Origin of the sequence: Plantactinospora sonchi (assembly GCF_036422035.1) — a bacterium.
Taxonomy (GTDB): domain Bacteria; phylum Actinomycetota; class Actinomycetes; order Mycobacteriales; family Micromonosporaceae; genus Plantactinospora; species Plantactinospora sonchi.
In genome coordinates this window covers 1-114287 of record NZ_JAZGQK010000015.1, presented here as the reverse complement: position 1 = coordinate 114287, position 114287 = coordinate 1, and the positions used below count along the sequence as shown (strand labels likewise).

111 protein-coding genes, 3 pseudogenes and 1 riboswitch (1 of these 115 running past the window's edge) are annotated in these 114287 nt (G+C 71.4%); of the genes and pseudogenes, 24 read left to right on the top strand and 90 right to left on the bottom strand.

Going from position 1 to position 114287, the window contains the following annotated elements:
- From V1633_RS18450 to V1633_RS18415, 7 genes and pseudogenes are all read right to left on the bottom strand, one after another.
- On the bottom strand, positions 1-427 hold the 5' portion of the coding sequence (locus V1633_RS18450) for a sensor histidine kinase (protein WP_331215579.1). 716 nt of this gene lie to the left of the window's left edge; 427 of the gene's 1143 nt are visible here — the first part of the coding sequence; its start codon is at positions 425-427; its stop codon lies off the left edge, out of view.
- Between the two features lie 177 nt (positions 428-604).
- The gene (locus V1633_RS18445; protein WP_331215578.1) at positions 605-2008 is read right to left on the bottom strand and encodes an MFS transporter; all 1404 of its coding nucleotides are present in this window, start codon (positions 2006-2008) and stop codon (positions 605-607) included.
- Positions 1998-2606, bottom strand: a complete 609-nt coding sequence (locus V1633_RS18440) for an ArsR/SmtB family transcription factor (RefSeq protein ID WP_331215577.1) — start codon at positions 2604-2606, stop codon at positions 1998-2000. Before V1633_RS18440 ends, V1633_RS18445 begins: the two co-directional genes overlap by 11 nt.
- 101 nt (positions 2607-2707) lie before the next feature.
- A pseudogene (locus tag V1633_RS37010) lies at positions 2708-4508 on the bottom strand (ABC transporter ATP-binding protein).
- Positions 4505-6214, bottom strand: a complete 1710-nt coding sequence (locus V1633_RS18425) for an ABC transporter ATP-binding protein (protein ID WP_331215574.1) — start codon at positions 6212-6214, stop codon at positions 4505-4507. Before V1633_RS18425 ends, V1633_RS37010 begins: the two are co-directional and overlap by 4 nt.
- Before the next feature lie 110 nt (positions 6215-6324).
- Positions 6325-6846, bottom strand: coding sequence for a hypothetical protein (locus V1633_RS18420; protein WP_331215573.1), 522 nt, complete (start codon positions 6844-6846; stop codon positions 6325-6327).
- 91 nt (positions 6847-6937) lie between these two features.
- The gene (locus V1633_RS18415; RefSeq protein WP_331215572.1) at positions 6938-8383 is read right to left on the bottom strand and encodes an alpha-amylase; all 1446 of its coding nucleotides are present in this window, start codon (positions 8381-8383) and stop codon (positions 6938-6940) included.
- A 302-nt stretch (positions 8384-8685) separates the two neighbouring features.
- On the opposite strand from V1633_RS18415, the gene V1633_RS18410 reads away from it, so the two are divergent.
- Positions 8686-9120, top strand: a complete 435-nt coding sequence (locus V1633_RS18410) for a VOC family protein (RefSeq protein ID WP_331215571.1) — start codon at positions 8686-8688, stop codon at positions 9118-9120.
- A 100-nt stretch (positions 9121-9220) separates the two neighbouring features.
- On the opposite strand, the gene V1633_RS18405 is transcribed toward V1633_RS18410, so the two are convergent.
- Together V1633_RS18405 and V1633_RS18400 are read right to left on the bottom strand one after the other, a co-directional pair.
- A complete protein-coding gene (locus V1633_RS18405; protein ID WP_331215570.1) occupies positions 9221-10144 on the bottom strand; it encodes a hypothetical protein in 924 nt (307 codons plus the stop codon).
- A 319-nt stretch (positions 10145-10463) separates the two neighbouring features.
- The gene (locus V1633_RS18400; RefSeq protein ID WP_331215569.1) at positions 10464-10925 is read right to left on the bottom strand and encodes a DUF6194 family protein; all 462 of its coding nucleotides are present in this window, start codon (positions 10923-10925) and stop codon (positions 10464-10466) included.
- On the opposite strand from V1633_RS18400, the gene V1633_RS18395 reads away from it, so the two are divergent.
- The gene (locus V1633_RS18395) at positions 10899-11252 is read left to right on the top strand and encodes a winged helix-turn-helix transcriptional regulator (protein WP_331215568.1); all 354 of its coding nucleotides are present in this window, start codon (positions 10899-10901) and stop codon (positions 11250-11252) included. The two genes, V1633_RS18400 and V1633_RS18395, sit on opposite strands and share 27 nt — an antisense overlap.
- Here the strand turns inward: V1633_RS18395 and V1633_RS18390 are convergent.
- A complete protein-coding gene (locus V1633_RS18390) occupies positions 11249-11599 on the bottom strand; it encodes a hypothetical protein (protein WP_331215567.1) in 351 nt (116 codons plus the stop codon). The genes V1633_RS18395 and V1633_RS18390 overlap by 4 nt on opposite strands.
- A gap of 580 nt (positions 11600-12179) precedes the next feature.
- Between V1633_RS18390 and V1633_RS18385 the strand changes: the two genes are divergently transcribed.
- The 3 genes from V1633_RS18385 (at position 12180) to V1633_RS18375 (ending at position 13752) form a co-directional block, all read left to right on the top strand.
- The gene (locus tag V1633_RS18385; RefSeq protein ID WP_331215566.1) at positions 12180-13049 is read left to right on the top strand and encodes a helix-turn-helix domain-containing protein; all 870 of its coding nucleotides are present in this window, start codon (positions 12180-12182) and stop codon (positions 13047-13049) included.
- Positions 13042-13227: a DUF397 domain-containing protein gene (locus V1633_RS18380; RefSeq protein ID WP_331215565.1), complete on the top strand. Its 186-nt coding sequence runs from the start codon at positions 13042-13044 to the stop codon at positions 13225-13227. Before V1633_RS18385 ends, V1633_RS18380 begins: the two co-directional genes overlap by 8 nt.
- A gap of 147 nt (positions 13228-13374) precedes the next feature.
- Positions 13375-13752, top strand: a complete 378-nt coding sequence (locus V1633_RS18375; protein ID WP_331215564.1) for a VOC family protein — start codon at positions 13375-13377, stop codon at positions 13750-13752.
- Positions 13753-13783: 31 nt separating this feature from the next.
- On the opposite strand, the gene V1633_RS18370 is transcribed toward V1633_RS18375, so the two are convergent.
- Together V1633_RS18370 and V1633_RS18365 are read right to left on the bottom strand one after the other, a co-directional pair.
- Entirely contained in the window at positions 13784-14314 is a 531-nt protein-coding gene (locus V1633_RS18370) for a GNAT family N-acetyltransferase (protein WP_331215563.1), read from the bottom strand.
- Positions 14315-14411: 97 nt separating this feature from the next.
- Positions 14412-15155, bottom strand: coding sequence for a TetR/AcrR family transcriptional regulator (locus V1633_RS18365; RefSeq protein ID WP_331215562.1), 744 nt, complete (start codon positions 15153-15155; stop codon positions 14412-14414).
- A 154-nt stretch (positions 15156-15309) separates the two neighbouring features.
- On the opposite strand from V1633_RS18365, the gene V1633_RS18360 reads away from it, so the two are divergent.
- Positions 15310-16506 (top strand): DUF418 domain-containing protein, encoded by a 1197-nt coding sequence (locus V1633_RS18360; RefSeq protein ID WP_331215561.1) that lies wholly within the window; start codon positions 15310-15312, stop codon positions 16504-16506.
- 60 nt (positions 16507-16566) lie between these two features.
- Here V1633_RS18360 and V1633_RS18355 read toward each other — a convergent pair whose 3' ends face one another.
- Positions 16567-16968, bottom strand: a complete 402-nt coding sequence (locus tag V1633_RS18355) for a RidA family protein (RefSeq protein WP_331215560.1) — start codon at positions 16966-16968, stop codon at positions 16567-16569.
- 113 nt (positions 16969-17081) lie between these two features.
- On the opposite strand from V1633_RS18355, the gene V1633_RS18350 reads away from it, so the two are divergent.
- The gene (locus V1633_RS18350) at positions 17082-18062 is read left to right on the top strand and encodes a helix-turn-helix transcriptional regulator (protein ID WP_331215559.1); all 981 of its coding nucleotides are present in this window, start codon (positions 17082-17084) and stop codon (positions 18060-18062) included.
- A 24-nt stretch (positions 18063-18086) separates the two neighbouring features.
- Here the strand turns inward: V1633_RS18350 and V1633_RS18345 are convergent, their stop codons facing one another.
- Positions 18087-19046, bottom strand: a complete 960-nt coding sequence (locus tag V1633_RS18345; protein ID WP_331215558.1) for an AraC family transcriptional regulator — start codon at positions 19044-19046, stop codon at positions 18087-18089.
- 134 nt (positions 19047-19180) lie between these two features.
- Here V1633_RS18345 and V1633_RS18340 point away from each other — a divergent pair, with 134 nt between their 5' ends.
- On the top strand, positions 19181-19681 hold the full coding sequence (locus V1633_RS18340; protein WP_331215557.1) for an anthrone oxygenase family protein: 501 nt from the start codon (positions 19181-19183) through the stop codon (positions 19679-19681).
- Positions 19682-19711: 30 nt separating this feature from the next.
- Here V1633_RS18340 and V1633_RS18335 read toward each other — a convergent pair whose 3' ends face one another.
- The 12 genes from V1633_RS18335 to glmS all read right to left on the bottom strand — a co-directional run bounded on the left by V1633_RS18335 (position 19712) and on the right by glmS (position 30880).
- Positions 19712-20338 (bottom strand): Dps family protein, encoded by a 627-nt coding sequence (locus V1633_RS18335; RefSeq protein ID WP_331215556.1) that lies wholly within the window; start codon positions 20336-20338, stop codon positions 19712-19714.
- A gap of 162 nt (positions 20339-20500) precedes the next feature.
- Positions 20501-20755, bottom strand: coding sequence for a hypothetical protein (locus V1633_RS18330; protein ID WP_331215593.1), 255 nt, complete (start codon positions 20753-20755; stop codon positions 20501-20503).
- A 43-nt stretch (positions 20756-20798) separates the two neighbouring features.
- Positions 20799-21845, bottom strand: coding sequence for a tRNA (adenosine(37)-N6)-threonylcarbamoyltransferase complex transferase subunit TsaD (tsaD, locus tag V1633_RS18325; RefSeq protein ID WP_331215555.1), 1047 nt, complete (start codon positions 21843-21845; stop codon positions 20799-20801).
- Positions 21838-22314, bottom strand: a complete 477-nt coding sequence (gene rimI, locus V1633_RS18320) for a ribosomal protein S18-alanine N-acetyltransferase (RefSeq protein WP_331215554.1) — start codon at positions 22312-22314, stop codon at positions 21838-21840. The genes tsaD and rimI overlap by 8 nt, the downstream gene beginning before the upstream one ends.
- A gap of 11 nt (positions 22315-22325) precedes the next feature.
- Positions 22326-23027, bottom strand: coding sequence for a tRNA (adenosine(37)-N6)-threonylcarbamoyltransferase complex dimerization subunit type 1 TsaB (tsaB, locus tag V1633_RS18315; protein ID WP_331215553.1), 702 nt, complete (start codon positions 23025-23027; stop codon positions 22326-22328).
- Positions 23028-23232: 205 nt separating this feature from the next.
- Positions 23233-23967: a uracil-DNA glycosylase gene (ung, locus tag V1633_RS18310; RefSeq protein ID WP_331215552.1), complete on the bottom strand. Its 735-nt coding sequence runs from the start codon at positions 23965-23967 to the stop codon at positions 23233-23235.
- 75 nt (positions 23968-24042) lie between these two features.
- A complete protein-coding gene (tsaE, locus tag V1633_RS18305) occupies positions 24043-24543 on the bottom strand; it encodes a tRNA (adenosine(37)-N6)-threonylcarbamoyltransferase complex ATPase subunit type 1 TsaE (protein ID WP_331215551.1) in 501 nt (166 codons plus the stop codon).
- A complete protein-coding gene (locus V1633_RS18300) occupies positions 24536-25621 on the bottom strand; it encodes an alpha/beta fold hydrolase (RefSeq protein WP_331215592.1) in 1086 nt (361 codons plus the stop codon). The genes tsaE and V1633_RS18300 overlap by 8 nt, the downstream gene beginning before the upstream one ends.
- 101 nt (positions 25622-25722) lie before the next feature.
- Entirely contained in the window at positions 25723-26841 is a 1119-nt protein-coding gene (gene alr / locus V1633_RS18295) for an alanine racemase (protein ID WP_331215550.1), read from the bottom strand.
- Positions 26842-26917: 76 nt separating this feature from the next.
- Positions 26918-28387, bottom strand: a complete 1470-nt coding sequence (locus tag V1633_RS18290; RefSeq protein ID WP_331215549.1) for an NAD(P)H-hydrate dehydratase — start codon at positions 28385-28387, stop codon at positions 26918-26920.
- A 166-nt stretch (positions 28388-28553) separates the two neighbouring features.
- A complete protein-coding gene (locus tag V1633_RS18285; RefSeq protein WP_331215548.1) occupies positions 28554-28922 on the bottom strand; it encodes a holo-ACP synthase in 369 nt (122 codons plus the stop codon).
- A gap of 41 nt (positions 28923-28963) precedes the next feature.
- Positions 28964-30880, bottom strand: coding sequence for a glutamine--fructose-6-phosphate transaminase (isomerizing) (gene glmS / locus V1633_RS18280; RefSeq protein WP_331215546.1), 1917 nt, complete (start codon positions 30878-30880; stop codon positions 28964-28966).
- Positions 30881-31125: 245 nt separating this feature from the next.
- Between glmS and V1633_RS18275 the strand changes: the two genes are divergently transcribed.
- Positions 31126-32088: a hypothetical protein gene (locus tag V1633_RS18275; protein WP_331215545.1), complete on the top strand. Its 963-nt coding sequence runs from the start codon at positions 31126-31128 to the stop codon at positions 32086-32088.
- 9 nt (positions 32089-32097) lie between these two features.
- Positions 32098-33279 (top strand): pyridoxal phosphate-dependent aminotransferase, encoded by a 1182-nt coding sequence (locus tag V1633_RS18270; RefSeq protein ID WP_331215544.1) that lies wholly within the window; start codon positions 32098-32100, stop codon positions 33277-33279.
- 41 nt (positions 33280-33320) lie between these two features.
- Here the strand turns inward: V1633_RS18270 and V1633_RS18265 are convergent, their stop codons facing one another.
- On the bottom strand, positions 33321-33926 hold the full coding sequence (locus V1633_RS18265) for a PadR family transcriptional regulator (protein WP_331215543.1): 606 nt from the start codon (positions 33924-33926) through the stop codon (positions 33321-33323).
- A 255-nt stretch (positions 33927-34181) separates the two neighbouring features.
- Between V1633_RS18265 and V1633_RS18260 the strand changes: the two genes are divergently transcribed.
- Positions 34182-34928 (top strand): ABC transporter ATP-binding protein, encoded by a 747-nt coding sequence (locus tag V1633_RS18260; protein ID WP_331215542.1) that lies wholly within the window; start codon positions 34182-34184, stop codon positions 34926-34928.
- Positions 34929-35094: 166 nt separating this feature from the next.
- Here the strand turns inward: V1633_RS18260 and glmM are convergent, their stop codons facing one another.
- The 5 genes from glmM to V1633_RS18235 form a co-directional block, all read right to left on the bottom strand.
- Positions 35095-36447 (bottom strand): phosphoglucosamine mutase, encoded by a 1353-nt coding sequence (glmM, locus tag V1633_RS18255; protein WP_331215541.1) that lies wholly within the window; start codon positions 36445-36447, stop codon positions 35095-35097.
- 127 nt (positions 36448-36574) lie between these two features.
- On the bottom strand, positions 36575-37027 hold the full coding sequence (gene rpsI / locus V1633_RS18250) for a 30S ribosomal protein S9 (protein WP_331215540.1): 453 nt from the start codon (positions 37025-37027) through the stop codon (positions 36575-36577).
- A gap of 20 nt (positions 37028-37047) precedes the next feature.
- On the bottom strand, positions 37048-37491 hold the full coding sequence (rplM, locus tag V1633_RS18245; protein ID WP_331215539.1) for a 50S ribosomal protein L13: 444 nt from the start codon (positions 37489-37491) through the stop codon (positions 37048-37050).
- A gap of 270 nt (positions 37492-37761) precedes the next feature.
- A complete protein-coding gene (locus tag V1633_RS18240; RefSeq protein WP_331215538.1) occupies positions 37762-39198 on the bottom strand; it encodes a nitrate/nitrite transporter in 1437 nt (478 codons plus the stop codon).
- Between the two features lie 150 nt (positions 39199-39348).
- A complete protein-coding gene (locus tag V1633_RS18235) occupies positions 39349-40050 on the bottom strand; it encodes a class I SAM-dependent methyltransferase (RefSeq protein WP_331215537.1) in 702 nt (233 codons plus the stop codon).
- Positions 40051-40255: 205 nt separating this feature from the next.
- Here V1633_RS18235 and V1633_RS18230 point away from each other — a divergent pair, with 205 nt between their 5' ends.
- The 7 genes and pseudogenes from V1633_RS18230 to V1633_RS18200 all read left to right on the top strand — a co-directional run bounded on the left by V1633_RS18230 (position 40256) and on the right by V1633_RS18200 (position 50355).
- Entirely contained in the window at positions 40256-42388 is a 2133-nt protein-coding gene (locus tag V1633_RS18230; RefSeq protein ID WP_331215536.1) for a molybdopterin oxidoreductase family protein, read from the top strand.
- A gap of 144 nt (positions 42389-42532) precedes the next feature.
- A complete protein-coding gene (locus V1633_RS18225; protein ID WP_331215535.1) occupies positions 42533-43999 on the top strand; it encodes an FAD-dependent oxidoreductase in 1467 nt (488 codons plus the stop codon).
- Positions 43999-46566: a nitrite reductase large subunit NirB gene (nirB, locus tag V1633_RS18220; RefSeq protein WP_331215534.1), complete on the top strand. Its 2568-nt coding sequence runs from the start codon at positions 43999-44001 to the stop codon at positions 46564-46566. Before V1633_RS18225 ends, nirB begins: the two co-directional genes overlap by 1 nt.
- Positions 46563-46913, top strand: a pseudogene (gene nirD, locus V1633_RS18215) (nitrite reductase small subunit NirD); the annotation flags it as partial. The gene nirB and the pseudogene nirD, both read left to right, overlap by 4 nt.
- A gap of 137 nt (positions 46914-47050) precedes the next feature.
- Positions 47051-48139, top strand: coding sequence for a uroporphyrinogen-III synthase (locus tag V1633_RS18210; RefSeq protein ID WP_331215533.1), 1089 nt, complete (start codon positions 47051-47053; stop codon positions 48137-48139).
- A 277-nt stretch (positions 48140-48416) separates the two neighbouring features.
- Positions 48417-49424: an ABC transporter substrate-binding protein gene (locus V1633_RS18205; protein WP_331215532.1), complete on the top strand. Its 1008-nt coding sequence runs from the start codon at positions 48417-48419 to the stop codon at positions 49422-49424.
- A 154-nt stretch (positions 49425-49578) separates the two neighbouring features.
- Entirely contained in the window at positions 49579-50355 is a 777-nt protein-coding gene (locus V1633_RS18200; RefSeq protein ID WP_331215531.1) for an ABC transporter permease, read from the top strand.
- 7 nt (positions 50356-50362) lie between these two features.
- On the opposite strand, the gene V1633_RS18195 is transcribed toward V1633_RS18200, so the two are convergent.
- The 5 genes from V1633_RS18195 to V1633_RS18175 form a co-directional block, all read right to left on the bottom strand.
- On the bottom strand, positions 50363-51082 hold the full coding sequence (locus tag V1633_RS18195) for an SDR family NAD(P)-dependent oxidoreductase (RefSeq protein WP_331215530.1): 720 nt from the start codon (positions 51080-51082) through the stop codon (positions 50363-50365).
- A 108-nt stretch (positions 51083-51190) separates the two neighbouring features.
- The gene (locus V1633_RS18190) at positions 51191-51829 is read right to left on the bottom strand and encodes a GTP-binding protein (protein ID WP_407952050.1); all 639 of its coding nucleotides are present in this window, start codon (positions 51827-51829) and stop codon (positions 51191-51193) included.
- On the bottom strand, positions 51810-52178 hold the full coding sequence (locus tag V1633_RS18185) for a DUF742 domain-containing protein (RefSeq protein ID WP_331215529.1): 369 nt from the start codon (positions 52176-52178) through the stop codon (positions 51810-51812). The genes V1633_RS18190 and V1633_RS18185 overlap by 20 nt, the downstream gene beginning before the upstream one ends.
- A 61-nt stretch (positions 52179-52239) precedes the next feature.
- Positions 52240-52650 carry a roadblock/LC7 domain-containing protein gene (locus V1633_RS18180; protein ID WP_331215528.1) on the bottom strand — a complete coding sequence of 137 codons (411 nt, stop codon included), beginning with the start codon at positions 52648-52650 and terminating at the stop codon, positions 52240-52242.
- Complete coding sequence (locus tag V1633_RS18175; protein WP_331215527.1) at positions 52647-55781, bottom strand: sensor histidine kinase; 3135 nt, start codon at positions 55779-55781, stop codon at positions 52647-52649. Before V1633_RS18175 ends, V1633_RS18180 begins: the two co-directional genes overlap by 4 nt.
- 459 nt (positions 55782-56240) lie before the next feature.
- Here V1633_RS18175 and V1633_RS18170 point away from each other — a divergent pair, with 459 nt between their 5' ends.
- Both V1633_RS18170 and V1633_RS18165 read left to right on the top strand, forming a co-directional pair.
- Positions 56241-57422, top strand: a complete 1182-nt coding sequence (locus V1633_RS18170) for an ABC transporter substrate-binding protein (RefSeq protein WP_331215526.1) — start codon at positions 56241-56243, stop codon at positions 57420-57422.
- Positions 57423-57520: 98 nt separating this feature from the next.
- Positions 57521-59530 (top strand): TDT family transporter, encoded by a 2010-nt coding sequence (locus V1633_RS18165; RefSeq protein ID WP_331215525.1) that lies wholly within the window; start codon positions 57521-57523, stop codon positions 59528-59530.
- 60 nt (positions 59531-59590) lie between these two features.
- Here V1633_RS18165 and thiC read toward each other — a convergent pair whose 3' ends face one another.
- From thiC to thiE, 7 genes and pseudogenes are all read right to left on the bottom strand, one after another.
- Positions 59591-61183 carry a phosphomethylpyrimidine synthase ThiC gene (gene thiC, locus V1633_RS18160; protein WP_331215524.1) on the bottom strand — a complete coding sequence of 531 codons (1593 nt, stop codon included), beginning with the start codon at positions 61181-61183 and terminating at the stop codon, positions 59591-59593.
- Complete coding sequence (gene thiD / locus V1633_RS18155; protein WP_331215523.1) at positions 61180-62037, bottom strand: bifunctional hydroxymethylpyrimidine kinase/phosphomethylpyrimidine kinase; 858 nt, start codon at positions 62035-62037, stop codon at positions 61180-61182. The genes thiC and thiD overlap by 4 nt, the downstream gene beginning before the upstream one ends.
- Positions 62034-62702, bottom strand: a complete 669-nt coding sequence (locus tag V1633_RS18150; protein WP_331215522.1) for a thiamine phosphate synthase — start codon at positions 62700-62702, stop codon at positions 62034-62036. The genes thiD and V1633_RS18150 overlap by 4 nt, the downstream gene beginning before the upstream one ends.
- A complete protein-coding gene (locus V1633_RS18145) occupies positions 62699-63505 on the bottom strand; it encodes a thiazole synthase (protein ID WP_331215521.1) in 807 nt (268 codons plus the stop codon). Before V1633_RS18145 ends, V1633_RS18150 begins: the two co-directional genes overlap by 4 nt.
- Before the next feature lie 5 nt (positions 63506-63510).
- On the bottom strand, positions 63511-63711 hold the full coding sequence (gene thiS, locus V1633_RS18140; RefSeq protein WP_331215520.1) for a sulfur carrier protein ThiS: 201 nt from the start codon (positions 63709-63711) through the stop codon (positions 63511-63513).
- 20 nt (positions 63712-63731) lie between these two features.
- Positions 63732-64910 carry a glycine oxidase ThiO gene (thiO, locus tag V1633_RS18135; protein WP_331215519.1) on the bottom strand — a complete coding sequence of 393 codons (1179 nt, stop codon included), beginning with the start codon at positions 64908-64910 and terminating at the stop codon, positions 63732-63734.
- Positions 64911-65020: 110 nt separating this feature from the next.
- Positions 65021-65638: pseudogene (thiE, locus tag V1633_RS18130) on the bottom strand (thiamine phosphate synthase); the annotation flags it as partial.
- Positions 65633-65741: riboswitch (TPP riboswitch) on the bottom strand. (Overlaps the previous pseudogene by 6 nt.)
- 529 nt (positions 65742-66270) lie before the next feature.
- On the opposite strand from thiE, the gene V1633_RS18125 reads away from it, so the two are divergent.
- The gene (locus V1633_RS18125; RefSeq protein WP_331215590.1) at positions 66271-72024 is read left to right on the top strand and encodes a ThuA domain-containing protein; all 5754 of its coding nucleotides are present in this window, start codon (positions 66271-66273) and stop codon (positions 72022-72024) included.
- Positions 72025-72090: 66 nt separating this feature from the next.
- Here V1633_RS18125 and V1633_RS18120 read toward each other — a convergent pair whose 3' ends face one another.
- Complete coding sequence (locus tag V1633_RS18120; RefSeq protein WP_331215589.1) at positions 72091-73038, bottom strand: aldo/keto reductase; 948 nt, start codon at positions 73036-73038, stop codon at positions 72091-72093.
- A gap of 280 nt (positions 73039-73318) precedes the next feature.
- On the opposite strand from V1633_RS18120, the gene V1633_RS18115 reads away from it, so the two are divergent.
- Positions 73319-74299: a glycosyltransferase family 2 protein gene (locus tag V1633_RS18115; protein WP_331215517.1), complete on the top strand. Its 981-nt coding sequence runs from the start codon at positions 73319-73321 to the stop codon at positions 74297-74299.
- Positions 74299-75870, top strand: coding sequence for a hypothetical protein (locus tag V1633_RS18110; RefSeq protein ID WP_331215516.1), 1572 nt, complete (start codon positions 74299-74301; stop codon positions 75868-75870). The genes V1633_RS18115 and V1633_RS18110 overlap by 1 nt, the downstream gene beginning before the upstream one ends.
- 26 nt (positions 75871-75896) lie before the next feature.
- On the opposite strand, the gene V1633_RS18105 is transcribed toward V1633_RS18110, so the two are convergent.
- The 5 genes from V1633_RS18105 to V1633_RS18085 form a co-directional block, all read right to left on the bottom strand.
- Entirely contained in the window at positions 75897-76646 is a 750-nt protein-coding gene (locus V1633_RS18105) for a class I SAM-dependent methyltransferase (protein WP_331215515.1), read from the bottom strand.
- On the bottom strand, positions 76639-77910 hold the full coding sequence (locus tag V1633_RS18100; protein WP_331215514.1) for a glycosyltransferase: 1272 nt from the start codon (positions 77908-77910) through the stop codon (positions 76639-76641). Before V1633_RS18100 ends, V1633_RS18105 begins: the two co-directional genes overlap by 8 nt.
- Before the next feature lie 45 nt (positions 77911-77955).
- Complete coding sequence (locus V1633_RS18095) at positions 77956-78939, bottom strand: lysylphosphatidylglycerol synthase domain-containing protein (protein ID WP_331215513.1); 984 nt, start codon at positions 78937-78939, stop codon at positions 77956-77958.
- Between the two features lie 65 nt (positions 78940-79004).
- Positions 79005-80684: an ABC-F family ATP-binding cassette domain-containing protein gene (locus V1633_RS18090; protein WP_331215512.1), complete on the bottom strand. Its 1680-nt coding sequence runs from the start codon at positions 80682-80684 to the stop codon at positions 79005-79007.
- Between the two features lie 80 nt (positions 80685-80764).
- Entirely contained in the window at positions 80765-81370 is a 606-nt protein-coding gene (locus V1633_RS18085; RefSeq protein ID WP_331215511.1) for a class I SAM-dependent methyltransferase, read from the bottom strand.
- A gap of 2435 nt (positions 81371-83805) precedes the next feature.
- Between V1633_RS18085 and V1633_RS18080 the strand changes: the two genes are divergently transcribed.
- Positions 83806-84495: a hypothetical protein gene (locus V1633_RS18080; RefSeq protein WP_331215510.1), complete on the top strand. Its 690-nt coding sequence runs from the start codon at positions 83806-83808 to the stop codon at positions 84493-84495.
- A gap of 32 nt (positions 84496-84527) precedes the next feature.
- Here V1633_RS18080 and truA read toward each other — a convergent pair whose 3' ends face one another.
- The 40 genes from truA to V1633_RS17880 form a co-directional block, all read right to left on the bottom strand.
- Positions 84528-85358, bottom strand: a complete 831-nt coding sequence (gene truA / locus V1633_RS18075) for a tRNA pseudouridine(38-40) synthase TruA (RefSeq protein WP_331215588.1) — start codon at positions 85356-85358, stop codon at positions 84528-84530.
- 132 nt (positions 85359-85490) lie between these two features.
- The gene (rplQ, locus tag V1633_RS18070) at positions 85491-86054 is read right to left on the bottom strand and encodes a 50S ribosomal protein L17 (protein WP_331215509.1); all 564 of its coding nucleotides are present in this window, start codon (positions 86052-86054) and stop codon (positions 85491-85493) included.
- Positions 86055-86122: 68 nt separating this feature from the next.
- The gene (locus V1633_RS18065; RefSeq protein WP_331215508.1) at positions 86123-87145 is read right to left on the bottom strand and encodes a DNA-directed RNA polymerase subunit alpha; all 1023 of its coding nucleotides are present in this window, start codon (positions 87143-87145) and stop codon (positions 86123-86125) included.
- Positions 87146-87242: 97 nt separating this feature from the next.
- Positions 87243-87869 carry a 30S ribosomal protein S4 gene (gene rpsD / locus V1633_RS18060; RefSeq protein ID WP_331215507.1) on the bottom strand — a complete coding sequence of 209 codons (627 nt, stop codon included), beginning with the start codon at positions 87867-87869 and terminating at the stop codon, positions 87243-87245.
- 16 nt (positions 87870-87885) lie between these two features.
- On the bottom strand, positions 87886-88293 hold the full coding sequence (rpsK, locus tag V1633_RS18055) for a 30S ribosomal protein S11 (protein WP_030329919.1): 408 nt from the start codon (positions 88291-88293) through the stop codon (positions 87886-87888).
- Between the two features lie 18 nt (positions 88294-88311).
- Positions 88312-88692, bottom strand: coding sequence for a 30S ribosomal protein S13 (rpsM, locus tag V1633_RS18050; RefSeq protein ID WP_331215506.1), 381 nt, complete (start codon positions 88690-88692; stop codon positions 88312-88314).
- Between the two features lie 223 nt (positions 88693-88915).
- Positions 88916-89029 (bottom strand): 50S ribosomal protein L36, encoded by a 114-nt coding sequence (gene rpmJ / locus V1633_RS18045; protein ID WP_012184307.1) that lies wholly within the window; start codon positions 89027-89029, stop codon positions 88916-88918.
- A 119-nt stretch (positions 89030-89148) separates the two neighbouring features.
- The gene (gene infA, locus V1633_RS18040; RefSeq protein WP_123554963.1) at positions 89149-89370 is read right to left on the bottom strand and encodes a translation initiation factor IF-1; all 222 of its coding nucleotides are present in this window, start codon (positions 89368-89370) and stop codon (positions 89149-89151) included.
- 214 nt (positions 89371-89584) lie between these two features.
- Positions 89585-90148, bottom strand: coding sequence for a DUF1707 SHOCT-like domain-containing protein (locus V1633_RS18035; protein WP_407952049.1), 564 nt, complete (start codon positions 90146-90148; stop codon positions 89585-89587).
- Positions 90149-90519: 371 nt separating this feature from the next.
- Complete coding sequence (gene map / locus V1633_RS18030) at positions 90520-91374, bottom strand: type I methionyl aminopeptidase (protein WP_331215505.1); 855 nt, start codon at positions 91372-91374, stop codon at positions 90520-90522.
- Positions 91375-91383: 9 nt separating this feature from the next.
- On the bottom strand, positions 91384-92037 hold the full coding sequence (locus V1633_RS18025) for an adenylate kinase (protein ID WP_331215504.1): 654 nt from the start codon (positions 92035-92037) through the stop codon (positions 91384-91386).
- Entirely contained in the window at positions 92038-93369 is a 1332-nt protein-coding gene (gene secY, locus V1633_RS18020) for a preprotein translocase subunit SecY (protein ID WP_331215586.1), read from the bottom strand.
- A 235-nt stretch (positions 93370-93604) separates the two neighbouring features.
- Entirely contained in the window at positions 93605-94048 is a 444-nt protein-coding gene (rplO, locus tag V1633_RS18015) for a 50S ribosomal protein L15 (RefSeq protein WP_331215503.1), read from the bottom strand.
- A complete protein-coding gene (rpmD, locus tag V1633_RS18010; protein WP_331215502.1) occupies positions 94048-94230 on the bottom strand; it encodes a 50S ribosomal protein L30 in 183 nt (60 codons plus the stop codon). Before rpmD ends, rplO begins: the two co-directional genes overlap by 1 nt.
- Positions 94230-94844: a 30S ribosomal protein S5 gene (gene rpsE / locus V1633_RS18005; protein WP_331215501.1), complete on the bottom strand. Its 615-nt coding sequence runs from the start codon at positions 94842-94844 to the stop codon at positions 94230-94232. Before rpsE ends, rpmD begins: the two co-directional genes overlap by 1 nt.
- A gap of 32 nt (positions 94845-94876) precedes the next feature.
- Positions 94877-95266, bottom strand: a complete 390-nt coding sequence (rplR, locus tag V1633_RS18000) for a 50S ribosomal protein L18 (RefSeq protein WP_407952048.1) — start codon at positions 95264-95266, stop codon at positions 94877-94879.
- On the bottom strand, positions 95263-95805 hold the full coding sequence (gene rplF / locus V1633_RS17995; RefSeq protein ID WP_331215500.1) for a 50S ribosomal protein L6: 543 nt from the start codon (positions 95803-95805) through the stop codon (positions 95263-95265). Before rplF ends, rplR begins: the two co-directional genes overlap by 4 nt.
- 16 nt (positions 95806-95821) lie before the next feature.
- Complete coding sequence (rpsH, locus tag V1633_RS17990; RefSeq protein WP_013288624.1) at positions 95822-96229, bottom strand: 30S ribosomal protein S8; 408 nt, start codon at positions 96227-96229, stop codon at positions 95822-95824.
- A 139-nt stretch (positions 96230-96368) separates the two neighbouring features.
- Positions 96369-96554: a type Z 30S ribosomal protein S14 gene (locus V1633_RS17985; protein WP_007073023.1), complete on the bottom strand. Its 186-nt coding sequence runs from the start codon at positions 96552-96554 to the stop codon at positions 96369-96371.
- A 4-nt stretch (positions 96555-96558) separates the two neighbouring features.
- On the bottom strand, positions 96559-97128 hold the full coding sequence (rplE, locus tag V1633_RS17980; protein ID WP_407952047.1) for a 50S ribosomal protein L5: 570 nt from the start codon (positions 97126-97128) through the stop codon (positions 96559-96561).
- Positions 97125-97439, bottom strand: coding sequence for a 50S ribosomal protein L24 (rplX, locus tag V1633_RS17975; RefSeq protein ID WP_331215498.1), 315 nt, complete (start codon positions 97437-97439; stop codon positions 97125-97127). The genes rplE and rplX overlap by 4 nt, the downstream gene beginning before the upstream one ends.
- A 2-nt stretch (positions 97440-97441) precedes the next feature.
- A complete protein-coding gene (gene rplN, locus V1633_RS17970) occupies positions 97442-97810 on the bottom strand; it encodes a 50S ribosomal protein L14 (protein ID WP_007073026.1) in 369 nt (122 codons plus the stop codon).
- Between the two features lie 114 nt (positions 97811-97924).
- Positions 97925-98203 (bottom strand): 30S ribosomal protein S17, encoded by a 279-nt coding sequence (rpsQ, locus tag V1633_RS17965; RefSeq protein WP_331215497.1) that lies wholly within the window; start codon positions 98201-98203, stop codon positions 97925-97927.
- Positions 98200-98436: a 50S ribosomal protein L29 gene (gene rpmC / locus V1633_RS17960; RefSeq protein ID WP_331215496.1), complete on the bottom strand. Its 237-nt coding sequence runs from the start codon at positions 98434-98436 to the stop codon at positions 98200-98202. Before rpmC ends, rpsQ begins: the two co-directional genes overlap by 4 nt.
- Entirely contained in the window at positions 98436-98861 is a 426-nt protein-coding gene (rplP, locus tag V1633_RS17955; RefSeq protein ID WP_331215495.1) for a 50S ribosomal protein L16, read from the bottom strand. Before rplP ends, rpmC begins: the two co-directional genes overlap by 1 nt.
- Before the next feature lie 3 nt (positions 98862-98864).
- A complete protein-coding gene (rpsC, locus tag V1633_RS17950) occupies positions 98865-99743 on the bottom strand; it encodes a 30S ribosomal protein S3 (RefSeq protein WP_331215494.1) in 879 nt (292 codons plus the stop codon).
- Positions 99743-100222 (bottom strand): 50S ribosomal protein L22, encoded by a 480-nt coding sequence (rplV, locus tag V1633_RS17945; protein ID WP_331215493.1) that lies wholly within the window; start codon positions 100220-100222, stop codon positions 99743-99745. Before rplV ends, rpsC begins: the two co-directional genes overlap by 1 nt.
- Before the next feature lie 37 nt (positions 100223-100259).
- A complete protein-coding gene (rpsS, locus tag V1633_RS17940; RefSeq protein WP_013735950.1) occupies positions 100260-100541 on the bottom strand; it encodes a 30S ribosomal protein S19 in 282 nt (93 codons plus the stop codon).
- A 15-nt stretch (positions 100542-100556) separates the two neighbouring features.
- Positions 100557-101396 (bottom strand): 50S ribosomal protein L2, encoded by an 840-nt coding sequence (rplB, locus tag V1633_RS17935; protein WP_331215492.1) that lies wholly within the window; start codon positions 101394-101396, stop codon positions 100557-100559.
- Between the two features lie 12 nt (positions 101397-101408).
- Positions 101409-101711, bottom strand: a complete 303-nt coding sequence (gene rplW / locus V1633_RS17930; protein ID WP_331215491.1) for a 50S ribosomal protein L23 — start codon at positions 101709-101711, stop codon at positions 101409-101411.
- A complete protein-coding gene (gene rplD, locus V1633_RS17925) occupies positions 101708-102361 on the bottom strand; it encodes a 50S ribosomal protein L4 (protein ID WP_331215490.1) in 654 nt (217 codons plus the stop codon). Before rplD ends, rplW begins: the two co-directional genes overlap by 4 nt.
- Positions 102358-103023, bottom strand: a complete 666-nt coding sequence (gene rplC, locus V1633_RS17920) for a 50S ribosomal protein L3 (protein ID WP_331215489.1) — start codon at positions 103021-103023, stop codon at positions 102358-102360. Before rplC ends, rplD begins: the two co-directional genes overlap by 4 nt.
- An 11-nt stretch (positions 103024-103034) precedes the next feature.
- Complete coding sequence (gene rpsJ / locus V1633_RS17915) at positions 103035-103343, bottom strand: 30S ribosomal protein S10 (protein WP_007073037.1); 309 nt, start codon at positions 103341-103343, stop codon at positions 103035-103037.
- 341 nt (positions 103344-103684) lie between these two features.
- A complete protein-coding gene (tuf, locus tag V1633_RS17910) occupies positions 103685-104878 on the bottom strand; it encodes an elongation factor Tu (RefSeq protein WP_331215488.1) in 1194 nt (397 codons plus the stop codon).
- 228 nt (positions 104879-105106) lie between these two features.
- Entirely contained in the window at positions 105107-107212 is a 2106-nt protein-coding gene (gene fusA, locus V1633_RS17905; RefSeq protein ID WP_331215487.1) for an elongation factor G, read from the bottom strand.
- A 90-nt stretch (positions 107213-107302) separates the two neighbouring features.
- Positions 107303-107773: a 30S ribosomal protein S7 gene (rpsG, locus tag V1633_RS17900; protein WP_331215486.1), complete on the bottom strand. Its 471-nt coding sequence runs from the start codon at positions 107771-107773 to the stop codon at positions 107303-107305.
- 1 nt (position 107774) lies between these two features.
- Complete coding sequence (rpsL, locus tag V1633_RS17895; protein WP_101368150.1) at positions 107775-108149, bottom strand: 30S ribosomal protein S12; 375 nt, start codon at positions 108147-108149, stop codon at positions 107775-107777.
- A 570-nt stretch (positions 108150-108719) separates the two neighbouring features.
- Positions 108720-109316, bottom strand: coding sequence for a hypothetical protein (locus V1633_RS17890; RefSeq protein WP_331215485.1), 597 nt, complete (start codon positions 109314-109316; stop codon positions 108720-108722).
- Between the two features lie 512 nt (positions 109317-109828).
- Positions 109829-110182, bottom strand: coding sequence for a hypothetical protein (locus V1633_RS17885; protein ID WP_331215584.1), 354 nt, complete (start codon positions 110180-110182; stop codon positions 109829-109831).
- A 100-nt stretch (positions 110183-110282) separates the two neighbouring features.
- Positions 110283-114173 (bottom strand): DNA-directed RNA polymerase subunit beta', encoded by a 3891-nt coding sequence (locus V1633_RS17880; RefSeq protein ID WP_331215484.1) that lies wholly within the window; start codon positions 114171-114173, stop codon positions 110283-110285.
- Between the last annotated feature and the right edge of the window lie 114 nt (positions 114174-114287).

Sequence of the window (114287 nt, the reverse complement as noted above, 5' to 3'; positions counted from 1 at the left end):
ACGCGACCGCCAGGAACAGCAGGCCGATCAGGACCGCACCGACGCGGTCCCCGACCTCGCCGCCGTCCACCCCGAGCAGACGCAGGACGTCGACCTGGTCGGCCGGGTCGGTCGGCCGTCGCACCGCCGCGACCAGGATCGCGGCCGGCATTCCGAGTACGACGATCGCCAGTACGGTGTCGACCATGCCCAGTGGTAGCAGCAGCAGCCCGTAGCCGAGTTCCTTCCAGGTGACCGGCTCGGTGATCCGCACGGACGCCCAGCGGCCGGGGCCCACCCGTCCGGTACGACGGTGGGGCGACAATCGGGCCCCCCGGTCGACCCAGCCCAGCCGCCAGCGCTCGACGGCGCCGAGCGGCACCCCGGCGAGCGGGCCCAGCGGCCAGGCGCAGGCGACCCAGACCGTCGGCACGAGTGGAGAGGTCAACAGATAGCCGAGCGAGCGCCAGGGCCAGGAGGTCAAGAGCAGTCGCGCCGGGCGGCTCAGCGCCTCCCAGGGGGTGGTGGCAGCCGGCCGGGTTGGTGCTGCGGGCGCTTCCCGGGATGACGCCGATCCTCTCGCCGGGGGATCTCCTCCGGTCATGTCGGCACGCACCGCCCCACTCTAGGTGCCCGGGTCGGACGCTGGTCCGGACGTCCGCCGCACCGGTCCGGCCGGGCCGGCCAGCGCCGGTCGCGGCTGCGACGGCTCGTCGCTGTCCTCGACCGACGGCACGTCGCTGTCCTCGACCGACGGCTCGTCACGGTCCTCGGCCGTTGCCGGTGGCGGCCGGTCCAGCTCCCGCCAGACCGGCATGACAAACGGCAGCAGGGTCACCGCCAGGTACGCCGCACCGAACGCCACGGCGGCACCGGTCAACCCGAGCCCGGTCACGGCGAGGCCGCCGAGCAGCCCGCCGAGCGGGATGCCGGCCCAGGCCGCGGCCTGGGTGAGGCCGAGTACCCGGGCACGCAGCGGCGCGGGGATCCGCTCGTAGCTGACCGCGCCGAGGATCGGGTTGATCGCGGCGATCGACACCCCGGCCGCGAACGACACCAGGTAGACCGCCCAGAGTGGATCGAGGAAGGCGAGCGCGACGAACCGGGGCGCACCGGCGATCAGGAAGCCCACCGCGAAGACGGCGTGCCTCGGCACCTTCGGCGCGACGACGGTGAAGACCACGTTGCCGAGCACCGCTCCGGTGGCGAAGGTCGCGGTCAGCAGGCCGAGCGCGACCGACGAGCGCACCACCTCGGTCGCCCAGACCGGTGCGATGATCCCGCTGTACGCGGCGTCGGCCAGGTTGGTGACGAACAGCAGCAGCACGATCCCGTGGATCAGCGGTTCCCGCCGCAGGTAGTGCAGCCCGACCCGGAGCGCGGCCAGGTACGACTCTTCCGGCGCGTCCACCGCCGGCTCCGCGTCCGGCGAGCGCCGCCGCCCCGGTACGGCGAGCGCCAGCAGCCCCGCGCCGGCCACGAAGGTGGCGGCGTCGACGAGCAGCACGGTCGGGGCGTCCAGTACGGCGATCAGCACACCGGCCAGGGGTGCGCCGAGCAGGGTGGCGAGTCGCTGCAACCCGTCGTGCACGCTGGTCGCCCGGGTCATCTGCATCCCGGCCGCCTCGACCGTCTCCGGGAAGATCACCCGCTTCGCGTTGTCGCCGAAGGCGCGCAGCAGGCCGGCCACCGCCACCAGGGCGACGAGGGTGCCGAAGTGGAGCCCACCGGCCAGGTGCAGCAGCGGAACCGCCGCGACGGCGACCCCGCTGCCGAGGTCGGCGAGGATGCTGGCCCGGCGGGCGCCGATCCGGTCGATCAGCGGCCCGCCGAGGGCGCAGACCAGGACGTACGGCAGCGTCTCGGCGAACGCCACCAGGCCGGTACGGCTTGCGCTGCCGGTGCTGACCAGGGTGAACCAGGGCAGCGCGACCATGCTCATCCGACTGCCGGTCAACGACACCAGCTCGGCGGCGAGCAGCCCGACCAGCGGTCGCCGACGTCGCGTCAGCTTGCCCTCACCGTCCATCGCCGCTGTCCTCGTCAGTGGCGTCCGCGTCACCCACCCGTCCGAGGAAGGCCATGAGCTGCGCCTGGACGACGTACGGCTGGGCGTCCGCCGGGGCCGGGGTGTCCGGGTCGTCGCGCCGGTACCGGCCGAGCACCTCGTGCAGCGCGTCGTACAACTCACCGGCTTCGTCCGGGGTCAGCCGGAAGCGCCAGTCACTGAGTGTCGACTTCCCTCGCCACTCCACCGGGACGTCGACGATCTCGTTGAGCCAGCGGTCGACCCGCTCGGCGTAGAGCGCCCCGACGGCACGCATGTAGGTCTCGGTGTCCTCCGCGGCGGCCCGCCCGACGTCGCCCTCCAGGACGGTGCCCCGGTGCACCGCCCGCCACCAGCGCTCCCGGCCGGAACCGCGACCCGTCTCCTCGGCGACGAAGCCGTACTGGGCGAGTTGCCGCAGGTGGTAGCTGGTAGTGCCGGTGGACTGCCGGAGCCGCTGGGCGAGCGTCGTGGCGGTGGCCGGCCCCTCCTCCCGGAGCAGGTTGAGCATCCGCACCCGCAGCGGGTGCGCGAGCCCTCGAAGCGACGTCGAATCGAGCCGCACCTCATCCCTAGACATGTTTGCAAAGATATCCTTGCAAAGACTTCTTTGCAATCTCGTGTCGATGTCTCCCGCCGACCAGGCCCGCTCAGGCTCAGCAGGCCCGCTCAGGAGTCAGCTCAGGCGGGGTCGCCGTGCCAGGAACGCCACAGCGCGGCGTACGACCCACCGGCCGCGACCAGCTCGGCGTGTGGCCCCAGCTCGGTGATCCGGCCGTCCTCGACCACCGCCACCCGGTCGGCGTCGTGTGCCGAGTGCAGCCGGTGCGCGATCGCGACCACGGTACGGCCACGCAGCACCGCCGCCAGCGACCGCTCCAGATGCCGGGCGGCCCGGGGGTCGAGCAGCGACGTCGCCTCGTCCAGCACCAGGGTGTGCGGGTCGGCCAGCACCAGCCGGGCCAGCGCCAACTGCTGGGCCTGGGCGGCGGAGAGCGGATGCCCCGCCGAACCGACCACCGTCGCCAGCCCCTCCACCCAGTCGAGCGCGTCGACCGCGGCCAGCGCCGACCGGACCTGGACATCGGTCGCCTCGGGCCGCACCATGGTCAGATTTTCGCGGAGCGTACCGATGAAAACGTGGTGCTCCTGCGTGACCAGCGCGACCTCGGTGCGGAGCTGGTCCAGCGGCAGCTCGGCCAGCGGGACTCCGCCGACCGTGACCGAGCCGGCCCTCGGCTGGTGGATCCCGGCGAGCAGCCGCCCGAGTGTCGACTTGCCCGCCCCGGACGGGCCGACCATGGCCAACCGCTCACCCGGCCGCAGGTCCAGGGTCACCCCGTGCAGCACGTCCCGCCCCTCCTGGTAGGAGTACCGCACATCCCGGACGACCAACGCGCGGGGCGACGCGGACGCGACCAGCGGAGACGGAGCGGACGGACGGGGCCCGACCCTCCCCACCGGAAGGTCCCGGACCCTCCTCCGACGCCGGAGAACCCGACGACACCCCCAGCAGCCGCGCCAACGACGCCCCACCCACCTGCACCTCGTCCAGCCAGGAGAGCAGCCGGTCGATCGGATCCATCAGCTGCTGCACGTAGAGGGTGACGGCGGTGACCTCGCCGAGGCTGACCCAGCCCTGCAGATAGAACCACCCGCCGCAGAGCAGGGTCACCACGACCGGCAGCACGTACCCGACCTCGGCGAGCGGGAAGAAGACGGTACGCAGCCACATCGTGTACCGCTCGGCGGCGTACGACCGGCCGATGTCGGTGTCGGTACGGGCCCGGCGACGGCGCTGCTGGCCGAGCGCCTCGGTGCTCCGCGAGCCTTCCACCGTCTCGCTGATCCCGTCGGTGATGTCCGCGTAGGCGGCGCTCTCCGCCAGGTAGCCAGGGCCGGCCCGGCGCAGGTACCAGCGGGTCGCGAACCAGAACAGCGGTACCGAGACCAGGCCGGGCAGCAGCAGCATCGGGCTGGTCAGCAGGATCGCGCCGACGACCAGGATGGCGGTGACGATCGCGATCAGCGTCTCCGGTACGGCGAACCGGACCGACCGGGAGAGGGTGGCGACGTCCCGGGTGGTCCGGGTCAGCAGGTCACCGGTGCCGGCACGCTCCACCGTGGAGAGCGGCAGGGCGAGGATCCGCTCGACGAACTCCTCCCGCAGTTCGGCGAGGACCCGTTCGCCGAGCCGGGCGGAGGCGAAGTGGGCGAACCGGATCAGCACCGCCTGGGCCAGCACGAACCCGCCGATCGCCAGCGCCACCCGGTCCACGGTGACCGTGGTCGTGCCGGCCGACACCCGCTCGACCAGCTCACCGAGGAGTCGGGGGGCGGCCAGCCCGGTGATCGCGGCCAGCGCGTGCAGCCCGAGCACGGCGGCGAGCCCGCGCGGATGCCGCCGGAACAGTGTGCGGGCGTACCGTCGCACCTGGGCCGCGTCGGCGACCGGCAGCACGCCCTGTTCCCCCGCCATCATTCCTCCTCGGCCCGGGTCACCGTGGCGGCGTACCGGGGTTCGGTCCGCAGCAGCTCACGGTGGGTCCCCTCGGCGACGGCCTTGCCGTCCTCGATGAACACCACGTGGTCGGCCCGGTCCAGCACGAGTGGACTGGTGGTGCAGACCAGGGTGGTCCGGCCGCGCCGGGCCGGACCGAGCCGTTGCGCGATCCGTGCCTCGGTGTGCGCGTCGACCGCGCTGGTCGGCTCGATCAGGATCAGCGCCTCCGGGTCGGCGACCAGGGCGCGGGCCAGCCGCAGCCGCTGCTGCTGGCCGCCGGAGAACTCCCGGCCCCGCTCGGCGACCCGGCCGGCGGCCAGCCCGCCCGGCAGCGCCTCGACGATGTCGGTGGCGCTCGCCACGGCCAACGCCGCCTCGATGGTCGCCTCGTCGGCGGTGTCGTGCGGATCCAGTTCGACACGCAGCGGTCCGGAGAAGAGCCGTGCGTTGTTGTCGGCCACCATGATCCGGCGCCGGACCGTCGCCAGCGGCAGCCCCCGCAGCGGTACGCCGCAGAGCGTCACCTCGCTGTCGACGTACCGGCCGAGGCGGTCCGTGATCGCGACGGCGTCGGCGGGTACCGCGGCGGCCAGTGCGGTCAGCCGACCCGGACGGACGGTGACCCCGGATTCGATGTCGACCAGCTCGCCGGGGCGGTCCGGCAGCGTGACCGGGTCGGTGGGTTCGTCGACCTCCCGCTCCAGCCGCAGCAGCGCGACCACCCGGCGGGCCGAGACGTGTCCCCGGACGATCCGGTCGATCATCTCGGTCAGCGTCCGCAGCGGGCCGACCAGGAAGACGGTGTAGCCGTAGAACGAGACGAGCTGGCCGACGGTGATCTCGCCGCGCAGCGCGAACCGGGCGCCGAGCCAGGTCACCAGCACCAGGAAGATGCCGGGGAGCAGCACCTGCGCCGACTCCATCAGTGCCTCGACCCGGGCCACCCGGATGCCGTCGCGGCGCAGGGTCTGCGACTCGGCGCGGTAGCGGGCCGCGAACACCGACTCGCCGCCGACGCCGCGCAGCACCCGCAGCCCGGAGACGATGTCGCTGGCCCGGGTGGTCAGCGTCGCCTGCTGGTCGCGGTACGTCTCCTGGCGGCGGTGCAGCGGCCGGATCAGCAGTCCGACGATCGCCATCAGCGCGGGTACGCCGATCAGCACCACCAACCCGAGCGGGATCGAGGTGCTGAGCATGATCGCCATGATGGTGCCGATCGCGAAGATCGAGCCGGTGCCCCGGGAGAGGATGTCCAGCGCCCCGCCGATGTGGTTGATGTCGGCGGTGCCGATGCTGACCACCTCGCCGGTGGCGAGCCGTTTCGGCAGGGTCGCCCCGAGCTGGTTGGCCTTCTCGACGGTGAGCTGCACGGTCCGGTACGCCCCGGCCAGCCAGTTGTAGACGGCGAACCGGTGTCGGATGATCCCGGCGACCGCCTGCCCGACCCCGACGGCGAGCAGCACCAGGGCCCAGCGCAGCAGCGCGTCGCCGTCCCGTCCGACCAGTCCGGCGTCGATCGCCTTGCCGAGCACGGCCGGCATCAGCGCCTGGCCGACGTAGTTGACGACGGCCAGCGCCATCCCGGCGGCGAGGGTGGGCCAGATCCGGGCGGCGTGCCAGAGCAGGAACCTGGTGGCCGATCGGTGGTCCGGGACGCCGGGATCAGGGACAGGTAAGGAGCGCATCGCTCGTGACCGTATGGCCCCGAACGCCACGATCGCCACCGTTTTTCCAGCTCAGATCAACGATCGGTGGCACCGCCCACGGCTTCCCGTCGAGCCGGGCACGGCAGCGCTCAGCCCTGGCGGAACGGCTGCGGCTCGCGTCCTTCCGCGTACACCGTCAGGACGCCGTCGGCGACGCCCAGCCGCTCGTCCGGCCAGTCGTCCTCGTACCAGCGCAGGTAGCCGAAGAACCGCTCGTCGCCGGCGCGCTTGGCGATCAGCCAGTCGAACAGTGTCGCGACGTCGCCACGGTCCTCCGGATGCACCGCCCAGCGGCAGGTCAACGCCCACCGTCCGCCGGACCGGTCGTCCTGTCGGTGCAGGGCGGAGACCGCCGCGCCGCCGATCTTGTCGATCCCGGGCTCGACAAGCTCCCACACCGGTCGCGGGTCGTCCTCGAACACCCACTGGCCGTGCTCGTCCTCGACCGCCCGACCGTCGTCGCCGATGACGATCGAGGGGAACTCCGTGATGATGGTGAGCCGTTCCGGCTGCGGCCCGAGGCCGAGATGCCAGCGCACTTCGGCGACCTCGTCGTCCGACAGCTCGCACCGTAGGTCCATCGACACCATGAACTCGTGCATGTCCCCCATGCCGGGGCAGGCTACCCGTCCGGTGCGACAGGCCGGCCGGGCCGACGACCTTTCCAGGCGCGGACCCGGCCGTCGTTGACTGTTCCGCCGGTCAGCCGATCCGGGCGCCGAGGTGGATGGCGACCGCGTCGTGTGCCGCGACGTCCGCCCGGAACCAACCGCCCGCGTCGACGGTGATCACCGGTCCGGTGCAGGAGCCGCCGGTGTGGTCGCCGTGGATCACGTCGCAGTACCGCCCGGCCGGCAGGTTCGTCCGGTACGAGCGACCGTTGACCGCGCTGTCCTCGTCGTTGATGGTCAGGTAACCCCGGCCGTCGCGACCGAAGGCGATGTGGTTGTTGCCGTTGTCGTACCAGTGGACCAGCCCGCTGCCCCGCACCGTGTTGTGGAAGGCGACCATGTTGGCGATCACCTGCCACCGGTGCTCGCAGCGCCAGCCGTTGCTGTAGCAGGTCGTGTCGCTCGTCTTCCCGTTGCCGTCCGACGGCGGCCCCTGGTCCCGGTTGCCGAACTCGTAACTGGACATCACCGCCGGTGACCCGTACGGCCAGGCGAGCATGAACGCGTTGGCCAGCGCGTAGATCCCGTTGTCCCGGTACGTCAGCACGTCGCCACCGTCGCGCTGGGTGTCGTGGTTGTCGGTGAAGACCACCGCCGACCCGCTGCCCAGATAGCCCCACGGCTCGCCGAGGTTGTTCAGGTACGCCAGTCGTTCCCGGCGGAACACCCGGCCGAGGTCCTTGCCGTAGCGGAACTCGTGCACGTCACCGTTGCCGACGTACTCGCCGGGTTGGATCGGCTCACCGGCGCCGTGGATGACCTCCTGCACCAGGTACGCCGGTCGGGACAGCCGGGAGCGCAGCGCACCGATGTCGGCGGCCGGCATGTGCTTGCTGGCGTCCAGCCGGAACCCGTCGACACCGAGGCTGAGCAGGTCGTTGAGGTAGGCGGCGAGCCGGTCGCGGACGTACCCGGTGCCGGTGGCGAGGTCGGCCAGCCCGACGAGTTCGCAGTTCTGCACCTCGTACCGGTCGTGGTAGTTCGCGATGTCGTCGTTGCCGTTCCGTCCACAGTGATGGAAGTCCTGGCTCTGGTAGATGCCCGGGTAGGTGTACGGCGTGTAGCCGCCGCCGGCCCAGCCGGTGCCGGTCCCGACGGCGCTCATGTGGTTGACGACCGCGTCGACGATCACCTTGACGCCGGCGTTGTGGCAGGTGGTGACCATCGCCTGGAACTGGGCGCGGGTGCCCCTGCGGGATTCGATCCGGTAGCTGACCGGCTGGTACGCGACCCACCACTGCTGGCCCCGGATGTGTTCCTGCGGTGGGGAGACCTGTACGTAGCCGTAGCCGCGCGGGCCGAGGAAGCTTTGGCACTCTGCCGCCACCGAGGGCCAGTTCCACTCGAAGAGCTGGACGATGACGTCCCTGGTGCCGGGTGGCGCGGCGGTGGCCGGTGGGCTGGCGCCGACCGGGACGGTGAGGGTGGCGGCCAGGGAGGCGGCGAGAGCGAGCGAGGCGGTGGTTCGTCGGCGCATGGGCGGGACTCCTGACGCGCGAAGGGACGGTTCGTCGCGAGGTGGATGGCGGAGCTGCCGGAGAGGGTCGGAAGGCGTCGCAAACTTTGCAGCATGCTTGCAAGCAACTTTCATCGATGTCAAGGCCAGCGGCGGGGATTGGCGCCAGCTGCCTTCTCCCACGCCACGTCAACCCGGGCAGACTCGCTGTAGTCAGTAGCAGATGCCCCTGCAAGACCTTGCGACGGGCAACGGTCGGCTGCACGGCCCGCCAGGAGCGGGGCCATGCAGCCGACAGGAGAACCCGCCTCTATGGTGATCCCATGGCGTCGGTCAAGCAGTTCCAGGTCACCTTCGACTGCGCGGAACCCGAGCGTGTCGCCCGGTTCTGGTGCGAGGTGTTGGGGTACGTCGTACCGCCGCCACCGGAGGGGTTCGCCAGCTGGGACGAGTACAACCGCTCGCTGCCGCCCGAGCAGCGGGGTGCGTCGTTCTCCTGCAGTGATCCCACCGGTGTGGGCCCGCGACTGTACTTTCAGCGCGTCCCCGAGGGCAAGGTCGTCAAGAACCGGGTGCATCTCGACGTGCGGGTCGCTACCGGGCTCGTGGGTGAGGAGCGCGTGGCCGCGCTTGAGGCCGAATGCGCCCGACTGGTCCCGCTCGGCGCGGTCCGCGTGCAACTGCTGACCGCCGACGAGGAGAACGAGTCGTGCCTGGTGATGCAGGACGTCGAGGGCAACGAGTTCTGCCTCGACTGACCCCCGTCCACGTCAACCTGGCCAGGCGCTGGTCAGCGAGCCGAAGACCGGCCAGGTTGACGTGGACGGAACAGGGTTTGGCGAGACCACGCCCTCGGCGTCAGACGGCCTCGACCACGGTCACCGAGAAGGTGGTGACATTGTCGGACGGGTCGGCGTCCGGGTCCGGGAACGACACGTCGGTCTGCACCTCGATACCGGCCTCGCCCAGGTCGCCGAGGGCGGTGTCGGCCGGTGCTACGAAAACGAGGTCGAAGCTGCGCGCCTCGCCCTCCATGAACTGGCCGCCGGGTACGCAGAAGTGTGCGCAGCCGTCCGACGGCACGGTGTGCGTCTCGTAGACGCCCGTCGGCAGATCCCGCGTGATCACGTAGAGCCCCGAGTGCGGGGCATCGCTGTCGTACCGCACCGTCAGCGGCAGCCGTCCCTCGAAGCTGCCGTCCGGCTGCCGGACCAACGCCAGGTCACCGGCGGTGATGCCGGACTCCGGCTGCTGGTCCCGCACGTACGGCCGGGGATCGCGCAGTGAGCCGGTGGACGAGCGGAACCGGGTCCGGAAGCTCTCGTCAGCAACCACCTCCCCGCCGACCTTGACGGCCAGACGCCCGTTCCCGGCGCTCATGGCGTACGACTTGATCTCGGTGAGGACCTGAAAGTCGATCGTGAAGGCCCGCTGCTCCCCCGGCTGGAGTTCGCCGCCCGGGACGTCGCACTCGACCCTGATCCGCCCGTCGGGCAGGGCCTCGCCGCCGCTGTAGCAGCTCATCCCCCACTCCAGGTTCTGGTACGAACCCGGAACCGGCTCGGTGATCACATAGGTGGCGCGGCCCGGCTCGGAGCCCTGGTGGGTCAGCTCGACCTCCAGGGCACCCCGGTAGCCGAACTCGGTCGGCTCCAGGACCAGCCGGTCCGGGATGGACGCGGTCGACGGGGCGGGCGCGGCCTGCGCGGCGGGCGCTCCCATCGACAACGCGGCGGCCAGGCCCAGCACCCCGGCCAGCACAGTGGACACAGGTGTACGCATGCAGTTGCTCCATTTCCCCGTAACAATGAGCCATTCGCCCGAGCGGTCTTCATGGTGCCATTCCCGGCCACCACTCACTATGCCGATTCACGCCTCGCCGACGACGTCTGGCAGCGTCCACGGGTGATTCCCGGCGCGACATCCGCCGGCGACTGCGTGTCGCCGATCCGATTCACACCTACGGTGAGCAGGGACGACATCGGACACGCCGAACACCGGCGAAAGGCCGCCGACGACGCTGCCGGAGCGCGTTTCGTGCACCGATGAACATTCGGTGAATGGTGGGGGTGGTGGCGAATACGTCGTCTCCGGCAATCGACTAGCCGCGTCGGGCCCGCTGGTTGGCGTACTTGCGGGCCGCGAACCCGTACGCCTCATGCAGCAGCTCGCGGACCTCGGGCAGGCTCGCCGCACCCGGGTTCACCACGCAGACCCAGTACTGGGTGGCGTACTCGGGATGCGGCATCAGCACGTCGGTGGCGGCGTAGTCGACACCGGTCCGCCACACACCGCGCTCGTCCCGCCCGGTCGGCGGGGGGCCGAACCGGGCGACGTACGTCGCCTTGGTCAGCCCCAGGTTGAGCCGGTACGTGTCGGGCCGGTCCAGCTCGGAGACGCTGTCGTACCGGTCCGCGGTCATGATCGTCGCCCACGGCAGCTGCCGTTCCGGGGGAAGGTCGCGGTCGGGGTCGTAGAGGAAGTACCGGTCGCCGGACGCCTCCAGGACGTTGACCCCGTCGAACGTGTCACAGATGTGTCGGGTCAGCTCGTCGATGTTCATACCTTCAATCGTTTCATTGAACTCCTTTGTGACAGTTCTGTCCGGCGTCACCACGTAGGCGGGCCGCGAACCCTCAACCAGGGGGTTCAACCGGTCGGCGGAGACCGGACCGGGTCCGCGTCGGGTTGGGTTGGGAATCTGGACCGGCTCCGTGAGCTGCAGGCCGACGGGCTCATCGTCCGCCACGACCGCGGAACGAACCCTCCGCACGTCGAGTACCGGCTCACCGGGGAGGGGCTCAGCCTGCCACCCGTACTCCAGGCCCTGTACGACTGGGGAACCGGGCGGGCGGCGCGCACCGGCACCACCATCCAGCAGGTTGGTTAGAGGTCGGACCCGGGCGCCTCAGGGAGGTCCCGACCAATTGCCGTCGACCTGACGGAGCGGACCCAGCCGAGGAAACGGTCGGTCAGCGCGCCGGGCCCGGGCGCGGTGTCCGGGTGCAGCCGGGTCAGGTCGAGGTACGCCTCGGCGAGCGAGAGCCCGAGGTAGACGCAGAGCGCCAACCGGTCGTGGGCGTACTCCCGGGAGAGGTTGGCCCGGGCGGCGCCGCACGGCCACGGCTGCCCGTCGTGGCGGCAGAGCCAGAGTGGGCGCAACGGGAGGTGCCGGAGCTCGTCGGAGCCACCTCCGGTCTCCTCTCCCGTTTCCTTTCCCGTCCCCTCTTCCGTCATCGCCGGACTCCGTCCGCCATTCGACCCCGGCGGAGCTGACCGAGGGTGAGGTAACCGTCCGCCCGGGTGGGCCGGTCCCAGCCCGCCCAGCTATTCCGCCACGGATTCCGAAGCGACTTCTGAGGAACATTCGGATCTGGCCGTAACGCTGGTGCCGCCGGAGACGGAAAGCGCCCGGTAAGCATTACCGACCGGTTTCGGCGAGGGCACGGCCACCGCCGCCCGCATCGGCAGGACAACCAGAGCCGACGCCAGTCTCGGCCGTGACCTGCGGTTGGCGCCGCAGGCCGCGATCGGGAGGTGTTCCGCATGACAACCTCTTCTCGTCATCTGCACGTCCACTGGAAGGGGCCGGCTCCACGGAGGGGAAATGGAACCGGCCCCGGCAGGTCCCGCCCGGCAGGTCTGTGCCACTCGGATTCCGAACAGGACCGCTGATCCCCACTCTCAGCACTGGAGTTCGCCACCACAACCACCTAGGGTCGGAATGACAGATCGACGGGGCGCTATCCCGAATGGCGACCGGCGGACTGTTCCAGGATGGAACGTTTTCCGTACCAATTTGAAACAGGGGGAACAGATGACCGACAGCGGATCTTCAGTGCCACGCCGGCAGCTCGGACGCCACCTGCGCATCGCCCGCGAACAGGCGGGGCTTTCCCTGGAGGCCGCCGCCCAGGAGTTGGAGTACTCCCGGACCACCATGTACCGGATCGAGAGCGGCAGCGCCGCCGCCCGCAAGGCCGACGTGCTGGCCCTGTGCCGGACGTACGGGGTGCCGGAGGAGATGACCGAGGCGCTGATCGGGCTCTCCACCCAGACGAAGGCGAGAGGCTGGTGGCACGCGTACGGCGACGCCGTGCCGGCCTGGTTCGAGTTGTACGTCGGCCTGGAAGCCGCCGCCTCCCGTCTCCGGCACTGGGAACCGTTCACGGTGCCCGGACTGCTCCAGACCCGGGAGTACGCCACCCACCTGCTCCGCTCCCAACCCGACCTGCCGCAATCGGAGATCGAGCGTCAGGTCGAGGTCCGGATGGAGCGTCAGCAGATCCTCCGCCGCAAGAAGCCGGCACCGCCGAAGCTGGAGGTCATCCTCGACGAGGTGGCGTTACGCCGCCGCATCCCCGGAATGGCCGGCCAGCTCACCCACCTGCACTCGGTGGCGACCAGCGGAACGGCGACCGTCCGGGTGGTGCCGCTGGCCGCCTCGACAAGCTGGGCGCTGGCCGGCGGGAACTTCATCATCCTCGACTTCCCGTCCACCGGGCTGCGCACCCCGGAGCCGACCACCATCTACAGCGAGTCGCTGACCGGGGCCATCTACCTGGACCGGCCGACGGAGGTCGCGTCGTACGCTAAGGCATGGAGAGCCCTCGAAGCGATGGCATTGGATTCCTCCCGCTCGGCCGACCTGATCGCGACGATCGCCAAGGAGTGCAGCGATGACTGACCTGACCGGCGCCAGGTGGCGCAAGAGCAGCCGCAGCAACGGGTCCGGTGGAGCATGTGTCGAGGTGGCCGACGACCTCACCGGCATTGTCGGCGTACGCGACAGCAAGGACCCGTCGGGGCCGGCCCTGACCTTCACCCCGACCGCCTGGCGGCGGTTCCTCACCTCGGTCCGCTAGGTTCTGTCGCGCGGATCTGGCGGTCGGGGATGGCGCGCAGCGGTGGAAGGAGCGGGTTCCGCGCGGCCCCCGGCGACAAGGGACACCCTCGCGGCACGTCGGTCGTACGCTCAGATCGCTCGTCGAGGACGCGGGACGGGAGTTGACGTGAAAATCATCAGGCGGGTCATCGTGTTCGACGCCAGCGACATCGACGCCGAAAGCAGATTCTGGGCCGGCCTCCTCGGCGGCACGGTGCACCGGGACGAGGCCTGGCACAGCATCGTGGTCGACGGCGAGTGGGTCATGGGCGTGCAGCTTGCCCCGAACCATGTGGCACCGGACTGGCCGACCGGTCCCCAGCAGCAACAGGTGCACCTCGACCTACACGTGGACGATCTGGAGAAGGCCGGTCGGCTCGCCGTCGAGCTGGGCGGACGTCGACTCCAGGACGCGAGGAGACCAGCCGACAACCCCGACGGCGAGGAGATGTTCGCCGTTTTCGCCAGTCCGGCCGGTCACCCGTTCTGCTTCGGGGTCCACTAGCCCAGGCGCCGGTACCGGTCGTCCGCTCGCGTTACCTGACCGGGGACCGTAGGCCGAGCCACTGCTCGGCGTCCCAGGCATGAAACCGCTCCACCTCGGTGAACCCCAGCTTCGCCGCGAGGCGCATCGAGCCGACGTTGGCGGTCTGGGTGGTGAGCACCACCGGCTCGCCGGGAAGGACGGCGTCGAACCAGTCGAGCGCCGCCGCGCACGCCTCGGCGGCGTACCCGAATCCCCACGCCCGGGGCAGGAACAGGTACCCGAGGTCGGCCTTGCCCACGACGGCCGGGCGACGGTGTCCCGTTGCCCTCCTGAGCAGGATCTGGCCGATCATCGTTCCGTCGAGCTCCACGACGAAACTCCCGGGCCACCGCTCGGGCACCCCGGGCATCTCACGCTCAAGCTCGGCACGCGGCCGAGGACCGCCGAGGTAGGTGTGCACCTCCGGCGACGCCAGCAGCTCGACGAACGCCGGACGGTCCCGGGCTGCGGACTCCCGGAGCACGAGCCGCTCGGTCCGGATCGGCTCAGGTGGCCAGGCGACGGGTCCGAGCTCGGTCATGCCGGCCAGCCAACCAGCAGACCCGGCAGTGATCAAGACTTACGGATCGGTCTAGCCACCGGCCCGCGCCCCTCGGCGGACCTGTGTGGTCACAGCGTCAGCCCCGACCTCGGGCGATCAGCGTCTCGATGCCGTCGAGGAGCAGGTCGAGCCCGAAGGTGAAGTCGGCGTCGTCGACCCACTCCGGCTCGGCGCCGAACGCGTTCGCGCGTACCGCCGCGGTCAACTCCGGGTACCGGTCCGGGTCGAGCACCTGACCGAGGATCTCGCCGTACCCGGTCAGCCCGCCGATCTGGTCGGCGGCGCCCCTGCCCGCCGCGCCGTTCAGCGCGTGGGCCAGGGCGGCCTGCCGGGTGGCGTAGCCGGTGAGGGTGGTCGCGATGTTGATCCGCGCGCCGTGGTCGAGTCCGGTGTCGGCGAGCGCGGCGAGCGCGCGGTCGAGCCAGCGCAGCGCCCGGGGCCCGGCGGGCGGGGTGTGCTGGCCGAGCGCCAACACCCAGGGTCGGTCGAGCAGGAAGTCGCGGTTGGCCCGGGTCCAGTCGGTCAGGTAGTCACGCCAGGGTCGCCCGTCGATCGACGGCGGTTCGGGCGTGGCGGCGTCCGCCATGATGATCAGCAGTTCGTCCTTGCTGCCGACGTAGCGGTACAGGGACATCGTCGCCACCCCGACCTGGTTGGCGACACTGCCCATGGTCACCCCCTCAAGGCCGTCGCGGTCGGCGATGCGGATCGCGGCGGCGACGATCCCGGCCAGGTCGAGGCTGGGTCGGGGGCCGTGTCTCGGGCTGTTCTCCCGGCCCCACATCCGGGCCACCACGGGGGGAAGCTGCTGTTCCGCCACGGTGACCTCTCCTCGTCCTCCGGCTTCGGGTCTTGCGCTCACTCTAGATCTCAGGGACTCTGTATTTCATACGCTGTAGCACGTACGCAGATTGCGGGGGGAGTCAACTGTGACTACGCAGAGTGTGGTAGCTCCATCAGGTTCGATACGACGGGTGCTCGACGTCGACGCGATCCGCGGGTTCGCGCTGTTCGGGATCTTCGCCGTCAACGTCACCTTCATGGCCTCCGGCTATCCGGGGAACCTGGTGACCGACCCCGACTTCGGCTCGGGGCTCGACAACGCCGTACGCGCGTTCTCGTCCGTCTTCATCGACATGAAGTTCTACGTGCTGTTCTCGTTCCTCTTCGGATACAGCTTCACCCTCCAGATGGCGGCGGCGAGCCGGGCCGGTGCGGCCTTCACCCCACGCATGCTCCGCCGGATCGGTGGCCTCTTCGTCCTCGGCGCCCTGCACATCGTCCTCATCTACGGCGGCGACGTGCTCACCACGTACGCGGTCGCCTGTCTCGCCCTGCTCCTGCTCCGCAGGGTGACGGACCGTACGGCGATCCGGATCGCACTGGCCCTCTACGCGCTCGTACTGCTCAGCCTGCTCGCCAGCGCGTTCCTGGTGGACCGCTCGACGTTCGTACCCGGTGAGGCCGAAGCCCTGGCCAACGGCGAGCGGGCGACCCAGGCGCTGCTCGGCGGCTGGGAGGCGAACATCGGGGAGCACTTCGCCGGCCTGCCGCTGCTGGTCCTCCAGGCGGTGACCCTGCAGGGCCCGACCGCGCTGGGCCTGTTCCTGCTCGGCATGGTCGCCGGACGTCGGCAGTGGCTGGGCCGGGTCACCGGCGACGAACCGGTGCTGCGCCGGATCCAGTGGATCGGCTTCCCGGTCGGACTGCTCGGCGCGATCGTCTACACGGCCAGCGGCGGCAACGGCAACACCCTCGGGGTCGCGGCGAGCGTCGCGACGGCACCGCTGCTGGCCGCCGCGTACGTGGCGACACTGCTGCGGATCATGCACCACCCGCGTACCTCGGCGGTCCGGACCGCGCTCGCCCCGGCCGGCCGGATGGCCCTCACCAACTATCTGGGACAGTCGGTGGCCGGCCTGATCGTGTTCACCGGCATCGGGTTCGGGTTCGCCGGCAGGCTCTCCCCGCTTGCGCTGTTCGGCTTCGCGCTGGCCGTGTTCGCGGTCCAGTTGACGCTCAGCGCGCTCTGGCTGCGCCGGTTCCGGTACGGGCCGGTCGAGTGGGTGCTGCGCTGGCTCACCAACGCCCGTCGTCCCGCCTTCGTCGCCCCGACCGCTGGTCCCCCGGCGGACGAGAAGATCCCGGCCTCACCATCCTCCGCCGGCTGACCCGTCCCCCGCGCCGACCCGCTCGCCGCTGTGCACGGCCGAGCGGGCGGCGAGGTCACATCACGCGACGGCGGTCCCTTCGAGCTCGACCATCTGGCCGGGGATCGCCAGCCGTGCCACCCCGAGCATCGTGGTGGTCGGCGCCACCCCGGCAGCACCCAACCGCGACGCCAGCACGCCGTAGTGCTGGATGAGCAGATCGACGTCGGTGGTGTAGACGTTGAGCCGGACGAGGTTCGCGAGGGACATGGCGGCCTCGTCGAGCACAGCCTCCAGGTTGTCGAGGCTCAGCGCCACCTGCGCGGCCATGTCACCGGCATGCTGGGGTTTGCCGTCGCCACTCATCGCGGTCTGCCCGGAGCAGTACAGGGTCCGGGTGTGCCCGGATACGATCTCACCCTGGTTGAAACCCATCTCCACCGACCACGTCACCGGGTTGACTGCCGTTCGTTCCACTGCCACATCAGTTCCATTCGTCGAGAGTGTGGGACACCTCGGGCTCGGACCCACGTGTTGCTGAGCCTCGCAGCCAAATCACGACATCCTGTGTCGTGTATTTCTGCGATAGTTCCCGCATGCGAGCTGACCGGTTGGTCGCGCTGGTACTGCTGCTGCGCCAGCGCGGTCGACTGTCCGCGGCCACCCTGGCCCGCGAGCTTGAGGTATCCACCCGCACCGTGTTGCGCGACATCGAGGCACTGTCCGCGGCTGGCGTTCCGGTCTACGCCGAACGCGGGCGGCATGGCGGTTTCGCGTTGTTGCCCGGTTTCCAGACCGAGCTCGTCGGCCTGAACCACGACGAGGCACTTGCCCTGCTGATCGTCGGCTCTCGCCGCGCCGAGCAGACATTCGGCCTCGGCTCGGCGCTCGCTTCAGCCATGCGCAAGGTGGTGGACGCACTGCCCGAGAGCCACCGAGAGATCGCGACCAGCGCGGCCCAGCGACTGCTCATCGACCCCGAGACCGACCTGCTGTCGCAACGGTTGGTCACCGAGGAGATTCGCGACAGCGTGGTGGCCGAGGTCCGACGCGCGGTGCTCGCCGGACACAAACTGCGCATCCACTACGCGGCCATGGACCAGGCAGCACGGTGGCGCACAGTGGACCCGATCGGGATGGTCACCGTGCGCGACCGGGGCTATCTGCTGGCCACGAGGTCTGGCGCGGACCGCACCTACCGGCTGTCCCGGGTGTTGGCCGCCGAGGAACTCTCCGAACCGGCAGAGCGACCAACCCAGGTCGACCTGGACCGGGCCTGGCGGGAACGCTGCGCGCGGTTGCTGGCCGGCGGCGACCCGGTCACCGTGCTGGTACGGGTGGACGCGGCGCGACGGGAGGAACTGGTACGCACCGCGGTTGCCGTCCGCGCCGAAGAACCCGACACGGACGACTGGCTGCGGCTGGAGGTGACCTTCAGCGAGGCAGAACATGCCGAATGGGTGCTGTGGCAGCTCGCCACCCACGCGGAGGCCCTGGCCCCGCAGTGGCTGCGCACCGCCCTGCGCGACCGCGCCGCCGCGATCGCCACCCGCTACCAGGTAGCACCTGCGGGTTGACGGACCAGCACGCTCGTCAGCGCCTCACTCAGGTCCGTCGTACGCCGCTCTGCGGGACTGCACCCGGTACTCCCGGGGGCTCACGCCACGGCTGCGCTTGAACGCGGTGCTCAGTGCGAAGGAGCTGCCGTAGCCGACCTGGCGGGCGACCGCGCCGACGGTGGCGTCCGGCTCGCGGAGCAGGTCGGCGGCGAGCGCCAGCCGCCACCCGGTGAGGTACGACATCGGCGGCTCGCCGACCAGCGCGGTGAACCGGCGGGCGAGGGCCGCCCGGGAGACCCCGGTCCGGGCGGCGAGGCTCGCCACCGTCCAGGGCTGGGCCGGGCTGTTGTGGAGCATCCGCAGCGCCGGCCCGACGACCGGGTCGGTGTACGCCCGGTACCAGGCCGGAGCCTCGGCGCCGGGCCGGTCGAACCACTCGCGCAGCACCGCGATCAGCAGCAGGTCGAGCAGCCGGTCGAGGACCGCCTCCTGACCGGGCTCGTTCTTCACGATCTCGGTGGCGAGCAGCCGCACCAGTGGCGAGTCCCAGGAGTCGCCCGGGACGACGAGCAACGGCGGCAACGCGCCCAGCAGTCGCTGACTGACCTCACCCCGCATCGTGTAGGTACCGGTGAGCAGCATCGTCGGGCCGTCCGGGCTGTTGCCCCAGGTACGTACGCCCTGTTCCACCATGTCGGGCAGTTCCTGCCCGTCCGGCGTGACGCAGACCTGACCCGGCCGGACGACAACCTGCGGCACCGTCGCCGGATCGTCGGCGACGGTGTACGGGTCGGGTCCACGGACCACCGCCACGTCCCCGGGACCGAGCCGGACCGCCGCGTCGCCGTCGGGAACGATCCAGGCGTCACCCCGGACCGCCGCGACCAGGGTCAACGGCGCCCGGTCCTCGATCCGCATCGACCAGGGAGGGGCGAGGACCGACCGGAGCAGGAACGCGCCGTGCGCCCGGGGTCCGTCGAGAAGACTGGCAACCGCGTCCACGTAGACGATTGAACACAGAACCGCGCGCTTCAGCTATGTGACGTCTCACGCCCTCGCACTTGACTGGTCCCCATGAGCAAACGACCGAGAGCGGCACACCGTCCTGCTACCGCGCCCGACCGGATGGTCTCCCGATGAGACTCGCGCAGCACGTCTCGCTGATCGCCGCCGCCATCAGCACCGGGCTGATGGCCGGACTCTTCACCGCGTTCGCGTACGCGGTGATGCCGGCCCTGAAAGGGGCCGACGACCGTACCTTCGTCGACGCCATGCAACGGATCAACGTGACCATCGTCAACGGCTGGTTCCTGCTGAGTTTCCTGGGCGCCCTGGGGTTCCTCACCCTGTCGGCGTTCCTCGCCTGGCAAGGCGAGGGCCGGCCGGCACTACCCTGGATCGTCTGCGGACTCGTGCTGTACCTGGTGACGCTTTTCGTCACCGGCGTCGTCAACGTGCCACTCAACAACCAGCTCGCGGCGGCCGGCGACCCCGGCACGATCACCGACCTGGCGGCCGTACGCGCGCACTTCGAATCCACCTGGGTCACCTGGAACGTCGTACGCGCGCTCGCCAACACGGCCGCGTTCGGTTGCCTCACCTGGGCGCTGGTCGTGTTCGGCCGTACCGGCGGCTGAGCCGGCGGCCGGGCGCCGACGGTCCCCCCGTCAGCCGTCCTGATCGATCCGCACGGCCGGTACGTCCACCAGATGCTCCGCGATGAACCACACCTGCAGTTCGTTGGTCCGGAGTACGTCGCTGACCAGGATGTCGTTCGTGCCGTCGTCGCGGTTGTCGGCGGTCTTGTCGACCGCGTCCCGGACCTTCGTGATCAGAATTTCGTGTGCTTCGAGGAGCCGGGAGAGCATCGCCGGCACCTGCTCCGCCCCGTTCGGCGGACGCGGGATCGTGGTCAGCTCGGCCACGTGCCGGGGATCGGCGACGGCGACGCCGCCGAGGGTCTGCACCCGTTCCGCCATCAGGTCGACCAGTTTCAACTGCTCGTCGGCGTGCTTGTCGAGCAGCAGATGCAGCTGGTAGAACGTGTGCCCACGGACCAGCCAGTGGTGCTTCTTGTACAGGTTGTAGAGGATGATCGTGTCGGCCAGGATGTGGTTCAGCAGCTGGCAACTCTCGACCCTGGCGTTGTAGCCCAGGGCGATCGGGAACAGGCGTACGTCCCCGAACCGCTGCACCTCCGCGCCGTACTGGTGGAACAGCGGTTGACTGTCCCGGACCTGACCGTCGCTCTTTTCCGCCGCGTGGAACGGATCGGCATGCTTTGGGCTGACCATCCCTGGTTCCCTCCCGATGTCGCTTTCCGGGGTCGGAGTCCTCGACCGGCAAGCGCTATACCCGGTGACAGGACCCGTACGCCCCGACCCGCCAGGAACCACGAGCCGGCCGGAGCCGCCCCGCGACGCCGTCAGGGTCGCCGGGAGCAGCGGTGTGTCGGGTCAGCGGTCGACCTGGGTGAAGTCCCAGGAGTGCGGCGGCCGGGCGACGAGTCGCAGCGGCGGCTCCGGCAGCGACAACGGATCACTGCGCCACTTGGAGATGACCACGACCCGGTCGTCGGCGGAGGAGAAGACCTCGCTGTTGATGTGCAGCGGGCTGTGCTCCACTTCGGGCAGTGCGGTGTCGCAGACCCACGAGACCAGCTCCGGGGCCCGGGACCGCTCGGCCCGAGCTTCCCACATCCGTACGATCACGTCGGTCATCGCTCCTCCCGCCGCCCTCGGCGCCGCCGGAACACTACACGCTGACGGTCGTCAACGGCATCGCGGAATCGGCGGGCAGGTCCAGCCGGCTCGGCGCCACCCCGGCGGCGACCAGGTGTGATCCGAGTGCCGCCACCATCGCGCCGTTGTCGGTGCAGAGCTTCGGCCGGGGTACCCGCACCCGGATGCCGTACTTCGCGGCCCGTTCCTCGGCCATGGCGCGCAGCCGGGAGTTCGCCGCGACCCCGCCGCCGAGCACCAGCGTCTCGACACCGTTGGTACGGCAGGCGTCGATCGCCTTCGCGGTCAGCACGTCGCAGACCGCCTCCTGGAACGAGGCGGCCACGTCCGGCACCGGCACCGGTTCGCCGGCCCGCTCCCGCGCCTCGACCCAGCGGGCGACCGCCGTCTTCAACCCGGAGAAGGAGAAGTCGAAGCGGTGCGCGGCGAGGTCGCGGGCGGCGGTCAGGCCGCGCGGGAAGGCGATGGCGTCCGCCGCACCGGCCCGGGCCTCCCGGTCGATCGGCGGCCCACCCGGGAACGGCAGCCCGAGCAGGCGGGCCACCTTGTCGAACGCCTCGCCGGCCGCGTCGTCGATGGTGGCGCCGAGCGGTGTCACCCCGGTCGCCAGGTCGTTGATCATCAACAGCGACGAGTGCCCGCCGGAGACCAGCAGTGCGATCGCCGGCTCAGGCAGCGGGCCGTGCTCCAGGGTGTCGACGGCGACGTGCGCGGCCAGGTGGTTGACGCCGTACACCGGTTTCTCGGCGGCGAGCGCGTACCCCTTCGCGGCGGCGACCCCGACCAGCAGCGCACCGGCCAGGCCGGGACCGGCGGTGACGGCGATCGCGTCGATGTCGGCCAGGGTCACCCCGGCCTCGTCGAGCGCCCGCCGCATGGTCGGCACGATCGCCTCCAGGTGGGCCCGGCTGGCCACCTCGGGCACCACCCCGCCGAACCGGGCGTGCTCCTCCACGCTGGACGCGAGCGCGTCGGCGAGCAGGGTGTGCCCGCGTACGACGCCGACACCGGTCTCGTCGCAGGAGGTCTCGATCCCGAGGATCAGTGGTTCGTCAGCCATGGTTCGCCTGTTCCAGTCCGGCCCGGTCCAGCTCTGCCTGCATGACCAGGGCGTCGGTGTTGCTCGGTTGGTAGTAGCCGCGCCGGATCCCGACCGGCTCGAAGCCGTACGTCGCGTAGAGCCGCTGGGCCGGGGCGTTGTCCACCGCCACCTCCAGCAGCACCCGGCGTACGCCGCGTCGGGTCGCCTCGGCCAGCAGGTCGACCAGCATCATCCGGCCGATGCCGCCGCGCTGGGCGTCCCGGCGTACCGCCACGTTCTGCACCCAGGCCTCGTCCGGCGGGGCGACCGCGAGTCCGGCGTACCCGGTCAGCGCGTCGGCGCCGTCCAGCGCCGCCACGTAGTAGTGCCCGTTCGCCAACTCGTTCCAGAACATCGCCGGTGACCAGCGCTCGGCACCGAACAGGTCGTCCTCGATCGGCAGCGCCTCGGTGATGTGCCACCAGCGGAACCGGCTCAACCTGGTCACGGACGGGTCCCCTACCGCAGGACCGGCTTGCGGCCGGCGGCCGCCACGGCGTCCGGTCGGCGCAGGTAGAGCGGGGTGAGCCGGTCGCCGGGCGCACCGGACCGGACCCGCTCCGCCGCCAGCTCCGCCAGGGCGTACGCCGACGGGTGGTCCAGCCCGGCCCGGGGTGGCAGGCCGAGCACGTCGGCGTACCGGTGGGCCCCCTCGCCGACCGCGACCCGGACGCCCAGCTCAGCGGCGCGTTGGGCGACCACGGCGGGGGTGTCGACGGCCGGGCCGACCAGCCGCTCCCCGGTCAGGTCGTAGACCGCCCAGTAGATCTCGCGGCGTCGGGCGTCGGTGGCGACCAGTACCGGCCCGACCTCGGGTGCCGCACCCGAGCGCGGATGGGTGGCGGCGTGGCCGATCGCGTCGAGCGAGCCGACCGCGTACGTCGGGATGTCCAGCACCTGGCCCATGCTCGCCGCGGTGACCAGGCCGACCCGCAGCCCGGTGAACGGTCCGGGGCCGACCCCGGCGACCACGGCGGCCAGGTCGGCCGCCCGGGCGCCGACCTCGGCGAGCACCTCGGCCACCTCCGGCGCGAGGAGTTCGCCGTGCGCCCTCGCGTCGACCCTGCTCCGTTCGGCGCGGAGCAGTACACCGTCGGCGGTGATCTCCGCCAGCGCGGCGGTCACCGCCGGAGTCGACGAGTCCAGCACGAGTACGAGCACATACGCACCCTAACCGGGCTGCCGCGCCGCGCTCGCGGGACCCGCCCCCGGTTGCCCCCACTCCCGGCTGACCGCGCCGCGCGCCGCGCCAGCGACGGGACTCCGTGACCGTCACCCAGGCGGACCGGCCGCGCACACGGTCTGGACGGGTCGACGGTCACCGGGATCGGGCGGAGGTCGCGCGGCTCGGGGACGGCAGGGTGACTCAGGCGCTGGTCAGGTCCCAGTCGATCGTCGGCAGGCCGGCGTCGGCGAGGGCCTTGTTGGCGGCGCTGAACGGACGGCTGCCGAGGAAACCACGCGGGTTCATCGGGCTCGGGTGACCGGCCTCCAGCACCACGTGCGCGGGGTTGGTGACCAGGGCGGCCTTCTTCCGGGCGTACCCGCCCCAGAGCAGGAAGACCACCCGCTCCGACCGGGCGTCGAGGGCCCGGATCGTGGCGTCGGTGAACTCCTCCCAGCCCTTGTTGGCGTGGGAGCCCGGCTTGGCCTGCCGCACGGTCAGCACCGCGTTGAGCAGCAGCACCCCCTGGCTCGCCCAGCGGGTCAGGTTGCCGCTGCGGGAGACCGGCACCCCCAGGTCCTCGGCGAGTTCCTTGTACACGTTGCGCAGCGACGGCGGGACGCTGACGCCGTCCCGCACGCTGAAGCTGAGCCCGTGCGCCTGGCCGGCCTTGTGGTACGGGTCCTGACCCAGGATCAGCACCCGGGTCTGCTCCGGACCACAGAGCCGGTACGCGGCGAAAAGGTCCTCCAGCGGCGGGAAGACCGTCTCCGTCGCGTACTCCCCGGCGACGAACTCGCTCAGCGCGGCGGTGGCCGCCGGGTCGAGGTGCGGCGCCAACGCCGTACGCCAGGCCGGGGGCAGCAGGGCCGGAAGGTCCAGGGTCGCCGGGGAAGGGGTCGCCGGAGAATCAGCCGCCGGGGAGTCCAGGGTCATGGGAAGCTCGCCTCTCGGGTACACGAACGTTCCCCGCACTCTAGAAGCCCGGTACGACACCGGGACAGGCGAGTCTCAGAGCGAGCGGAGCCGCTCCGCCCAGTCACCGCCGACCGGGAGCAGTTCGACCACCCGGGTGTCGTCGTCCCGCCGGTCGAGCCGGACCCGCAGGTGTGCGTCGGCCAACTGCTCGACCATGCCCTCGCCCCACTCGACCACGGTGACCGCCTCGTCCATCGAGGCGTCCAGGTCCAGGTCGTCGATCTCGGCGCGCGGGTCCACCGCGTCCCCGAGCCGGTACGCGTCGGCGTGCACCAGGGTCACCCGCCCGCCCCGGGACCGGTCCGGCCGGTGCACCCGGGCGATCACGAAGGTCGGTGACGTCACGTCGCCGAGCACCGCCAGCCCGGCGGCGATCCCCTGCACCAGGGCGGTCTTGCCGGCGCCGAGCGGGCCGACGAGCACCAGCAGGTCACCGGGGCCCAGCAGCCCGGCGAGGTGCCGCCCGAACTCCCGGGTGTCCGTCACCGTGGGCAGTTCGCGGACCAGTTCCGCACCACGCACCGCGTCAGTCATCCCGATCCGCCTCCGCCGTAGCTCGTCCGGGCAACCGGTCGAGGAAGTCCAGCAGCGCCTCGTTCACCTCGTCGGCGTGCTCGAGCATCACCACGTGCCCGCTGTCGGGCACCTTGACGTACTCGGCGTCGGGCAGCCAGCGCAGGATCTCCTCGGAGTGGGTGACCGGAGTGATCATGTCCCGCTCACCGACGATGACCAGGGTGGGCGTGTTCCGCAGCGCGGCCAGCGCCGGATAGCGGGCGTGCGAATAGAGGGTACGCAGGTACCGGGCCACCGTCTCGGTGGAGGTCCGGGCGTTCATCCGCTCGACGTAGGAGACCAGGGCCGGGCTCGGCGTCGGGGTGCCGAAGCCGTACCTGCGGGTGAGCAGCCAGGCGAGGTTCGCCGACGCGCGCCGGGCCCGGTCGATCACGGTGCCGGTGAGCCGGGTGGCGTTGTCGACCACCGGCAGCAGCGGCGCCCCGGCCCGGGCGATGATCGCCGGCAGGCCGAACTTGGTCTCCGCGACCAGGCCGCCGGAGGTCGCCATCAGCACGGTGCCGATCACCCGGTCGCCGAACAGCTCCGGGTACCGCTCGGCGAACGCCATGATCGTCATGCCGCCCATCGAGTGCCCGATCAACACCATCGGCCCGGTCGGCGCGGTCCGGTCGATCACCGCCCGGAGCGTCTCGCCTAGAGCGGCGAGACGGTACTCACCCGACTCCAGCCGCCCGGACCGGCCGTGCCCCGGCTGGTCGTAGAAGACCATCCGGTCCTCGCCCCGCGCGGTGAGGGCGCTGCGCTGGAAGTGGAAGGTCCCCATGTCGAGGCAGAACCCGTGCACGAAGACCAGGGTCGGCCGGCCCGGGCCGGGCGGCGGACCGAGCAGCTCGACGTGGATCTCGGTGCCGTCCGCGGTCTCGATCTGGCACGACTCGTCGTACGGCAGCTCGCCGAAGGGCTCGTCCGCGTACCGGTCGCCGGGGGCGGTCTTGGAGCGGCGTACCACCGCCCGCTCGGCGGCGACCCCGGCGGCGATCCCGGCCGCCGCGACTCCCGCCGCCGCGCCGATGATCCCGGCGACCCGGAGCAGCCCGGTGCGGCCGGCGAACCGCTTCGTCGGCTGACGCTGGGCGGGGATGAGCGTGCCGACCTGCCGCCGGGAGCCGTTACCACCGGCCGTACGCCGGGTGCTCACGCCGGCCGTCCGTCGTAGATCCGGGGCACCCGGACGCCGCCGAACCGGGTGACGATCTCGTAGTTGATGGTGCCGACCGCCTCGGCCCAGTCGTCGGCGGTCGGCCCGCCGTCGGTGCCGTCGCCGAACAGGGTCGCCACGTCGCCCGGTGCCACCGGGTCGTCGCCGACCTCCAGGACGAACTGGTCCATGCAGACCCGGCCGGCGATCCGACGGGTCCGGCCGGCGAGCTGGACCGGGCCGATGTTGGAGGCGTGCCGGGGCACCCCGTCGGCGTAGCCGAGCGGTACCACCGCCAGCGTCGTCTCCCGCTCGGTGAGGTACGTGTGCCCGTACGAGACGCCGGTGCCGGCCGGGACCCGTTTGGTCAGGGTGACCCGGGCCCGGGCGGTCATCGCCGGGCGCAGCCCGAACCGCTCCCCCGGCACCGGCGACAGCCCGTACAGGGCGATACCGGGTCGGACGAGGTCGAAGTGGGTGTCGGGCCGGGTCAGCGTGGCCGCCGAGTTCGCCAGGTGCCGGTGCCGGGGACGCAGCCCGGCCCGCTCGGCCATGGCCAGCCCCTCGGTGAAGACCGCGAGCTGCCGGTCGATGGTGGGGTGCCCGGGCGAGTCGGCGTACACCAGGTGGCTCCACACTCCGACGACCTCGATCATCCCGTCGGCCTGTGCCTTCGCCGCGGCGTCCAGCAGCTCGGGCCAGTCGTCGATGGTCGCGCCACCCCGGGACAGCCCGGTGTCGATCTTGAGGTGGGTCCGGGTCGGCCGACCGGCCCGCTGCCCGGCGGCCACCAGTTCGGCGAGCTGACCCACGCTCGCGGCGGCCAGGTCCACCCCGGCCACGACCCCCTCGTGCAGCGGCAGCCCGGGGGCGAGCAGCCAGGCCAGCACCGGAGCGGCGATCCCCTCCCGGCGCAGGGTCAACGCCTCGTCGAGGGTGCAGACGCCGAGCCAGTCCGCCCCGGCGTCGAGCGCGGCCCGCGCGACCGGGAGCATGCCGTGGCCGTACCCGTCGCCCTTGACCACGGCCATCAGCTCGGCACTCGTCCCGGTCTTGAGCCGGGTCACGTTGTCGCGGATCGCGTCCAAGTCGACGCGTACCTCGGCCTGCCACATGCGCCCAGCCTACTGGGCAGTAGATCGACTTGGCCCCGGGTGGACGACAATCGCCGGTCGCCGCCGACCCGCCCGGCTACCGGGGCAGCTGGGCGACGACCGGGCGCAGCCCGGCCACCACGTCGGGGGCGGCCACCGGGCCCAGCCGGGCCGCCTCCCGGCCGGCCAGCCCGTGCAGGTACGCAGCGGTGAGCGCCGCCCGGTCCGCCGGCAGCCCGGCGGCGAGCAGCGAACCGAGCAGCCCGGCCAGTACGTCGCCGGTGCCGCCGGTGGCCAGCGCCGAGGTGCCGGTCGGGTTCACCGCCGCCCGCCCGTCCGGGCCGGCGACCACCGTCCGGTCCCCCTTGAGCAGCACCGTCGCGTTCATCCAGCTGGCCAGCCGCAGCGCCGCCTCCACCCGGTCCGCACCCGGCGCCTCGCCGCAGAGCCGGGCGTACTCCCGGTCGTGCGGGGTCACCACGATCGGCGCCTTGCGCTGCCGCAGCCAGTCCGCCATCGAACCGTCGACCATCAGGGTCAGCGCGTCGGCGTCCAGCACCGCCGGCACCTGGGCGGCGAGCACGGAACGCAGCTCGGTGGCGGCGTCGGAGTCGGTGCCCAGCCCGGATCCGCAGACCCAGGCCTGCACCCGGCCGGCCTCGCCGACCCGCTCGGTGGCGACCACCGACGGATGGTGCCGGAGCACCTCGTCGCGGGCGCCGCCGGCGTACCTGACCATGCCGGTCGGTCCGGCGAGCGCGCCGCCGACCGAGAGCACCGCCGCCCCCGGGTACGTCCGCGACCCGGTGGCCAGTCCGACCACGCCCCGGCTGTACTTCTCCGCCTCCGGCCCGACCCGGGGCCACCAGTCGACCACGTCGGACCACTCGGTGACCCGCACCGCCGGATCACCCCGCAACCACGGCCCGAGCCCGATGTCGACCAGTTCGACCCGGCCGGCGTGGACGGCGGCCGGACCCACCACCAGGGCGGGCTTGAGGCAGCCGAACGTGACGGTGACGTCGGCGGTCACCGCGGTCGGCAGGTCCGAGGGCTGCGGTACGTCGCCGGTGTCGACCGCCACCCCGCTCGGTACGTCGACCGCCACCACGGTGGCCCGTTCCCCGTCCCGCCCGCGCAGGGCGGGCAGCCCGGCCACCAGTTGGGCGGCCGGCGCACGCAGCCCGCCGGTGCCGCCGATTCCGACGATCCCGTCGAGCACCAGGTCGGCCCGGTCCGGCAGCCGCTCCACGATCCGCCCACCGGCGGCCCGGTACGCGGCCAGTCCGCCCTCGTGGACCCGTTCGGGGCGCAGCAGGACGGCGACGACCAGGGCGCCCCGACCGGCCAACCGGGCACCGGCGTAGAGGGTGTCGCCGCCGTTGTCACCGGAGCCGACCAGCAGCAACACCCGTGCGCCGTACGCCCCGCCGCGCTCGGCGAGCAGCCGGGCGCAGTGCCCGGCGAGCCCACCGGCGGCCCGCCGCATCAGCGTGCCCGGCGGCAGCGTGGCCATCAGGGCCTGCTCCGCGGTCCGTACGTCGGCCACCCGCCAGGCGGATCTCATCGGCGTCCCCCGCTCTCCACCGTCAACCGTGCCCGGTCCGGCACCCACCGTCCGGCGGCACCGCCCGACCCGTCACCCGCCGCCCGACCCGGGCACCCGCAGCTCCCGGCGGCACCGCCCGGCCTGGCGGCACCCGCCACCCGCCCCGTCGGCACCGTCCGGCCGGTCACCGCTCCGCGACCACCATCGCCGAGGCGATCCCGCCGTCGTGCGACAACGACAGGTGCCAACGTTGCACCCCGAGTTCCGCGGCGGCGGCGGCGACCGTACCGGAAACGGTCAACCACGGCCGACCGTCCGGGTCGGAGACCACCTCGCAGTCGTGCCAGCGCAGCCCGACCGGGGCGCCGAGCGCCTTGGCCACCGCCTCCTTGGCGGCGAACCGGGCGGCGAGCGACTCGGGAGAGCGGGGATTGCCCGAGACAGTGGCCCGCTCCGCCTCGGTGAAGAGCCGATCGGCCAGCAGCGGGGTCCGGGCCAGTGCCCGGGCGAACCGGTCGACCAGAACAACGTCGATGCCGACTGCGACGATCACGCGCTTCACCCTACCGGCGCCCGCCGCCGGGCACGATCGACCTACTCCACGGTGACCGACTTCGCCAGGTTCCGGGGCTGGTCCACGTCGTGTCCCCGGGCGGCGGCGATCTCGCAGGCGAGCACCTGCAACGGCACGGTGGTGACCAGCGGGGCGAGCAGCGTCGGGGTCCTCGGCACGTAGATCAGGTCGTCGGCGTACGGCAGCACCGCGCTGTCGCCCTCCTCGGCGATCACGATGGTCCGGGCGCCCCGGGCCCGGATCTCCTGGATGTTGGAGACGATCTTGTCGTGCAGTACGCCCCGGCCGGCCGGGGACGGCACGATGCAGATCACCGGGGTCCCCTCGTCGATCAGCGAGATCGGCCCGTGCTTCAGCTCGCCGGCCGCGAACCCCTCGGCGTGCATGTAGGCCAGCTCCTTGAGCTTCAGCGCCCCCTCCAGGGCGACCGGGAAGCCGACGTGCCGGCCGATGAAGAGCACCTGCGGCGCCCCCTTGAGCTCCCGGGCCAGCTCACGTACCGGCTCGATGCCGTCGAGCAGCTGGCGCAGCTTGTCCGGCATCTCCTGCAACTGGGCCACCACGGCGGCGACCTCGTCGGCGTACTTGATGCCGCGCACCTGGGCCAGGTGCAGCCCGATCAGGTAGCAGGCCACCACCTGGGTGAGGAACGCCTTGGTCGAGGCGACCGCGATCTCCGGGCCACCGTGGGTGTAGAGCACCGCGTCGGACTCGCGCGGAATGGTGGAGCCGTTGGTGTTGCAGATCGCCAGCACCCGGGCCTTCTGCTCCTTGGCGTGCCGCAGCGCCATCAGGGTGTCCATCGTCTCGCCGGACTGGGAGATCGCCACCACCAGCGTGGAGCGGTCCAGCACCGGGTCGCGGTAGCGGAACTCGCTGGCCAGCTCGACCTCGCAGGGAATCCGGGTCCAGTGCTCGATGGCGTACTTCGCCACCATCCCGGCGTGGAAGGAGGTGCCGCAGGCGACGATGAAGATCTTGTCGACGTCGCGCAGGTCCTGGTCGGTCAGCCGGACCTCGTCGAGGGCGATCTCGCCGGTCTCGGTGAGCCGGCCCAGCAGGGTGTCGGCGACCGCCTGCGGCTGCTCGGCGATCTCCTTGAGCATGAAGTAGTCGTAGCCACCCTTCTCGGCGGCGGAGGCGTCCCAGTCGATGTGGAAGTCCTTGCCGGTCGCCGGCCGACCGGCGAAGTCGGTGATCTCGATGTCGTCGGCGGTGATCAGGACGACCTGGTCCTGACCGAGCTCGACCGCCTCCCGGGTGTGCTCGATGAACGCCGAGACGTCGCTGGCCAGGTAGTTCTCCCCGGCCCCACGGCCGACCACCAGCGGCGAGTTGCGCCGGGCGCCGACCACCGCGCCGGGGATGTCGGCGTCGACGGCGAGCAGGGTGAAGGCTCCCTCCAGCCGCTGGCAGACCTGCCGCATCGCGGTCGCCAGCAGCCCCGGCCCCTCCGGCTCACCGGCGGCACGCAGCCGGGCCAGCTCGCCGGCGAGCAGGTGTGCGGCGCACTCGGTGTCGGTGTCGCTGACGAACTCGACGCCCTCGTCCTCCAGGTCGGCGCGGAGCTTCGCGAAGTTCTCGATGATGCCGTTGTGGATCACCGCCACCCGGCCGCCGTGGGCGCGGTGCGGGTGGGCGTTGCGGTCGGTGGGCCCGCCGTGGGTGGCCCAGCGGGTGTGGCCGATCCCGGTGGTCCCGGCGGCGATGCCGAGCGCCGGGGACGACCCGGCCGAGTCGGGGTCCGCCGCTGACCGCTCGGCCAGAGCCTTCTCCAGGTTGGCCAGCTTGCCGGCCTTCTTCTCGGTCAGCAGTTCGTCGTCACAGACGACCGCCACCCCGGCCGAGTCGTAGCCGCGGTACTCCAGCCGCCGCAGCCCGTCCAGCACGATGCCCAGCGCCGGCCTGGCACCGGCGTACCCCACGATTCCACACATGGCCCGCAGCCTAACCTAGATTCGCTCATCTGGTGTGCGCGAAAAGCGCCTGTTCGATCACCCTGCCTGCTCGTTACCGCGCTGCCCGGGATCAACCGGACGAGCACCGAGCGGAGCGGCGGGTACGGCCTTCACCGGTACATCGGGCGCAGCGGGGACGGGGTACCGTGACTGGCGCATCGGCACGTCATCCCCTCGGCACCACCTCCGCCCACCCCTGCTGTCCGCACCTGGAGCCAGACCCGATGACCGACTCTCCGCCCCCCTCCTCGTACAACCCGTATGACCCGTCGTCGGCTCCGGAACCGCCGACCACGCGGTTCACCCCGCCCCAGCCGGGCCAGGACGACGAGGAGCACCAGCCGACGGCGAAGTTCAGTCCGCCGCCGCAGCCGGGCCCGGTCGACGACCTGAGCGCGCCGACCGCGAAGTTCGCCCCACCGCCGGCTCCCGCCGACGAGGAGAACCAGCCGACCGCGAAGTTCTCCCCGCCGCAGCCGAGCTACGGGCAGCCGGCACAGCCGACCACGTACGGCCAGGGTGGGCAGGCCAACCCCTACGCGCAGACCGCCCAGCCGAACCCGTACGCGCCGCCGACCACCGGTTACCCGCAGGCACCCCAGCAGGCCGGCTACCCCCAGCCGCCGCAGCAGGGCGGATACCCCCAGCAGGGCGGATATCCGGCACCACCGCAGCAGGGCGGATACCCGCAGCCCGGCCAGGACCCCGCCGCCACGTACCCGCAGTCCGGTCCCCCGGCGACGTACCCGCAGTCCAGCCCTCCGGCACCGCCATACCCCTCCAGCGGTGTCCCGAACCAGGACTCCGGCTACGGGGTCTACCCGCCGCAGTCCGGCCCGCCCGGCCCCGGCCAGTACGCCCCGCAGTCCGGCCCGCCCGGCCCCGGCCAGTACGCCCCGCAGTCCGGCCCGCCCGGCCCCGGCCAGTACCCCCAGCAGCAGTACCCGGGCACCCCCGGCTACCCGGGCGCACCCGGAACGTTCCCGCCGGCCGCGCCGAAGAAGAGCAACAAGGGCCTGATCATCACCATCGTGGTGATCGGCGTGGTGTTGATCCTCGCCGCCTGCGGCCTCGCCTGCTGGGCGCCGTTCGGGCTGATGAAGGGTGTGCAGGACGGCTTGGAGCAGGGCAGCCAGGTCAGCACCTACAGCTACAGCATCGTCGACCAGAACGGTGCCACGGCCTAGGGTGACGGGGTGACCACGACGGATTCCGATCCCCTGGTGCGCCGGATGCGCCCGTTCGGCACCACCATCTTCGCCGAGATGTCGGCGCTGGCGGTGCGTACCGGTGCGGTCAATCTCGGCCAGGGCTTCCCGGACACGGACGGCCCGGCCGAGATGCTGGCCGCGGCGGTCGACGCGCTGCGCGGCGGGCAGAACCAGTACCCACCGGGGCCGGGCATCCCCGTGTTGCGTACCGCGATCGCCGACCACCAGCGCCGGTTCTGGGGTCTGGACTACGACCCGGACGGCGAGGTGCTGGTCACCGCCGGAGCGACCGAGGCGGTCGCCGCCGCCATCCTCGGTCTGGCCGAGCCCGGCGACGAGGTGGTCTGCTTCGAGCCGTACTACGACTCGTACGCGGCGTCGATCGCGCTGGCCGGCGCGGTCCGCCGGCCGGTGACGCTGCGTCCGGGCGCCGACGGCCGGTACGCCTTCGACCCGGCCGAACTGCGGGCCGCGTTCGGGCCGCGTACCCGGCTGGTGCTGCTCAACTCTCCGCACAACCCGACCGGCAAGGTCTTCGACGCCGACGAACTGGCCCTGATCGCCGAACTGTGCCAGGAGTACGACGCCTATGCGGTCACCGACGAGGTCTACGAGCACCTCGTCTTCACCGACGCCGGTGGCCCGCACCTCCCGCTCGCCGGGCTGCCCGGCATGCGGGCGCGGACGCTGCGGATCTCGTCGGCCGGCAAGACGTTCTCCTGTACCGGCTGGAAGATCGGCTGGGCCAGCGGGCCGGCGGCGCTGGTCGCCGCGACACTGCGGGTCAAGCAGTTCCTCACCTTTGTCAACGGTGCGCCGTTGCAACCGGCGGTCGCGGTCGCGCTCGCCCTGCCGGACAGCTACTACGACGGGTTCCGGGCCGACCTCCAGGTACGCCGGGACCTGCTGAGCGCCGGCCTGGCCGACGCCGGGTTCGGGGTGCTGACGCCACAGGGCACGTACTTCGTCACCGCCGACATCAGCCCGCTCGGCGGGCAGGACGGGGTGGAGTTCTGCCGCCGGCTGCCGGAGCGGTGCGGCGTGGTGGCGGTGCCGACGCAGGTCTTCTACGACCGTACCGAGGCCGGCCGACGACTGGTCCGGTTCGCCTTCTGCAAGCGCCCCGAGGTGCTCACCGAGGCCGTCTCCCGACTACGTGGGCTGTGACCACCACAGCCCTGGGTACCGCAGCCGGCTGACCGGTCGACTCAGGCGCTGTCGGCGAGGCCGGGACGGTTCCGGGCGGTCGCGTCGCTGACCGTCCCGCTCGCCGGGCGGGCCGCCGCGCGGATCCCCGCGCCGTCGAGCAGCGCGGCCTCGGCGTCGTCGAGGAAGGCCAGATCCGCCTCGACGTGCCGGCCGGCGGCGGAGAGCAGCAGGCCGACGACCGGATCCGCGGCCTCCCGGCGCAGCGTGCCGAGGTTGCGCAGCTCACGCAGCAGGTAACCGCGCTGGTTGGCGAGCACCGCCCGCAGCACCTCGGCCGAGCCGGACCGGACGGCGGCGGTGATCTTCAGGAAGAAGTCGTCGCGGAATCCTCCGCTGCGCGGGCTCGGCTCGGCCAGCCAGCGGTCCAGCTCGGCCCGACCGGCCGGAGTGATCTCGTAGACCACCCGGTCCGGCCGGACCGGCTGCGCCTGCCGCTCCGCACGCACCAGATCGTCCCGGGAGAGCCGGTCGAGGATCTGGTAGAGGTGACCGATGTTCAGCGGCCCCCACTGTGGACCGACCGCCGTCTCGAACGCGTTCTTCAGCTCGTAGCCGTAGCTGGGTCCCTCGGCGAGCAGTGCGAGCACCGCGTGCTGGATGGCCACGTCTCCTCCGTCCTCCGATCGTCACCGGTCGGACCCGGTCCGTGGACCACGGCACGGATCAGCTCCCGACCCCGGGGTGTTGCATTGTCACAATGTATGGCGCAGAGTGTCCTCACACGATCGGGGAGACACCTGATGCTTCGACTCGTCTGGCGACAACGGCCGGAACCACAGGACCCCGGCCGCGTACGACATTCTGGTCCGCCCGAAGGGAAGCCGTACACCGGTGGTTCGACGCCTGGCCGAGGAGTGACCATGTCGAACGACGGGGTACGGGTGACTCTCACCGGAGTCACCAAACGCTTCCCCACCGGACAGACGCCGTTGACCGCCGTGGACGACCTGTCCCTCGACGTCTCGGCCGGATCGGTGGTGGCGCTGACCGGCCCGAGCGGCTCCGGCAAGTCCACCCTGCTGCACCTGATCGGCGCGATCGAGCCGGTGGACGCGGGCACCGTCGAGGTCGGCGGTGAGCAGATCACCCGGCTGTCGCGGCGGGCCCTCGCCGGGTACCGCCGGACGGTCGGTTTCGTGTTCCAGCGCTACCACCTGCTGCCGGCACTCACCGCGCTGGACAACGTGATGGCGCCGGTGCTGCCGTACCGGGTCGGATTCGACCGGACGGCCCGGGCCCGGGAACTGCTCGACGCCGTCGGCCTGGCCGACCGGGAGCGGGCACTGCCGGCCCAGCTCTCCGGCGGCCAGCAGCAGCGGGTGGCGGTGGCCCGGGCCCTGATCGGCGGGCCGGCACTGGTGCTGGCCGACGAGCCCACCGGCAACCTCGACTCGACCACCGGCACGGAGATCATCGACCTGCTGCTCCGCCTGCACGACGAGCGGGGCATGACCGTCGTGCTCGCCACCCACGAACAGCACGTGGCGGCCCGGTGCGACCGCCTGGTACGGCTGCGCGACGGACGGATCGCGGAGGAACTCGACCTCACCGGTGACGCCGACGACCCCGCCGAGACCCTGCACCGGGCCACCCAGCTCCGGCTCTGACCGCTCGGGGGGTCAGAGCCCGGGCTGGCCGAGCGGTCACAGCCGGACTCACGCAGTCAGCACCAGAATGGCGAGGGGTCACAGCCGGACCGGCGAGCAGCCGGAACCGGGTTGGCGAGCGGTCACAGCCGGACCGGCAAGCAGCCGGAACCGGGTTGGCGAGCGGTCAGACCGGGCTGGCGATCCGGACCTCGGCGGCGATCCGCTCCGCCACGGCCTGGGCCAGTTCCAGGGTCAGTGCCTCGACCATCACCCGGACCAGCGGTTCGGTGCCGGAGGGGCGGAGCAGCACCCGACCGGTCTCGCCGAGTTCCGCCTCGGCCTGCCCGACCACGTCGAGTACGCCCTGTGCCCCGGCGCCGACCGTCCGGTCCGCGACCGGCACGTTGATCAGCACCTGGGGCAGCTTCGTCACCACCGACGCCAACTCGGCCAGTGAGCGGCCGGTCGCCGCCACCCGGGACATCAGGTGCAGGCCGGTCAGGATCCCGTCGCCGGTGGTGGCGTACGCGGGCATCACCAGGTGCCCGCTCTGCTCGCCGCCGAGCGCCAGCCCGGACGCCCGGAGCTCCTCCAGCACGTACCGGTCACCGACCTTGGTCTCGACCAGCCGGATGCCGGCGGCGGACATGGCCAGGCGGAGGCCGAGGTTGCTCATCACGGTCGCGACCAGGGTGTCCTGGGTCAGCGTGCCGGCCTCCCGCATGGCGAGGGCGAGGATGGCCATGATCTGGTCGCCGTCGACCTCCACGCCGTCGGCGCTGATCGCGACACACCGGTCCGCGTCGCCGTCGTGCGCGACCCCGAGGTCCGCCCCGTGCTCCAGCACCGCGGCCCGGAGCGCGTCGAGGTGGTTCGAGCCGCAGTCGTCGTTGATGTTGAGACCGTCCGGCTCCGCGTGGATCGCGATCACCTCGGCGCCGGCCTCCCGGTACGCGACCGGCGCGACCTCCGAGGCGGCGCCGTTCGCGCAGTCGACGACGATCTTCAGCCCGTCGAGGCGGTGCGGCACCGTCCCGACCAGGTGCTGTACGTAGTGCTCGGCACCGTCCAGCAGGTCGTGGACCCGGCCGATGCCGGCCCCGGTCGGGCGGGTCCAGCCGGCCGTGTCGTTCGCCTCGACGGCGGCCTCGATCCGGAGTTCGATCTCGTCGGGGAGCTTGTGCCCACCGGCGGCGAAGAGCTTGATCCCGTTGTCCGGCATCGGGTTGTGCGAGGCGGAGAGCATCACCCCGAAGTCCGCCTTGGCCTCGCTGACCAGGAAGGCCACCCCGGGGGTCGGCAGCACACCGACTCGTACCACGTTGGCGCCCGCGCTGGTCAGCCCCGCGACCACCGCCGCCTCCAACATCTCGCCACTGGCCCGGGTGTCCCGGCCCACCACCGCGAGCGGCGGATGACTGCGATCGGACTCGGCGAGGGTGTGCGCGGCGGCGACCGCCACCGCGAGCGCCAGCTCGGGAGTCAGGTCCGCGTTCGCGCGTCCACGTACGCCGTCAGTGCCGAACAGCCGCCCCATGCGCGAAACCTCCGTCAGAGCGCACCCGATGAAAAGACCCGGAAAGCCGGAACGGCCGGTACCGCCACCGCAGGAGGGGGGCGGTACCGGCCGTCCGGTCAGACGTACAAGAGTGTGAAGCTGGTGATCAACGCTTCGAGTACTGGGGCGCCTTGCGGGCCTTCTTGAGACCGTACTTCTTGCTTTCCTTCTCCCGGGCGTCCCGGGTGAGGAAGCCGGCCTTCTTGAGGGCGGGACGGTCGTCGGGGTCGTTCGTGATCAGCGCCCGGGCGATGGCGAGCCGCAGCGCGCCGGCCTGGCCGGTGATGCCGCCACCACGGAGGTTGGCGATCACGTCGAAGGCCTCGGCCTTCTCGGCGGTGACCAGCGGCTCCTTGATCAGCTGCTGGTGGACCTTGCTGGGGAAGTACGCCTCCAGCTCACGCCCGTTGCAGGTGATCTTGCCACTGCCGGGGACGATCCGGACCCGGACAATCGCCTCCTTGCGGCGGCCGACGGTCTGAATCGGGCGGTCGCCACGCGGGGCCCGGACCACCGGGGCGGGCACCGGAGCGTCGGCGGTCGCGATGGTGTCGGTCATGCTGTTTCCTTCGCCCGCGCTCACTGCGCGATCTGCTTGATCTCGAACGGCACCGGCTGCTGCGCGGCGTGCGGGTGCTCGGCACCGGCGTAGACCTTCAGCTTCTTGATCAGCTTACGGCCGAGCTTGTTGTGCGGAAGCATGCCCTTGACGGCCAACTCGATGGCCCGGTCGGGACGCTTGGCCAGCAGCTCCTCGTAGCGGACCTGCTTGAGGCCGCCCGGGTAGCCCGAGTGCCGGTAGGCGATCTTCTGCTGCCGCTTGTTACCGGTCAGCGCCACCTTGCCCGCGTTGACGATGACGACGAAGTCACCGGTGTCGACGTGCGGCGCGAAGGTCGGCTTGTGCTTGCCCCGCAGCAGCGTGGCGGCGTGGGTGGCCAGTCGGCCCAGCACGACGTCAGAGGCGTCGATGACGTGCCACTGACGCTCAATTTCACCCGGCTTCGGGCTGTACGTACGCACAGGTCTACCTTGTCTCGTCGTCGGTCTGGGGTCACGCACCGGTCGCCAGGCGCGTACGAACGACCAAGCGTACCTGAGGTACGTCCGCACCACCTGCTCGGGGCACGTCCGCTCTTGTCGGCACGCTTTCGGCTGTCACGTGAAAATTTGCTTGTCACACAACAGCAGGCAACGATACCCGGTCGCCCGCGCCGGGGTCAAAACGGCCCCTACCGGCGCTGTCAGGAAGGGCCCCTTTCTCTACCGAAAACGATAACAAGGGGCCCTTCCTTACACGCCTGGCAGGGCGTGGCTGCGGGCCGGCCGGCGGTAGACCACCCAGGTGACCACGAAGCAGAGGGCGTACCAGGCGATGAAGGCGAGGTAGGCGGCGTCGGCGGTCTGGTAGGCCAGGAACGACTGCCGGAAGGCGATGTTGACCAGGACGCCGCCGAAGGCGCCGACCGCGCCGGCGATCCCGATCAGCGCCCCGGAGAGCCGCCACGCCTGCCGCTGCGCCGTCGCCGGGTCGAGCCGGCCCGACTCGACCGCCTGCGCCGCCTTGGCCCGGAAGATCGCCGGGATCATCTTGTACGTCGATCCGTTGCCGATCCCGGAGAAGACGAACAGCCCGATGAAGCCGACCAGGTAGAGCGGCAGCGAGCGCTCACCGGAGGCGAAGTACACCAGGGCGGCGCCGCCGGCCATCGCCGCGAAGTTCCACAGGGTGACCCGGGACCCGCCGAACCGGTCGGCCAGCCAGCCGCCGACCGGACGGATCAGCGAGCCGACCAGCGGCCCGAGGAAGGTCAAATACGCCGCGTCGATCGGGGTGGCGAACTGCTCGGCGAACTGCACCTGGAGCACCTGGCCGAAGGCGAAGCCGAAGCCGATGAAGGAGCCGAAGGTACCGATGTACAGCACCGACATGATCCAGGTGTGCGGATCCCGGGCGGCGTCGCGCATCGCGCGCTTCTCGTTGCGGACGCCGGTGATGTTGTCCATGTACCGGGCCGAGGCGAGCGCGGCGATCACGATCAGCGGAAGGTAGACGGCGGGGACCAGCCGCGGGTACGCGGCACCCGCGGTGGCCAGCACCGCCAGTCCGACCAGTTGCACGGCGGCGACGCCGATGTTGCCGCCGCCCGCGTTCAGGCCCAGCGCCCAGCCCTTGAGCCGCTGCGGGTAGAAGAGGTTGATGTTCGCCATCGACGAGGCGAAGTTGCCGCCGCCGACACCGGCGAGACAGGCCAGCAGCATCAGCGTGCCGTACGACACGCCCGGCTCGATCAGGATCGCCATCGGCACCGCCGGCAGGAGCAGCAGCGCGGCGCTGACGATGGTCCAGTTCCGGCCGCCGAACCGGGCCACCGCCAGGGTGTACGGCAGCCGCAGGGCCGCGCCCAACGCGGTCGGTACGGCGGTGAGCAGGAACTTCCCGGCCGGATCGATGCCGTACTCGGGCCCGAGGAAGAGCACCATCACCGACCAGAGGCTCCAGACGGAGAAGCCGATGTGCTCAGAGGTGATCGAGACGATCAGGTTGCGCCGGGCGATCGGCGCCCCGGTGGTGCGCCAGAAGTCGGGATCCTCCGGGCGCCAGTCGTCGATCTGGTGTCGGCGGGCCGGGGCGCTGGCCTCGGCTTCCTGCACCGCCGAGGCGGTGGCCGTACTGTCGGTGCCGCCGGGAGCGGCCATCGTGCCCGTACGGGCGGCGGTGTCGGTCATGCCGCCCGAACGTAGGAGCGGCCGGTTTCCCGGCCGTTCGCGCTCCGGGTCGGGCCGGCAACGGTCCGCGCACGACCGGTCCGGTCAGGTGGTGAGACGGCTCCGCTCCCGGCGGGTCGTGCTTACCGGGCCGGGTGACCCGGGCCGCCGTCAGTCCAGCTCGCGCCGGCCGCCGAAGACCGCGAACCGCCACGCCTTGTAGAAGCAGTCGACGCCGACGAAACCGGCCTCGGCCAGCCAGCGGCACTGGTCGGGGACCGGGGCCGGGCGGTCGTGCACCATCCGCTCCCGGGCTCCGGCGATCTCCTCCGCGGTGGCGCCGAGCGCGGTGATCTGGGCCTGCCACACCTCGTCGTACCGGTGGTCGAGGTCGGGGGTGGGACCGGCCACCTGGTCGGCGTTGACAAAAACCCCACCCGGCACCAGCACCTGCCGGACCCGCCGGTAGAGGTCGCGCTTGGTCGTGTCGTCCAGGTGGTGGATGGCCAGGGCCGAGACGACCGCGTCGTACGGCCCACCGGGCAGCGGCCCGGCCAGGTCGGCGACGACCGTCGTGTACGGCACGCCGCGCCGGTGGAGGTGTCCCTCGGCGACCGCCAGCATCGCCGGCGCCGCGTCGAGCAGGGTCGGCCGGATCCCCGGCACGGCGCCGGCGAGCAGCAGGCTGAGCAGTCCGGTGCCGGCGCCGAGGTCGAGCACCGTCGGCGTACGCCCGGAGGCGAGCGCCCGACGCAGCGGCGGAGCCGCCACCTCCACCGCCGTGCCGTAGAAGTCGTCGAAGCACGGCAGCAGTCGACGCCGGGACTCGTCGTACGTGCCGGCCGCCGCGTCGAACAGGTGAACCACGGCCATCACACATCTCCTGCATGTGGAAGATCCATCTCAGCTGCCGCGGGTGATCCTAATCCGGGCCCGGGCCGCCGGCACCACGGCGCCCGTCACGGCGATCGGACCGGATACCGGCCGACCGGCTGCCCCGGCTCTGTGTGAGCGGCTCTTGACAGGCCCGAAACACACGGGACCCGGCAGTGAAACCGGCCGCCGGCACGCTTCGGACATGACAGACGGTGCACGAGCTGCGACGCATTCGAGTGATGTGTCCCAGGACGTCGCCACGCACTGCCCCTACTGCGCCCTGCAGTGCGGCATGACACTGCGCGCCGCCGAGCCCGGCGGCCGGGTCGAGGTGCTGCCCCGACAGTTCCCCACCAACCGCGGCGGGCTCTGCCAGAAGGGCTGGACCGCGGCCGAGCTCCTCGACCATCCGGACCGGCTCACCACACCGTTGCTGCGGGACCGTCCCGGCGCCGAACTGCGGCCGGCGAGCTGGGCCGAGGCGCTGGACCGGATCACCACCGGGGTCCGCACCGTGCAGGAGTCGTACGGCCGGGACGCGGTGGCGGTCTTCGGCGGCGGTGGCCTCACCAACGAGAAGGCGTACGCGCTCGGCAAGTTCGCCCGGGTCGCGCTCGGCACCCGCAACATCGACTACAACGGCCGGTTCTGCATGTCCTCGGCGGCGGCGGCCGGGATGCGCGCCTTCGGCGTCGACCGAGGGCTGCCCTTTCCGTTGGCCGACCTCGGTACCGCCGACACTCTGCTGCTGGTCGGCGCCAACGTCGCCGAGACCATGCCGCCGCTGGTCCGCTACCTGATCGAGCAGCGGCAGCGGGGCGGCACCCTGATCGTGGTCGACCCCCGGGTCACCGCGACCGCCCGGCAGGCCACCCTGCACCTGCAGCCCACCCCCGGTACCGACCTCGCGGTCGGCAACGCGCTGCTGCACATCGCCCTGGCCGAGGGCCTGCTCGACAAGGACTACATCGCCGCCCGGACCAGCGGTTTCGACCAGGTCCGCCGGGTCGCGGCCGGCTACTGGCCGGCCCGGGTCGAACAGCTCTCCGGGGTGCCGGTGGCCGACCTGGAGGCGGCGGCCCGGGCGCTCGGCACCGCCGAACGGGCGGTCATCCTGACCGCGCGCGGCGCCGAACAGCACGCCAAGGGTGTCGACACGGTGAGCGCGTTCATCAACCTGGCCCTGGCGCTTGGGCTGCCCGGCCGGCCCGGTTCCGGGTACGGCTGTCTGACCGGCCAGGGCAACGGCCAGGGTGGGCGCGAGCACGGGCAGAAGGCCGACCAGCTCCCCGGCTACCGCCGGATCGACGACCCGGCTGCCCGGGAACACGTCGCCGGGGTCTGGGGGGTGGCACCGGAGGCCCTGCCCGGACCGGGTGTGTCGGCGTACGAGCTGCTCAACGCGCTCGGCACCGCCGACGGCCCGAAGGCGCTGCTGGTCTTCGGCTCCAACCCGGTGGTGTCGGCGCCCCGGGCGGCCCGGGTCACCGACCGGCTGCGCGCCCTCGACCTGCTGGTCGTCGCCGACTTCGTCCGTTCCGAGACCGCCGACCTCGCCGACGTGGTGCTGCCCACCGCGCAGTGGGCGGAGGAGGACGGCACCATGACCAACCTGGAGGGCCGGGTGCTGCGCCGCCGGGCGCTGCGTCCGCCGCCGCCGGGGGTCCGGACCGACCTGGCGATCCTCGCCGAGCTGGCCGACCGGCTCGACCCGGTGTCGACGGTCGGCGCCGGGCCGGTGTTCCCGACCGACCCTCGGGAGGTCTTCACCGAGCTGCGTCGGGCCTCGGCGGGCGGTACCGCCGACTACTCGGGGATCAGCTGGGACCGGATCGACGCCGAACAGGGGGTCTTCTGGCCCTGCCCCGACCCGGACCGGCCGGGCACCCCACGGATGTTCACCGACCGGTTCGCCACCCCGGACGGCCGGGCCCGGTTCGTGCCGGTGGAGCACCGGGCGGTCGCCGAGGAGGTCTGCCCGGACTATCCGGTCTACCTCACCACCGGCCGGGTGCTCGCGCAGTACCAGTCCGGGGCGCAGACCCGGCGGATCGGGCCGCTGCGCACGGCCGCGCCGAACGCCTTCGTGGAACTGCACCCCGACCTGGCGGCCCGGCTCGGCGTCGAGGACGGCGACGAGGTACGGGTGACCAGCCGGCGCGGCGAGATGCGGGCCCCGGCCCGGCTGACCCCGACGATCCGCCCGGACACCGTCTTCGCCCCGTTCCACTGGGCGGGTACGGCCCGGATCAACTCGGTGACCAGCGACGCTCTCGACCCGGTCTCCCGGATGCCGGAGTTCAAGGTCTGCGCGGTCCGGGTCGAGAAGGCGTGAACGGGGCCGAGCGGATGTGGACGGGCTACGAGTGGGCGTGAGCCGGGGTCGACGGCCGTGAGCGGGGGTTGGCGCGGCGTGCACGGGGGTCGGGCGGGCGTGGACCAGATGCGGGCAGACGGGAACGAGCGAGAGGCGAGCACCGTGGGCAACTCAGGCAACCGGATCGTCATCGTCGGACACGGCATGGCCGGCGCCCGGCTGGCGGCCGAGCTACCGGCCCGGTCACCGGACGTGAAGGTCACCGTGCTCGGTGCAGAGCCGCACCGGGCCTACAACCGGATCATGCTGTCCAGCCTGCTGGCCGGCAAGGTCGACGAAGCAGGTGTGGAACTGGCCGAGGCGGCCGGGCACGGGATCGACGTACGACCGGGGGTCGAGGTGACCTCGATCGACCGGGTGACCCGGACGGTCCGGACCGACCGGGGCGACGTGCTCGGCTACGACCACCTGGTGCTCGCCACCGGCGGCCGGGCACTGATCCCGCCGCTGCGGGGCCTGGGTTCGGAGCCGCTGCCGGACCGGGTCGCGGTCTTCCGCACCCTCGACGACTGCCGCCGGATCCTCGCCGTCGCCACCGAGGCCCGCCGGGCGGTGGTGCTCGGCGGCGGGCTGCTCGGCCTGGAGGCGGCCCGTGGCCTGGCCACCCGTGGGCTCGACGTGCAGGTGGTGCATCCGGTCGGCCACCTGATGGAACGGCAGCTCGATCCGGCCGCCGGGGCGGTGCTGGCCCGGACCCTGGCCGGGCTCGGTGTCACCACCCACCTGGAGGTGGCGGCGGCCGCGGTCGACGTCCGTGCCGACGAGGTGGTGCTCACCCTCTCGGACGGCCGCGAGATCAGCACCGATCTGCTGGTCCTCTCCTGCGGGGTACGTCCCGACGTGGCGCTGGCCCAGGCCGCCGGGCTGACCGTGCAGCGGGGCGTGGTGGTCGACGACCGGCTGCGGACCAGCGACCCGGACATCTCGGCGATCGGCGACTGCGCCGAACACGACGGGATGGTGGGCGGCCTGGTCGCCCCGGCCTGGGAACAGGCCCGGGTGCTGTCCCGGGTGCTGACCGGGGACGCCCCCGGCGAGCGCTACCGGCCGCGTCCCCCGGTGACCCGGCTGAAGGCGGCCGGCATCGACCTCGCCGCGATGGGTGATCCCGGCTTCGGCGGCGGCTCCGACGTGGAGGAACTCAGTTTCTCCGACCCGAGCCGGGGGACGTACGCCCGGTTGCGGATCGTCGGCGAGCGGCTGACCGGCGCGATCATGCTCGGCGACAACCCGGCGGTCGGCACCGTGATCCAGCTCTTCGACCGGGGTACGCCGGTGCCGCTGGACCGCCGGACCCTGCTGCTGGGCCGCAGCCGCGACGCGGCGGCCCCGACCGCCGTCGAGTCGCCGGCGCTGATGCCGGACGCGGCGACGGTCTGTCAGTGCAACACCGTGCGCAAGGGCGCGCTGGTGCGCTCCTGGCGCGCCGGAGCCCGGAGCATGGACGAACTGGTCGCCGCCACCCGGGCGACCACGGGCTGCGGCAGCTGCCGGGACGCCGTCGAGGGCATCCTCGGCTGGCTCTCCACAGTAGACACACCGGACGCGGCGGAAGAGGTGGCAGCCTGATGGGAACCTCCAGACGACTTGTTGTCATCGGCAACGGCATGGTGGGGCAGCGTTTCGTCGAGGCGTTGCGCTCCCGGGACACCGCCGGCCGTTGGCAGGTCACCGTGCTCGGCGAGGAGGGCCGGCCGGCGTACGACCGGGTCCGGTTGTCGGCCTTCTTCGACGGGGTCAGCGCCGAGGAACTCAGCCTGCACCGACCCGACGACGGGGTCGACCTGCGGCTGGGCGAGCCGGTCACGGCCATCGACCGGGAACGTCGGGTGGTCCGGACCGGAGCCGGCGAGTACCCGTACGACGCGGTGGTGCTGGCGACCGGGTCGTACCCGTTCGTGCCGCCGATCGACGGCGCGTACGTCGACGCGGGACCGGACGCGCTCGGCCCGACCCCGGCGCTGCGCGCCGGCGTCTTCGTCTACCGCACCCTGGACGACCTCTCCGCGATCCGTGACTTCGCCAAGGGCCGGCGGACCGGGGTGGTGATCGGCGGCGGCCTGCTCGGTCTGGAGGCGGCGAACGCCCTGCGCCTGCTCGGGCTCGGCACCCACGTGGTGGAGTTCGCCCCCCGGCTGATGCCGGTGCAGGTCGACGAGGCCGGTGGTGCGATGCTGCGCCGCTACGTCGAGGAACTCGGCGTCGTCCCGCACCTCGGGGTGGCCACCACCGCGATCCGGTCCCGCCCGGACGGCGGGCTGGCCGGGCTGACCCTCTCCGACGGCGGTTGGCTGCCGGCCGACCTGGTCGTGGTCGCGGCCGGGATCCGTCCCCGGGACGAACTGGCCCGGGCCGCCGGGTTGGACCTCGGCGAGCGCGGCGGGGTACGCGTCGACAGCGCCTGCCGCAGCAGCGACGAGCGGATCTGGGCGGTCGGTGAGTGTGCCGCCGTCGAGGGGGTCTGCTACGGCCTGGTCGCACCCGGCTACGCGATGGCCGAGGTGGTGGCCGACCAGCTCGTCGGCGGTACGGCGAGCTTCCCCGGCGCCGACACCTCGACGAAGTTGAAGCTGCTCGGGGTGGACGTGGCCGCCTTCGGCGACGCGCACGGGCGGACGCCGGGCTGCCTGGACGTCACGTTCGTCGACCCGGCCACCCGGGTGTACGCCAAACTGGTCCTCTCCGACGACGCGAAGACCCTGCTCGGCGGGGTGATGGTCGGGGACGTCACGGCGTACCCGACGCTGCGGGCCAGTGTCGGCGGTCCGCTGCCCGGTGCCCCGCTCGCCCTGCTCGCCCCGGCCGGGGACGGCACCGGCACCGGGGCCGGGATCGGCGCGCTGCCCGGCACCGCGCAGGTCTGTTCCTGCAACGGGGTGACCAAGGACCAGCTCGTCGGGGCGATCGCCGAGGGCTGTGCGGACGTACCGGCGCTGAAGGAGTGCACCCGCGCCGGGACCAGCTGCGGTTCCTGCGTACCGATGCTGAAGCAGTTGCTGGCGGTCTCCGGGGTGCGGCTCAGCAAGGCGCTCTGCGAGCACTTCGAGCACAGCCGCCAGGAGTTGTTCGACATCGTCCGGGTCCGGGGCATCACGACCTTCTCCCAGCTCGTCGCCGAACACGGCCGCGGCCGGGGCTGCGACATCTGCAAACCCGCGGTGGCGTCGATCCTGGCCTCGCTCGGCAACGGGTACGTACTCGACGGCGAGCAGGCGACGCTGCAGGACACCAACGACCACTTCCTGGCGAACATCCAGCGGGACGGGACGTACTCGGTGGTGCCCCGGATACCGGGCGGGGAGATCACCCCGGACAAGCTGATCGTGATCGGCGAGGTGGCCCGGGACTTCCAGCTCTACACCAAGATCACGGGCGGGCAGCGGATCGACCTGTTCGGCGCCCGGGTCGAGCAGCTGCCGAAGATCTGGAAGCGGCTGGTCGACGCCGGTTTCGAGTCCGGCCACGCGTACGGCAAGGCGCTGCGTACGGTCAAGTCCTGCGTCGGCTCCACCTGGTGCCGGTACGGGGTGCAGGACTCGGTCGGGCTCGCCATCGCGCTGGAACTGCGCTACCGGGGACTGCGCGCACCCCACAAGATCAAATCTGCGGTCTCCGGCTGCGCCCGGGAGTGTGCCGAGGCCCGGAGCAAGGACTTCGGGGTGATCGCCACCGACAACGGCTGGAACCTCTACCTCGGCGGCAACGGCGGCTTCCGGCCCCGGCACGCCGAACTCTTCGCCACCGACCTCTCCACCGAGGACCTGGTCCGCCACATCGACCGGTTCCTGATGTTCTACATCCGCACCGCCGACCGGCTGCAGCGGACCGCCGCCTGGATCGAGGCGATGGACGGCGGCCTGGACCACCTGCGGGCGGTCATCGTCGACGACTCGATCGGGCTCTGCGCCGACCTCGACGCCGCGATGGCCCGGCACGTCGAGTCGTACGCGGACGAGTGGCGGGAGACCCTTGCCGATCCGGACCGGCTGCGCCGGTTCACGTCCTTCGTCAACGCGCCGGACGTACCGGATCCGTCCATCACGTTCGAGGTGGAACGGGGACAGCCCGTTCCGGCCCTGGGAGAACGCCGACCGGTGGCGCTCGGCCTCCCGACGAGCATGGGGGTACCGAATTGACTCCGGACACCACGATCAACGACGACCGCCGGTGGACGACGATCTGCCCGTACCCCCGGCTTGAGCCGGAACGCGGGGTGGCCGCGCTGGTCGACGGCGAACAGGTCGCCGTCTTCCGGACCTACGACGACCGACTCTTCGCCATCGGCCAACGGGACCCGATCGCCGGCGCGTACGTGATGGCCCGGGGCATCGTCGGTAGCCGCGGCGACGCCCCCACCGTCGCCTCCCCGCTGCACAAGCAGGTCTACGACCTGCGGACCGGCGAGTGCCTCGACGTGCCCGGCGTCCGCGTGCCGAGCTATCCGGTGCGCTGCCGGGACGGCCTGGTCGAGGTGGCCACCCGACCGGCCCCGGCGAACCACCCGCACCGGTCACCGGACCCGGCCCGGACCTCGGACGCCGGTCGTGACGACGCCGGGTCACCGGTGGCCGCCGGCACGGCGGGCGGCAACCGGTCGGGCGATCGCCCCGGAGCGCACTGATGGCCGACGAACTCTCCGGGTTCACCATCGGGGTGACCGCGGACCGGCGCCGCGACGAACTCACCGCGATGCTGGAACGGCGCGGCGCCCGGGTGGTGCTCGCCCCGGCCCTGCGCATCGTGCCGCTGGCCGACGACACCGAACTGCGGGCCGCGACCCGGGCCTGTCTGGACAACCCGCCGGACATCCTGATGGCCAACACCGGTATCGGAATGCGCGGCTGGCTGGAGGCGGCCGAGGGCTGGGGGCTCGCCGAACCGCTGCGCTCGGTCCTCTCGCACGCCTACATCGTCAGCCGGGGGCCGAAGGCGCGGGGCGCGATCCGGGCCGCCGGCCTGCACGACGAATGGTCACCCGCCTCGGAGAGCTGCGACGAGGTGATCGCCCACCTCCAGCAACGCGGGGTACGCGGCCAGCTCATCGCCATGCAACTGCACGGCGAACGACAACCGGAATGCACCGCCGCCCTGGAGGAGGCCGGCGCGACGGTGATCGAGGTGCCGGTCTACCGGTGGGCGCCACCGACCGACCCGGCACCGCTGCACCGGCTGATCGACCTGATCGCCGGACGGCTCGTCGACGCGGTCACCTTCACCTCCGCGCCGGCGGTCACCGCGCTGCTCCGGGCCGCCGGGCCGAGCACCGACGCGGTGCTGGACGCGCTGCGCACCGACGTACTGGCCGCCTGTGTCGGGCCGGTCACCGCGGCCCCGCTGCGCCGGCACGGCGTACCGGTGGTCGCACCCACCCGGGCCCGGCTCGGCGCGCTGGTCCGCACCATGGTGGACGAACTGCCGCCCCGGGCGGTCAGCGTCAAGGTCGCCGGGCACCTGCTGACCCTGCGCGGACACGCGGCCATCCTGGACGGCGAACTGCGCCCGCTGGCACCCGCGCCGATGGCGGTGCTGCGGGCGCTGGCCAGCACCCCCGGCCGGGTGATGTCCCGGGCCGCCCTGCTGCGCACCCTGCCCCGGGGTGCCGACGAGCACGCCGTGGAGATGGCCGTGGCCCGGTTGCGGGCTGGTCTGCGTACACCCGGTCTGGTGCAGACCGTGGTCAAGCGCGGCTACCGGCTACCGGTCGACTGAACCCGCCCGGTCTGGTGCAGACCGTGGTCACGCGCGGCTACCGGTTACCGGTCGACCGAGCCGCCCGGATCCGGGCCTTGACTGGCGGACGGCCGGTTGACAGGGTGGGTGCGCGACGCATCGGCGGTTGTCTCTCGGTTGCGACCCGGACCGTGCCCCGAGTCCCCCGGAGGCACGCGTCGCACCCCTGGCAGCGGTGGCTCCGACGCGTGGCGCCACCCCGCCGCACCACCGCCACGTGCTTCGTGCCGACTGGCTTCCCGCCGAGGAGGTTCGAATGACCAGCCGTATCCGTGCGCTGGCCAGCGCGGTGGTGGCCACGGCCCTGCTCGCCACCGTCGGCTGTTCCGGCTCCGACGACCCGGACCCCGGCGGACAGCCCGACCGGGTGACCTACCTGACGGGTTTCGGCACCGGTGGTCACGACGCGTTCGCGTGGGTGGCGAAGGAGAAGGGCTTCTACCGGGACGCCGGGCTCGACGTCGAGGTGCAGTTGGGCGCCCCGGCGACGAACAACCAGGTGCTGCTCTCCGGCAAGGCCCAGTTCACCTACAGCGACGTGACACAGCTGATGATCCAGACCGGCGGTCGCCGGATCACCGACATGCGGGTCATCGCCGCCGTACACCAGAGCACACTGGTCGCCATCTTCGCTCCCGAGGGATCCGGCGTCACCACGCCGAAGGACCTGGAGGGTAGGAAGGTCGGCGTGGCCGCCGGTTCGATCACCAGCAGCCTGCTGCCGGCGTACGGCAGGCTCGCCGGCTTCGACGCCAACAAGCTGGAGTTCGCCGAGGCGACCCCACAGAACCTGGTGGGCCTGCTCGCCAGCGGCCAGGTCGACGTACTCAGCACCTTCGTGATCACCCGGAACACGGTCGAGACGGTGACCAGGAAGAAGATGGTCGTCATGCCGGTCGCCGACCACCTGCCCGAACTGCTCGGCACCGGGCTCACCACCACCGTCGGGTACGCCCGGGACAACCCGGACCTCGTGCGACGGTTCCAGGAGGCCTCGATGAAGGGCCTGCGGTACACGATCGAACACCCCGACGAGGCGGCGAAGATCATGAAGGCCAGCAACCCGGCCGTCAACGAGCAGGGTGCCGCCGCGGAGATCCGGCTGATGGCCCCGTACGTCACCTCCGCCCCGGGTGGGGTGTTCGGCGCCATCGACGAACAGCGGGCCGCCCGGGCCATCACCGTCCTGCAGGGCGCCGGGCTGGTACCGCCCGGACTCACCCCGGACAAGGTGATCGACTTCAACATCGTGCCGAAGACCTGACCGACAGCGTGCAGACTCCGGGGGCGACGGGTGGGCGGAATGCCGACCGCCCCGGCCCCGACCCGGGTGAGTACGGAGGCCCGGGAGAGTACGGTGGTTCGGCCCTCCTGCCGACCGGGCGGCCCTGGCCACCACCACCGGTCCGACAGCCGCGATGAGCGGCCGGTCGGCACTGCCCCCGGTCGCCCGGATCGGGCTGCCGGTCGCCGGGGTGGCGACCGCGATCGGACTCTGGTGGCTGTCGACCATCGTCCTCGACATCGATCCGCTCTTCCTGCCGGCGCCGCCGGACGTCGTCGACGCCTTCGTCCTGGAGGGCGGCTACCTCGCCGAGGAGGCCTGGTCGACGCTCTGGGCGACGCTCGCCGGATTCGGCATCGCCGCGGTCGGCGGCCTGCTCGCCGGCATGCTGCTGACCAGTTCCCGGCTGCTGGAACAGGCCGCCATGCCGATCATCGTGGCGTTCAACGCGATCCCCAAGGTCTCCCTCGTCCCACTGCTCATCCTCTGGATGGGCTACGGCGCGAAGCCCCGGATCACCCTGATCGTGCTCGTCGCGTTCTTCCCGATCATGGTCTCGACCATGTCCGGGCTGACCTCGACCCCGACCGAACTGACCGAACTGACCCGGTCGCTGGACGCGTCCCGTGCACAGACCTACCGCAAGGTCCGGTTGCCGTGGGCCCTGCCCCAGGTGTTCGTCGGCCTGAAGGTGGGGATGACCCTGGCCCTGATCGGGGCGGTGGTGGCCGAGATCCAGAGTCCGAACGCCGGCCTCGGCTCGGTCATCCTCACCACCCAGCAGTCCGCGAACACCCCGCTGGCGTTCGCCGCGATCAGCATCCTGGCGGTCTTCGGGATCGGCCTGTTCTACCTGGTGGCCGCCGCCGAGCGGCTCGCCGTACCGTGGGCCCGGCAGATCACCTCCTAGCCCCGGCTCAGAGCAGCCCGGTGCCGCCGTTGAGGTTGAGGTTGACCGCGTTGACGGCCGGGTTCTCCAACAGGAATACGGCGGCGTCGGTGACGTCCGCCATCGTGGTGAGCCGCCCGGTCGCGGTCCGGGCCCGGTACGTCTCGTGCACCTCCGCCGGCTGCCGCGCCCAGAACGGGCTGTCCGCGACGATGCCCGGGTGCAGGGCGTTGACCCGTACCGGGGCGAGTTCGGCGGCCAGCACGTTCACCAGGCCGACCACGCCGGCGTTCACCGTGGAGACGGTGGCCGAACCGGGGAACGGCCGGTCCTTCGAACCGCCGCCGAAGAGCAGGATCGAGGCGTCCGGCACGAGCCTGGACCGCAACGTGTGCACCACCTCGGTGTAGCCGACCAGTTTGACCGTGACCAGGCTGACCGCCCGGTCGATCTGGTAGTCCGCGACCCGGTTGACGTCCCGGACGAAGGCGGCGAGGACCAGGTGCCCGACCAGGCCGATCCCGGCCAGCGCCTCCGCGACACCGCCGGGTTGGGCGAGGTCGACGGCGACACCGGTGGTCCGACCGCCGATCTCGGCCGCCACCGCTTCGGCCCGCCCGGGGTCACGCCCGGTCACGACAACGTCGCGGCCACGCCCGGCATAGTGCCCGGCCAGGTCCCGGCCCAGACCGGAGGTGCCGCCGACGACAACAACGCAGCCGCTGTCCCGCCCGTCGCGCCGCGCCATGTGCCGCTCCTTCCGCCGTGCGGAACCGAGCCGCGAAGGCCTCCTCACGGACCGGCGGATCCGCCCTCCGGGACCCGGCCCGGCCGTGTCCCGGAGGGTTCACGCGGATCAGCCGACCGGGGTCGGACGCCCCCGGCCGTGCTCGGCGCGCAGCGTCGCCATGGCGTGCTGCACCACGTTCACCAGCACGTGCTTGACCGACTCGCGGTGCCGCGCGTCGCACATCACCAGCGGCACGTGCGGCGCGATGGCCAGCGCCTCCCGCACCTCCTCCGACTCGTACTGCGGCGCGCCGTCGAAGCAGTTCAACGCCACCACGTACGGGAGGTTCCGGTTCTCGAAGTAGTCCAGCGGCGCGAACGCGTCGGTGATCCGCCGGGTGTCGACCAGCACCGCCGCGCCGACCGCACCCCGGATGATCTCGTCCCACATGAACCAGAACCGGGTCTGTCCGGGGGTACCGAACAGATAGAGGATCAGGTCCTGGGCCATGGTGATCCGGCCGAAGTCCATGGCGACCGTGGTGGTCTCCTTGCCCGGCACCTTGGAGGGATCGTCGATGCCGACCCCGGCCGCGGTCATCACCGCCTCCGTGGTCAGCGGAGTAATCTCCGAGACGGCGCCGACCAGCGTCGTCTTACCGACCCCGAAGCCGCCGGCAATAACGATCTTGGCGGAGGTGATGCCTCCCCCTCCACCTCCACCGCCGGGGCGCGACCGGGCCGGGTCATAGCCTGCGAAGTCCACTTAGCACCCTCTCAAGCAGTTCCATCCGCTCCTCGTACGCCTCCGACGGCGGAGCGGCACTGTGCAACGTCAGCAGGCTGTCCGCCACCATGTCGGCGACCAGAACCCGGGCGACACCCAACGGCAACCGGGCGTACGCGGCGATCTCCGCCAGCGACTGCGCCCGGCCCTCGCAGATCGTGGCGATGCGGTGCTTGTCATGACCGGCGAACCGGGACTCGACGACCGCGGCCGGACTCGCCGAGAGCACCGCTTCGAGCGCGATGTCCTGGCGAGGTTCGGTGCGACCGCGGGTGACCGCGTACGGGCGGACGAGAGCACCCCGCGGATCCTCACGTCGTCCCTCCATGTCGCGGTCACCTCCTCAGGTTCGTCTTGCGGTCGCACCGGTCCATTCCTGACAAGCCGTACTAGGGACGCGAGACAGCCTCGCGCGGCAGCGGCACCAGCGCCGCACCCACCCGCTCGACGAGCAGGGCCATCTCGTATCCCACCTGACCCACGTCACAGCTCCGCGCCGCCAGCACGGCCATCGAGGAACCATCGCTGATCGACATCAGGAACAGGTATCCGCTGTCCATCTCGATGACGGTCTGCAGGACGCCGCCGGCGCTGAACATCCGCGACGCCCCGTCGGTCAGGCTGACCACCCCGGAGGTGATCGCGGCGAGCTGGTCCGCCCGGTCGGCGGGCAGGTCGCGGGACGAGGCGAGGAGCAGACCGTCCGCCGAGACCGCCACCACGTGGGCGATCCCCGCGACGCTGTCGGCAAAGTTGGTGAGCAGCCAACTCATGTCCTGCATCGCTGCTGGCCTGTTCATCCGCTGGTCTCCTTGGTTGAGGTGATGCCGTTCTGGTCCACGCCGGCTGTCCGGCCGCGCTGGACGCCCCGGTGGTAGGCCGACAACAGACCGCGTACCTCGTCAGGGGTGCGCCGGGTCCGATCCCGACCGGTCTTGGTCTCGACACCGCCGGGAACCAGCTGTGCCTGCGGTACCCGCTTCGGCAGACCGGAGCGGGTCGTGCCGGCGGTGGAGGGTTCCGCCGCCCGGCTGGCCAGAGCCCAGCCCTCGTCGGCGGCCGTCCGCCAGGCCCCGGTCGGCGGGCTCGTCGGCTGTGCCGCCGGAGCCGGAGCCGGTGCCGGAGCGGGAGCCGCTGGCGGTGGCGACGGCGGGCTGTACGGAGCCGGCGGCGGCGCCGAGCGGCCCGGGGTACGGGCGGCCAGCGGAGTCCGGCCCGGCGTCGCCGTGTTCGCCGGGGCCGCCATCGGAGCCGCGGCAGCCGCCGGGTTCTGCTGGTAACCGCCGGGCGGGACGGTGAAGATCGCGGTCGCGTCCGATCCGTGTGAGCGGAACCAGACCGCCTCCATCTCGCGGAAGATCGGCGAGTCGCCGGTGTCCTCCAGCCGGGGTGCGACGCTCGCCGTGTTGGTGGCCGGCGGGCCGGCGACCGGCATCCCCGCGACCGGACCGGCCGGCAGGCCGGCGGCGGGCGCCGGAGCCGGAGCCGGGGTGTTGCCGGCGAGCGAGGTCGGGTTGCCCGGGCTGCGCTGCGGCAGCGAGCCGACCGTCGGGTACGCCACCGTCGGCGAGCTGAACCCCGCGGCGGCGGGCAGACCCGGGTGCGGCGGCGGCGGACTCTGGGACGGGACCATCGTCTGGTACGTCGGCGTCGGCGCACCCGACAGCTGCGTCGCGGTCAGCTGCGTCGGCGGCTGGGCCGGCGGTGCACCGGCGTTGACCGGCAGCGGCCGTGACGGCTCCGGGACCGGTGGCGTCGTCTGCCACTGCGGCTGTGCCGGCGCCGCGCTGCGCCACTGGTCGGTCAGGGTCGCGGCGCGGGACGCACCGGCCGGCGCCAACGGCTCCGACCAGTTCCCGTTCGAGGTCGTCGGCGCCGGGTTCATCGCGGACGGACCGGGCTCGACGGCGAGCGGCTGCCGCGGCCGGCCGAGCACCTGGTCCCGACCCCGGGGTTTGGGCAGCACGATCGCGCTGGCCGGCAGCGTGACCTGGGCGACCGTTCCGCCGTCCACGTTGCGCCGCAGGTCGACCCGGATGCCGTGCCGGTGGGCGAGCCGACCGACGACGGCCAGACCCATCAGCCGGAAGGCCGCCACGTCGACCGCGGGCGGTTCCGCGAGCCGACGGTTCAGCGCGTCCATCTGCTCCTCGCTGAGCCCGAGACCCCGGTCCTCGACCTGGACCAGCACGTAGTCCCGGATCCGTCGGGCGTCGGCGACGACGGTGGTGTGCGGGGGCGAGAAGCGGGTCGCGTTGTCGAGCAGTTCCGCGACGAGCCGGACCACATCGTTGACCGCGTGCGCGGCGACCGAGATGTCCGTGTCGACGGTGCCGAACTCGATCCGGTTGTAGAGCTCGACCTCGGACTGCGCGGCCCGGAGCGCGTCGATCAGCAGCGCGTCCTCACGCCGCGGAGCGGTGGAGTCCGCACCCGCCAGCACGAGCAGGTTCTCGTCGTTACGGCGCATCCGGGTGGCCAGGTGGTCGAGCTCGAAGAGCTGGGCGAGCCGCTTCGGGTCCTCTTCGCCACGCTCGATCGCGTCCAGTTCACCGATCATCCGGTCAACCAGCGTCTGGCTTCGACGGGCCAGGCTGAGGAACATCGCCGAGACGCTGGTCCGCAGGGCCGCCTGCTCGGCGGCGACCCGGACCGCCTCCTTGTGTACGACGTTGAACGCCAGCGCGACCTGGCCGACCTCGTCCTTGTTGTTGAGCCGGATCGGGTCCCGGACCTGCCGGACGATCTCGTCGACACCACCGTCACCGATGTTGCCGATGTCGCGCAGCCGCTTGACCGCCTCGGGAAGGTCGTGGTTCGCCACCGAGAGGGCGCCCTCACGGAGCCGGCGCAGCGACTGGTTGAGCGAACGGGCGAGGATCACCGCGAGCGCCAGCGCGACGATCAGGGTCAGCAGGACGATCACCGACTCGACGATGGCCTGCTGGACCACTTCGGACCGGGCCGCGTCGGCCTGGTCGAGCATGTCCACCTCGAGCCGCGTCTCGGCCCAGCGCATCAGGTCGTTGATCGCGCCGATCGCGATCGCCGCGTCGTTCGCCGAGATCGGGGAGCGCTGGCCGACCGACCGGGTCAGGTCCTGGGTGACCTGGTCGACGAGCAGTGCCGCGTCACCGGTGACCGCGCCGTTGAAGACCGAGGACTGCCGGGCGTTGGCGGACGCCGCGAAAGCCAGCAGCGCCTCCTGCTGGCTGGTCAGGGTGGCCACGAAGGCCGAGAACTGTTCCTCGTCGAGCTGTCCGGCGCTGAGCGCGCTGTAGACGACCGCCTCCTCCTCGGCGACGGCCTCCTTCGCCTGCGCCAACGCGGAGAGGGTACGAAGGCTGTCACCGACCGCGCTCTCACCGGAGAGCTGACCGAGCGCGTCACCGTACGAGACGAGGGCGTCGACGATGACGCCGTACCGCAGGACGGCCTCGGCGGCCGGCATCTCCTGCCGGTCCAGCACCTCCTGGCGGGTTCCGTTCAGCGTCGCCAGCCGGTCGTCGATGACTTCCAACTGGGTCTCGACCGAGGCGGGCACGTCGCTGACCTCGGCGCGCCGGTCGTTGTAGGCGGCGATCCGCTCGTCCGTGTTCCGGACGGAGGTGTTGTAGGCGTCGGCGTTGGCCCGGGGGCTGGCGAGCAGGCGGGCCGCGGCCATCCGCTCCCGGTGCATGTCCTGGGTGAGTGCCGAGACGTCGGTGGAGAGTTCGGTCAGGGACCGGACCACAGTGGCGTCGTAGGCCCCGCGTCCGATGTCGACGAGCCGGATCGACGCGAGCGCGATGACCGCGGCGACCGGTACAACAAGGATCAGCGCGAGTTTGGACCGGATCCGGGTGTCCCGGAGCCGGGGAAACCACCGCCGACGCGGTGTGGTCCCCTCCCGCGATTCTTTGGCGGGCAGGGTCGTAGGTCCGGTGCTCACGACATCGCCTCCGTCGTTTCTGTACGTGACCCGTCGACCGATGCCTGCTGCAGCGGATCGAGCCGCACGCGGCACGGCCGCGATTTCATCAGAAGAAGGCCGCTTTGTGAAGCGACGGTAGGGTAGCGAACGGACACCATAGCGCGTCCACTACCCTCGAGCCGAGCGCATCGGCAAAGTTGCAAGCCTCTGATCAGGGCATGTATCGCTAGAGTGGTCGTTCGCATCTGGAAAGTTACGCCCCACCCGTACCCCCTCTTATCACTATGTGAGACCCGTCGTCCCGAAACCAGCCCGGACTATCCCGCGCTTGACCCGGGAGCCTGGCATTGGCAAGGTTTTGCGGGTTTGAAGGCTTCGCGCGCACCGTACGGCAGATCCGTCCTCGGATCCATTGTGGAGGACGCTGTCGGCGACGCGGCCCGGCCCCCACCCGCGCCGCATTCTTGGAGGACTGAGTTGAGGCCCATCCGCTCCGCGATACCCGCGCTACTCGCGTCGGTCATCATGGCGACCTCGCTGGCTGGCTGCCAGTTCGGCGACGCCGAACAGGAGACCGGCGAAATCCTGATCGGCGCCGACCTGGAGCTTTCCGGTGCGGCCGCGCAGGTCGGCAAGGCCTACCAGCGCGCACTGGAACTCAAGGTCGAACAGGTGAACAAGTCCGGTGCACTCGGTGGCCGGAAGCTCCGACTGGACGTCCGGGACAACCGGTTCGACCAGAAGGTATCGGAAAGCAACATCGGCGATTTCACCAGCAACCCGGCGATCAGCGCCATCATCATGGGCAGCTGCAACGAGTGCGCCATCAGCGCGGCGAAGACCGTCAACGACAAGCGGGTACCGACCATCGCCCTGGCCCCGGCCAGCGAGGTCGCCGCTCCGGCCACCGACCGCCGCTACATGTTCAAGCTGGGCCCGAACGCCCAGGACAACGCCGCCGCCATCGTCTCCGAGCTCACCACCCGCGAGGCCAAGCAGGTCGCCCTGCTGCACACCGACGACAAGTACGGCCAGGAGGGCGTTCAGACCCTCACCGCCGAACTCGCGAAGGCCGACATCGAGCTCATCCGGACCCGTGCCGTCCAGCCCACCGACACCGACGTCAGCCAGGCGGTCCGGGCCCTGGTCACCCCCGACCCCGACACGGTGATCGTCTGGACCCCGGCCGAGCAGGCCACCCTGGCCAGCGCCAGCCTCGCGCAGGCGGACTTCGCCGGCGACGTCTTCTTCGACGGGGTGGCCGCCGGTGAGCTCTTCCTCGGCAGCGGTCCCCGCTCGGCGGAGAACACCACCATGGTCTTCACCCAGACCATGGCGATCGACGACGTGATCGCGACCACCCCGGCGAAGGCCGCCCGCAAGCAGTGGTTCCTGGACTACACCGCCCGGTTCGGCGGTTACTACGGCTACTCCTCGTTCGCCGCGGACGCCGTACAGCTGGTCGTGGACGCCGTCGGCCGGGCGAGTGGCAACGGTGGCGCGCCGAACCGGGACACCATCCGTGGTCTGCTGGAGACCTCGGAGACCGACGGGCTCTCCGGCCCGATCCGGATGACTCCGGAGAACCACTCCGGGCTGATGCCGCAGGCGCTGACCCTGCTGGTGGCCCGGGGCGGACGGTGGCGCCTGGCCGGTTGACCGCCGCGGAGGGCGGGGCGGGGTGCTGCACGACCCGCCCCGCCCTTCCCGCCGGCTCCGGGTGGCGGGCCGGGCCACCGGATGCGTAACGTGCCCGCATGGCCTTCCGGACCTGGGGCAAGGTGCTGCTCACCGCGCTCGGCGTCGGGCTTGTCGCCGGCGCCGGCCAGCTCGGCATCGCGTACGGCCTCGGCATCGTCCGCTTCAACCGGGCGTTCGAGGCGACGACCGCGAACCAGTGGCCGGCCCAGCTGGTCTGGGTCGGCTGGTTCGCGCTGGTCGCCGCGGTGGCCGGCACGGTCGTCGCACACCTGCTCACCCGGCGGTACGACCTGCCGGTGGCGACCGGCACCCGACTGGTCACCGCGATCGGGGCGACGGTCGGGGCGCTCGTCGTCGCACCGCTGTCCATGCGGCCGGCCCGGACGGCCGAGGTCGCCGGAGTCGACCCGGTGACCGCGGTCGGCACCACGGCACTGCTCGGGGCGGTCGTCGGACTGGCCACCGCGGTGGCGACACTGCACTGGCGTACGGTCGCCCACAACGTCGCCGCGTTCGTCGGGTTCGGCTGGCTGCTCGCGCTGATCTCGGTCCTGCCGTCCCTCGGACCCACCGATCCGCTGCCCGCCGTACGCCTCGGTGCGCTGGACCCGAGCTGGCTGGGTACCGGCTCGGCCCAGCGACTCGCGGTGGTGCTCATGCCGGCGCTGGCCCTGGTCGTCGGGGCACTGATCGGCGCGCTGGCGCGCCGGGACGGGCGCCCGGTGCCGGTGGTCGCCACCGCCGGTCTGGTGGGTCCGGCAACGTTCGCGATGGCATACCTTCTCGCCGGTGCCGGCGGCTCGGCCGACGGCTACCAGGCGGCGCCGTACTGGGGTGCGTTGGTCGCCGTCGCGGCGGGTGCCGTCGGCTCCGGGCTCGCCGCCGTGCTCCGTTGGCCCCTAACCGGCCCGGAAACGACGGACGGACCCGGGCCGACCACGTCCCGCGACACCCCCGACGAGCCGACCACCAGGATCATCCCGGCCGACGAACCCACGGTCACGATCGTCCCGCCATCCAGGCCGACGGACGAACCGACCACCAGGATCCCCCCGACCGACGAACCCACCGTCACCATCGTCCCGCCACCCGAACCGACGGACGAACCGACCAGCCGGACCACCACGCCGGACCGGTCGACGGGTGCGCCGAAGCCGGAGGCGTGGTTCGGCGCCCCCGCGACGCCGGGCGTCGGTGGACCCGACCGGCCGGGTGACGAACCGACGGCGGAGATCACGGGCGCCGACCGGTCGGCGTACCGCCCGGGGAACCGGCCGCTGCGTGTGGAGGACTTCTGGCCGACCTCGGGCGCCACCTCGGCGCCGACACCCGCTCCAGAGCCGGCACCGAAGCCGGCACCGGTCACGCCGCCGAGCTCTGCCGGCGTACTCCCGGTGGTACCGGGCACGTCCCCGACCCCGCCAGCCGCGCCACCACGACCGGCCGCACACCCGACCCCGCCGGCCGCGCCGCCACCACCGGTGGTACCGCCGGCGCGGCCGTCCGCACCCGCCCAGCGGCCGTCCGTACCGGCTCCGGCACCCGTGACTCCGACACCGGCACCCGTGACTCCGGCTCCGGCTCCGGTGACACCGGGTCCACGGTCGTCGGCGCCCGCCACGTCGACCGAGGACGAGCTGACCGCACCGGTGCCGACCGCCGGTCCGGCCGGCACCGGTCCGGGCGACCGTACCGGTCCGGTCGACGACCCGGAGCGGACCGCCGTCGTCCCGCCGACCGACCGGGAGCAGGGCCCCGACGGTGTGTCGACCGACGGGCCGGACCAGACCGGTTCGCCCGGCCGCCGGCGTGGCCTGTTCCGGCGCAACCGGTCCGGCCAGCCGTCCGCGCCCGATCCGGCCGGCGAGCCGGACGCCGGACCGGGCGTACCCGGCCAGCGGGATCCGCGCAGACGCGGCCGGACGGAAGAGCCGGTGTCGGCTCGCGACGAGGAGTACGTCGACTGGGTGAGCGGTCTGAGCCAGCCTGACCCGGCGACGGAGTTGGACCCGGGTGACGGCGGGCGACGTTCGCTGCGCCGACCCGGCCGCCACCACGCCGACTGACCGCTTCCACCCGGTCGGGTCACCGCTGCCCGGCCACCCGGTTCCCCGTCCGGCGGCTGGTCAGGCCATCGGGAGGTAGACCCGTCCGCCCGACTCCATGAACTCGGACGACTTCTCCTTCATGCCCTGGGCGGCGTACTCCTTCAGCTCCTGGGTGATCTTCATCGAGCAGAACTTCGGGCCGCACATCGAGCAGAAGTGTGCGGTCTTGGCGGGCGCGGCCGGCAGTGTCGCGTCGTGGTACGACCGCGCGGTCTCCGGGTCGAGCGAGAGGTTGAACTGGTCCTCCCAGCGGAACTCGAACCGCGCCTTGGAGAGCGCGTCGTCCCACGCCTGCGCGCCCGGGTGTCCCTTCGCCAGGTCGGCCGCGTGCGCCGCGATCTTGTACGCGATCACGCCCGCCTTGACGTCGTCCCGGTCCGGCAGCCCCAGGTGCTCCTTCGGGGTGACGTAGCAGAGCATCGCGGTGCCGTACATGCCGATCATCGCGGCGCCGATCGCCGAGGTGATGTGGTCGTATGCCGGGGCGATGTCCGTGGTCAGCGGCCCGAGGGTGTAGAACGGCGCCTCGTGGCAGACCTCCTGCTGAAGGTCGACGTTCTCCTTGATCTTGTGCATCGGCACGTGGCCGGGCCCTTCGATCATCACCTGTACGCCGTGCTCCCACGCCACCCTGGTCAGCTCGCCGAGCGTACGCAGCTCCGCGAACTGCGCCTCGTCGTTGGCGTCCGCGATCGAACCGGGGCGCAGCCCGTCGCCGAGCGAGAACGTGACGTCGTACCGGGCGAGGATCTCGCAGAGTTCGGCGAAGTTGGTGTAGAGGAAGTTCTCCTCGTGGTGCGCCAGGCACCAGGCGGCCATGATGGAGCCGCCCCGGGAGACGATGCCGGTGACCCGGTTGACCGCCAGCGGCACGTACGCCAGCCGTACCCCGGCGTGCACGGTCATGTAGTCGACGCCCTGCTCGGCCTGCTCGATCACGGTCTCCCGGAACACCTCCCAGGAGAGTTTCACCGGGTCGCCGTCGACCTTCTCCAGCGCCTGGTAGATCGGGACCGTGCCGATCGGCACCGGCGAGTTGCGGACGATCGCCTCCCGGGTCTCGTGGATCCGCTTGCCGGTGGAGAGGTCCATCACGGTGTCCGCGCCCCACCGGGTCGCCCAGGTCAGTTTCTCCACCTCCTCGGCGACCGAGGAGGTGACGGCGGAGGTGCCGATGTTGGCGTTCACCTTGACCAGGAACGCCTTGCCGATGATCGCCGGCTCGCACTCCGGGTGGTTGACGTTGAGCGGCAGCACCGCCCGGCCGGCCGCGATCTCGTCCCGGACGAATTCGGCCGGCATCTGCTCGCGGATCGCCACGAACTCCATCTCCGGGGTGACGATCCCGGCCCGGGCGTAGACGAACTGGGTGGGCCGGGCGTCGTCCCGACCGGCGAGCGGGCTGCCGGGACCCCGGACCGGGGCGACGTCGCCGCGTTCCGCGATCCACGTACCGCGCATCGGCGGCAGCCCCTCGGCGGGATCCGACCCCGGGCCCGACGTGTCGTACAGCCGCACCGGCGGTTCGTTCCCGGTCAGGTCCACCTCCGCGAAGGGCACCCGGATGTCCGGCCGGCTTCCCTCGACGTACACCTTGCGACGAGCCTTCACACGCCCCACCTCTCTCCTGAAGGACCTGTCAGGTCCACCGTCTCGTCCCCGCCGGACCATCCGTGGTGGTCCAGCGGTCCGTGCCCGCCACCCAGCTCCCACCTACGGGAACCGCGCAACGCACGGTTGACGTACTCCTTGGCGAAGGTCACCGCCTCCGGCACCTCGTCACCGAGGGCGAGCCGGGCGGCGATCGCCGCCGAGAAGGAACAGCCGGTGCCGTGGGTGTTCCGGGTCGGCACCCACGGTCCACGCAGCAGCCGTACGCCGGTGCCGGTCCAGAGCGCGTCGACCGCGTTCTCCGGCTCGGAACCGGTCCCGGCCGCGTCGGCGTCGCCCCCCGTCACCACCACGTACCGGGTGCCCCGGTCGGCGAGCTGCCGGGCCGCCTCCGCCATCTCGTCCGGGGTACGGACCGGCCAGCCGAGCAGCGCCGAAGCCTCCGCCCGGTTCGGGGTCGCCACCAGGGCGTACGGCAGCAGCCGGGCGACCGCGTCGGCCGCGCCGAGCCGGTGTCCGCTGGTCGAGACCAGCACCGGGTCGACGACCAGGTTCGGCAGCAGCCCGTCCCGGGCGGCCTGCGCCACCGCCTCGGCGACCGCCGAGCCGCCGAGCATTCCGGTCTTCACCGCCAGCGGCGGCAGGTCCTCGACGACGGCGGTCAACTGTTCGGTCACCATCTCCGCCGACACCGGGGAGACGGCACGGACCGCCCGGGTGTTCTGGGCGGTGATCGCGGTCAGCACCGAGGTGCCGTACACCCGGAGGGCGGCGAAGACCTTCAGGTCCGCCTGGATGCCCGCGCCCGCACCGGAGTCCGAGCCGGCCACGGTCAGCGCCACCGGCGGCGTCACCGGACCCACCCGCCGACGCCGGCCGGTGCCGGGGTGGCGCCCGGAGTCCGGCCCGGGCCGGGGACGGTGGCCGCGCACAGGGCGCGGACCAGTGCCTCCGGGTCGTCGGCGCGCATCACCGCACCCATCACCGCCACCCCGGCCGCCCCGGCGGCCAGACACGCCGCGACCTGCCCGGCGGTGCCGACACCGCCGAGGGCGAGCACCGGCACCGGGGTACGGGCGACGAGTCGGGCGAGCCCGGCGGGCGCCAGCGGCGGTCCGTATCCGGGTTTGGACGGGGTGGCGTAGACCGGGGACAGCGTGACGTAGTCCTCTGTGGAGAGCCGCCCCAGCTCGGTCTCGTCGTGGCAGGAGCGGCCGACCAGGCGCAGCGTCGGCGGCGGGTACGGCCCGGCGGCGGTCAGGTGCACCGCGTCGCCGTCGAGCGGATCCGGCCCGGCCACCAGCAGTGTCCCGCCGACCGGGGTCAGGATCGCCCGCAACCGTTCGGCCAGGGCCAACCGCTCGGCGTGTGGCAGATCGCGCTCCCGCAGCAGCACCCAGCGCGCGCCGCCGCACACCGCGCCCCGGATCACCTCGGGAAGTGGCCGGCGCGCCTGCCTGCGGTCGGTCACCACCACGATCCCCGCTGGCGTACCCGTCGGGGCTCCGGTCCCGGTCACAGGTCGGGCCGTCCGTCGTCCGGGGTGGACGCCAGGGCGTGGAACCGGCGGGGGATCCGGCCGGCTCCGGCGGCCAGCCGGCCGGCCTCGACGGCGTACCGCATCGCGGTGGCCATCCGTACCGGGTCGGCGGCCCGGGTCACCGCACTGGCCAGCAGCACCCCGTCACAGCCGAGTTCCATCGCCAGCGCCGCGTCGGAGGCGGTGCCGATCCCGGCGTCCAGGATCACCGGCACGTCGACGGCCTGTCGGAGCAGCCGGATCTGGTGCGGGTTGCCGATGCCGAGCCCGGAGCCGATCGGCGCGCCGGCCGGCATCACCGCGGCGCAGCCGAGGTCGGCGAGCCGTCGGGCCAGCACCGGGTCGTCGGTGGTGTACGGCAGCACGGTGAACCCGTCGGCGACCAGTCGTTCGGCGGCGACGACCAGTTCGACCGCGTCCGGCAGCAGGGTGCGCTCGTCACCGATCACCTCGAGCTTCACCCACGAGGTGTCGAACGCCTCCCGGGCCAGGTGTGCCGTGGTCACCGCCTCGGCGGCGGTACGACAGCCGGCGGTGTTCGGCAGCAGCCGTACGCCGCACCGGGCGAGGACGTCGAGCAGTCCGCCGCCCATCGTCGCGCCGCTGTCGATCCGGCGCAGCGCGACGGTGACGAGTTCGGTGCCACTGGCCCGGATCGCCTGCTCCAGCGCGTACGGGCTGCTGGCTCCGCCGGTGCCGAGGATGAGTCGGGACCGGAACGTCTCGCCGCCGAGCCGGAACTCGTCGACGGCGGTTTCCCCGGGGGTCGCCACGGTGGTCATCGCGTTCACCCGCCCTGGGCCGCGGTCAGCACCTCGACCCGGTCCCCGTCCCGCAGCACCCGCGCCGGCCAGCCGGTACGCGGCACCACCTCGCCGTTCACCGCCACCGCCACGCCCCGGCTCTCCGGGGTCAGTTCGGTGACCAGGTCGGCCAGGGTCTTCTCGCCGGGCAGCCGGTGCCCGACTCCGTTCACGGTCAGTTCCATGGTTCCTCCCGGCTCGGGGACTACGCGGATTCGGGCCGCCCACCCGGCCCGACACCGACCTCCGGGTCGGACCGGACCGGGTCGGACCGGACCGGCTCGGCCCGGACAGGGTCCGGTGACCCGAAGCGGTCCGGGGCGAACGGGGCGAGCAGTGGATCGGTCACGCCGGTCGTCAGCAGGTCGGCGACCAGGTCGGCGGTGAGCGGGGTGAGCACGATGCCGTGCCGGTAGTGGCCGGCGGCCACCAGCACCTCCGGCCGGCCGGGCAGCGGGCCGATCAGCGGCGCGTTGTCCGGCGTGCCGGGGCGCAGTCCGGCCCGTGCCTCCACCAGGTGGTACTCGCCGAGTTCGGGCAGCAGTTCGGTGGCGGCGCGGAGCAGTTCCAGCACACCTGAGGCGGTGACGTCGAGGTCGGCGCGTTCTTCGACGGTGGCACCGACCACCACCTCACCGTCGAGGCGGGGTACCAGGTAGACGCCTCGACCGTCGACGTACCCGTCGATGACGTGCCGGAAGCCGGGCGCGGCACCGCCGGGCGCGCGCAGCCGGAGGACCTGCCCCTTCACCGGGCGGACCGGCAGACCGGTCAGTCCGGCCGTGCCGCAGCCGGCCGCGACCACCACCCGCGCCGCGGTCGCGGCCACCTCGTCGAGCGTGGTGACCGGTCGGGCCACCACCGTCACCCCGGCGGCGGCTACCGCGGCCCGCAGCGCCGCCACCAGCCGACGCGGATCCACCTGGTGGTCGCCGGCCGCGAACGCGCCGCCGCGCAACCGGGTCGCCAGCAGCGGCTCGCGGTCGCGCAGTTCCGCCGGCCGCAGCCGGGTGATCGGCAGGCCGAGTTCCCGCTGGTACGCCCAGAGCCGTTCCGCCTCGGCCAGGTCGTCGGAGGTGACCGCGACCGAGAGGGTGCCCTCGGTGCGGTAGCCCAGGTCGAGTCCGGTCCGGTCGGTCAACCCCGCGGCGAAGTCGGGCCACCGGGCGGCCGAGGCGACCAGCAGGCCGGTCAGCGCCCGCTCGCCGAAGTGTGCCTCGGAGACCGGGGCGAGCATGCCGGCGGCGACGTCGGCGGCACCCGAGCCGGGGTTCGGGTCGTAGACGGTGACCCGCATACCCCGTTCGGCGCACCGCCAGGCGGTGGCCAGCCCGACCGGGCCGGCGCCGATCACCGCTACGTCGGGACAGCCGCCGGTCAGCACGTCGCCACTCCGGCGGAGGGCGCGCTGGCGCCTCCACCGGGTGGCGAACTTCGGTCGATCTCGGCCGCGGCGGCGGCTTCCGGGGTGGGGTCGGCCGGCAGCGGCGCACGCAGCGCGGCGAGCAGTTCGGCGGTGGCCCGGGCCGGGTCGACGGCGACGGAGAGCGCGCCGACCACCGCCACGCCGTACGCCCCGGCGGCGCGCAACGCCGACACCTGGGCGGCGGTGATCCCGCCGATCGCGATCACCGGGACCGGCACCGCCGAGGCGACCCGGCGGATCCCGGCCGGGCCGATCGGATCCGGCAGTCCGTCCTTGGTCCGGGTGGCGTAACACGGGCCGACCCCGAGGTAACTGGCGCCGGCGTCGACCGCCGCCAGGCCGGTCTCCGGGTCACGGGCGGTCGCGCCGAGCACCGCCGTCGGGCCGAGCAGCCGGCGGGCGACGTCGACCGGCAGGTCACGGGCGCCGACGTGGGCGCCGACGGCGCCGACCGCGAGCGCCACGTGCAGCCGGTCGTTGACCAGGCAGGCCGCCCCGTACGCGTCGCACAGCGCGAGGATCTCCCGAGCCAGCTCGTACGCGGCCCGGTCGTCGGTGTTGTCCTCGACCCGGACCTGCACGGCCAGTTCGGGTCCGGCCACGGAGAGTGCCGCCCGGACCGTCGACAGTGGATCCCGACCGGGCCGGGTGTCGGTGATGAGATGGAGTCGAGCGAGAGATGACATGGCAACGCTCCTCCCTGCGCCGGCATTACCCGGATCAGGTTCGACGGTCGGGGGCTCCAGCCCCCCTCTCAGCCCGGTACACCGGGCTCCCGTGGGTCACTTGTCGGCGACGATACGCGCTTCGTAACGCTGACGTAAAGACCCGTGACCGATCGCACACGCACCGGCACGGATCGATCCGTCCTCCGCCCCCTGCTTCGCGCCACCCCCGGCTCCCGGTCGCCGCCGCCGACCATCGACCGCCGACGGTCGACCGCCGGTCGGACGCGCGAAAGATCGACTTGGACTGTCCTATCCGGTAAATCCGTTGCCGTTACGCAACCGTTACCGGAATTAACCTCGCGTCCGTATTCCGGTACCCCCGGTACTCGCCCTAATTTGTTCAACGACAAGGCAGAATCCGGCCGGTCGAAGCCTCGGCGGGCCACGATCGGCCCCGCACCCCGAGGCGGACCTTCGGCGAGCCGTACCCGGGATCCCCCGTTGTCCTCATCGGACGAAGGAGATCCTTCGTGGCAACCCCGCGCCGCGTCCGCGGCACCCCCACCACTGACCGGGCACCCGGCCACCGTCCTGGCACCCTCACCCGCTCCCTGCTCAGCACGGCCGCCGCAGTAGCCCTGACCAGCACGATGCTGGTCGGTACCCCGGCCACGGCCGCTCCGGTCGGCCAGCCACTCGCGGCACCCGCACCGGCACCCGCACCCGCCCCGGCGGAACCCTTCTCCGTGCTGGTCTTCTCCAAGACCGCGGGATTCCGGCACGACTCCATACCGGCCGGCATCGCCGCCATCCGACAGCTCGGCACCGAGCACGGCTTCACCGTCGACGCGACCGAGGACGCCGGCGCGTTCACCGAGCAGAACCTGGCCCGCTACCAGGCGGTCGTCTGGCTCTCCACCACCGGTGACGTACTCGACGCCGATCAGCAGACGGCGTTCGAACGGTACATCCAGGCCGGCGGCGGGTACGCCGGTGTGCACGCCGCCTCCGACACCGAGTACGACTGGCCCTGGTACGGCGACCTGGTCGGCGCGTACTTCGCGTCGCACCCGGCCAACCAGCAGGCCACCGTCAAGGTCGAGGACCACGCGCACGAGTCCACGAAGTCGTTGCCGGACACCTGGTCCCGGTACGACGAGTGGTACAACTTCCGGGACAACCCGCGTGCCGACGTACACGTGCTGGCCTCGCTGGACGAGACCAGCTACTCCCCCGGCTCCGGGGCGATGGGCCACGACCACCCGTTCGCCTGGTGCCAGGACTACGACGGCGGCCGGGCCTGGTACACGGCGGGTGGACACACCCAGCAGTCGTACGCCGAACCGGAGTTCCTGGCCCACCTGCTCGGCGGCATCCAGACCGCGGCCGGCGTGGTCGACGCCGACTGCAGCGCCTCGCTGAGCAGCAGCTTCGAGAAGGTGACGCTGGACAGCAACACCAGCAACCCGATGGAGCTGGACGTGGCACCGGACGGCCGGGTCTTCTACGTCGAGCGGGACGGCCGGGTCCAGATCGTCAAGCCGGACACCGGCACCACCGTCACCGCCATCGACCTCGACGTCTTCACCGGCAACGAGGACGGCCTGATCGGCATCCGGCTCGACCCCGACTTCGCCACCAACAAATGGGTGTACCTCTACTACGCGCCCAACGACGGCACCCCGCACAACTTCCTCTCCCGGTTCACCGTCGTCGGCGACACCCTCGACCCGGCCAGCGAGAAGGTCGTGCTGACCGTCACCACCCAGCGCAACACCTGCTGCCACGCGGGCGGCAGCATGGCGTTCGACAGCGCGGGCAACCTCTACCTGGCCACCGGGGACAACACCAACCCGTTCGAGTCGAACGGCTACAGCCCGCTCGACGAGCGGACCGGCCGGCAGGACTACGACGCCCAGCGCACCTCCGGCAACACCAACGACCTGCGTGGCAAGGTGATCCGGATCCACCCGGAGGACGACGGCACGTACACCGTCCCGGCCGGGAACCTGTTCCCGCCGGGCACGGAGAAGACCCGGCCGGAGATCTTCGCGATGGGCTTCCGGAACCCGTTCCGGATCGGCGTCGACCCCGGCACCGACACCCTGTACGTGGCGGACTACGGCCCGGACGCCGGCGCGGCGAACCCGGACCGCGGACCGGGCAACACGGTGGAGTGGAACATCGTCGGGCAGGCCGGCAACTACGGCTGGCCGTACTGCGTCGGCGCCAACGTCGCGTACCGGGAGTTCACCTTCCCGTCCGGGCCGGCCGGCCCGGCGTACGACTGTGCCGCGCCGGTGAACAACTCGCCGAACAACACCGGTCTGACCAACCTGCCGCCGGCGATCCCGGCCACCGTCGACTACGACTACAACGGCAACCCCGAGTTCCCCGAGCTGGGTGGCGGCGGGGCACCGATGGGCGGACCGGTCTACCGGTACGACCCGGAGAACCCCTCCGAGCGCAAGTGGCCGGCGTACTTCGACGGCAAGGCGATGTTCGGCGAGTGGAACCAGAACAAGATGTACACCTTCCAGGTCAGCCAGGACGGCAGGTCGCTGGTGGACATCAACCAGTTGCTCGCCGGGATGACCTTCGTCCGGCCGATGGACTTCGAGTTCGGGCCGGACGGCGCGCTCTACCTGATCGAGTGGGGCAGCGGCTTCGGCGGCAACAACGACAACTCGGGGATCTACCGGATCGAGTACATCGCCGGTGACCGGGCCCCGATCGCGGTCGGAACCGGCGACCCGACCTCCGGCCCGTCGCCGCTGACCGTCGCCTTCTCCAGCGAGGGCTCCCGCGACCCGGACGGTGGCCCGATCACCTACGCCTGGACGTTCGGGGACGGCGGCAGCTCGACCGAGGCCAACCCGACGCACACGTACGCCGCGCCGGGCAACTACAACGCCCAGCTCACCGTCACCAACGACAGCGGCCGTACCGCGGTGGCGAACGTCCCGGTCACGGTCGGGAACACCGCCCCGACGGTGACCATCGAGTTCCCGCCGGAGGGTGGTTTCTTCTACTGGGGCGACCAGGTGCGTTACACGGTCAAGGTGACCGACCCGGAGGACGGGACGATCGACTGCGACCGGGTGAAGTTGCAGTACTTCCTGGGCCACGACAAGCACGCCCACCCGCTCGACGAGTACACCGGCTGCACCGGCCTGGTGCAGACCTCGCTGGCCGCCGGACACGGTGAGGACGCGGACATCTTCGCGGTCTTCGAGGCGACGTACACCGACGGTGGCGGCGCCGGCGGCTCGGCCGCGCTGACCGGCCGGGCGATCGAGGTGCTGCAGCCGAAGCGCAAGCAGGCGGAGTACTTCGCCGCCACCGGCCGCGCCCCCGGCGGGGTCGGCACCGGTGACCCCGGGGTGCAGAGCCAGGCGACCAGCGATCCCCAGGGTGGTTTCCAGAACATCGCCTTCATCGAGGACGGCGACTACTGGTCGTTCGACCCGGCGAACCTGAGCGGCATCGACGCGATCCGGTTCCGGGCCTCCTCGGCCGGCGGCGGCGCGCAGATCGAGGTACGGGCCGGTGCGGCGGACGGTCCGCTACTGGCCACCGCGAGTGTGCCGAACACCGGCGGCTGGCAGACCTGGGCCGACGTCACGGCGCAACTGGCCAGCCCGAGCACGGTGAGCGGTCCGCTCTTCTTCGTGGCCAAGAACCCGGCCGGCGCCACCGGCACCGGGGCGATCCTCAACGTCAACTGGGTCGACTTCGTCGGCCGGGGCATCACCGAGAACGCGCCGCCGGCGGTGTCGGTCAGCGCGGACCCGACCACCGGCACCGCACCGGTCCGGGTGGCCTTCGACGGCACCGCCAGTGACGCCGAGGGTGACGGGCTCACGTACGCCTGGGACTTCGGTGACGGTGGCACGGCGGACACCCTCGACGCGGTGCACACGTACGCCGTCGCGGGCACCTTCGTGGCGACGCTGACCGTGACCGACGAGCGGGGCGCGCAGTCCTCGGCGTACGTGTCGATCCGGGTGGAGGCACCGAACACATCCTGTTTCGGGGCCCGCTCGGACGACTTCTCCGGCACCTCGCTGGAGAAGGACCGCTGGTCGACGGTGGTCCGGGAGAACCAGCTGTACGCGGTACGGGACGGCAACCTGGTGCTGCCGACCTCGGTCGGCGACCTGTACGGCAGCCGTAACGACGCCAGCAACCTGGTGCTGCAACCGGCACCGAGCGGCGCCTGGCAGGCCACCACCCGGGTCAGACTCGCGGCGGCGGCCAACTACCAGCAGGCCGGTCTGATCGTGTACGGCGACGACGAGAACTACGCCAAGCTGGATCTGCTCTACAACGGCAGCCGGCGGATCGAGTTCATCCGGGAGACCGCCGGAACGCCGCGCAACGAGTCCGGCGACTCGACGGCGGCACCGGCCGGTGAGTGGCTTCACCTGCGGCTGACCAGCGACGGGACGAACCTGACCGCCGCGTACTCGGCCGACGGGCAGACCTTCACCCCGGTCGGGCGGTCGGCCGCGCTGGCCGGCATCACCGAGCCGAAGGTGGGGCTGTTCGCACTGAACGGCGGCACCGACGCGCCGGTGGTCGACGCCGAGTTCGACGTGTTCCAGTTCTCGCCGGACGAGCCGGCCGGCCCGGTCACCCCGTCCGACGAGTTCACCGGCGACACGCTCGACAAGTGCCGGTGGGACGGGATCGTCCGGGAGGACCCGGCGGCGTACCGGATCGTCGACGGCGCGCTGCGGGTCGACGTACCGAACGGTGACATCTACGGCACCGGCAACACCGGGCCGACGAACCTCGTCCTACAGACCGCGCCGGACGGCGACTGGACCGTGGAGACGAAGGTCGACGGCAGCCTCTTCACCGAGCAGTACCAGCAGGCCGGTCTGCTCGTGTACGGCGACGACGACAACTACCTGAAGTTCGACTTCATCGTCGACAACCAGGTCGGTCAGCCGTTGTCCCGGCGGCTCGAGTTCCGCAGCGAGGTCGCCGGTGCGGTGCAGAACCCGCAGCCGGAGGCGACGAACCTCACCGCCTCGGTCTGGCACCTGCGGCTGGCGAAGGTCGGGAACACGTACACGGCGGCGTACTCGGCCGACGGTACGACCTGGTCGGAACTGGCCCCGCTGACCAACACGGCGGTCGGTGACACACCGAAGGTCGGTCTGTTCAGCCTCGGCGGGGCGCAGACCGCGTCAAAGACCGTCTCGTTCGACTACTTCCGGCTCAGCACGGAGGTGGCCGACGAGGTCGCGCCGGTGACCACCGCCAGCGTGTCGGGGACCCCGACCGCCGGCTGGTACACCGGCCCGGTCACGGTCACCCTCTCCGCCAGCGACAACAACGGCGGCAGCGGGGTGGCGGGCATCGAGTACCAGCTCGACGGCGCGACCGGCTGGACCCGGTACACCGAGCCGGTGGCGGTCAGCGGCGACGGCGACCACGAGGTGCGGTTCCGGGCCACGGACGAGGCGGGCAACGTCGAGGAGACGAAGTCCGTACCGGTGCGGATCGACGCCACCGCGCCGGTCAGCAGCGCCTCCTTCGCGCCGCCGACCGACGACGGCTGGCACGGCGACGGGACCGTTCCGGTGACGTTGACCTCGACCGACGCCGGGTCCGGGGTGACCCGCCTGGAGTGGTCGCTGGACGGCGGCGCCTGGACGGCGTACACCGAGCCGGTGAACGTGACCGGGGACGGGCAGCACGAGCTGCTCTACCGGGCCACCGACGCGGCCGGCAACGTCGAGACACTCAAGTCCGCGGTGCTGAAGATCGACGGTGTGAAGCCGACCGTGTTGGTCTCCGGGCTGGCCGACGGCCAGCTCTACGGGGACAGCCAGGACGTCCGGGTGAACTGGTCGGCGGTCGACCCGACCTCGGGCATCAGGGCGACGGTCGGCACGCTGGACGGCCGGCCGTACCAGCCGAACACCCTGCAGGCCATGTACGAGCTGCCGCTCGGCCTGCACGAGCTGACCGTGACCGCGACGGACAGGGCGGGCAACAGCACCACCTCGACCGTCCGGTTCTTCGTCACCACCTCGTTCCGGGACATGCAGCAGTTGCTGGACCGGTTCAAGGCGACGGGTCGGCTGTCGGCCAGGGCGCACAAGCAGTTGTCGGACAAGCTCGCCACGGTCCGGCAGGCCGAGGCGAACGGCAACGACGACAAGGCGATCAAGCAGCTCGGCCAGTTCAAGGCGCTCGCCGCGGACCCCGGGCTGGTCGCCGAGGCGGAGATCCGGGACGTGCTGGTCCGGGACGCCGACGCGATGATCGTGCGGCTCGGCGGTGACCCCAGCACCGCCGGGGTCCGGGCGAACGAGGGAAAGTGGGGGCCGGGCCCCGGCCGGTGGCCGGGTCCCCCGACCCGGGTCAACCGGGGCGGCCGGCTCTAGGACGGTGCGGGGGCGGCCACCTCACCGGTGGCCGCCCCCGTGTCGCCGTGGGCCGGGACGCTGGTCTCAGAGCAGGGCGCGCAGCTCGGCGAGGTCCTCGGCGGACGGCCGCCAACGGCCCGCGGCCGCGTTCGTCCGCACCTGCTCCGGGCTGGTGGCCCCGGCGATCACCGAGGTCACCGCCGGCTGGGCGGCCAGCCCGCCGATCGCCACCTCCACCATGGACAGTCCCCGCTCGGCGGCGTACCTCTCGATCGCCTCGATGGTGTCCCAGGGTGCGGTGGCGAGCCGCTGGGCGTACCGGGGCGAGGAGCCGGCGAGCCGGCTGTCCGCCGGGGGCTCGGCACCCCGCTTGTACTTGCCGGTGAGCAGCCCGTCGGCGAGCGGGAAGAACGGCAGTACGCCGAGGCCGAACCGCTCGGCCGCCGGTACGACCTCGTTCTCGACGTCCCGGTGCAGCAGGCTGTAGTGGTTCTGGGCGCTGACGAACGGCGTCCAGCCGTTGGTCCGGGCGGTCCAGTCGGCGTCGGCGATCTGCCAACCGGCGAAGTTCGAGTTGCCGAGGTACCGGACCTTGCCGGCCCGGACCAGGTCGTCGAGGGCGCTCAGCGTCTCGTCGATCGGGGTACCCGGGTCGGGTTCGTGCATCTGGTAGAGGTCGATCCAGTCGGTGCCGAGCCGGCGCAGCGACGCCTCGACGGCGCGGACGACGTACCGGCGGGCACCCCGGGCGCCGTGGTCCGGGCCGTTCAACCCGCCCATGTCCATGCCGAACTTGCTGGCCAGCACGACGTCGTCCCGACGCCCCCGCAGCGCCGCGCCCAACTGTTCCTCGGATCCGCCCTTGGGCTCGCCGTAGATGTCCGCGGTGTCGAAGAAGTTGATCCCGGCGTCGAGGGCGGCGTCCACCACCGCCCGGGTGCCGACGGCGTCCAACTTGCGGCCGAAGTTGTTGCAGCCGATTCCGACCACGGACACCACCAGCCCGGAGTCGCCCAACCGGCGGTACGTCATCTCACTCATAAGATCAACTTAGCAAGGAACGGATCCCTGCCCGTGGTTTCGGTCCGGACCGGGGCCCGGGAACTGGGACCCGTCCGACCCAGCCGTTGCGGAAAGGCATTCGAGAACGGTTCGCAAAATTGATTCGCGATTAGCGTGAATCGCCGTACGTCGGCGCGTCGAACGCATTTTCCGGGAACTGCTATATCGTGAGCGGAATCCGGCGGCCGATATGATCTCCCTGCCCTCCCAGGTCGCCGCGCGACGCTCGGAGGCGTGGGTTCCCATGGCGGTGACGGGCCGATTCGACCATTCCAACGCGGACCTGTCCCGGGTTCCCGCGCAGATATCCCGGGACAACAACGGCACGACGTTGGACGTCACCGTCGTCCTGCCCTGCTACAACGAACAGGCCCACGTCCTGGCGGAGATCGAACGGATCACCGCCGCGCTCGATACCAGCGGCCTGCGGTACGAGGTCCTCGCGATCGACGACGCGTCGACCGACGGCACCCTGCAACTCCTCCGCGAGGCGACCGGCCGCTGCCCGCACCTGCGGGTGTTGGCCTTCCACCGCAACGGCGGCTCCGGCACCGCCCGACGGATCGGCACCCTGCAGGCCCGGGGCGGCATCGTGGTCTGGACCGACGCCGACATGACGTACCCGAACGAGCGGATCCCCGAGTTCGTCCGGCTGCTGCTCAGCCAGCCGCAGGTCGACCAGGTGGTCGGCGCGCGGACCAGTGAACAGGGCAGCCACAAGTTTCTCCGGGTGCCGGCGAAGTGGCTCATCCGGAAGATCGCCGAACGGCTCGCCGGTACCCGGATCCCCGACCTCAACTCCGGGCTCCGCGCGTTCCGCCGGGACGTCTCGCTGCCGTACCTGCGACTGTTGCCGCCCGGCTTCTCCTGCGTCACCACGATCACGATGGCGTTCCTGCACAACCAGCACGACGTGCAGTACGTACCGATCGACTACGCCCGCCGGTCGGGGACGTCGAAATTCCACTTCGTCCGGGACGCCTACCGCTACATCCTGCAGGTGTTGCGGATGGTCATGTACTTCAACCCGCTCAAGGTGCTGATGCCACCCTCGCTGTGGCTGCTCGCCGTCGGCACGGCGAAGATCGGGTACGACCTGGTCGCCCATCCGGTGCGGATCGCGACCAACACCGTGCTGCTGCTCTGCGCCGGCCTGATCATCGGGGCGGTCGCCCTCCTCGCCGACCTCATCGTCCGGTCCCGGATCGACTGGCCCACCGGAAACCGCTGATGACCACCGCCGACACCACCACCGGCCCGGCCGGTGACACGGACATTGGCACCGCCGCCGACACCACTACCGGCCCGGTCCCCGGCACGACCACCCCCGCCGGGAGCGGCGACAGCGGCTCCGGCCCGCCCCGGCCCGACCGCACCGAGCGACGCGGCTGGTACGCCGTCGGCGCGCTCACCGGCCTCGTCGCGCTCACCTGGCTCCCCCGACTCGACACACCGTTCGGCGACGACCACCTGGGCCGGATCATCGGCCGGTACGCCCTGCACCTGCGGAACCTGCAGGAGCACGGGGTGCTCGGTTCACACTTCGGCGCCGACTGGGCGCCGTACGCCTCCGCGCCGTACGCCCACCACCCGCCGCTGATGAACCTGCTCACCGCGCTGACCGGCCTGCTACCCGGGGACGGGGAGTACCAGGTGTGGCTGCCGCCGTACCTGCTCGCCCTGCTGATCATCCCGGCCGGGGCGGCCCTGCTGCGCGGGCTCGGCATCCGCTGGTCCGCCACCCTGCTCGCGCTCGGCCTCACGGTCGCCACCACCTTCTACTGGGTGCACAGCCCGCTGATGATCGACCTCGGGCCGATCCTGGCCCTCTCCGCCGGGATCGTCCGGCTGCGCCGACAACCGGACCCGTCGCGCCGGCTGGTGGCGGTCACCTGCCTCGCCGCACTGCTCAGCACCCTGGTCTCCTGGCCCGGGATCGCGCTCGCCGGCGTACTCGGGATCTGGCTCGTGCTGGGACGGCGGCGCCTCGACCGGGCGGTGCTGCTGGTCGGCGCGGCCATGCTGGTCGGGGTCGCGGTCAGCCTGGTGTTTGTCGTCGGGGTCACCGGGCTGGCCCTGCTCGGCGGCCAGGCCGAACTGCGCAGCAGCGGCGGTTTCACCGTGCGGCAGTTCCTCCGCCGACAGTGGCAGTACGCCCGTGACCTGCTACCGGTCTGGTATCTCGTCCTGCTGCCGCTCGGCGGGCTCGTCGCCCTGCTCGACCGGCGGACCCGGGGCTACCTGGTGATCGCCGCCGGGTTCACCGCCGGCTGGATCCTCGGCCTCAACAACGGCGCCTTCGTGCACTCGTACTGGTCGTATCCGATCCTGGTGGTCGGTCTGGTCGGGACGGGGGTGCTGCTCGACCGGCTCGCCACCGGGTTCGCCGCCCCGGTCGCCGCCCGACGGACCGTGCTGGCCGTCGCCGGCGTCGGCCTGCTCGCGTACCTCGGGGTGCTGGCTCTCAGCCCGTTCGGGCAACGGCTGGTCACCGAACCGGCCCGGGCCGGCCGGCTCGTCGCCGACCACCGGCCGCCGGCCGACCAGCGGTACGCCTGGGTGGTCGGCAGCGGCCTGAACAGCCCGAGGTGGCTCGCCTACTACTGGAACCTGACGCCCCGGCTGCTCACCGTCGAGGAGCTGACCGCCGAGACCACCCGCCCGGACGAGCTGGTGCTGGTGGACCTGAACAGGCGCCCGAACTGGATCCCCGAGTCGGTCGGCGGGGCCGCGGTGGCCCGCGACGGACGGTACGCCCTGGTCCCGGTCGCCGCGCTCCGGGCCACCGCGGTCCGGCCCTGAGCCGGGGCGCCCGGCCGGTTGTCCGGCTACTCCGGCCGGGCGGCCACCGCCACGAGCCCGGGGCCCCGGTCCGGCCGCATCCGCTGCAGCACGGCGAACGGCGACACCGCCATCCGGATCACCCCGCCGGCGACCACGCCGCTCGGCTGCAGGATCCGGCCGGAGGTCGAGGTACGTTCCTCGGCCGTTCCGCCCTCCACGGCGTTCCCCACCGGGCCACCGGCCCAGCGGTCCCGGACCGTGTCGAGCAGGTAGCCGAGCGGCCATCCGTAGTGGACGATCCGGATCTCCGTCGCCCCGGCTTCGGTCAACCGCTGCCGAAGCCCCTCGGCGGAGTACCGCCGGTAGTGCCCGACCAGGGTGTCCCAGGCGCCGAACCGCTCCGGGTCGGCGGGCACCGAGAGCAGCAGTCGTCCGCCGGGCCGGACCAGTGGCAGCCATTCGGCGAGCGCCGCCGCGTCGTCGGCGAGATGCTCCAGCACCTCGAACGCGCAGACCAGGTCGTACCGCCCCGGAGTCGGGGCCTGCCGGTGGTCGCCGTTGCACACCCTGCCGCCGAGCGGGGAAATCCGCCGGTGCGCCACCTGGTAGCTGCGCGGATCCGGCTCGACGGCGGTGTACGTCGCCATCCGGGCCAGCCGCGTCCCGACCGCACCGAGACCGCAGCCGAGTTCGAGAATGCTGGCCGGCCGCCGCTGCGCGACGATCCGACGGACCACCTGCCAGCGCAGCGCCGCCCGGGGCGGCAACGGCGGATCCGTCACCCGGCTAGCCATCGGACCGGCTCCGCTCCGGCGCGGTGGTCGAGCCGACGTCGGCCGGCTCTCCCGACCCGGCCGACACCTCGGACCCGGGCCCGCCGTCCGGTGCCGTGCACCGGTCGGCTGCCGTCACCTGCCACGGCGGGTCGACGAGGCGGTGCCGCAGCGGCGCGACGACCGTCGCCGGACCGAACCGGTCGACCGCCCGGCACCGCGCGGCGTGGCGCAGCCGCGCGACCCGCTGCGGATCGCCGGCCAGTTCACGCAGTACGGCGGCGAGCGCCTCCGGATCCCCCGGCGGTACGCGCAGTGCCGCGTCGCCGAGCGCCCGCCGCTGCGGCCCGGTGTCCGAGGTGACGATCGCGCAGCCCGCCGCCGCGCCCTGGAAGACCTTGGTGGGCACCACCCGCAGCGCCTTCGCGGTGTCACCGAAGATGCCGAGCGACACGTGGTGCCGGGCGACGAACGCCGGCAGTTCGGCGGCCGGAATCCAGTCGTACCACGTGATCCGGGGGTTGTCGGCGGCTGCCCGCCGGCAGGCCGGCAGATCCTGGCCGGTGCCGACCATGGACACCTCGATCCGTTCGTCGGCGGCGAGCCGGGCCAGCGCCGTCCCCACCGTCACAGTGCCGTGCAGCGGGGTGAAGAGTCCGACGAAGACGATCCGCAGCCGTCCCGTCTCCGGGCCGAGCCACTCCTGGTCGGCCCTCGCCCCGGCGGCGAACCAGTCGGCTCCGGCGCCGACCGGCACCACCACGCCCCGGTCCCGGGCGTACTCCGGCAATCCGGCCAGGTGCTCCACGGTGTCCAGTACGACCACGTCGGCACGGCGGAGCGCGGCCTCGTCGATCGCCCGCATCAGCCGGTCCCGGGCGCCGCCCTGTCCGGCCAGGCCACGGTCGCGGGCCGTACCGGCGGCGGAGACGAGATGGTCGAGCACGATCGGAGTCCGGCGGAACAACCACCGGGCCAGGTGGACGTCGAAGTGCCCGAGATAGCCGACCAGCACGGCGTCGACGGCACCCGCCGAGCCACCGCGCGTCGTCCGGCGGTACGGCCTTGCCCGCGATGCCAGCGACAGCCAGCAGCGGACCAGTTTCCCGACCACCAGGGGCAGTCGCCACGGCTGCCGGAGTACGGCCACCCGACCGGCGGTGTCCAGGGCCAGCGGCACGTTCACCTCGTCAACCTGGTCACCGGCTGCCCGGAGGCCCTGCATCAGTACGCCGACCCGGGGATGTCGGCGTACGTCGTAGCTGCCGAAGACCAGCCAGCGCACGGCAAGCAGCGTAGCTTCCCGTACACCGATCAGCACGTTCCGTGGTCACTGGCGCGTCGCGGTCTCCGCCGGCAACCCGGCCGCCCCGGCGGACCCGCCCACCGGGCCCGCGGACCGGGTCCGTTCCGCCAGCACCGCGAGCGCCGGAAGGAGAAGGTCGACGACGGTCATCAGCAGCCGGGACACCACGGCGGCGACCAGCGCCACCGGCGAGGCGACGGCACCGGCCAGGAGCAGCGGCAGCGCCACCTCCCGCGCCCCGACCCCGGCCGGCGCGACCGCCAGCAGGAATCCCAGGCACCACGAACCGGCGAAGGCCCCCACCGCGACCGGCAGCAGGTCCCGTCCGGTCGCACCCGCGTCGCCCAACAGCAGCCACAGGTGCACGCCGTACGCCAGCCAGCCCGCCAACGACCAGCCGACCGACAGACCGATGCCGCGCCCACCCAACGGCCGGGGCAGCGGCTCACGACGGGCCAGCCGCAGCAGCCGGGCGAGGAGCCGGTTCAGCAACGGCGGCCAGAGCGGCACCAGGGCCGCCGGCAACACCAGCACCGTCCACCAGAACCGGTCGAACGCCCGGTCGCCCAGCACCGGAAGCGCGCCGGCGGTCACCAGCAGGCCGGTGCCGAGGACAACCAGCAGGGCGAGCAGCGCCGCCGTCGCCGACGTCCGTCCCGGCACCCGGTACGCCCGGCCGAGCCGGGCCTGGAGCAGGATCGGCCAGACCTTGCCCGGCAGGTACTTCGCCAACTGCCCGACAAAAAAGATCCGCGCCGCGCCGGCCACCGGCACCTCGGCCCCGAGGTCCGTCAGCAGTGCCCGCCAGGACAGGAAACCGCAGCCGTACGCCACGGCGGCGGCCAGCCCGGCGGACACCAGTCCACCGGCCGACAGGTCGCCGAGCACGCCACGGACCTCGTGCCACCGGCCCGCCACCGACCAGCCGAGGAACCCGAGCAGTGCGACGGTGACCACCACCTGCGCCGTACGACGCAGGACCGACCTGACCGATGTGCCCGACGTCACAGCACGGACGATAACCCGGCGGCGGCTCCCGGCCCGCCCGGCCACGCGGAACGGAACAGGGCTGGTCAGGCCACGTCCCAGACCGGCTCCGGCGTCTCCACCACCTCACCGTCGCCCTGGAACAGCACGAACCGGTCGAACGAGCGGGCGAACCACCGGTCGTGCGTGACCGCCAGCACCGTGCCCTCGAACGCCCGCAGCCCGGCCTCCAACGCCTCCGCCGAGGCCAGGTCCAGGTTGTCCGTCGGCTCGTCGAGCAGCAGCAGCGTCGCTCCCGACAACTCCAGCAACAGCACCAGGAAGCGGGCCTGTTGTCCGCCGGACAGGGTGCCGAACCGCTGGTCGCCCTGCCCCGCCAGCTCGTAGCGGGTCAGCGCCCGCATCGCGGCGTGCCGGTCCTTCCCGGCCCGGTGCTCGTCGCCCCGCCACAGCACCTCGACCAGGGTCCGGTCGGTCAACTCCGGCCGGTCGTGGGTCTGCGAGAAGTGGCCGGGCTTGACCCGGGCACCGAGCCGGGCCACCCCGCCGTGCTTCACCGGCGTCAGGGCGGCGAGCCCGTCGAGCGGCACCAGCCCCGGATCCGGATCGGTACCGCCCCGGGCGAGCAGTCGGAGAAAGTGCGACTTCCCCGTCCCGTTCGCGCCGAGTACGGCGACCCGGTCGCCGTACCAGACCTCCAGGTCGAACGGGAAGGTCAGGTTCTCCAACTCCAACCCGGTACAGACCAGCGCCCGTTTCCCGGTCCGGCCGCCGGTCAGCCGCATCCGGATGTCCTGGTCCTTCGGCGGCAGCGGCGGCGGTCCCGCCTCCTCGAACTTCCGCAGCCGGGTCTGCGCCGCCTGGTAACGCGACGCCATCCCGTCGTTGTACGTCGCCTTCTGCTTCAGCGTCAGCACCAGCTCACGCAGCTTCTGGTGCTCCTCGTCCCAGCGGCGGCGCTGCTCCTCCAGCCGGTCGTGCCGGGCCACCCGGGCCTCGTGCCAGCTGTCGAAGCCGCCCGGATGCACCCAGGCGCTGCCGCCCTCGACCGCGACCACCCGGTCGGCGGTCTGGGAGAGCAGTTCCCGGTCGTGCGAGACGTACAGCACCGACTTGGCGGACTCCCGCAGCCGGCCCTCCAGCCACCGCTTCCCCGGCACGTCGAGGAAGTTGTCCGGCTCGTCCAGCAGCAGCACCTCGTCGGTGCCCCGGAGCAGCAGCTCCAACGCGAACCGCTTCTGCTGCCCGCCGGAGAGGGTCCGTACCGGACGGGTCCGGCTCTTCTCCCACGGCAGGTCGAGGACGATCGTCGAGACGGTGTCGAAGAGCACCTCGGCGTCGTACCCCCCGGCCTCGCCCCAGGCGGCCAGCGCCTCGGCGTACCTCAGTTGGGCCTTGCCGGCCGCGCTGCTGAACTTGCCGCGGACCTCGGCGACGTGCAGCGCCGTCTCGGCGGCGGTCAGTGCCGCGCCCGCCGCCCGCACCGCCGGCGGGGAGAGCGACAGCGCCAGGTCCCGCAGCGTCGACTCGTCACCGATCATGCCGATGAACTGGCGCATCACGCCCAGCCCGCCGGACCGGGCGATGCCACCGGTACGGACCGGCAGGTCACCGGCGACCATCCGCAGCAGGGTGGTCTTGCCGGCGCCGTTCGGCCCGACCAGGGCGATCTTCGTGCCCTCGCCGACCCGGAACGACACGTCGGCGAACAGCTCCCGCCCGTCCGGCAGCGTGTGCCCCACCCCGGCGACGTCCACATAACCCACCCCGGCATCCTGCCGGAAAGGAAGGGCCCCCTGTTATCGCTTTTTGTCGAGGAAGGGCCCCCTGTTAACAGCCGACGGCGTCAACGTGTGACCCGAAACACCCGATAGCCCTTCTGGCTGGCGTGCCGCTCGACGCGCCAGCCGGCCTCGTCGAGCCACCGCTGCAGCGAGTCGCCGCCGAGGTGGCGGGCCACCACCAGCCACGCCACACCGTCCGGGGTCAGCCGGGGCAGCCAACGCCCGAGCATCTCGTGCAGCTCGGCCTTGCCGACCCGGATCGGCGGGTTGGACCACAGTTCGGCGAAGGAGACGTCGGCCGGCACCTCGTCGGGCGCGCTCACCCGGATCCGCTCGCCGAGCCCGAGCCGGGCAGCGTTCTCCGAGGTCAACTCCCGGGCGCGGACGTTGACGTCGACCGCCCAGACGGTCGCCGCCGGGGCCTGGCTGGCGAGCACGCAGGCGATCGGCCCGTAACCACAGCCCAGGTCGAGCAGCGCGCCCGAGGTCGCTGGTCCGGGCAGGTCGGCCTTGCGCAGGAGTACGGCGGTGCCTGGGTCGAGCCGGGCCGCCGAGAAGACGCCCGATGACGCGGTCAGGGCGTATTCGCGGCCCTCGACGGTGAAGGTCACCTCCCGACGCTGGACGTCGACGGCGGGTTCGGTGCTGAAATAGTGGTCCCCGGTCACGCCACGCATTCTTGCCTACCGGGTTGACCCGGCTGGAGCGGGCGGTGCTCCGGTCCGGGCGGTCACCTCCACCAACCTTGATCACCTTTGCGAACAGATGTCCCCTCTTTCGCCAGACGTGATTCATCGGCGGAAGCGAGCCTCCATTCATTTCCGTTACCCTGTGCGACATGGTTTACGGGCAGGGGCCTCGGCCGGGCGACGGAGCGCCCCGGTCCCGGCGTGATCCCGCCCAACCCCCGGACCCCGCACTGCCCGGCGAGCCGGGCGGGCCGACCGAACGGGGTGGCCGACGCCGGGCCCGTGACGAGGACGTCGAGGCGGAGCAGGGCCTTCCTCCGTTCGATCCGTCCTTCCGGGATCCGGCCGGGCCGTACGGCCGGCCCGTGGACGGCCCCCGGCGGGCCCGGCACGGGGTGCCCGATCCCGGTGACGTCGGCGCGGCCGGTGACCTTCCACGGCTCGACCGTCCGGACCGGTTGCCACCTCCGCCGGTCGGCGGACGCCACCTTGCCGGCCCTGCCGAGGCTCCCGCCGGCCTCGGCGACCGCTCGTTCCCCGGCCGCGACCCGGACGCCGGCCGTACGTCACGTGCCGGCCGTACGCCGGACGCCGGGGGCGGCGTACCCGGCGAACGATTCGGCTCCGGCGGCCGGCCCGTCTCCGGCGCCCCGAACCGGTCCGGCGATCAGCCCCACCCGCTCGGAGGGTCCTTACCCGGTCGTCAGGCTCACCCGGAGGAGCAGCCGGTCACCGGCAGACGCGCCCGATCCGAGGAGCAGCCGGGCACCGGCAGACGCGCCCGCCCGGACGAGCCGCCCGTGACCGGACGACGGGGCCGACCCGACGGGCCACCGGTGGGGGGCCGACGCGCCCGCCCCGATGATGAGCCCGGCTTTGACGGTCGACTCGTCGCCGGCGAACGGGCATCGTCCGCCGTCCGATCCTCGGACCCCAGATCGTCCGGCGTCCGGTCCGAGGCCGAACGTTCCCCGGCCCCTCGGGCGTCGTCGCCTCCGCCTGGACGGCGACCGTCCACCGGGGACTCGCCGCACCTCGCCGGGGACGCGACCCCGGGCGGCCGACGACGAGCCCGTCCCGAACCGAGCGGCCCCGTCGAGCCTGCCGGGCGCCCCGACCGGATGGCGCCCAACGCTCCCGGTCCCCAGCCGAACCCGGTACCCCGGCAACGCCGTGGCGCCTCGGCCGACCCGAGCCTCCCGCCTCCCCTCGGACCGGACCTGCCACCGCCGCCGGGCCGACGCAGGGCGGCCGCTGACCCGTCAGCACCACCACTGGTCCCCGGCCCGAACGGACGCCGGGCCGACCGGGGCGCCCGACCCGCGCCCTCGTCGGGGCGACCGCCGGTGTCCCCACCGGCCGGCCCGGACGCGCCGGGGCGATCCGCCGGGGGACACGGCCTGCCCGACCCGGTCGCCCGGCGACCCGACGACCCCCGTGGCCCGGCCGGTACCCGGCGACCCGACGACCCCCGTGGCCCGGCCGGTACCCGGCGACCCGACGACCTCCGCGGCGGTCCGGTCGGCGCCCGTCGGCCCGGCCCGCCGCCAGACGACGCCCACGGTCCTGTCACGACCCGTCGACCCGGACCGCCAACCGACGACCCCCGTGGCCCGGCCGGAGGCCGTCGGCCCGGATCGCCGCCGACGCAGTCCCGGCAGCCGACGCCGCCGGGTCAGCCACGCCCCGGCGACCGTTCCGCCGCCGACGCCGCCCGCCCGGTTGGCGATCCCGAACGACGGGGCCGCCCCGAGGCCGGCCCCGGGCGGCGTTCCGGCCCGCCCCGCACACCACCGGCGGACCGGGTACCCGGCTCACCCGCCGGACCCCGATCGGGGCCTCCGGGCGGACCCCGACCCGTGCCGCCCACCGGCTCACCCACCGGACCCCGGTCCGGTGTGCCCGCCGGACCTCACCCCGGTCCACGACCGCCGACCGGCCCACCCGCCGGACCGCGCTCCGGACCGGCTCCCGCGCCCCGGTCCGGGCCACCCACCGGCTCACCCGCCGCGCCCCGGTCCGGCTCACCCGCCGGGCCCCGGTCGGGGCCGCCCACCGGACCCGGCTCCGGGCCACCTGTCGCGCCCCGCTCCGGCCCACCCGGTGGCGCGAGGCTCGGCCCACCGGCCGAACCTCGCTCCGGCCCTCCGGCCGGCGTACGCCCGGCACCGCCGAACGCTCCCCGACCGCCGGCCGGGGACGGGAAGCCAGCGGCGAACCGGCCACCACAACGGCCCGGTGCGGCGGCCGCCCCGGGCCAGGCGCCTCCGGTCCGCAGACCGGACACCGCGCCCGGCACGCCCGCCGGCACCCCGACCCCGGCCGGCACGGCGGCAGGGCCGGACGAGGCCCGGAAGAAGCCACAGACGTCCAAGCGGACCTGGCAGTGGGTCGTCGGTTCGCTCGGTGTCCTGGTGCTGCTCGGCCTCTGCGGGCTCAGCGGGTACTTCGTCCTCGCCGACCAGGGGTACGGAGAGGACAGCCGGCCCGCTGACGGCGCCGCCGCCCCGGCCGGTCCCCGGGACATCAGCTCACGGGCCGCCGATCCGACGCCGCTCACCGTCGAGGAGGTGTTCCCGGGCAAGCAGGTCGTGGTGGATGCCGAGGAATCGGCGTACCCGGTGCGCAAGACGCAGGTCTCGGAGGACTGTGAACTCGTCGCCGACGGCGAGATCAGGGAACTCCTGCTGAGTCTCGGCTGCAGCCAGTTCGTCCGGGCCACCGTGCTGTCCCCGCCGGAGACCTATGTGGCCACGGCCGGGATCGTCAACCTCGCGGACCAGGCCGGGGCGACATCCGCACACGAGAAGATCAAACCCATCGTGGACGGCAAGAAGGGCCGCTTCCTCGGCATGGCCGCCGGTAAGGACACCGAGAGCGTCGAGTCGCGCTCGGCCCAGGTCGGCTGGCACGTACGCGGGCACTACCTGATCTACTGCGTGGTGGCCCGGACCAACGGGGGAACCATCGGCACCGACGACCCGTTCGCCCGTCAGGTCATGTTGGACATGATCGAGGTGTACCTGCGGGGCAAGGTGCTGGATCGCCGGGTGACCGCCCCCACCACTCCGCCCGCCGACGTCGAACCCAGCCAGCCCAACTGACCCGGTCGCGCCGGCCGTACATCCGGTACAGGTCAGGCGGAGCTGGTGATACGCAACCGCCGGGTCCGTGAGGCCCGGTCGGCGTACCCGGCCGGGTCCTCGGGATAGCCGACCTCGACCAGGGTCAGCCCGTGGGCCGCCACGACGCTCACCTCACTGGCCCGTTCCCGACGGTCGAGCAGACCACCGGGCCAGTCCACCGGCCGTCGACCGTCCCCGGCCACCAGCATGGCGCCGACCAGGCTCCGCACCATCGACTGGCAGAACGCGTCCGCCTGCACGGTGGCGACCAGTACGCCGTCCGGGTCACGTCGCCAGTCCAGGCGGGTGACCTCCCGTACCGTCGTCGCGTGTTCCTTACGTCGGCAGTACGCGGCGAAGTCGTGCTCCCCGACCAGTCCCGCCGCGGCCTCGTTGAGCGCCGCCAGGTCCAGCGGACGCGGCCAGGCGAGGATCTCGTGCCGCCGCAACGGCTCGGCACCGTACGGCGCGTCCGTGACCCGGTACTCGTACCGCCGGAACGTCGCCGAGAAGCGGGCGTCGAACGCGGCCGGTACCTCGGTGAGGGCACGTACCCGTACGTCGGTGGGGAGCAGTCGGGCCAGCCGGCGCAGCAGGGTCCCGGTGTGCTGCTGCCAGAGCGCGGTGGGCAGGTCGACGTGGCAGACCTGCCCGGTGGCGTGCACACCCGCGTCGGTCCGGCCGGCCACGGTCAGGCCGGTCGCCCGGTCCGCGCCGAGGACCAGGGCGAACGCCTCGGTCAGCACCCCGGCGACGGTACGTTGACCGGGCTGCGCGGCCCAGCCGGAGAAGTCGGTGCCGTCGTAGGCGACGTCGAGCCGTACCCGGGTACGCAACTCCACCTCGGGTTCCACGTGCCACCTCGTGCTCAGTCGACAGGTTTCAGGAAGGGATGAACAGGTGCGGCCGGCGCGGGAAAGGCCGCGGCCCGACATCCCCGTGGGGAATGCCGGGCCGGGCAGTGTCCGTAGACTTCAGGACTTCGAGTTGTCCGCCTCGTCGGTGTCCTCGCGGGCCTGCGCGGTGTCGCCGGAGACCGACGCCGGAGCCTCGGCGTCCTGGTCGGTCGGAGCGGAGGACGACTGCGGGGTCTCCTCCTCCGGGGCCAGCGCCTCGACCTTGTCCTGCTGCGCCGCCTTGCGCGCGGCCGTCTTCTTGGCCGGGGCCGCCGGGGCCACGGTCAGCTCCTCGACCAGCTCGATGATCGCCATCGGGGCGTTGTCGCCCTTGCGCGGCACCGTCTTCACGATCCGGGTGTAGCCACCGTTGCGGTTGGCGAACCGGGGCGCGATCTGGTCGAACAGCGCGAAGACCACGTCCTTGTCCCGCACCACGGTCAGCACCCGGCGACGGCTCGCCAGGTCGCCGCGCTTGGCCTTGGTGATGAGCTGCTCCGCGAGCGGACGCAGCCGCTTGGCCTTGGTCTGGGTCGTGGTGATCCTGCCGTGCTGGAACAGCGCGGTGGCCAGGTTGGCCAGAATCATCCGCTCGTGCGCGGGGCTACCGCCGAGGCGGGGGCCCTTGGTGGGCGTGGGCATTCTTGGTGCTCCTCAGTAGTGGGTGGCCGGATATCCAGTGGGTGGCCGGATGTCCGGCTAGCCCCGGATCAAAGCTGCTCGGTCTCGCGGTAGTCGTCGGTGTCGTAGTCGGCCTCGCCGAAGGTGTCCACGACGTGCGCCGGGTCGAAGTTGGGCGCCGAGTCCTTCAGCCCCAGCCCCATGCCGGCGAGCTTCATCTTGACCTCGTCGATCGACTTCTGACCGAAGTTCCGGATGTCGAGGAGATCGGCCTCGGTACGCCCGATCAGCTCACCAACCGTGTTGATGCCCTCGCGCTTGAGGCAGTTGTACGACCGGACGGTCAGGTCCAGCTCCTCGATCGGCAGCGCCAGATCGGCAGCCAGCTGCGCGTCCTGCGGCGACGGGCCGATGTCGATGCCCTCGGCGCTCTCGTCCAGCTCCCGGGCCAGCCCGAAGAGCTCGACCAGGGTGGAGCCGGCGGAGGCGAGCGCGGTACGCGGCCCGATCGACGCCTTGGTCTCGACGTCGATGATCAGACGGTCGAAGTCCGTGCGCTGCTCGACACGGGTGGCCTCGACGCGGTAGGTGACCTTCAGCACCGGCGAGTAGATCGAGTCGACCGGGATCCGGCCGATCTCGGCTCCGGCCTGCTTGTTCTGCGCCGCGGTGACGTAGCCCCGGCCCCGCTCGACGGTCAGCTCCATGTCGAGCCGGCCCTTGCCGTTGAGGGTGGCGAGCTTCAGGTCGGGGTTGTGCACGGAGACCCCGGCCGGCGGCTGGATGTCACCGGCGGTCACGTCGCCGGGGCCCTGCTTGCGCAGGTACATGCTGACCGGCTCGTCGTGGTCGGAGCTGACGCAGAGCTCCTTGACGTTCATGACGAGCTCGACCACGTCCTCCTTGACGCCGGGGATCGTGGTGAACTCGTGCAGCACGCCGTCGATCTTGATCGACGTCACGGCCGCGCCCGGGATGGACGACAGCAGCGTACGACGCAGCGAGTTGCCCAGGGTGTAACCGAAACCCGGCTCGAGCGGTTCGATGGTGAACCGGGAGCGGGTCTCGCTGATCGACTCCTCGGTGAGGGTCGGCCGCTGGGTGATGAGCACTGTGTTTCTCCTTGGGTCGGGGCGCCCGCCATATGACGCCCGAACTGTGGCGCCCGGTGCCTGCCGCCTCGGCGGCAGGCACCGGGTTGCCCAAAAACTACTTCGAGTAGAGCTCGACGATCAGCTGCTCCTGGACCTGCGTGTCGATGACCGCGCGGGCCGGGAGCGTGTGGACGAGCACCTTCATCTGGCTGGGGATGGCCTCCAGCCACGCCGGCACCGTCTTGGAGCCGGCCTCGGCCTGGGCCACCAGGAACGGGGTCATCTCCTTGGACTTGCCCCGGACCTCGACGATGTCGTGCTCCTTGACCCGGTACGACGGGATGTCGACCTTCTTGCCGTTCACCGTCAGGTGGCCGTGCTTCACGAGCTGACGCGCGTGGTCACGGGACTTGGCCAGGCCGGCCCGGTAGACGACGTTGTCGAGCCGCGACTCGAGGATCTGGAGGAGGATCTCGCCGGTCTTGCCCTTCTTGGCGACGGCCTCCTCGTAGTACCCGCGGAACTGCTTCTCCAGCACGCCGTACACGCGGCGGGCCTTCTGCTTCTCACGCAGCTGGAGCAGGTACTCGGTCTCCTTGGTACGACCCCGGCCGTGCTGTCCGGGCGGGAAGGGCCGGGACTCGAACGGGCACTTCGGGCCATCGCACTTGCTGCCCTTGAGGAACAGCTTCATCTTCTCCCGACGGCAGCGACGGCAGTCGGGACCGGTGTAACGAGCCATCTTTGTCTACTACCTCTCAGACCCGACGACGCTTCGGCGGACGGCACCCGTTGTGCGGCTGTGGCGTGACGTCGGCGATCTGGCCGACCTCCAGGCCCACGGCCTGCAGCGAACGGATGGCGGTCTCCCGGCCGGAGCCGGGTCCCTTGACGAACACGTCGACCTTGCGCATGCCGTGCTCCATCGCCCGTCGCGCGGCGGCCTCGGCGGCCAGCTGGGCGGCGAACGGGGTCGACTTGCGGGAACCCTTGAAGCCGACCTGGCCGGCGGAGGCCCAGGAGATGACGGCACCGGTCGGGTCCGTGATCGAGACGATGGTGTTGTTGAACGTGCTCTTGATGTGCGCCTGCCCGTGGGCGACGTTCTTGCGTTCCTTGCGCCGGACCTTCTTGACGGCGGCCCCGGCGCGAGCCTTCGGTGGCATAAGTCTGTGCGCTCCTATTTACTTCTTGCCGGGCTTCTTCTTGCCGGCGACGGTCCGCTTCGGGCCCTTCCGGGTCCGGGCGTTGGTACGGGTCCGCTGGCCACGGACGGGCAGACCCCGGCGGTGCCGGATACCCGCGTAGCAGCCGATCTCGACCTTGCGGCGGATGTCTGCGGCGACCTCGCGGCGCAGGTCACCTTCTACCTTGAAGTTGGCCTCGATGTGGTTCCGGAGCTGCAGCAGCTCCTCGTCCGTGAGGTCCTTGGCGCGCTTGTCCGGGGAGATGCCGGTGGCGGCGAGCGTCTCAAGCGCCCGGGTCCGTCCGACCCCGAAAATGTAGGTGAGCGCGATCTCCATCCGCTTGTCGCGGGGGAGGTCGACGCCGACTAGCCGTGCCATGTGCGGGCGTACTCCTCGTGGTTTTCGCGGAGGTCTGGACCCGCCCCACCCCGCCTGCCCTGAACCGGCGGGCCCCGGCCTCCGACCGGGGGTCAGCCACGACTGGCGGTCACGCGGGGTGAACTCGCTGCTCGCGGCTGGGACGAGCTTGTGTTGTTGTACGGGATCTACGGCCCGGGTGGCCACGACGCCTCGCCGGCCTGTCGCGGCCGGCGAACGTGGTTCAGCCCTGGCGCTGCTTGTGGCGCGGGTCGGTGCAGATCACCATGACCCGGCCGTGCCGACGGATCACCCGGCACTTGTTGCAGATCCTCTTGACGCTCGGCTTGACCTTCACGGTTGCCTTACTTCCCATCTGTACCCGGCAGCGCGACGCCGTCGAGTCTTGAGGACGGACACGGTTGTCCGGTCGTCGTCAGGCGAACCCCTCCGGACCGGCCAGCGGCCCGGCGACGTTCACTTGTAGCGGTAGACGATCCGCCCGCGGCTCAGGTCGTACGGCGAGAGTTCGACGACGACCCGGTCCTCGGGCAGGATGCGGATGTAGTGCTGCCGCATCTTGCCGCTGATGTGAGCCAGCACCTTGTGGCCGTTGGCGAGCTCCACCCGGAACATGGCGTTCGGGAGAGGCTCGATGACCCGGCCTTCCATCTCGATGGCTCCGTCTTTTTTCGGCATGTCCTCCGCTGTCCTGACGTCGGTTACTCCGGACGGCTCACAACGTCTTCCTGAATGTGATCACTCAGGCCAGCCGCGGACCCCGACTCCCACCGAAGCGCAGGTGGGCATGCCGGAGTGGACGCTGTGCGCCGATCAGCCAGTGTACGCGCGCTCGCGCAACAGCGCCAACCCGAGGTGGCACGGGTTGGCCGATCGGACGAATCCGACTATATCAGGCAGTCTCCTGCTCGCCTGACCGCTCACTCCGACGACGGTCCCGGCGCTCGGCCTTGGCCTGCTCCCGGGCGGCCCGACGGGCGGCCCGACGCTGCGGCTCACCGTTGGCGAGGCCGGACACCGTCACCACCAGCAACACCACGCCCCACGGACCGGCGACCCAGCCGGGCCAGAAGTAGTTCACCTCGCCGGCCATCACACAGGTGATCGCCCAGATCCCGACGACGATCCCGACCGTGCTGAAGAAGGCGCCCCAGGTCTCCCTCAGCCAGTCCCGCACCACCGTCCCCGGGGGCGGGGGCGGAACGGCCGGGGTGGGCGGGGCGACCGGCACCGGACCGCCCGTCGTCGCCAGTTGCGCCCGGTCCGCCGCCACCGGGGCGGGCAGGTCGTCGAGCAGCCCGTTCAGGTCGCCGTACGTCTTCGCGGCGTAGGTCCGCTGGAGTCGGTCGTCGTACTCGTTCAGGTCGAGCCGGCCCTCGTCCAACGCGCGTCGGAGTCGTTCGGCGACCGCCGCCCGGTCCGAGTCCGCGGCCCGCATCCGGTCCCGCTGCTCCATGTCTGAGAGTTTGCCATCACCGGGCCACCCGGCCCACCACAGCTTGATCAACCTGCTGGTCCCGCCAAACCCGGCATCCCGGTCCGGCCTGCCCCCGTCACGTCAGCCGGCCGGACGCCGTCGCCCGGCCGGGCGCGGACCCGGAACCCGGCCGGCCATCCGATCCACAACCGTAGGACCGGCGAGATCGAGACCGTCCGCAGCTCGGCGCGGTCAGCCCGACGCCGCCGATCGGGCGAAACCAGACCTCGGGAACCCGGCGCGACCGGTCAGCCCGACGCCGGTCGGCCGGGCGGAACCAGACGTCGGGAACCCGGCACGGCCGGTCAGCCCGACGCCGCCGAGCGGGGGCGGAACCGCCGGCGCCGGACTCAGCCGGTCGGCGTGGAAGGGGCCGACTCGCGGGCGGTGACCAGGTCACCGAGCCGGGCCCGGCCGCCGTCCGGCGCGGTCAACACCCAGACACCGTCGTCGAGCAGGGCCATCGAGTGTTCGACGTGGGCCGCGATCGACCCGTCCCGGGTGACCACCGTCCAGCCGTCGTCGAGTTCGACGGTGCGGGGCGAGCCCATCGTGATCATCGGCTCGATCGCCAGCGCCAGCCCGGGCACCAGACGCGGTCCACGTCCCGGCCGACCGTGGTTGAGCACGTGCGGGTCCTGGTGCATCTCCGTACCGATGCCGTGCCCGCCGTAGCCCTCGACGATGCCGTACCGGCCGGCGGCCCGGACCGCACGCTCCACCGCGAACGAGATGTCGGTCAGCCGACCCCGGCGGTTGAGCATGCCGCGGGCGGCGGCGGCGATCCCGGCCCACATCGCGTCCTCGGCGACCTCGGCCATCTTGAGCAGCTCGGGGCGGACCTCGCCGACGCCGACGGTGATCGCCGCGTCGCCGTGCCAGCCGTCGAGTACGGCACCGCAGTCGATGGAAATCAGGTCCCCCTCCCGGAGCACCTGGTCGGGTGCCGGGATCGCGTGCACGACCTGCTCGTTGACGGACGAGCAGATCGTCGCCGGGAAACCGTGGTAGCCCTTGAACGACGGGACGGCACCGGCGCCGCGGATCACCGACTCGGCGATGGCGTCGAGATCGGCGGTGGAGACGCCGGGTGCGACCGCAGCCCGCATCCGGGCCAGGGCGTCCGCGACAACCAGCCCGGCGGCCCGCATGAGCGCGATCTGCTCCGGGGTCTTCAGCTGGATGTCCAGCTGGTGACGGCGCATGGAACCAGCCTATCCGCCGTACGAGCGCAGGGCGTCGATCGCCCGGACCGTGACGTCCTCGACCGGTCCGGTCGCGTCGATCCCGACGAGCTTGCCCTGCGCACCGTAGTAGTCGATCAGCGGCGCGGTCTTGCTCGCGTACTCCCGCAGCCGCTCGGCGATGGTCTCGGCCTTGTCGTCGTCCCGCTGGAAGAGTTCCCCGCCGCAGCGGTCACAGATCCCCGGCGTCGTGGTCGGGTCGAACTCGACGTGCCAGATCTTCTGGCAGCCCCGGCAGGTACGCCGGCCGGAGAGCCGCCGGATCACCTCGTCGTCGTCGACCACCAGCTCCAGGACCAGATCCAGGGCGGTGCCCAGGTCGGCCAGGAGCTTGTCCAGCGCGGCGGCCTGCGGGGTGGTCCGAGGAAAACCGTCGAGCAGGAAGCCCTCGGCCGCGTCCGGCTCGGCGAGCCGGTCCCGGACCATGTTGATCGTCACCTCGTCGGGCACCAGCTTGCCGGCGTCCATGTACCGCTTGGCCTCGACGCCGAGCGGGGTCCCCTGGCTGACGTTCGCCCGGAAGATGTCCCCGGTCGAGATCTTGGGCACGGCGAGGTGGGCGGCGATGAACTCGGCCTGGGTCCCCTTGCCCGCCCCGGGGGGACCAACCAGAACGAGGCGCATCTACCGCAGGAACCCTTCGTAGTTCCGCTGCATGAGCTGACTCTCGATCTGCTTCACGGTCTCCAGACCGACACCGACCATGATCAGTACAGCGGTACCGCCGAACGGGAAGTTCTGGAACTGCTGGTTGTCCAGCCAGATGAAGAAGAAGTTCGGCAGGACGGCGACGAGGCCCAGGTAGAGCGAGCCCGGCAGGGTGATCCGGCTCAGGATGAAGTCGAGGTAGTCGGCCGTCGGCTTGCCCGGCCGGATGCCCGGTACGAACCCGCCGTACTTCTTCATGTTGTCCGCGACCTCGGTCGGGTTGAACGTGATCGAGACGTAGAAGTACGTGAAGAAGATGATCAGCAGGAAGTAGACGATGATGTACGTCGGGCTGTCCGGCTGCACCAGGTGGTTCTGCACCCAGGTCTGCCAACCGTTCAGGTTGTTCTGGTCGAAGAACTGGAGCAGCAGCGTCGGCAGGTAGAGCAGCGAGGAGGCGAAGATGACCGGGATGACACCGGCCTGGTTCACCTTCAGCGGGATGTAGGTGGAGGTGCCGCCGTACATCCGCCGGCCGATCATCCGCTTCGCGTACTGGACCGGGATCCGCCGCTGCGCCTGCTCGATGAAGACCACCAGCGTGATGACCACCAGGACCAGGACCAGAACCAGGGCGAACATCCCCCAGCCCTTGTTGTTCTTGATCGTCCAGCCCTCGCTGGGGAGACGCGCCGCGATCGAGGTGAAGATCAGGACGGACATGCCGTTGCCGACGCCGCGGTCGGTGATCAGCTCACCCAGCCACATCACCACACCGGTGCCCGCGGTCATCGTGATGACCAGGACGGTGACGGTCAGCCAGCTCGGCAGGCCGGTCCCCTCGGGGATGATCGGGAACTCCTGGCACATGCCGTTGAAGAGCTGCCCGGACCGGGCCAGCGCCACGAACGCCGAGGCCTGCAGGACGCCGAGGCCGAGGGTCAGGTAGCGGGTGTACTGCGTGATCTTCGCCTGGCCGGACTGACCCTCCTTGCGGAGCTGCTCCAACCGGGGAATGACCACGGTGAGCAGCTGCAGGATGATCGAGGCGGTGATGTAGGGCATGATGCCCAGCGCGAAGACCGACAACGACAGCAGCGCGCCACCGGAGAAGAGGTTGAGCAGGTTGAAGACACCGTTGCCCTCCCCTGTCTCCATGGTCTGGATGCACTTCTGCACGTTGCCGTACGAGACACCCGGGCTGGGCAGGGTCGCGCCGAGCCGGTAGACCGCGATGATGGCTACTGTGAACAGCAGCTTCTTGCGCAGGTCAGGCGTGCGGAACGCACTGAGAAAGGCGGAGAGCAACTTCTTCCTCCTGCGCGAGGCGGGCCGCCGCTGGTGCGTGGCGGGACGGGGTGGCTGTCGGGCGATCGACCCGATACCCATGCTGGGATCGGACTCTAACAGTCCGGAGCGCTCTCGGGCAGATCCACCCGGGAGCATTCACCGGCTCCGATATTAACGGGGCGAACGAGCCCCGTAGTAGACCGGGGCGCCCGCCAGTTGCTCAAGAACTGGGCGAGCGCCACGACCCGTCGTCTTACAGCTCCGTGACCGAGCCGCCAGCAGCGGTGATCTTCTCCTTGGCCGACGCGCTGAACGCGTGCGCCGACAGCTGGAGGGAGACGCCGCCCAGGTCCCCGGTACCGAGAACCTTGACCAGCTGGCCCTTGCGGACGGCGCCGGCCTCGACCAGCTCCGCCGGCCCGACCTCGCCGCCCTGCGGGAAGAGTTCGGCGAGCCGGTCCAGGTTGACCACCTGGTACACGACCTTGAACTTGTTCTTGAAGCCCTTCAGCTTCGGCAGCCGCATGTGGATGGGCATCTGCCCACCCTCGAAGGCTGCCGAGATGTTCTTCCGGGCCTTGGAACCCTTGGTGCCTCGACCGGCGGTCTTGCCCTTGGAGCCCTCACCGCGACCCACCCGGGTCTTCGCGGTCTTGGCGCCGGGCGCCGGACGCAGGTGGTGGACCTTGATCGTCATTAGTCGACCTCCTCGACCTTCACGAGGTGGCTCACGGTGAAGATCATGCCCCGGATCTCGGGGCGGTCCTCCTTGACCACCACGTCGTTGATCCGCTTGAGACCGAGCGACCGCAGCGACTCGCGCTGGTTGTGCTTGGTCCCGATGCCGGACCGGACCTGGGTCACCTTCAGGCGTGCCATCAGGACGTCACCCCCGCCTGGGTCGCGAGCATGGCGGCCGGCGCCACGTCCTCGACCGGCAGACCCCGACGCTTCGCGACCGCCTCCGGCGACTCCAGCCCCTTCAGGGCCGCGACGGTGGCGTGCACGATGTTGATCGGGTTGGACGAGCCGAGGCTCTTGGAGAGCACGTCGTGGATGCCCGCGCACTCCAGGACCGCGCGCACCGGACCACCCGCGATGACACCCGTACCGGCGCTGGCCGGCTTGAGCAGCACCACACCGGCGGCGTCCTCGCCCTGCACCGGGTGCGGGATCGTGGACGCGATGCGGGGCACCTTGAAGAAGTGCTTCTTGGCCTCCTCGACACCCTTGGCGATCGCCGCGGGCACCTCCTTGGCCTTCCCGTAGCCGACCCCGACCGTACCGTCGCCGTCGCCGACGATCACCAGGGCGGTGAAGCTGAAGCGACGACCACCCTTCACGACCTTCGCGACCCGGTTGATGGCGACGACGCGCTCAAGGTGCGGCGTCTTCTCGGCGGGCGCGTTTCCGCGACCGCCCTCACGGCGGTTGTCGCGGCGACCACCCTCGTTGCCACCGGACCCGCCGCCACGGCGCTGTTGACCTGGCATCAGCAGCCTTCCTTTCTCTTCGTGACGGGGTTCTAGAACTCGAGCCCGGCTTCGCGGGCAGCGTCGGCCAGCGCGGCGATCCGCCCCGCGTACTTGTTACCCCCGCGGTCGAAGACGACCTTGGAGATACCGGCGGCCTTGGCCCGCTCGGCGAGCAGCGTCCCGACCTTGCCGGCCAGGGCGCTCTTGTCGCCTTCGCCACCACGGATCGAGGCGTCCAGGGTCGAGGCCGACACCAGGGTGTGACCCTGGTTGTCGTCCACGATCTGGGCCACGATGTGCCGCAGCGAACGGGTGACGACCAGACGCGGCCGCTCGGCGCTGCCGAAGACCGTCTTGCGGACCCGGAAGTGCCGACGCGCCCGCCCGACGGCGCGCTGGGCGGCGACGCCGCGACGGCGCTTGAGCAGCGTGGCGGTCACTTCTTACCTGCCTTTCCAGCCTTGCGGCGGATGACCTCGCCCTGGTACTTGACGCCCTTGCCCTTGTACGGCTCCGGCGGACGGATCTTCCGGATGTTGGCGGCTACCTCGCCGACCTGCTGCTTGTCGATCCCGCTCACGTGGAACAACGTGGGCCGCTCGACGGTGAAGGTGATCCCGTCCGGGGCCTTCACCTGCACCGGGTGCGAGAACCCGAGCGCGAACTCGAGGTCGCTGCCCTTGGCGGTCACCCGGTAACCGGTGCCGGCGATCTCGAGGGTCTTGCGGTAGCCCTCGGTCACACCGACGATCATGTTCGCCACCAGGGTACGGCTGAGGCCGTGCAGCTCCTTGGCCCGCCGCTCGTCGTTCGGCCGGCTGACGTGCAGCTGGCCGTCCTCGCCCCGCTCCGCCTTGATCGGCTCGGCCAGGGTGTGCGACAGCTCGCCCTTCGGCCCCTTGACCTTGACGGTCGCGCCGTCGATGGTCACCTCGACACCGGTCGGCACCGGGATCGACTTACGTCCAATACGCGACATTTCTACCTGTCTCCCGTTACCAGACGAAGGCGAGGACTTCCCCGCCAACGCTCCGCTTGCGGGCCTGCCGGTCGGTCAGCAGCCCCTGGGACGTCGAAATGATCGCCACGCCCAGTCCGCCGAGCACCCGCGGGAGCCCGTCCGACTTGGCGTAAACCCGCAGACCGGGCTTGGACACGCGCTTGATGCCGGCCAGGCTCCGCTCCCGGTTCTGGCCGTACTTCAGCTCGACGACCAGTCGCTTGCCGACGGCACCCTCTTCGGGCTCCTCGACCGACCAGGTGGCGATGTAACCCTCGGCCTTGAGGACCTCGGCGATGTTCGCCTTGATCTTCGAGTAGGGCATCGTCACCCGGTCGTGGTACGCCTGGTTGGCGTTACGCAGACGCGTCAGCATGTCTGCGATCGGGTCGGTCATCGTCATGGATCTCGTCAGCCTTTCTCGCCGGGGTTCCCGGGGCGTTGGCCCGGGCCTACGGCGTTGCGATCCTCGCCCCGACCTTCAGTCGGGACGCGGCTGGGCCCTACCAGGGCGCTCCACCGGAAACGGGTGGGGCGCAGCGTCACCAGGAAGCCTTCGACACACCGGGCAGTTCGCCCCGGTGGGCCATCTCCCGGATGCACACCCGGCAGAGGCCGAACTTGCGGTAGACCGCCTTCGGCCGCCCGCACCGCTGGCAGCGGGTGTACGCGCGAACCGAGAACTTCGGCTTCGCGGCCGCCTTGAGGATCAGCGCCTTCTTCGCCATTCGCTCAGTTCTCCTTGAACGGGAAGCCCAGGAGCTTGAGCAGCGCCCGGCCCTCGTCGTCAGTCGTGGCCGTGGTGACCACCGTGATGTCCATGCCCCGTACCCGATCGATCCGGTCCTGGTCGATCTCGTGGAACACCGACTGCTCGGTCAACCCGAACGTGTAGTTGCCGTGCCCGTCGAGCTTGCGCCCGTCCAGGCCGCGGAAGTCCCGGATCCGGGGCAGCGCGATCGACAGCAGCCGGTCCAGGAACTCCCACATCCGGTCGCCCCGGAGGGTGACCTTGGCGCCGATCGGCATGCCCTCGCGGAGCTTGAACTGCGCGATGGACTTCCGGGCCCGCCGCACCTGCGGCTTCTGCCCGGAGATGGTGGCCAGGTCCCGGACGGCGCCGTCGATCAGCTTCGCGTCCCGGGCGGCCTCGCCGACGCCCATGTTGATGACGATCTTCACCAGGCCGGGCACCTGCATCGGGTTGCCGTAGCTGAACTGCTCACGCAGCTGGCCGGCGATCTCGTTGCGGTACCGCTCCTTCAGCCGCGGCATCGTCTTGGTCTCGGTTGCCGTCATCACAGGTCCTTACCGGTGCTGCGCGCGATGCGGACCTTCTGGCCGTTGTCGTCGATCCGGTACCCGACCCGGGTCGGGTTGCCGTCGGAGTCCAGGACCTGCACGTTCGAGACGTGGATCGGGGCCTCCTGGGTGACGATGCCACCGGTCTTCGCACCGCGTTGGGTGGTGGTCACACGGGTGTGCTTCTTGATCCGGTTAACGCCCTCGACCAGGACCTTGTCCTGCCGCGGGTAGGCCGCGATGACCTTGCCCTTGGCACCCTTGTCCTTGCCGGCGACGACGACGACCGTGTCGCCCTTCTTCACCTTCACGGCTACAACACCTCCGGGGCGAGCGAGATGATCTTCATGAACCGCTTGTCCCGCAGCTCCCGGCCGACCGGGCCGAAGATACGGGTACCACGCGGGTCGCCACCGTCCTTGATGATCACGGCGGCGTTCTCGTCGAACCGGATGTACGAGCCGTCCGGCCGCCGCTTCTCCTTCGCGGTACGAACGACGACCGCCTTGACGACGTCGCCCTTCTTCACACCCGCGCCGGGGATGGCGTCCTTGACCGTGGCCACGATGACGTCGCCGATGCTCGCGTACCGCCGACCGGAGCCACCGAGCACCCGGATGCACAGGATCTCCCGGGCACCCGTGTTGTCGGCGACACGCAGTCGCGACTCCTGCTGAATCACGTCAATCTCCTATGTCTGCCAGTTCTCAGCCGGCGGCCTCCCCGACCACGCCTTCCGGTCACGGAAGGGAGGGCCGGCTGAGCTTGGCGGAACCCTGAGCCTGCGGTACGGCTCTTACTTGGCCTTCTCGAGGATCTCCACGACCCGCCACCGCTTGGTGGCGGACAGCGGACGGGTCTCCATGAGCAGCACCCGGTCGCCCACGCCACACGCGTTCTGCTCGTCGTGCGCCTTCAGCTTGCTGGTGCGGCGCATGACCTTGCCGTACAGCGCGTGCTTGACCCGGTCCTCGACCTCGACGACCACGGTCTTGTCCATCTTGTCGCTGACCACGAGCCCCTCGCGAACCTTGCGCTGGGCCCGCGGCGTCGCGGTGGTGGTCTCTTCACTCATGATGCAGTCACCTCAGTCGGCGCGGCCGAAAGCCCCAGTTCGCGCTCACGCATGATCGTGTAGATCCGGGCGATCTCCCGACGGATGACCTGCAACCGGCGGTTGTTGTCCAGTTGCCCGGTCGCCGCCTGGACGCGCAGGTTGAACAGCTCCGCCTTGGCCTCCCGCAACCTGCTGACCAGCTCCTCTTCGGAGAGTTCACGCAGCTCGCCGGCCTTCACGCCCGCGGCCATCAGCTTTCACCCACTTCGCGCGTAACAATGCGGCACTTCATCGGGAGCTTGTGGATCGCGCGACGCATCGCCTCTCGCGCAATCTGCTCGTTGGGGAAGGACATCTCGAAAAGCACCCGCCCCGGCTTCACGTTGGCGACCCACCACTCGGGCGAGCCCTTACCGGAACCCATCCGGGTTTCGGCCGGCTTCTTGGTCAGGGCCTGGTCCGGGAAGACCGTGATCCAGACCTTGCCACCACGCTTGATGTGTCGGGTCATCGCGATACGGGCCGACTCGATCTGCCGGTTGGTCACGTACGCGGGCTCCAGCGCCTGGATTCCGAACTCGCCGAACACCACCCGGTTGCCGCCCTTCGACGCGCCACTGCGGCCGGGGTGGTGCGGCTTGCGGAAGCCCTTCGGGGGCTTACGCGGCATCAGCATCTGTCAGCCCTCCTGCGCTGAGCTGTCCGTTCCGGCGGAGACCGCCGGAGTCGCCGCGGCGGTGGCCGCCGCAGCGCTGTCGTTCGCCGGCTCGGCCGGAGTTCCGGAGATCTCCGCCGCCGCGGCCCGCCCGGCCTCGGTCCCGCCCGCGGTCGTACCGGACGAGCCGGACCGACCACGACGCGGACGCTCGGGACGGTCGCCCCGCTCACGGCGCGGACGCGCCGGGCCCGCCTCGGCCGGAGCCTCGCGACCGGGTACGGCGTCGCCCTTGTAGATCCAGACCTTCACGCCGATCCGGCCGAAGGTGGTCCGGGCCTCGAAGAAGCCGTACTCGATGTTGGCCCGCAGCGTGTGCAGCGGCACCCGACCCTCGCGGTAGAACTCGGTGCGGCTCATCTCCGCGCCGCCGAGACGGCCGGAGACCTGCACCCGGATGCCCCGCACGATCGGGTTCTTCATCGCCGACTGCATGGCCTTGCGCATCGCCCGCCGGAAGCTGACCCGGCTGGAGAGCTGCTCGGCCACGCCCTGCGCGACGAGCTGCGCGTCCGACTCCGGGCTCTTCACCTCGAGGATGTTGAGCTGGACCTGCTTGCCGGTGAGCTTCTCCAGCTCGCCCCGGATCCGGTCCGCCTCGGCACCCTTACGGCCGATGACGATGCCCGGACGGGCGGTGTGGATGTCGACCCGTACCCGGTCCCGGGTCCGCTCGATGTCAACCTTGGAAATGCCCGCGCGCTCCAGGCCCTTGGACATCATCCGACGGATCTTGACGTCCTCGGCGATGTAGTCCTTGTAGAGCTTGTCCGCGTACCACCGGGACTTCCAGTCGGTCGAGATGCCGAGCCGGAACCCGTGCGGGTGAACCTTCTGCCCCATTACTCGGCACCCTCCGTCTTGCTCTGCTGCGTCTCGGCGGCCCCGGTCTCGGCCGCGGGAGCGGTCGACTTGGCCGGAGCGGCCTTCTTCGCGGCCCGCCGGGCCGGCGTCGCCGGCGCCACGGCCTCGACCACGATCGTGATGTGGCAGGTCCGCTTGCGGATCCGGTACGCCCGGCCCTGGGCCCGCGGCTGGAACCGCTTCATCGTCGGGCCCTCGTCCACGAACGCCTCGCTGACGAGCAGCGCGTCGGGGTCCAGCCGCTCGTTGTTCTCCGCGTTGGCGATCGCGCTCGCGAGCACCTTGTAGACCTGCTCGCTCGCCGCCTGCGGCGCGAACTGCAGCACCGTGAGCGCCTCCTTCGCGGGCAGACCGCGGACGAGGTTGACCACCCGGCGCGCCTTGGTCGGCGAGATGCGCACGTGTCGCGCAACCGCCCGCGCGCCCGGAAGCACCGGAGCGTCGCCCTTTACTGGCATCGCTGAAACCCCTTGATCCTTAATCCGTGGTCGGCGCTCAGCGCCGGCGGCTCTTCCGGTCGTCCTTCTCGTGACCCTTGAACGTGCGGGTCAGCGCAAACTCGCCGAGCTTGTGCCCGACCATCGCCTCGGTCACGAACACCGGGACGTGCTTGCGCCCGTCGTGCACGGCGATCGTGTGCCCGAGCATCTCGGGAATGATCGTCGAACGGCGCGACCAGGTCTTGATGACGTTCTTCGAGCCCTTCTCGTTCTGCGTCTCCACCTTCTTGAGCAGGTGGTCGTCGATGAACGGGCCCTTCTTCAGGCTGCGAGGCATGTCTACCTATCTCCCTTAGCCGCGCTTGCGGGTGGCGTAGCGGCGGCGGACGATGAGGCGGTCGCTCGCCTTGCCCTTCTGACGGGTACGGCCCTCGGGCTTACCCTGCGGGTTCACCGGGTGGCGACCACCGGAGGTCTTACCCTCACCACCACCGTGCGGGTGGTCGACCGGGTTCATCGCCACACCACGGACGGTCGGGCGCTTGCCCTTCCACCGCATCCGGCCGGCCTTGCCCCAGTTGATGTTGGACTGGTCGGCGTTGCCGATCTCACCGATCGTCGCCCGGCAGCGCACGTCGACCCGCCGGATCTCGCCGGAGGGCATCCGCAGGGTGGCGTACGCCCCCTCGCGGCCCAGCAGCTGGATGCCGACGCCGGCCGAACGGGCCAGCTTGGCGCCGCCGCCCGGGCGCAGCTCCACCGCGTGGATGGTGGAACCGACCGGGATGTTGCGCAGCGGCAGGTTGTTGCCGGGCTTGATGTCGGCACCCGGGCCGGACTCGACCGGGTCGCCCTGCTTCAGGTCCTTCGGCGCGATGATGTAGCGCTTCTCGCCGTCGGCGTAGTGCAGCAGTGCGATCCGCGCGGTGCGGTTCGGGTCGTACTCGATGTGCGCGACCTTCGCCGGCACGCCGTCCTTGTCGACCCGCTTGAAGTCGATCAGACGGTACTGGCGCTTGTGCCCACCGCCGTGGTGCCGCGTGGTGATCCGGCCGTGGGCGTTACGCCCGCCCTTCTTCGGCAGCGGAGCCAGCAGCGACTTCTCCGGGGTCGACCGGGTGATCTCAGCGAAGTCGGCGACGCTGGAGCCACGCCGGCCCGGCGTCGTCGGCTTGTACTTACGGATAGCCATTGTCTATACCCCTCAGCTGACCGGGCCGCCGAAGGCCTCGATGCGGTCACCGTCGGCCAGCTTCACCATCGCCCGCTTGGTGTCCTTGCGCTTTCCGTACCCGGTCCGGGTCCGCTTGCGCTTGCCCTCGCGGTTGAGGGTGTTGACCGTGATGACCCGGACATTGAAGATCTGCTGGATCGCGATCTTGATCGAGGTCTTGTTCGCGTCCGGGTGCACCAGGAAGGTGTACCAGTTCTTGTTGAGCTCGCTGTAGCTCTTCTCCGAGACGACCGGCGCGATGATGATGTCCCGCGGGTCGGCGATCGTGGTCACTTGTCGCTCTCCTCACCCTGCGCCCCACCGCGGCGACCCAGGAACTCGTCCAGGGCGTCCCGGGTGAAGACCACGTCGTCGGCGACCAGCACGTCGTACGTGTTGAGCTGGCCGGCCTCCAGCAGATGCACACTCGGCTCGTTGCGCAGCGACAGCCAGTTCAGCTCGTCGGTGCTGCTGAGCACCACCAGCACCCGCTTGGCCTGGCTGGCCTTGCGCAGCACGGCGATGGCGCCCTTCGTCGACGGCTTGTCGCCGGTCACGAAGCTCTCCACCACGTGCAGCTGGCCGTTGCGGGCCCGGTCCGAGAGGGCGCCACGCAGCGCGGCCGCCTTCATCTTCTTGGGGGTCCGCTGGCTGTAGTCCCGCGGGACCGGCCCGTGCACCACGCCACCGCCGGCGAACTGCGGCGCGCGGATCGAACCCTGCCGGGCCCGACCGGTGCCCTTCTGCTTGTAAGGCTTCTTGCCGCCACCGGCGACCTCGCCCCGGGTCTTGACCTTGTGCGTGCCCTGCCGCGCGGCGGCGAGCTGCGCGACCACGACCTGGTGCATCAGCGCGATGTTGGCCTGTACGTCGAAGACCTCGGCGGGCAGCTCGACCGAGCCGCTCGTGGTGCCCTCGGCGGTCAGTACGTCAACCGTGCTCACTTCGCCGCACCGCCCTTCTTCGCGGCGGCCTTGGCCGCCGAGCGGACCAGCACCAGCGCGCCCTTGGGACCGGGGATGGCACCGCGAACCAGCAGCAGGTTGTTCTCCGGGTCGACCGCCTGGATGGTGAGGTTCTGCGTGGTGAACCGCACGCCACCCATCCGACCGGCCATCCGGACGCCCTTGAAGACGCGACCCGGGGTGGCGCAGGCGCCGATGGAGCCCGGCGAGCGGTGCTTGCGCTCGACACCGTGACCCGCGCCCAGACCGTGGAAGCCGTGCCGCTTCATGACACCGGCGAAGCCCTTGCCCCTGGTCCGGCCGGTGACGTCGATCGTCGCGCCCGGGGTGAACGTCTCGACGTTCACCTCCTGGCCCAGCTCGTACTCGGCGGCGTCGGTGGTGCGCAGCTCGACGATGTGCCGGCGCGGCGCCACGTTGGCCTTGGCGTAGTGGCCGGTGACCGGCTTCTTGACCTTGCGCGGGTTGATCGCGCCGTACGCCAGCTGGACCGCGGAGTAGCCGTCCTTGTCAGCGGTGCGGATCTGGGTCACGACACACGGCCCCGCCTGCACCACCGTCACCGGGACAACACGGTTGTTGTCCCAGACCTGGGTCATGCCGAGCTTGGCGCCCAGGATGCCCTTCACTTGCCTGTCCATTAGTCCGGTCCCTACAGCTTGATCTCGATGTCGACGCCAGCCGGCAGGTCGAGGCGCATGAGCGAGTCGACCGTCTTGGGGGTCGGGTCGATGATGTCGATCAGACGCTTGTGCGTGCGCATCTCGAAGTGCTCGCGCGAGTCCTTGTACTTGTGCGGCGAACGGATCACGCAGAAACGGTTGATCTCCGTGGGCAGCGGCACCGGTCCCGCGACCTGAGCCCCGGTACGCGTCACCGTCTCAACGATCTTGCGCGCCGAGGAGTCGACCACCTCGTGGTCGTACGCCTTGAGCCGGATGCGGATCTTCTGTCCCGCCATGGTGGCCTCTGTTCCTTCTCTCGCCTTGTCCGTCCCGCCCGGTTGCTACCACGGAGCTCACCCCCGGGAGCGGGATGTTCCATGCCGGGCTCGGGCGCTGCCCAACTCCCGTGCTTTCCGACCCCCGCGGTCGGGCGTGTCGCGCCCTGGGGCCAGGCTCCGCCCCGGAAAACCGGAGCGGTCCCCGCCCGTGCGGGAAGTGCGGGGGCGCCGGGAGTGGATCGCCACGCCCCGGACACCCAGCGAGGGTGGCTGACTATCGGGCAGCCAGCCACCCCGCCGGTACGCAACCTGACCAGTATGCCGTACTACCGCACGGCAACGCTAATCGGGGTTACTGTTTACTTGATGATCTTGGTGACGAACCCGGCGCCGACCGTACGGCCACCCTCGCGGATCGCGAACTTGAGGTTCTCCTCCATCGCGATCGGCTGGATCAGCTTCACGGTCATCGTGGTGTTGTCACCCGGCATGACCATCTCGGTGCCCTCGGGCAGCGTGACGACGCCGGTAACGTCCGTGGTCCGGAAGTAGAACTGCGGACGGTAGTTCTGGAAGAACGGGGTGTGCCGGCCACCTTCCTCCTTGGAGAGGATGTAGACGGTCGCCTCGAACTCCGTGTGCGGGGTGGTGGTGCCAGGCTTGACAACCACCATGCCGCGCTCGACGTCCTCGCGCTTGATACCCCGCAGCAGCAGACCGACGTTCTCACCCGCACGGGCCTCGTCGAGCAGCTTGCGGAACATCTCGATACCGGTGCAGACCGTCTTCTGCGACTTCTCGCGGATACCGACGATCTCCACCTCCTCGTTCGGCTTGAGCACGCCACGCTCGGCGCGGCCGGTGACCACGGTGCCACGACCGGTGATCGTGAAGACGTCCTCGATGGGCATGAGGAACGGCTTGTCGGTCTCCCGCTCCGGCTGAGGAATCGCGGTGTCGACCGCGTTCATCAGGTCCAGGAGCTTCGCGGTCCACTCCGGGTCGCCCTCGAGCGCCTTCAGCGCGGAGACCCGCACGACCGGCAGGTCGTCACCCGGGTACTCCTGCGACGAGAGCAGCTCACGGACCTCGAGCTCAACGAGCTCGAGGAGCTCCTCGTCGTCGACCATGTCGCTCTTGTTCAGCGCGACCACGATGTACGGCACGCCGACCTGGCGGGCCAGCAGCACGTGCTCGCGGGTCTGCGGCATCGGGCCGTCGGTCGCCGCCACCACCAGGATCGCGCCGTCCATCTGCGCGGCACCGGTGATCATGTTCTTGATGTAGTCGGCGTGACCGGGGCAGTCCACGTGCGCGTAGTGCCGCGCCGCGGTCTGGTACTCGACGTGCGCGATCGAGATCGTGATACCCCGGGCCTTCTCCTCCGGCGCCTTGTCGATCTCGTCGAACGGCGTGTACGGGTTCAGGTCCGGGAACTCGTCGTGCAGGACCTTGGTAATGGCCGCCGTCAGCGTCGTCTTACCGTGGTCGATGTGACCAATGGTGCCGATGTTGACGTGCGGCTTAGTCCGCTCGAACTTCGCCTTCGCCACTGGTGTCCTCCTGTGGACTTCTTGGTTCGTACGCCCGGCGCGCCATCCGGCGCTTAGGACTCTGTCGACAGCCTTTCCGACCGAGGAGTTCCCGGACGGGAAGTAGGTGGGTCTTGCGGCGGTGAAACCTTCAGGCCCGGTCTCGCAGCCCGGCCCGTGAACGCCGCGGGCGAGATTACTCGTCCGCGGCCCTCGCGGTATCACCGGCCCGGCGTCAGCCGAGTGGAATCACTCGCCCGTCGCCTTCGCGATGATCTCCTTCGCCACGTTCGCGGGAACCTCGGCGTAGGAGTCGAACTGCATGCTGTAGCTAGCCCGGCCCTGGGTCTTCGACCGCAGGTCGCCGACATAGCCGAACATCTCCGACAGCGGCACCAGGGCGCGGACGACGCGGGCTCCGCCGCGCTCCTCCATCGCCTGAATGATGCCCCGGCGGGAGTTGAGGTCGCCGATCACGTCACCCATGTTCTCCTCAGGAGTGGTGACCTCGACGGACATCATCGGTTCGAGCAGTGCGGGATCGGCCTTGCGGGCCGCGTCCTTGAGCACCATCGAACCGGCGATCTTGAACGCCATCTCGGACGAGTCGACCTCGTGGGCCTGCCCGTCGAGCAGCGTCAGCTTCAGGCCGACCAGCGGGTAGCCGGCGAGTACGCCGTACTGCATCGCGTCCTGGGCACCGGCGTCGACCGAGGGGATGAACTCCCTCGGCACCCGGCCACCGGTCACCGCGTTGGCGAACTCGTAGGTCGGCGAGTCGTTGGTCAGCGGCAGCGGCTCGACGCTGACGATGACCCGCGCGTACTGGCCGGAACCACCGGTCTGCTTCTTGTGGGTGTACTCGACCTTGTCCACCTTGCGGCGGATGGTCTCGCGGTACGCCACCTGCGGCTTGCCGATGTTCGCCTCGACGTTGAACTCGCGGCGCATCCGGTCCACCAGGATGTCCAGGTGCAGCTCGCCCATGCCGGCGATGACCGTCTGACCGGTCTCCTCGTCGAGGCTGACCCGGAACGTCGGGTCCTCCTCGGCGAGCCGCTGGATCGCGGTGCCGAGCTTCTCCTGGTCCGACTTGGTCTTCGGCTCGATCGCCACCTGGATGACCGGCTCGGGGAAGGTCATCGACTCCAGGATGACCGCGTTGGCCGGGTCGCAGAGCGTGTCGCCGGTGGTGGTCTGCTTCAGACCCTGCACCGCGATGATGTCGCCAGCCTGGGCCGAGCTGCGCTCTTCCCGCTTGTTGGCGTGCATCTGGTAGATCTTGCCGATCCGCTCCTTGCGGTCCTTGGTGGAGTTGATCACCTGCGAACCGGACTCGACCTTGCCGGAGTAGACCCGCACGTAGGTCAGCTTGCCCAGGTGCTTGTCAGTCTGGATCTTGAAGGCCAGGGCGGCGAACGGCTCGCTCGGGTCCGGCTTGCGCTGCAGCGGGGTCTCGCCGTCGGTCGCGGTGCCCTCGATCGCCGGGATGTCCAGCGGCGACGGCAGGTACTCGACCACCGCGTCGAGCATCGGCTGGATGCCCTTGTTCTTGAACGCCGAGCCGCAGAGCACCGGGTTGGCCTTGCCGGCGATGGTGGCCCGGCGGATGGCGGCCCGGATCTCCTCGACGGAGAGCTCGCCACCGTCCAGCGACTCGAGGTACTTCTCGGTGAACTCGTCGTCGACGCTGGACAGCGTGTCGAGCAGCGTCTCGCGCCACTCGGTGGCCTGGTCGACGAGGTCGGCCGGGACGTCCTCGATCGCGTAGTCCTCGCCCTTCTGGGTCTCGCCACGCCAGGTCAGCGCGCGCATCCCGATCAGGTCGACGACCCCGATGTGATCACCCTCCAGGCCGATCGGGATCTGCAGCACCAGCGGAGTGGCGTTGAGCCGGTCGACCATCATCTGCACGCAGCGGAAGAAGTCCGCGCCGGTCCGGTCCAGCTTGTTGACGAAGCACATCCGCGGGACGTTGTACTTGTCGGCCTGGCGCCAGACGTTCTCGGTCTGCGGCTCGACACCGGCGACCCCGTCGTACACGGCCACCGCACCGTCGAGGACCCGCAGCGACCGCTCGACCTCGACCGTGAAGTCGACGTGGCCGGGCGTGTCGATGATCTGGATCGTGTGGCCCTTCCACTCACACTTGGTGGCGGCGGAGGTGATGGTGATCCCCCGCTCCTGCTCCTGCTCCATCCAGTCCATGACGGCGGCGCCCTCGTGGACCTCACCGATCTTGTACGTGATACCGGTGTAGAACAGGATCCGCTCGGTGGTCGTGGTCTTACCAGCATCGATGTGCGCCATGATGCCGATGTTGCGTACCTTGGCGAGCGCGTCTGCGGCGGCCACTTCAATCCCTACTTATCGTCGTCTCGTCGGCGTATTCGCGACCGGCCCCGAGTCCCGGCGCGGCGGACCGCGCCGGGACCCGATCGGTCGTTACCAGCGGTAGTGCGCGAAGGCCTTGTTGGACTCGGCCATCTTGTGGGTGTCCTCGCGCCGCTTGACGGCGGCACCAAGACCGTTGCTCGCGTCGAGCAGCTCGTTCATCAGGCGCTCGACCATGGTCTTCTCCCGACGGGCCCGGGAGTAGGTGACCAGCCAACGCAGCCCGAGCGTGGTGGCCCGGGGCGGGCGCACCTCGACCGGCACCTGGTAGGTCGCGCCACCGACACGGCGGCTGCGGACCTCGAGGGTCGGCTTCACGTTGTCCATCGCGCGCTTGAGGATGACCACCGGGTCGGTGCCGGCCTTCTCGCGGCAGCCCTCGAGGGCCTCGTACACGATGCGCTCGGCGAGCTGACGCTTGCCGCGCAGCAGGATCTTGTTCACCAGCTGGGTCACCAGCGGCGAGTTGTACACCGGGTCCGCGACGAGCGGCCGACGCGGAGCAGGGCCCTTACGCGGCATGTCAGCTCTTCTCCTTCTTCGCGCCGTAACGGCTACGCGCCTGCTTGCGGTTGCGGACACCCTGGGTGTCCAGCGAGCCGCGGACGATCTTGTAGCGCACGCCGGGGAGGTCCTTCACCCGGCCACCGCGGACCAGCACGAGGGAGTGCTCCTGCAGGTTGTGCCCCACGCCCGGGATGTAGGCGGTCACCTCGATCTGGCTGCTGAGCTTCACACGAGCGACCTTGCGCAGCGCGGAGTTTGGCTTCTTCGGGGTGGTGGTGTACACGCGCGTGCACACACCGCGCCGCTGAGGGCTCCCCTTCAGCGCGGGCGTCTTGGTCTTGCTCGTCTTGGCTTGGCGGCCCTTGCGGACCAACTGCTGGATCGTGGGCACCGGGTTTCTCCGCTCCCTTCGGCCGCCTGTCTGCGACCGCGCGTGTCATAGCCGCCCTAGCGAGTGGCTCTCCTACATTCCAACCAGGGCCGTCCTGCGACGGTCCCGGTACCCGCGGTCGGGCGTGTCGCCCGCTCGCGGTTTCCGACGCCGTTCACCGGCTCCGGATTCCAGCCCGTCGGCACGCTGGCGCGTCCCGACCTGTTCGACTTTGTCGTGCTGCCGCTCGATGACCGCATGACGGCTCGGGCGCACGCACGAGTTGCCCGGGCATGCCCGGGCACGAGAGGAAAGAGTACCTACCCCGGATGGGCACGTCAAAACGGGCACCCCGAAGTTGTTGACAAGGAGGTTGTTGACAACCCCGTTGCTGACAGCTCCGGGTCGGGGTCCGGCTCGTCGTGTCACCCGCAGCGGGCACTACCAGACACCAGTGTACCGGCTGCCTCCGCCGGCCTGCTCGGCGGGCCGCCAACCAGCCCCGACCCACGCTTCCGGGACGGCGGCCCGGCCGTCGCGCCGACGTCGGCCCGGTCGGCCCGCACCGGCCGCGTGACCGTCCGGCCACGCTCAGGCCTGGAACAGCAACGCCATCGCGAAGGCCAGCAGGGTCAGCCCGAGGCCCACGGCGCCACAGCTGATCCCGGCGACGGCCACCCCCCGGCCACGGAACCGGACGGTCGACGACCCGCCGGCCGGCGGCGGCCCGGCTGCCCACGGCGTCCCCGGGCCGCCCCGACCGGTCTGCCGCCGACCGAACTCCCCGAGCAGCACGCCAGCGAGGCCGAGCAGCACGGCCAGCACCGCGAACGCGCCGGCCGCCCACCCACCCCAGTCGGTGTCGATCCCGGCCAGCCCGAGACAGCCCACCACCCCCGCCACGAGAATCGAAGCGATGCCGGTGACCAACGCCGCGACCGCCGGCCCCGAGGTGATCGGGGGCACGTCCAGCTGGACGATGCCGAACGGCGTACCCGGAACCGGGTCGACCCGGCGGGGCGGCCGCCAGGAATCCCGGGGCGGCGCCGGCACCGGCCGGGGTCGCGCGCCGCCGGGCCCCACCGGCCCCATCGGCGGTCCGGCCTGCCCCGGGTACGCCGGAACGGGGTACGCCCCCACCCCCGGCGGTCTCCCGGACGGGTACGGCACCACGGCGGAACCCGGCACCCCGGACTGGTACGGCCCCGCCGGCGTGAACCCCCCGGGCCACGGCGGCGCGCCCGGCGGTACCGCCGGCAGCGGACCGGAATGCACGGCCGGAGCAGGCGGTCGCGGGGAGGCCGGCGGCGGAGCGGGGTCCACGGCTGGCGCGGACGAGCCCGGCGCGGTCGGCCGGGCCCACTCGCTGACCGGCTCCGCCGGCTGGCCCGCGTGCTCGCCCGGCAAGGTGTAGGAGGGCTCGTGGTAGCGGGGTTCGTAGCCGGAGGGCGTGCCTCGCGACGTCTCCGCTGCGCGGTCCGCAGCCGGTGGCTGCTCCTCCTGCGTCACGCCCATCCCCCCTGACCACCGGACCGGCTCGGAGCGTACCGCCCGGCACCGGCCGCTTGCCGGCCGGACATCTCCGCGTCGTGCCCAGCGCCAGGCTACCGTCGGAGCGCCAGTCACCGACCGCTGGTGAGCCGTCCGGATCCCCACCCGGCCCGGGCAGGCAGCGCCGACCAGTCCCGGGTGTACGCCGGTCAGTCGATCCCAGGCGCGAAGTCCTGCCCGGTCGGGGTCTCGGCGAGGTGCAGCACGCCGACCACGGACAGGGCGACCAGCGTGCTCAGCGCCAACACGAGCCCCGCCCAGGCCAGCCGCTCGCCCCGGCGCAGCCAGACCGCCCCGGTAAGGTAGCCGCCCGAGGCGTACGCCTCCCGGCGTGCCTCGCGGGCCAGCAGCATCGCGATCGTGGCCGGTACGAGCCCCCCGACGAACAACCCGGTCAGCAGCGCGACCAGGCCGAGGGCGAAGACCGCACGCGACTTGGTCGACCGCACCGGATCGGGGTCGAGCGGATGGCGCAGCGCGGGGCCGGCGTCCGCGACCGGCATCGTCTCCACCCGACCAGCCTACAAACCCGACCGCCCGTCAGACGCACGGTGCCCCCCACGTCGTCTGTCGACGACGTGGGGGGCACTGGATCCTGCGTCTTTAGCGGTACGACCCGAAGTCGAAGTCGTCCAGCGGCACCGCCTGGCCGCTGGCCGGCCCGAATCCGTAGTCCGTCTCCGGGTAGCCGGTCATCGAGTAGACCTTGGCCTTCGCCTCCTCGGTCGGCTCCACCCGGATGTTGCGGTACTTGCTGATGCCGGTACCGGCCGGGATGAGCTTACCGATGATCACGTTCTCCTTGAGGCCGATCAGCGAGTCGCTGCGCGCGTTGATCGCCGCGTCGGTCAGCACCCGGGTGGTCTCCTGGAAGGAGGCCGCCGAGAGCCAGGAGTCGGTGGCCAGCGAGGCCTTGGTGATACCCATCAGCACCGGACGACCGGCCGCGGGCTCGCCGCCCTCGGACACCAGCCGGCGGTTCTCCGACTCGAAGACCGCCCGGTCGACCAGCACACCCGGCAGGAACTCGGTGGACCCGGAGTCGATCACCGTGACCCGCTTGAGCATCTGCCGAATGATGATCTCGATGTGCTTGTCGTGGATGAGCACACCCTGCGACCGGTAGACCTCCTGGACCTCCTGGGTCAGGTGGACCTGGACCGCCCGGGGACCGAGGATCCGCAGCAGCTCGTGCGGGTCGATCGTGCCCTCGGTGAGCTTCTCGCCGACCTCGACGTGGTCACCGTCGTGGGCCCGGAGCTTGACCCGCTTCGAGATCTTGTCGTACACGATCTCGTCGCTGCCGTCGTCCGGCACCACGATGATCTTCCGGGACCGCTCGCCGTCCTCGATCCGGATCCGGCCGGGGGTGTCGGCGATCGGCGCCTTGCCCTTCGGCACCCGGGCCTCGAAGATCTCCTGCACACGCGGCAGACCCTGGGTGATGTCCTCACCCGCGACACCACCGGTGTGGAAGGTACGCATCGTCAGCTGGGTACCCGGCTCACCGATCGACTGGGCGGCGATGATGCCGACCGCCTCGCCGATGTCGACCGACTTGCCCGTCGGCAGGGACCGGCCGTAGCAGGCCGCGCAGACTCCGAGCTTCGACTCGCAGGTCAGCACGCTGCGTACCCGGACCGTGTCCACACCGGCCGCGACGATCCGGTCGACCAGGATCGAGTTGAGGTCCGCGCCCCGCTCGGCGACCAGGTTGCCGTCGGCGCCCTTGACGTCGTCGGCCAGGGTACGGGCGTGCACCCCGGTCTCGGCGTGCGTGTGCACCACCAGCTTGCCGTCGCCACCCGGCTCGCCCACCTGCATGGTGATCGCCCGGTCGGTGCCGCAGTCCTCCTCGCGGATGATGACGTCCTGCGACACGTCCACCAGACGACGGGTCAGGTAACCCGAGTCGGCGGTCCGCAGCGCGGTGTCCGCGAGACCCTTCCGGGCGCCGTGCGTGGAGATGAAGTACTCCAGTACGGACAGACCCTCCCGGTAGCTGGCCTTGATCGGCCGGGGGATGATCTCACCCTTCGGGTTGGCCACCAGACCACGGATCGCGGCGATCTGACGGAGCTGGAGCAGGTTACCGCGGGCACCCGAGTTGATCATCTTCCACAGCGGGTTCTCCTGCGGCAGCGCCGTCTCCATCTCCTTGGCGACCTCGTTGGTCGCCTTGGTCCAGATCTCGATCAGCTCGAGGCGGCGCTCCTCCACGGTCATCAGACCGCGCTGGTACTGCTTGTCGATCCGCTCGGCTTCCTTCTCGTACCGCTCCAGGATCTCCCGCTTACGCGGCGGCGCGATGACGTCCTCCATGCCGATCGTCACGCCGGACCAGGTGGCCCAGTGGAAACCGGCCTCCTTGAGCCCGTCGAGCGTCGCGGCCAGCGCCACCTTCGGGAACCGCTCGGCGAGATCGTTGACGATCGCGGAGAGCTGACCCTTGCGGATCTCGTAGTTCACGAAGCGGTAGCCCTGCGGCAGGGTCTCGTTGAACAGCACCCGCCCCAGCGTGGTCTCCACGGTCAGCGGCTCACCCGCGACCCAGCCCTCCGGCGCGGTCCAGCGCGACGCGGCCGGGCCGTTGTCGACCTCGACGACACCCCGCAGCCGGATCTTCACCGGGGTCTGCAGGTGCAGCTCGCCGTTGTCGAAGGCCATCCGGGCCTCGGCGTCCGAGCTGAACACCCGGCCCTCGCCCACCTCACCCGGGGTCAGGTGGGTCAGGTGGTAGAGGCCGATGACCATGTCCTGGGTGGGCATGGTGACCGGCTTGCCGTCGGCCGGCTTGAGGATGTTGTTCGACGACAGCATCAGGATCCGCGCCTCGGCCTGGGCCTCGGCGGACAGCGGCACGTGCACCGCCATCTGGTCACCGTCGAAGTCCGCGTTGAACGCGGTGCAGACGAGCGGGTGGATCTGGATCGCCTTGCCCTCGACCAGCTGCGGCTCGAAGGCCTGGATGCCCAGCCGGTGCAGGGTCGGCGCCCGGTTCAGCAGAACCGGGTGCTCGCCGATGACCTCTTCCAGCACGTCCCAGACGACCGGCCGCTGCCGCTCGACCATCCGCTTCGCGGACTTGATGTTCTGCGCGTGGTTGAGGTCGACCAGCCGCTTCATCACGAACGGCTTGAACAGCTCCAGCGCCATCTGCTTCGGCAGGCCGCACTGGTGCAGCTTGAGCTGCGGACCCACCACGATGACCGAACGACCGGAGTAGTCGACCCGCTTGCCGAGCAGGTTCTGCCGGAACCGGCCCTGCTTGCCCTTGAGCATGTCGGAGAGCGACTTCAGCGGACGGTTACCGGGACCGGTGACCGGCCGGCCGCGACGGCCGTTGTCGAACAGCGCGTCGACGGCCTCCTGCAGCATCCGCTTCTCGTTGTTGACGATGATCTCGGGCGCGCCCAGGTCGATCAGCCGCTTGAGCCGGTTGTTCCGGTTGATCACGCGACGGTAGAGGTCGTTCAGGTCCGAGGTCGCGAACCGGCCACCGTCCAGCTGCACCATCGGGCGCAGGTCCGGCGGGATCACCGGTACGCAGTCCAGCACCATGCCGAGCGGCGAGTTGCGGGTGTTGAGGAACGCCGCGACCACCTTGAGCCGCTTGAGCGCCCGGATCTTCCGCTGCCCCTTGCCGGAGCGGATGATCTCGCGGAGGTTCTCCGCCTCGGCGTCCAGGTCCATGTTCTGGACCAGCGCCTTGATCGCCTCGGCGCCCATGCCGCCGGTGAAGTACTCGCCGAACCGGTCCCGCAGCTCGCGGTAGAGCAGCTCGTCGGTGACCAGCTGCTTCGGCTCCAGCTTGCGGAAGGTGTCGAGCACCTCGTCCAGACGGTCGATCTCGCGCTGGGCCCGGTCGCGGATCTGGCGCATCTCGCGCTCTCCGCCCTCCTTGACCTTGCGCCGGACGTCCGCCTTGGCACCCTCGGCCTCCAGCTCGGCCAGGTCGGCCTCGAGCTTGGCGGCCCGCTTCTCGATCTCGGAGTCGCGGCTGTTCTCCGCCTGACGCTTCTCGGCGAGGATCTCGTTCTCGATCGTCGAGAGGTCACGGTGCCGCGCCTCGGTGTCCACGCTGGTCACCACGTACGACGCGAAGTAGATGATCTTCTCGAGATCCTTCGGCGCCAGGTCCAGCAGGTAGCCCAGCCGGCTCGGCACACCCTTGAAGTACCAGATGTGCGTCACCGAGGCGGCCAGCTCGATGTGCCCCATCCGCTCACGCCGTACCTTGGAGCGGGTCACCTCGACCCCGCAGCGCTCGCAGATGATGCCCTTGAACCGGACCCGCTTGTACTTACCGCAGTAGCACTCCCAGTCCCGCTGCGGACCGAAGATCTTCTCGCAGAAGAGCCCGTCCTTTTCCGGCTTCAGGGTGCGGTAGTTGATCGTCTCAGGCTTCTTGACCTCGCCGTGCGACCACTGACGGATGTCGTCGGCGGTGGCCAGGCCAATCCGCAACTCGTCGAAGAAGTTGACGTCGAGCACGTTATATGTCCCTCGTGTCGTGTCGTTTTGCCGCTGCTAGCTCACCGGGCTGGGGTTGGGGGGGGGGGGGGGCCCGGGCGGGCAACAACCTCCCCCCCCCCCCCGGGGCCCCCC

What these genes read in the sequence shown, in the direction of transcription:
- V1633_RS18035 (WP_407952049.1), bottom strand. Translation starts at nt 90,148, where the DNA reads ATGGAGCAGCGGGACCGGATGCGGGCCGCGGACTCGGACCGGGCGGCG.
- V1633_RS18165 (WP_331215525.1), top strand. Translation starts at nt 57,521, where the DNA reads ATGGCCTTCCGGACCTGGGGCAAGGTGCTGCTCACCGCGCTCGGCGTC.
- tsaE (WP_331215551.1), bottom strand. Translation starts at nt 24,543, where the DNA reads ATGACTGACGCGGTGCGTGGTGCGGAACTGGTCCGCGAACTGCCCACG.
- V1633_RS18370 (WP_331215563.1), bottom strand. Translation starts at nt 14,314, where the DNA reads ATGACCGAGCTCGGACCCGTCGCCTGGCCACCTGAGCCGATCCGGACC.
- tsaD (WP_331215555.1), bottom strand. Translation starts at nt 21,845, where the DNA reads ATGGCTGACGAACCACTGATCCTCGGGATCGAGACCTCCTGCGACGAG.
- V1633_RS18260 (WP_331215542.1), top strand. Translation starts at nt 34,182, where the DNA reads ATGTCGAACGACGGGGTACGGGTGACTCTCACCGGAGTCACCAAACGC.
- V1633_RS18205 (WP_331215532.1), top strand. Translation starts at nt 48,417, where the DNA reads ATGACCAGCCGTATCCGTGCGCTGGCCAGCGCGGTGGTGGCCACGGCC.
- V1633_RS18235 (WP_331215537.1), bottom strand. Translation starts at nt 40,050, where the DNA reads ATGGCCGTGGTTCACCTGTTCGACGCGGCGGCCGGCACGTACGACGAG.
- V1633_RS18415 (WP_331215572.1), bottom strand. Translation starts at nt 8,383, where the DNA reads ATGCGCCGACGAACCACCGCCTCGCTCGCTCTCGCCGCCTCCCTGGCC.
- V1633_RS18145 (WP_331215521.1), bottom strand. Translation starts at nt 63,505, where the DNA reads ATGACCACCGTGGCGACCCCCGGGGAAACCGCCGTCGACGAGTTCCGG.
- V1633_RS18420 (WP_331215573.1), bottom strand. Translation starts at nt 6,846, where the DNA reads ATGGGGGACATGCACGAGTTCATGGTGTCGATGGACCTACGGTGCGAG.
- V1633_RS18385 (WP_331215566.1), top strand. Translation starts at nt 12,180, where the DNA reads ATGACCGACAGCGGATCTTCAGTGCCACGCCGGCAGCTCGGACGCCAC.
- V1633_RS18380 (WP_331215565.1), top strand. Translation starts at nt 13,042, where the DNA reads ATGACTGACCTGACCGGCGCCAGGTGGCGCAAGAGCAGCCGCAGCAAC.
- rpsK (WP_030329919.1), bottom strand. Translation starts at nt 88,293, where the DNA reads ATGCCACCGAAGGCTCGCGCCGGGGCCGCCGTCAAGAAGGTCCGGCGC.
- rpmD (WP_331215502.1), bottom strand. Translation starts at nt 94,230, where the DNA reads ATGGCACGCCTGAAGGTGACCCAGGTCCGGTCCGGCATCGGGACCAAG.
- V1633_RS18400 (WP_331215569.1), bottom strand. Translation starts at nt 10,925, where the DNA reads ATGAACATCGACGAGCTGACCCGACACATCTGTGACACGTTCGACGGG.
- V1633_RS18445 (WP_331215578.1), bottom strand. Translation starts at nt 2,008, where the DNA reads ATGGACGGTGAGGGCAAGCTGACGCGACGTCGGCGACCGCTGGTCGGG.
- V1633_RS18195 (WP_331215530.1), bottom strand. Translation starts at nt 51,082, where the DNA reads ATGGCGCGGCGCGACGGGCGGGACAGCGGCTGCGTTGTTGTCGTCGGC.
- rpsC (WP_331215494.1), bottom strand. Translation starts at nt 99,743, where the DNA reads ATGGGGCAGAAGGTTCACCCGCACGGGTTCCGGCTCGGCATCTCGACC.
- V1633_RS18230 (WP_331215536.1), top strand. Translation starts at nt 40,256, where the DNA reads ATGACAGACGGTGCACGAGCTGCGACGCATTCGAGTGATGTGTCCCAG.
- V1633_RS18200 (WP_331215531.1), top strand. Translation starts at nt 49,579, where the DNA reads ATGAGCGGCCGGTCGGCACTGCCCCCGGTCGCCCGGATCGGGCTGCCG.
- V1633_RS18405 (WP_331215570.1), bottom strand. Translation starts at nt 10,144, where the DNA reads ATGCGTACACCTGTGTCCACTGTGCTGGCCGGGGTGCTGGGCCTGGCC.
- rpsJ (WP_007073037.1), bottom strand. Translation starts at nt 103,343, where the DNA reads ATGGCGGGACAGAAGATCCGCATCCGGCTCAAGGCGTACGACCACGAG.
- V1633_RS18340 (WP_331215557.1), top strand. Translation starts at nt 19,181, where the DNA reads ATGAGACTCGCGCAGCACGTCTCGCTGATCGCCGCCGCCATCAGCACC.
- rpsQ (WP_331215497.1), bottom strand. Translation starts at nt 98,203, where the DNA reads ATGAGTGAAGAGACCACCACCGCGACGCCGCGGGCCCAGCGCAAGGTT.
- V1633_RS18210 (WP_331215533.1), top strand. Translation starts at nt 47,051, where the DNA reads ATGGCCGACGAACTCTCCGGGTTCACCATCGGGGTGACCGCGGACCGG.
- rplB (WP_331215492.1), bottom strand. Translation starts at nt 101,396, where the DNA reads ATGGCTATCCGTAAGTACAAGCCGACGACGCCGGGCCGGCGTGGCTCC.
- V1633_RS18390 (WP_331215567.1), bottom strand. Translation starts at nt 11,599, where the DNA reads ATGACGGAAGAGGGGACGGGAAAGGAAACGGGAGAGGAGACCGGAGGT.
- rplQ (WP_331215509.1), bottom strand. Translation starts at nt 86,054, where the DNA reads ATGCCCACGCCCACCAAGGGCCCCCGCCTCGGCGGTAGCCCCGCGCAC.
- V1633_RS18185 (WP_331215529.1), bottom strand. Translation starts at nt 52,178, where the DNA reads ATGGAGGGACGACGTGAGGATCCGCGGGGTGCTCTCGTCCGCCCGTAC.
- rplO (WP_331215503.1), bottom strand. Translation starts at nt 94,048, where the DNA reads ATGACGATCAAGGTCCACCACCTGCGTCCGGCGCCCGGCGCCAAGACC.
- rplV (WP_331215493.1), bottom strand. Translation starts at nt 100,222, where the DNA reads ATGCCAGTAAAGGGCGACGCTCCGGTGCTTCCGGGCGCGCGGGCGGTT.
- V1633_RS18290 (WP_331215549.1), bottom strand. Translation starts at nt 28,387, where the DNA reads ATGAGATCCGCCTGGCGGGTGGCCGACGTACGGACCGCGGAGCAGGCC.
- nirB (WP_331215534.1), top strand. Translation starts at nt 43,999, where the DNA reads ATGGGAACCTCCAGACGACTTGTTGTCATCGGCAACGGCATGGTGGGG.
- V1633_RS18120 (WP_331215589.1), bottom strand. Translation starts at nt 73,038, where the DNA reads ATGACGTACCGCCGGTTGGGCGACTCCGGGCTGGTGGTGTCCGTGGTC.
- V1633_RS18125 (WP_331215590.1), top strand. Translation starts at nt 66,271, where the DNA reads ATGCTGGTCGGTACCCCGGCCACGGCCGCTCCGGTCGGCCAGCCACTC.
- V1633_RS18180 (WP_331215528.1), bottom strand. Translation starts at nt 52,650, where the DNA reads ATGAACAGGCCAGCAGCGATGCAGGACATGAGTTGGCTGCTCACCAAC.
- rpsI (WP_331215540.1), bottom strand. Translation starts at nt 37,027, where the DNA reads ATGACCGACACCATCGCGACCGCCGACGCTCCGGTGCCCGCCCCGGTG.
- rpsG (WP_331215486.1), bottom strand. Translation starts at nt 107,773, where the DNA reads ATGCCGCGTAAGGGCCCTGCTCCGCGTCGGCCGCTCGTCGCGGACCCG.
- rpsH (WP_013288624.1), bottom strand. Translation starts at nt 96,229, where the DNA reads ATGACGATGACCGACCCGATCGCAGACATGCTGACGCGTCTGCGTAAC.
- rpsE (WP_331215501.1), bottom strand. Translation starts at nt 94,844, where the DNA reads ATGCCAGGTCAACAGCGCCGTGGCGGCGGGTCCGGTGGCAACGAGGGT.
- rpmC (WP_331215496.1), bottom strand. Translation starts at nt 98,436, where the DNA reads ATGGCCGCGGGCGTGAAGGCCGGCGAGCTGCGTGAACTCTCCGAAGAG.
- V1633_RS18425 (WP_331215574.1), bottom strand. Translation starts at nt 6,214, where the DNA reads ATGCGCTCCTTACCTGTCCCTGATCCCGGCGTCCCGGACCACCGATCG.
- V1633_RS18440 (WP_331215577.1), bottom strand. Translation starts at nt 2,606, where the DNA reads ATGTCTAGGGATGAGGTGCGGCTCGATTCGACGTCGCTTCGAGGGCTC.
- thiS (WP_331215520.1), bottom strand. Translation starts at nt 63,711, where the DNA reads ATGGAACTGACCGTGAACGGAGTCGGGCACCGGCTGCCCGGCGAGAAG.
- glmS (WP_331215546.1), bottom strand. Translation starts at nt 30,880, where the DNA reads ATGTGTGGAATCGTGGGGTACGCCGGTGCCAGGCCGGCGCTGGGCATC.
- V1633_RS18410 (WP_331215571.1), top strand. Translation starts at nt 8,686, where the DNA reads ATGGCGTCGGTCAAGCAGTTCCAGGTCACCTTCGACTGCGCGGAACCC.
- map (WP_331215505.1), bottom strand. Translation starts at nt 91,374, where the DNA reads ATGCGCCGTCACCAGCTGGACATCCAGCTGAAGACCCCGGAGCAGATC.
- V1633_RS18110 (WP_331215516.1), top strand. Translation starts at nt 74,299, where the DNA reads ATGACCACCGCCGACACCACCACCGGCCCGGCCGGTGACACGGACATT.
- rpsM (WP_331215506.1), bottom strand. Translation starts at nt 88,692, where the DNA reads ATGGCACGGCTAGTCGGCGTCGACCTCCCCCGCGACAAGCGGATGGAG.
- V1633_RS17985 (WP_007073023.1), bottom strand. Translation starts at nt 96,554, where the DNA reads ATGGCGAAGAAGGCGCTGATCCTCAAGGCGGCCGCGAAGCCGAAGTTC.
- V1633_RS18335 (WP_331215556.1), bottom strand. Translation starts at nt 20,338, where the DNA reads ATGGTCAGCCCAAAGCATGCCGATCCGTTCCACGCGGCGGAAAAGAGC.
- V1633_RS17885 (WP_331215584.1), bottom strand. Translation starts at nt 110,182, where the DNA reads ATGCCGGTCGCGGACGCCGGCCCCGCGCTGCGCCATCCGCTCGACCCC.
- rpsD (WP_331215507.1), bottom strand. Translation starts at nt 87,869, where the DNA reads ATGGCTCGTTACACCGGTCCCGACTGCCGTCGCTGCCGTCGGGAGAAG.
- rplP (WP_331215495.1), bottom strand. Translation starts at nt 98,861, where the DNA reads ATGCTGATGCCGCGTAAGCCCCCGAAGGGCTTCCGCAAGCCGCACCAC.
- glmM (WP_331215541.1), bottom strand. Translation starts at nt 36,447, where the DNA reads ATGGGGCGGCTGTTCGGCACTGACGGCGTACGTGGACGCGCGAACGCG.
- infA (WP_123554963.1), bottom strand. Translation starts at nt 89,370, where the DNA reads ATGCCGAAAAAAGACGGAGCCATCGAGATGGAAGGCCGGGTCATCGAG.
- rplC (WP_331215489.1), bottom strand. Translation starts at nt 103,023, where the DNA reads ATGGACAGGCAAGTGAAGGGCATCCTGGGCGCCAAGCTCGGCATGACC.
- ung (WP_331215552.1), bottom strand. Translation starts at nt 23,967, where the DNA reads ATGACCCTGGACTCCCCGGCGGCTGATTCTCCGGCGACCCCTTCCCCG.
- V1633_RS18275 (WP_331215545.1), top strand. Translation starts at nt 31,126, where the DNA reads ATGACCGACTCTCCGCCCCCCTCCTCGTACAACCCGTATGACCCGTCG.
- V1633_RS18025 (WP_331215504.1), bottom strand. Translation starts at nt 92,037, where the DNA reads ATGCGCCTCGTTCTGGTTGGTCCCCCCGGGGCGGGCAAGGGGACCCAG.
- rplF (WP_331215500.1), bottom strand. Translation starts at nt 95,805, where the DNA reads ATGTCGCGTATTGGACGTAAGTCGATCCCGGTGCCGACCGGTGTCGAG.
- V1633_RS18350 (WP_331215559.1), top strand. Translation starts at nt 17,082, where the DNA reads ATGCGAGCTGACCGGTTGGTCGCGCTGGTACTGCTGCTGCGCCAGCGC.
- rpsS (WP_013735950.1), bottom strand. Translation starts at nt 100,541, where the DNA reads ATGCCTCGCAGCCTGAAGAAGGGCCCGTTCATCGACGACCACCTGCTC.
- V1633_RS18240 (WP_331215538.1), bottom strand. Translation starts at nt 39,198, where the DNA reads ATGACCGACACCGCCGCCCGTACGGGCACGATGGCCGCTCCCGGCGGC.
- alr (WP_331215550.1), bottom strand. Translation starts at nt 26,841, where the DNA reads ATGTGGCAGGCCGAGGTACGCGTCGACTTGGACGCGATCCGCGACAAC.
- V1633_RS18105 (WP_331215515.1), bottom strand. Translation starts at nt 76,646, where the DNA reads ATGGCTAGCCGGGTGACGGATCCGCCGTTGCCGCCCCGGGCGGCGCTG.